General features: G+C 60.5%; 109 protein-coding genes, 3 tRNA genes and 3 pseudogenes (1 of these 115 running past the window's edge). 56 read left to right on the top strand and 59 right to left on the bottom strand.

Features of this window, described 5'->3' with window-relative positions; translation table 11 throughout:
* The 10 genes from FXB38_RS07740 to xylB form a co-directional block, all read right to left on the bottom strand.
* A protein-coding gene (locus FXB38_RS07740) for an MFS transporter (RefSeq protein ID WP_148750309.1) crosses the window boundary here: on the bottom strand, positions 1-308 show its 5' portion. The gene continues 1,081 nt to the left of window position 1, outside the view; only the first 308 of its 1,389 coding nucleotides appear in the window; the start codon lies at positions 306-308; its stop codon lies beyond the left edge, outside the window.
* A 239-nt stretch (positions 309-547) separates the two neighbouring features.
* On the bottom strand, positions 548-751 hold the full coding sequence (locus tag FXB38_RS07735) for a hypothetical protein (RefSeq protein WP_148750308.1): 204 nt from the start codon (positions 749-751) through the stop codon (positions 548-550).
* Between the two features lie 10 nt (positions 752-761).
* The gene (locus FXB38_RS07730) at positions 762-2,099 is read right to left on the bottom strand and encodes a PQQ-dependent sugar dehydrogenase (protein WP_148750307.1); all 1,338 of its coding nucleotides are present in this window, start codon (positions 2,097-2,099) and stop codon (positions 762-764) included.
* Positions 2,096-2,548: a DUF2231 domain-containing protein gene (locus FXB38_RS07725; RefSeq protein ID WP_148750306.1), complete on the bottom strand. Its 453-nt coding sequence runs from the start codon at positions 2,546-2,548 to the stop codon at positions 2,096-2,098. The genes FXB38_RS07730 and FXB38_RS07725 overlap by 4 nt, the downstream gene beginning before the upstream one ends.
* Before the next feature lie 60 nt (positions 2,549-2,608).
* On the bottom strand, positions 2,609-3,565 hold the full coding sequence (gene fcl, locus FXB38_RS07720) for a GDP-L-fucose synthase (RefSeq protein WP_148750305.1): 957 nt from the start codon (positions 3,563-3,565) through the stop codon (positions 2,609-2,611).
* Positions 3,546-4,616 (bottom strand): GDP-mannose 4,6-dehydratase, encoded by a 1,071-nt coding sequence (gmd, locus tag FXB38_RS07715; RefSeq protein ID WP_148750304.1) that lies wholly within the window; start codon positions 4,614-4,616, stop codon positions 3,546-3,548. The genes fcl and gmd overlap by 20 nt, the downstream gene beginning before the upstream one ends.
* Positions 4,617-4,790: 174 nt before the next feature.
* Positions 4,791-5,738 (bottom strand): ABC transporter substrate-binding protein, encoded by a 948-nt coding sequence (locus FXB38_RS07710; protein WP_148750303.1) that lies wholly within the window; start codon positions 5,736-5,738, stop codon positions 4,791-4,793.
* 162 nt (positions 5,739-5,900) lie between these two features.
* A complete protein-coding gene (locus FXB38_RS07705; RefSeq protein WP_148750302.1) occupies positions 5,901-6,941 on the bottom strand; it encodes an ABC transporter permease subunit in 1,041 nt (346 codons plus the stop codon).
* A complete protein-coding gene (locus FXB38_RS07700; protein WP_148750301.1) occupies positions 6,934-8,457 on the bottom strand; it encodes a sugar ABC transporter ATP-binding protein in 1,524 nt (507 codons plus the stop codon). Before FXB38_RS07700 ends, FXB38_RS07705 begins: the two co-directional genes overlap by 8 nt.
* 125 nt (positions 8,458-8,582) lie before the next feature.
* Positions 8,583-10,028, bottom strand: a complete 1,446-nt coding sequence (xylB, locus tag FXB38_RS07695; protein ID WP_148750300.1) for a xylulokinase — start codon at positions 10,026-10,028, stop codon at positions 8,583-8,585.
* 240 nt (positions 10,029-10,268) lie between these two features.
* On the opposite strand from xylB, the gene FXB38_RS07690 reads away from it, so the two are divergent.
* Positions 10,269-10,457, top strand: coding sequence for a hypothetical protein (locus FXB38_RS07690; protein WP_148750299.1), 189 nt, complete (start codon positions 10,269-10,271; stop codon positions 10,455-10,457).
* A gap of 203 nt (positions 10,458-10,660) precedes the next feature.
* Here the strand turns inward: FXB38_RS07690 and FXB38_RS07685 are convergent, their stop codons facing one another.
* Entirely contained in the window at positions 10,661-11,566 is a 906-nt protein-coding gene (locus tag FXB38_RS07685; RefSeq protein WP_148750298.1) for a LysR family transcriptional regulator, read from the bottom strand.
* Between the two features lie 126 nt (positions 11,567-11,692).
* Between FXB38_RS07685 and FXB38_RS07680 the strand changes: the two genes are divergently transcribed.
* Together FXB38_RS07680 and FXB38_RS07675 are read left to right on the top strand one after the other, a co-directional pair.
* Positions 11,693-12,115, top strand: coding sequence for a DoxX family protein (locus tag FXB38_RS07680; protein ID WP_148750297.1), 423 nt, complete (start codon positions 11,693-11,695; stop codon positions 12,113-12,115).
* Positions 12,116-12,160: 45 nt separating this feature from the next.
* Positions 12,161-13,033: an NmrA family NAD(P)-binding protein gene (locus tag FXB38_RS07675; RefSeq protein ID WP_148750296.1), complete on the top strand. Its 873-nt coding sequence runs from the start codon at positions 12,161-12,163 to the stop codon at positions 13,031-13,033.
* Between the two features lie 291 nt (positions 13,034-13,324).
* Here FXB38_RS07675 and FXB38_RS07670 read toward each other — a convergent pair whose 3' ends face one another.
* From FXB38_RS07670 to FXB38_RS07655, 4 genes are all read right to left on the bottom strand, one after another.
* The gene (locus FXB38_RS07670; protein ID WP_148750295.1) at positions 13,325-15,433 is read right to left on the bottom strand and encodes an AAA family ATPase; all 2,109 of its coding nucleotides are present in this window, start codon (positions 15,431-15,433) and stop codon (positions 13,325-13,327) included.
* A gap of 1,155 nt (positions 15,434-16,588) precedes the next feature.
* Entirely contained in the window at positions 16,589-16,930 is a 342-nt protein-coding gene (locus FXB38_RS07665) for a hypothetical protein (protein WP_148750294.1), read from the bottom strand.
* 223 nt (positions 16,931-17,153) lie between these two features.
* Positions 17,154-18,539, bottom strand: a complete 1,386-nt coding sequence (locus tag FXB38_RS07660; RefSeq protein ID WP_148750293.1) for an AAA family ATPase — start codon at positions 18,537-18,539, stop codon at positions 17,154-17,156.
* Positions 18,536-18,961, bottom strand: coding sequence for a hypothetical protein (locus FXB38_RS07655; protein ID WP_148750292.1), 426 nt, complete (start codon positions 18,959-18,961; stop codon positions 18,536-18,538). Before FXB38_RS07655 ends, FXB38_RS07660 begins: the two co-directional genes overlap by 4 nt.
* Positions 18,962-19,076: 115 nt before the next feature.
* Between FXB38_RS07655 and FXB38_RS07650 the strand changes: the two genes are divergently transcribed.
* The 7 genes from FXB38_RS07650 to FXB38_RS07620 all read left to right on the top strand — a co-directional run bounded on the left by FXB38_RS07650 (position 19,077) and on the right by FXB38_RS07620 (position 24,955).
* On the top strand, positions 19,077-19,523 hold the full coding sequence (locus FXB38_RS07650; RefSeq protein WP_148750291.1) for a hypothetical protein: 447 nt from the start codon (positions 19,077-19,079) through the stop codon (positions 19,521-19,523).
* A gap of 2 nt (positions 19,524-19,525) precedes the next feature.
* Positions 19,526-19,855, top strand: a complete 330-nt coding sequence (locus tag FXB38_RS07645) for a hypothetical protein (RefSeq protein WP_148750290.1) — start codon at positions 19,526-19,528, stop codon at positions 19,853-19,855.
* Entirely contained in the window at positions 19,852-21,276 is a 1,425-nt protein-coding gene (locus tag FXB38_RS07640) for a phage portal protein (RefSeq protein ID WP_148750289.1), read from the top strand. The genes FXB38_RS07645 and FXB38_RS07640 overlap by 4 nt, the downstream gene beginning before the upstream one ends.
* Positions 21,277-21,364: 88 nt before the next feature.
* Positions 21,365-23,035: a phage major capsid protein gene (locus FXB38_RS07635; protein ID WP_187434736.1), complete on the top strand. Its 1,671-nt coding sequence runs from the start codon at positions 21,365-21,367 to the stop codon at positions 23,033-23,035.
* Between the two features lies 1 nt (position 23,036).
* Positions 23,037-23,252 carry a phage head-tail joining protein gene (locus tag FXB38_RS07630; RefSeq protein WP_148750284.1) on the top strand — a complete coding sequence of 72 codons (216 nt, stop codon included), beginning with the start codon at positions 23,037-23,039 and terminating at the stop codon, positions 23,250-23,252.
* 159 nt (positions 23,253-23,411) lie between these two features.
* A complete protein-coding gene (locus tag FXB38_RS07625; RefSeq protein WP_148750282.1) occupies positions 23,412-23,702 on the top strand; it encodes a hypothetical protein in 291 nt (96 codons plus the stop codon).
* On the top strand, positions 23,699-24,955 hold the full coding sequence (locus tag FXB38_RS07620) for a site-specific integrase (RefSeq protein WP_148750280.1): 1,257 nt from the start codon (positions 23,699-23,701) through the stop codon (positions 24,953-24,955). Before FXB38_RS07625 ends, FXB38_RS07620 begins: the two co-directional genes overlap by 4 nt.
* Before the next feature lie 57 nt (positions 24,956-25,012).
* On the opposite strand, the gene FXB38_RS07615 is transcribed toward FXB38_RS07620, so the two are convergent.
* Together FXB38_RS07615 and FXB38_RS07610 are read right to left on the bottom strand one after the other, a co-directional pair.
* A tRNA-Gly gene (locus tag FXB38_RS07615) sits at positions 25,013-25,086 on the bottom strand.
* A gap of 368 nt (positions 25,087-25,454) precedes the next feature.
* Complete coding sequence (locus FXB38_RS07610) at positions 25,455-27,857, bottom strand: ATP-binding protein (protein WP_148750278.1); 2,403 nt, start codon at positions 27,855-27,857, stop codon at positions 25,455-25,457.
* A 328-nt stretch (positions 27,858-28,185) separates the two neighbouring features.
* On the opposite strand from FXB38_RS07610, the gene FXB38_RS07605 reads away from it, so the two are divergent.
* The 4 genes from FXB38_RS07605 to FXB38_RS07590 all read left to right on the top strand — a co-directional run bounded on the left by FXB38_RS07605 (position 28,186) and on the right by FXB38_RS07590 (position 32,861).
* Positions 28,186-28,899 (top strand): substrate-binding periplasmic protein, encoded by a 714-nt coding sequence (locus FXB38_RS07605; protein ID WP_148750276.1) that lies wholly within the window; start codon positions 28,186-28,188, stop codon positions 28,897-28,899.
* Positions 28,900-29,091: 192 nt separating this feature from the next.
* The gene (locus FXB38_RS07600) at positions 29,092-29,478 is read left to right on the top strand and encodes a YciI family protein (protein WP_148750274.1); all 387 of its coding nucleotides are present in this window, start codon (positions 29,092-29,094) and stop codon (positions 29,476-29,478) included.
* Between the two features lie 205 nt (positions 29,479-29,683).
* The gene (locus FXB38_RS07595; protein WP_148750272.1) at positions 29,684-31,741 is read left to right on the top strand and encodes an ATP-dependent helicase; all 2,058 of its coding nucleotides are present in this window, start codon (positions 29,684-29,686) and stop codon (positions 31,739-31,741) included.
* Positions 31,742-31,829: 88 nt separating this feature from the next.
* The gene (locus FXB38_RS07590; protein WP_148750270.1) at positions 31,830-32,861 is read left to right on the top strand and encodes an LLM class flavin-dependent oxidoreductase; all 1,032 of its coding nucleotides are present in this window, start codon (positions 31,830-31,832) and stop codon (positions 32,859-32,861) included.
* Between the two features lie 117 nt (positions 32,862-32,978).
* Here FXB38_RS07590 and FXB38_RS07585 read toward each other — a convergent pair.
* Positions 32,979-33,064, bottom strand: a tRNA-Tyr gene (locus tag FXB38_RS07585).
* A 206-nt stretch (positions 33,065-33,270) separates the two neighbouring features.
* Between FXB38_RS07585 and rlmB the strand changes: the two genes are divergently transcribed.
* Entirely contained in the window at positions 33,271-34,101 is an 831-nt protein-coding gene (rlmB, locus tag FXB38_RS07580) for a 23S rRNA (guanosine(2251)-2'-O)-methyltransferase RlmB (protein ID WP_187434735.1), read from the top strand.
* A gap of 256 nt (positions 34,102-34,357) precedes the next feature.
* Here the strand turns inward: rlmB and FXB38_RS07575 are convergent, their stop codons facing one another.
* A complete protein-coding gene (locus FXB38_RS07575) occupies positions 34,358-34,864 on the bottom strand; it encodes a hypothetical protein (RefSeq protein ID WP_148750266.1) in 507 nt (168 codons plus the stop codon).
* Between the two features lie 44 nt (positions 34,865-34,908).
* Positions 34,909-35,394 carry a hypothetical protein gene (locus FXB38_RS07570; protein WP_148750264.1) on the bottom strand — a complete coding sequence of 162 codons (486 nt, stop codon included), beginning with the start codon at positions 35,392-35,394 and terminating at the stop codon, positions 34,909-34,911.
* Between the two features lie 305 nt (positions 35,395-35,699).
* On the opposite strand from FXB38_RS07570, the gene FXB38_RS07565 reads away from it, so the two are divergent.
* The 3 genes from FXB38_RS07565 (at position 35,700) to FXB38_RS07555 (ending at position 38,417) form a co-directional block, all read left to right on the top strand.
* Entirely contained in the window at positions 35,700-36,152 is a 453-nt protein-coding gene (locus FXB38_RS07565; protein ID WP_148750262.1) for a hypothetical protein, read from the top strand.
* Positions 36,153-36,502: 350 nt separating this feature from the next.
* Positions 36,503-37,639, top strand: coding sequence for a tyrosine-type recombinase/integrase (locus FXB38_RS07560; protein WP_187434734.1), 1,137 nt, complete (start codon positions 36,503-36,505; stop codon positions 37,637-37,639).
* A 34-nt stretch (positions 37,640-37,673) separates the two neighbouring features.
* Positions 37,674-38,417, top strand: a complete 744-nt coding sequence (locus tag FXB38_RS07555; RefSeq protein WP_187434733.1) for an RES family NAD+ phosphorylase — start codon at positions 37,674-37,676, stop codon at positions 38,415-38,417.
* A 189-nt stretch (positions 38,418-38,606) separates the two neighbouring features.
* Here FXB38_RS07555 and FXB38_RS07550 read toward each other — a convergent pair whose 3' ends face one another.
* Complete coding sequence (locus FXB38_RS07550) at positions 38,607-39,059, bottom strand: hypothetical protein (RefSeq protein WP_148750256.1); 453 nt, start codon at positions 39,057-39,059, stop codon at positions 38,607-38,609.
* A gap of 135 nt (positions 39,060-39,194) precedes the next feature.
* Between FXB38_RS07550 and FXB38_RS07545 the strand changes: the two genes are divergently transcribed.
* On the top strand, positions 39,195-40,142 hold the full coding sequence (locus FXB38_RS07545) for an AlbA family DNA-binding domain-containing protein (RefSeq protein WP_187434732.1): 948 nt from the start codon (positions 39,195-39,197) through the stop codon (positions 40,140-40,142).
* 277 nt (positions 40,143-40,419) lie between these two features.
* Positions 40,420-41,043 (top strand): annotated as a pseudogene (locus tag FXB38_RS07540) (transposase); the annotation flags it as partial.
* Between the two features lie 79 nt (positions 41,044-41,122).
* Here the strand turns inward: FXB38_RS07540 and tnpC are convergent.
* From tnpC to tnpA, 3 genes are read right to left on the bottom strand one after another with little or no spacing between them, the layout of a single operon-like run.
* The gene (gene tnpC / locus FXB38_RS07535) at positions 41,123-42,694 is read right to left on the bottom strand and encodes an IS66 family transposase (protein WP_148750252.1); all 1,572 of its coding nucleotides are present in this window, start codon (positions 42,692-42,694) and stop codon (positions 41,123-41,125) included.
* A gap of 52 nt (positions 42,695-42,746) precedes the next feature.
* On the bottom strand, positions 42,747-43,100 hold the full coding sequence (gene tnpB / locus FXB38_RS07530; protein WP_148750250.1) for an IS66 family insertion sequence element accessory protein TnpB: 354 nt from the start codon (positions 43,098-43,100) through the stop codon (positions 42,747-42,749).
* Complete coding sequence (gene tnpA, locus FXB38_RS07525; protein ID WP_187434731.1) at positions 43,081-43,554, bottom strand: IS66-like element accessory protein TnpA; 474 nt, start codon at positions 43,552-43,554, stop codon at positions 43,081-43,083. Before tnpA ends, tnpB begins: the two co-directional genes overlap by 20 nt.
* Before the next feature lie 81 nt (positions 43,555-43,635).
* Here tnpA and FXB38_RS07520 point away from each other — a divergent pair.
* A pseudogene (locus tag FXB38_RS07520) lies at positions 43,636-44,355 on the top strand (transposase); the annotation flags it as partial.
* A gap of 31 nt (positions 44,356-44,386) precedes the next feature.
* Here FXB38_RS07520 and FXB38_RS07515 read toward each other — a convergent pair.
* Together FXB38_RS07515 and FXB38_RS07510 are read right to left on the bottom strand one after the other, a co-directional pair.
* Entirely contained in the window at positions 44,387-44,944 is a 558-nt protein-coding gene (locus FXB38_RS07515) for a HEPN domain-containing protein (RefSeq protein WP_148750246.1), read from the bottom strand.
* An 11-nt stretch (positions 44,945-44,955) separates the two neighbouring features.
* The gene (locus tag FXB38_RS07510) at positions 44,956-46,185 is read right to left on the bottom strand and encodes a DUF262 domain-containing protein (RefSeq protein WP_246229730.1); all 1,230 of its coding nucleotides are present in this window, start codon (positions 46,183-46,185) and stop codon (positions 44,956-44,958) included.
* Between the two features lie 225 nt (positions 46,186-46,410).
* Between FXB38_RS07510 and FXB38_RS07505 the strand changes: the two genes are divergently transcribed.
* Both FXB38_RS07505 and FXB38_RS07500 read left to right on the top strand, forming a co-directional pair.
* A complete protein-coding gene (locus FXB38_RS07505; RefSeq protein WP_148750244.1) occupies positions 46,411-46,602 on the top strand; it encodes a CopG family transcriptional regulator in 192 nt (63 codons plus the stop codon).
* A complete protein-coding gene (locus tag FXB38_RS07500; RefSeq protein ID WP_148750241.1) occupies positions 46,602-47,924 on the top strand; it encodes a DNA cytosine methyltransferase in 1,323 nt (440 codons plus the stop codon). The genes FXB38_RS07505 and FXB38_RS07500 overlap by 1 nt, the downstream gene beginning before the upstream one ends.
* Here the strand turns inward: FXB38_RS07500 and FXB38_RS07495 are convergent, their stop codons facing one another.
* Positions 47,925-48,905, bottom strand: a complete 981-nt coding sequence (locus FXB38_RS07495) for a hypothetical protein (protein WP_148750239.1) — start codon at positions 48,903-48,905, stop codon at positions 47,925-47,927.
* A gap of 129 nt (positions 48,906-49,034) precedes the next feature.
* On the opposite strand from FXB38_RS07495, the gene FXB38_RS07490 reads away from it, so the two are divergent.
* Genes FXB38_RS07490 through FXB38_RS07480 form a run of 3 tightly spaced genes read left to right on the top strand, consistent with a single transcriptional unit; the run spans position 49,035 to position 51,728 of the window.
* Positions 49,035-49,463 (top strand): very short patch repair endonuclease, encoded by a 429-nt coding sequence (locus tag FXB38_RS07490; RefSeq protein WP_148750237.1) that lies wholly within the window; start codon positions 49,035-49,037, stop codon positions 49,461-49,463.
* Positions 49,464-49,515: 52 nt separating this feature from the next.
* Positions 49,516-50,181, top strand: coding sequence for a hypothetical protein (locus FXB38_RS07485; RefSeq protein WP_148750235.1), 666 nt, complete (start codon positions 49,516-49,518; stop codon positions 50,179-50,181).
* Positions 50,182-50,237: 56 nt separating this feature from the next.
* Positions 50,238-51,728: a replication initiator protein A gene (locus FXB38_RS07480; RefSeq protein WP_148750233.1), complete on the top strand. Its 1,491-nt coding sequence runs from the start codon at positions 50,238-50,240 to the stop codon at positions 51,726-51,728.
* Positions 51,729-52,146: 418 nt separating this feature from the next.
* On the opposite strand, the gene FXB38_RS07475 is transcribed toward FXB38_RS07480, so the two are convergent.
* Positions 52,147-53,139 (bottom strand): hypothetical protein, encoded by a 993-nt coding sequence (locus FXB38_RS07475; protein WP_148750231.1) that lies wholly within the window; start codon positions 53,137-53,139, stop codon positions 52,147-52,149.
* 388 nt (positions 53,140-53,527) lie between these two features.
* Positions 53,528-55,015, bottom strand: a complete 1,488-nt coding sequence (locus FXB38_RS07470) for a hypothetical protein (protein ID WP_148750229.1) — start codon at positions 55,013-55,015, stop codon at positions 53,528-53,530.
* 520 nt (positions 55,016-55,535) lie between these two features.
* On the opposite strand from FXB38_RS07470, the gene FXB38_RS45025 reads away from it, so the two are divergent.
* The 3 genes and pseudogenes from FXB38_RS45025 to FXB38_RS43650 form a co-directional block, all read left to right on the top strand.
* On the top strand, positions 55,536-55,814 hold the full coding sequence (locus FXB38_RS45025; protein WP_430640162.1) for a DUF6922 domain-containing protein: 279 nt from the start codon (positions 55,536-55,538) through the stop codon (positions 55,812-55,814).
* Entirely contained in the window at positions 55,792-56,415 is a 624-nt protein-coding gene (locus tag FXB38_RS07465) for a nucleotidyl transferase AbiEii/AbiGii toxin family protein (protein ID WP_187434730.1), read from the top strand. Before FXB38_RS45025 ends, FXB38_RS07465 begins: the two co-directional genes overlap by 23 nt.
* 265 nt (positions 56,416-56,680) lie before the next feature.
* Positions 56,681-57,036 (top strand): annotated as a pseudogene (locus tag FXB38_RS43650) (IS66 family transposase); the annotation flags it as partial.
* 825 nt (positions 57,037-57,861) lie between these two features.
* Here the strand turns inward: FXB38_RS43650 and FXB38_RS07460 are convergent.
* Entirely contained in the window at positions 57,862-58,242 is a 381-nt protein-coding gene (locus FXB38_RS07460; protein ID WP_148750225.1) for a hypothetical protein, read from the bottom strand.
* A gap of 787 nt (positions 58,243-59,029) precedes the next feature.
* Here FXB38_RS07460 and FXB38_RS07455 point away from each other — a divergent pair.
* From FXB38_RS07455 to FXB38_RS07435, 5 genes are all read left to right on the top strand, one after another.
* Positions 59,030-59,665, top strand: a complete 636-nt coding sequence (locus FXB38_RS07455; protein ID WP_148750223.1) for an NYN domain-containing protein — start codon at positions 59,030-59,032, stop codon at positions 59,663-59,665.
* 1,017 nt (positions 59,666-60,682) lie between these two features.
* A complete protein-coding gene (locus FXB38_RS07450; RefSeq protein ID WP_148750221.1) occupies positions 60,683-61,717 on the top strand; it encodes a type IV secretory system conjugative DNA transfer family protein in 1,035 nt (344 codons plus the stop codon).
* Positions 61,718-61,720: 3 nt separating this feature from the next.
* Complete coding sequence (locus FXB38_RS07445) at positions 61,721-63,673, top strand: type IV secretory system conjugative DNA transfer family protein (protein ID WP_148750219.1); 1,953 nt, start codon at positions 61,721-61,723, stop codon at positions 63,671-63,673.
* A gap of 57 nt (positions 63,674-63,730) precedes the next feature.
* Positions 63,731-64,585: a replication-relaxation family protein gene (locus FXB38_RS07440; protein ID WP_187434728.1), complete on the top strand. Its 855-nt coding sequence runs from the start codon at positions 63,731-63,733 to the stop codon at positions 64,583-64,585.
* Positions 64,585-64,767, top strand: coding sequence for a zinc finger CCHC domain-containing protein (locus FXB38_RS07435; protein ID WP_148750215.1), 183 nt, complete (start codon positions 64,585-64,587; stop codon positions 64,765-64,767). The genes FXB38_RS07440 and FXB38_RS07435 overlap by 1 nt, the downstream gene beginning before the upstream one ends.
* A 34-nt stretch (positions 64,768-64,801) precedes the next feature.
* Here the strand turns inward: FXB38_RS07435 and FXB38_RS07430 are convergent, their stop codons facing one another.
* Complete coding sequence (locus tag FXB38_RS07430) at positions 64,802-65,056, bottom strand: hypothetical protein (protein WP_148750213.1); 255 nt, start codon at positions 65,054-65,056, stop codon at positions 64,802-64,804.
* A gap of 184 nt (positions 65,057-65,240) precedes the next feature.
* On the opposite strand from FXB38_RS07430, the gene FXB38_RS07425 reads away from it, so the two are divergent.
* Both FXB38_RS07425 and FXB38_RS07420 read left to right on the top strand, forming a co-directional pair.
* Positions 65,241-66,029 (top strand): CHC2 zinc finger domain-containing protein, encoded by a 789-nt coding sequence (locus tag FXB38_RS07425; RefSeq protein WP_148750212.1) that lies wholly within the window; start codon positions 65,241-65,243, stop codon positions 66,027-66,029.
* Positions 66,030-66,097: 68 nt separating this feature from the next.
* The gene (locus FXB38_RS07420; protein WP_148750210.1) at positions 66,098-66,436 is read left to right on the top strand and encodes a DUF3768 domain-containing protein; all 339 of its coding nucleotides are present in this window, start codon (positions 66,098-66,100) and stop codon (positions 66,434-66,436) included.
* A 165-nt stretch (positions 66,437-66,601) separates the two neighbouring features.
* Here the strand turns inward: FXB38_RS07420 and FXB38_RS44595 are convergent, their stop codons facing one another.
* The 4 genes from FXB38_RS44595 to FXB38_RS07405 all read right to left on the bottom strand — a co-directional run bounded on the left by FXB38_RS44595 (position 66,602) and on the right by FXB38_RS07405 (position 68,421).
* Positions 66,602-66,736, bottom strand: a complete 135-nt coding sequence (locus tag FXB38_RS44595) for a hypothetical protein (RefSeq protein ID WP_283812724.1) — start codon at positions 66,734-66,736, stop codon at positions 66,602-66,604.
* Between the two features lie 14 nt (positions 66,737-66,750).
* On the bottom strand, positions 66,751-66,936 hold the full coding sequence (locus tag FXB38_RS07415; RefSeq protein ID WP_148750208.1) for a hypothetical protein: 186 nt from the start codon (positions 66,934-66,936) through the stop codon (positions 66,751-66,753).
* A 172-nt stretch (positions 66,937-67,108) separates the two neighbouring features.
* A complete protein-coding gene (locus tag FXB38_RS07410) occupies positions 67,109-67,432 on the bottom strand; it encodes a hypothetical protein (RefSeq protein ID WP_148750206.1) in 324 nt (107 codons plus the stop codon).
* Positions 67,433-67,674: 242 nt separating this feature from the next.
* Entirely contained in the window at positions 67,675-68,421 is a 747-nt protein-coding gene (locus FXB38_RS07405; protein WP_187434727.1) for a glycosyltransferase family 32 protein, read from the bottom strand.
* Positions 68,422-68,692: 271 nt separating this feature from the next.
* Between FXB38_RS07405 and FXB38_RS07400 the strand changes: the two genes are divergently transcribed.
* Entirely contained in the window at positions 68,693-69,397 is a 705-nt protein-coding gene (locus FXB38_RS07400) for a tyrosine-type recombinase/integrase (RefSeq protein ID WP_187434726.1), read from the top strand.
* A gap of 51 nt (positions 69,398-69,448) precedes the next feature.
* Here the strand turns inward: FXB38_RS07400 and FXB38_RS07395 are convergent, their stop codons facing one another.
* Positions 69,449-69,895 (bottom strand): hypothetical protein, encoded by a 447-nt coding sequence (locus tag FXB38_RS07395; RefSeq protein WP_246229728.1) that lies wholly within the window; start codon positions 69,893-69,895, stop codon positions 69,449-69,451.
* Between the two features lie 411 nt (positions 69,896-70,306).
* Between FXB38_RS07395 and FXB38_RS07390 the strand changes: the two genes are divergently transcribed.
* From FXB38_RS07390 to FXB38_RS07375, 3 genes are all read left to right on the top strand, one after another.
* Positions 70,307-70,879 (top strand): hypothetical protein, encoded by a 573-nt coding sequence (locus tag FXB38_RS07390; RefSeq protein WP_148750198.1) that lies wholly within the window; start codon positions 70,307-70,309, stop codon positions 70,877-70,879.
* 720 nt (positions 70,880-71,599) lie between these two features.
* Positions 71,600-73,495, top strand: coding sequence for a methyl-accepting chemotaxis protein (locus FXB38_RS42605; protein ID WP_187434725.1), 1,896 nt, complete (start codon positions 71,600-71,602; stop codon positions 73,493-73,495).
* 571 nt (positions 73,496-74,066) lie between these two features.
* Positions 74,067-74,142: transfer RNA gene (locus FXB38_RS07375), tRNA-Thr, on the top strand.
* A gap of 138 nt (positions 74,143-74,280) precedes the next feature.
* On the opposite strand, the gene FXB38_RS07370 is transcribed toward FXB38_RS07375, so the two are convergent.
* Together FXB38_RS07370 and FXB38_RS07365 are read right to left on the bottom strand one after the other, a co-directional pair.
* Entirely contained in the window at positions 74,281-74,700 is a 420-nt protein-coding gene (locus FXB38_RS07370; protein WP_148750196.1) for a GFA family protein, read from the bottom strand.
* Positions 74,701-74,869: 169 nt separating this feature from the next.
* The gene (locus FXB38_RS07365) at positions 74,870-75,577 is read right to left on the bottom strand and encodes a class I SAM-dependent methyltransferase (RefSeq protein WP_148750194.1); all 708 of its coding nucleotides are present in this window, start codon (positions 75,575-75,577) and stop codon (positions 74,870-74,872) included.
* Positions 75,578-75,661: 84 nt separating this feature from the next.
* Here FXB38_RS07365 and FXB38_RS07360 point away from each other — a divergent pair, with 84 nt between their 5' ends.
* Positions 75,662-76,432: a dienelactone hydrolase family protein gene (locus tag FXB38_RS07360; RefSeq protein WP_148750192.1), complete on the top strand. Its 771-nt coding sequence runs from the start codon at positions 75,662-75,664 to the stop codon at positions 76,430-76,432.
* Between the two features lie 356 nt (positions 76,433-76,788).
* On the opposite strand, the gene FXB38_RS07355 is transcribed toward FXB38_RS07360, so the two are convergent.
* Both FXB38_RS07355 and FXB38_RS42600 read right to left on the bottom strand, forming a co-directional pair.
* Positions 76,789-78,486 (bottom strand): methyl-accepting chemotaxis protein, encoded by a 1,698-nt coding sequence (locus tag FXB38_RS07355; RefSeq protein WP_148750190.1) that lies wholly within the window; start codon positions 78,484-78,486, stop codon positions 76,789-76,791.
* A gap of 181 nt (positions 78,487-78,667) precedes the next feature.
* Positions 78,668-78,841 carry a hypothetical protein gene (locus FXB38_RS42600; protein ID WP_187434724.1) on the bottom strand — a complete coding sequence of 58 codons (174 nt, stop codon included), beginning with the start codon at positions 78,839-78,841 and terminating at the stop codon, positions 78,668-78,670.
* Positions 78,842-78,946: 105 nt separating this feature from the next.
* Here FXB38_RS42600 and FXB38_RS07350 point away from each other — a divergent pair, with 105 nt between their 5' ends.
* Complete coding sequence (locus tag FXB38_RS07350) at positions 78,947-79,342, top strand: hypothetical protein (RefSeq protein WP_148750188.1); 396 nt, start codon at positions 78,947-78,949, stop codon at positions 79,340-79,342.
* A 315-nt stretch (positions 79,343-79,657) separates the two neighbouring features.
* Positions 79,658-79,912: a hypothetical protein gene (locus FXB38_RS07345; protein WP_148750186.1), complete on the top strand. Its 255-nt coding sequence runs from the start codon at positions 79,658-79,660 to the stop codon at positions 79,910-79,912.
* Positions 79,913-79,928: 16 nt separating this feature from the next.
* Here the strand turns inward: FXB38_RS07345 and FXB38_RS07340 are convergent, their stop codons facing one another.
* The 4 genes from FXB38_RS07340 to FXB38_RS07325 form a co-directional block, all read right to left on the bottom strand.
* Positions 79,929-80,171, bottom strand: a complete 243-nt coding sequence (locus tag FXB38_RS07340; RefSeq protein WP_148750184.1) for a DUF6719 family protein — start codon at positions 80,169-80,171, stop codon at positions 79,929-79,931.
* A 235-nt stretch (positions 80,172-80,406) separates the two neighbouring features.
* Positions 80,407-81,114: an outer membrane protein gene (locus FXB38_RS07335; RefSeq protein WP_187434723.1), complete on the bottom strand. Its 708-nt coding sequence runs from the start codon at positions 81,112-81,114 to the stop codon at positions 80,407-80,409.
* Between the two features lie 288 nt (positions 81,115-81,402).
* Positions 81,403-81,825, bottom strand: a complete 423-nt coding sequence (locus tag FXB38_RS07330) for a hypothetical protein (protein ID WP_187434722.1) — start codon at positions 81,823-81,825, stop codon at positions 81,403-81,405.
* 224 nt (positions 81,826-82,049) lie between these two features.
* Positions 82,050-82,454, bottom strand: coding sequence for a His-rich protein BRANT (locus FXB38_RS07325; protein ID WP_148750180.1), 405 nt, complete (start codon positions 82,452-82,454; stop codon positions 82,050-82,052).
* Between the two features lie 250 nt (positions 82,455-82,704).
* On the opposite strand from FXB38_RS07325, the gene FXB38_RS07320 reads away from it, so the two are divergent.
* On the top strand, positions 82,705-83,247 hold the full coding sequence (locus FXB38_RS07320) for a tetratricopeptide repeat protein (RefSeq protein ID WP_148750178.1): 543 nt from the start codon (positions 82,705-82,707) through the stop codon (positions 83,245-83,247).
* A gap of 107 nt (positions 83,248-83,354) precedes the next feature.
* On the top strand, positions 83,355-84,740 hold the full coding sequence (locus tag FXB38_RS07315) for a serine hydrolase domain-containing protein (protein ID WP_148750176.1): 1,386 nt from the start codon (positions 83,355-83,357) through the stop codon (positions 84,738-84,740).
* Here the strand turns inward: FXB38_RS07315 and FXB38_RS07310 are convergent.
* On the bottom strand, positions 84,730-86,301 hold the full coding sequence (locus tag FXB38_RS07310; protein WP_148750174.1) for a S10 family peptidase: 1,572 nt from the start codon (positions 86,299-86,301) through the stop codon (positions 84,730-84,732). The two genes, FXB38_RS07315 and FXB38_RS07310, sit on opposite strands and share 11 nt — an antisense overlap.
* Before the next feature lie 233 nt (positions 86,302-86,534).
* Here FXB38_RS07310 and FXB38_RS07305 point away from each other — a divergent pair, with 233 nt between their 5' ends.
* The 3 genes from FXB38_RS07305 to FXB38_RS07295 all read left to right on the top strand — a co-directional run bounded on the left by FXB38_RS07305 (position 86,535) and on the right by FXB38_RS07295 (position 88,568).
* Positions 86,535-87,314, top strand: coding sequence for an NAD kinase (locus tag FXB38_RS07305; RefSeq protein ID WP_148750172.1), 780 nt, complete (start codon positions 86,535-86,537; stop codon positions 87,312-87,314).
* 99 nt (positions 87,315-87,413) lie between these two features.
* Positions 87,414-87,959, top strand: a complete 546-nt coding sequence (locus tag FXB38_RS07300; RefSeq protein WP_008133731.1) for a response regulator — start codon at positions 87,414-87,416, stop codon at positions 87,957-87,959.
* A gap of 30 nt (positions 87,960-87,989) precedes the next feature.
* Positions 87,990-88,568: an Hpt domain-containing protein gene (locus FXB38_RS07295; RefSeq protein ID WP_148750170.1), complete on the top strand. Its 579-nt coding sequence runs from the start codon at positions 87,990-87,992 to the stop codon at positions 88,566-88,568.
* A 122-nt stretch (positions 88,569-88,690) separates the two neighbouring features.
* Here FXB38_RS07295 and FXB38_RS07290 read toward each other — a convergent pair whose 3' ends face one another.
* The 4 genes from FXB38_RS07290 to folE all read right to left on the bottom strand — a co-directional run bounded on the left by FXB38_RS07290 (position 88,691) and on the right by folE (position 92,412).
* On the bottom strand, positions 88,691-89,866 hold the full coding sequence (locus tag FXB38_RS07290) for a DUF2336 domain-containing protein (RefSeq protein WP_148750168.1): 1,176 nt from the start codon (positions 89,864-89,866) through the stop codon (positions 88,691-88,693).
* 159 nt (positions 89,867-90,025) lie between these two features.
* On the bottom strand, positions 90,026-91,042 hold the full coding sequence (locus FXB38_RS07285; protein WP_187434721.1) for a lytic transglycosylase domain-containing protein: 1,017 nt from the start codon (positions 91,040-91,042) through the stop codon (positions 90,026-90,028).
* A 227-nt stretch (positions 91,043-91,269) separates the two neighbouring features.
* Positions 91,270-91,692, bottom strand: a complete 423-nt coding sequence (gene hisI, locus FXB38_RS07280; RefSeq protein WP_148750164.1) for a phosphoribosyl-AMP cyclohydrolase — start codon at positions 91,690-91,692, stop codon at positions 91,270-91,272.
* 27 nt (positions 91,693-91,719) lie between these two features.
* Complete coding sequence (gene folE, locus FXB38_RS07275) at positions 91,720-92,412, bottom strand: GTP cyclohydrolase I FolE (protein WP_148750163.1); 693 nt, start codon at positions 92,410-92,412, stop codon at positions 91,720-91,722.
* Positions 92,413-92,647: 235 nt separating this feature from the next.
* On the opposite strand from folE, the gene FXB38_RS07270 reads away from it, so the two are divergent.
* Entirely contained in the window at positions 92,648-93,103 is a 456-nt protein-coding gene (locus FXB38_RS07270) for an iron-sulfur cluster assembly scaffold protein (protein ID WP_148750161.1), read from the top strand.
* Between the two features lie 16 nt (positions 93,104-93,119).
* Here FXB38_RS07270 and FXB38_RS07265 read toward each other — a convergent pair whose 3' ends face one another.
* Positions 93,120-94,028: a COG3904 family protein gene (locus FXB38_RS07265; protein ID WP_187434720.1), complete on the bottom strand. Its 909-nt coding sequence runs from the start codon at positions 94,026-94,028 to the stop codon at positions 93,120-93,122.
* Positions 94,029-94,257: 229 nt separating this feature from the next.
* Here FXB38_RS07265 and yidD point away from each other — a divergent pair, with 229 nt between their 5' ends.
* Positions 94,258-94,596: a membrane protein insertion efficiency factor YidD gene (gene yidD, locus FXB38_RS07260; protein WP_148750160.1), complete on the top strand. Its 339-nt coding sequence runs from the start codon at positions 94,258-94,260 to the stop codon at positions 94,594-94,596.
* A gap of 92 nt (positions 94,597-94,688) precedes the next feature.
* Complete coding sequence (locus tag FXB38_RS07255; RefSeq protein WP_148750158.1) at positions 94,689-94,901, top strand: hypothetical protein; 213 nt, start codon at positions 94,689-94,691, stop codon at positions 94,899-94,901.
* On the opposite strand, the gene FXB38_RS07250 is transcribed toward FXB38_RS07255, so the two are convergent.
* Both FXB38_RS07250 and FXB38_RS07245 read right to left on the bottom strand, forming a co-directional pair.
* On the bottom strand, positions 94,902-96,098 hold the full coding sequence (locus tag FXB38_RS07250; RefSeq protein WP_246229726.1) for a hypothetical protein: 1,197 nt from the start codon (positions 96,096-96,098) through the stop codon (positions 94,902-94,904).
* Between the two features lie 14 nt (positions 96,099-96,112).
* Complete coding sequence (locus FXB38_RS07245) at positions 96,113-97,477, bottom strand: APC family permease (RefSeq protein ID WP_148750154.1); 1,365 nt, start codon at positions 97,475-97,477, stop codon at positions 96,113-96,115.
* Positions 97,478-97,842: 365 nt separating this feature from the next.
* On the opposite strand from FXB38_RS07245, the gene FXB38_RS07240 reads away from it, so the two are divergent.
* Positions 97,843-99,144 (top strand): alpha/beta hydrolase, encoded by a 1,302-nt coding sequence (locus FXB38_RS07240; RefSeq protein WP_246229724.1) that lies wholly within the window; start codon positions 97,843-97,845, stop codon positions 99,142-99,144.
* Between the two features lie 76 nt (positions 99,145-99,220).
* On the opposite strand, the gene FXB38_RS07235 is transcribed toward FXB38_RS07240, so the two are convergent.
* Both FXB38_RS07235 and FXB38_RS07230 read right to left on the bottom strand, forming a co-directional pair.
* Complete coding sequence (locus tag FXB38_RS07235; RefSeq protein WP_148750151.1) at positions 99,221-99,610, bottom strand: hypothetical protein; 390 nt, start codon at positions 99,608-99,610, stop codon at positions 99,221-99,223.
* An 88-nt stretch (positions 99,611-99,698) separates the two neighbouring features.
* Positions 99,699-100,871, bottom strand: a complete 1,173-nt coding sequence (locus tag FXB38_RS07230; RefSeq protein ID WP_148750150.1) for an MFS transporter — start codon at positions 100,869-100,871, stop codon at positions 99,699-99,701.
* Positions 100,872-101,057: 186 nt separating this feature from the next.
* On the opposite strand from FXB38_RS07230, the gene thrS reads away from it, so the two are divergent.
* From thrS to FXB38_RS07215, 3 genes are all read left to right on the top strand, one after another.
* Positions 101,058-103,124, top strand: coding sequence for a threonine--tRNA ligase (gene thrS / locus FXB38_RS07225; RefSeq protein ID WP_187434718.1), 2,067 nt, complete (start codon positions 101,058-101,060; stop codon positions 103,122-103,124).
* A gap of 93 nt (positions 103,125-103,217) precedes the next feature.
* A complete protein-coding gene (locus FXB38_RS07220) occupies positions 103,218-103,781 on the top strand; it encodes a nitroreductase family protein (protein ID WP_148750146.1) in 564 nt (187 codons plus the stop codon).
* A gap of 63 nt (positions 103,782-103,844) precedes the next feature.
* Complete coding sequence (locus FXB38_RS07215; protein WP_148750145.1) at positions 103,845-105,113, top strand: serine hydrolase domain-containing protein; 1,269 nt, start codon at positions 103,845-103,847, stop codon at positions 105,111-105,113.
* On the opposite strand, the gene FXB38_RS07210 is transcribed toward FXB38_RS07215, so the two are convergent.
* The 3 genes from FXB38_RS07210 to FXB38_RS07195 all read right to left on the bottom strand — a co-directional run bounded on the left by FXB38_RS07210 (position 105,099) and on the right by FXB38_RS07195 (position 110,309).
* On the bottom strand, positions 105,099-107,561 hold the full coding sequence (locus tag FXB38_RS07210) for a putative bifunctional diguanylate cyclase/phosphodiesterase (protein ID WP_148750143.1): 2,463 nt from the start codon (positions 107,559-107,561) through the stop codon (positions 105,099-105,101). The two genes, FXB38_RS07215 and FXB38_RS07210, sit on opposite strands and share 15 nt — an antisense overlap.
* A gap of 1,115 nt (positions 107,562-108,676) precedes the next feature.
* Entirely contained in the window at positions 108,677-108,955 is a 279-nt protein-coding gene (locus tag FXB38_RS07200) for a hypothetical protein (RefSeq protein WP_430640161.1), read from the bottom strand.
* A gap of 280 nt (positions 108,956-109,235) precedes the next feature.
* Complete coding sequence (locus tag FXB38_RS07195) at positions 109,236-110,309, bottom strand: hypothetical protein (protein ID WP_148750141.1); 1,074 nt, start codon at positions 110,307-110,309, stop codon at positions 109,236-109,238.
* Positions 110,310-110,543: 234 nt separating this feature from the next.
* On the opposite strand from FXB38_RS07195, the gene FXB38_RS07190 reads away from it, so the two are divergent.
* Positions 110,544-111,572: a patatin-like phospholipase family protein gene (locus tag FXB38_RS07190; RefSeq protein WP_148750139.1), complete on the top strand. Its 1,029-nt coding sequence runs from the start codon at positions 110,544-110,546 to the stop codon at positions 111,570-111,572.
* A gap of 19 nt (positions 111,573-111,591) precedes the next feature.
* Here the strand turns inward: FXB38_RS07190 and FXB38_RS07185 are convergent, their stop codons facing one another.
* Positions 111,592-112,020 carry a CBS domain-containing protein gene (locus tag FXB38_RS07185; protein WP_148750137.1) on the bottom strand — a complete coding sequence of 143 codons (429 nt, stop codon included), beginning with the start codon at positions 112,018-112,020 and terminating at the stop codon, positions 111,592-111,594.
* Positions 112,021-112,208: 188 nt separating this feature from the next.
* Complete coding sequence (locus FXB38_RS07180) at positions 112,209-113,015, bottom strand: rhomboid family intramembrane serine protease (RefSeq protein WP_148750136.1); 807 nt, start codon at positions 113,013-113,015, stop codon at positions 112,209-112,211.
* Positions 113,016-113,372 lie beyond the last annotated feature (357 nt).

Here is a 113,372-nt window from a genome sequence, read left to right as displayed (position 1 = left end):
ATCCCGACCGCCATGGTCGAGATGCCCATCAGAAACATGCAAACGATGAGAACGGTCTTGCGGCCATGAGTGTCGCCCCAATGTCCGAGCACGAAGGCGCCGATCGGCCGGGCCACATAGCCGACGCCATAGGTCGCAAGCGATGCGACGATGGCGACGGTGGGATTTTCCGACGGGAAGAAGATTTGCGGGAAGATCAGCGACGCGGCGGTCGCGTAGATGAAGAAGTCATAATATTCGAGAGCCGACCCGATCCAGCCGCTGGCAGCGGCCTTCCTGGACTGACTCATCTGATGGATCGCGGTCATATCAAAATTCCTCCACATTGGTTTCTGGGTCCCTTGGCGGGCTTCTTGGAGAAATTGGGCAGCACTCTCCGCGCGCTGTGCGGATCTCCGCAAGCGTTTGTCACTGCCGATAGGTGTTTGATTGGCACGACAATAGGCTTTCGCCGGGCTAACACAATTACCCAGTTATGCGATAAACCTAACCTGATGTTATTTCGCGCGGACCCTGACCGCGGCGCGGGCGGCTGGTCGTGAAGAAGCTAGCTTCCCAGCGCGGTCTCTCCCGCCTCGCGGCCGGGGACGCTGACGTGAACCTCGTGCCCCTCGCGCAGCGCCAGGGATGCTGCGGCGACCGCTGACTCGAACGCAGCTTCCTTGGTGGCGTATCTGCTCTTCACGTCGCCATCATGCAGCACGCCCCACTCGTCCTGCACTGGCACGATCGCGTATTGAGCAAGGCCCATCGTCCAACTCCTATCGCTGCGTGACCTGCGGATGCGCGGCCGTCACCCGCCACACCGTGTTGCCGCTGTCATCGGCGACCAGCAGCGCGCCGGTCTTGTCGATGGCGACGCCGACGGGACGGCCGCGTGCCTGGTTGTCGCTGTTGAGGAATCCCGTGACGACGTCCTGTGCGGGCCCGCTCGGCTTGCCGTCCGCGAACGGCACGTACACGACCTTGTAGCCGTTGAGCACCTGCCGGTTCCAGCTGCCGTGCTCGCCGACGAAGGCGCCATTGCGATAATCACTCGGCAGGCTGCTGCCGGTCGAGAACGCGAGCCCGAGCGGCGCGACATGCGAGCTTAGCGCATAGTCAGGCACGATCGCCTTGGCGACGAGGTCCGGCCGCTGCGGCTTGACCCGGGGATCGACGTGCTGGCCGTAATAGCTGTAGGGCCAGCCATAGAAGGCTCCGTCCTTCACCGAGGTCATGTAGTCGGGCACGAGATCCGGGCCGATCTCGTCGCGCTCGTTCACCACCGTCCACAGCGCACCGGTCTGCGGCTCGAAGCTGAGGCCGTTCGGATTGCGCAAGCCGCTGGCAAAGATACGCCAGCGACCGCTGGCGCGATCGACCTCGAGAATGTCGGCGCGATTGTGCTCGGCCTCCATCCCGTTCTCGGTGATGTTGCTGTTGGAGCCGACGCCGGCATAGAGCTTTGAACCATCGGGGCTTGCGACGAGGCTCTTGGTCCAGTGATGGTCGATCGGCCCGCCCGGCAGCGGCGTCAGCACCGTACCCGGCGCGGTGATCCTGGTATCGCCTTCGGTGTAGGGGTATTTCACGATCGCGTCGGTGTTGGCGACATACAGATCGTTGCCGACCAGCGCGACGCCGAACGGCGAGTTGAGATGGTCGAGGAAGACGCTCTGCGTGTCGGGGACGCCGTCGCCGTTGGTGTCGCGCAACAGCGTGATGCGGTTGCTCTCGCCGGTATCGCCGCCCGAGGTCGCCCAGGACTCGATGAAGCCCATCACGATCTCCTTGGGCCGCTTGATCGCGGCGGCCCTCGGCGCCTTGGATTCCACCACCAGCACGTCGCCGTTGGGGAGAACATAGAGCGAGCGTGGATGCTGCAGGCCGGTGGCGAACGCCTTGGCCTGCAGACCCTGCGCGACCGTCGGCGTCTCGTCCTTCTTCCAGCCGACAATGCGGGCGATGTGCACCGGCGGTAGCAAATATTGCCGGATGTCGGGCAGCTTCGGATTGGCGCCGATCTGCGCCTTGGGATCGCCGCTGCCGTCATCACAGCCGGCGAGGAGACCAAGAAGCGAAGCGCATAGCAGCGCCCGCGCAAGGGGAGACTTCATCGCGCAACTCCCACACCGTGGCGGTACACCATGGCCCAGCCGAGCCAACCCGTCACCGGCAGGATCAGCACGGTAAGCACCGAAAGAATGAGACCGAGTGGCCAGACCGAGGTCCAGGCGTCACGCGTGTGAATGAGCGCATTGGTGATCGCGAGGATCAGCGCCACGGCGTTGCCGATCAGATGCGGCCAGGCCGGCGCCTGCGCGCGCACCAGGCGATTGCCGAGGAAATCGGTCAGGCCCGCGATCGCGGCCAGCACGCCGAAGATGACGCCGACCAGCAGAAGCCAGGCGGAAAAATCCGCCCACATGATCTCGGCCGAGATGAGATAGGCGATGTCGGTCAGCAGCGCGCCGATGAAGCACGCGATGGGGATCGGCACCAGCATCGGATGAATGGGATGGCCTGCGATTTGCGCGGTCGAGCGCACGCGCACAGCTTCTTGCACGGTTGACCTCGTGTGTTTTCCACCCGACCGGCCAACTCGTGCGAGGAACGAAGGTTCCTACTATTGTGCGGGGACGATCGTGGCGGCTTGGTACGCCGCATAGGCTTTCTTCAAGCCATCGTGAAGCGACGTCGTCGCGCGCCAGCCGAGCTTGTCGAGGCGGCTGACGTCGAGCAGCTTGCGCGGGGTGCCATCAGGGCGGGAGCTGTCGAAGCTGATTTCGCCGCGATAGCCGACGATCTCGGCGACGACATGCGCGAATTCGGCGATGGCGATGTCCTCGCCGGTGCCGATGTTGATCAGGTCCGCCCCGGAATAGGTCTTCATCAGATGCACGCAAGCATCCGCCATATCGTCGACATAGAGGAACTCGCGACGCGGCGTGCCGGTGCCCCAGACAACCACGTTCTTCGCCCCCGACAGTTTCGCCTCGTGAAAGCGGCGGATCAGCGCGGCAACGACGTGGCTCAGCTCGGGGTGATAATTGTCGCCGGGACCGTAGAGATTGGTCGGCATCACGCTGATGAAGTCGCTGCCATACTGGCCGCGATAGGCCTCGGCCATCTTGATCCCGGCGATCTTGGCAATGGCGTAAGGCTCGTTGGTCGGCTCCAGCGGGCCGGTCAGCACGGTGTCCTCGCGCAAGGGCTGCGGTGCGAGCTTTGGATAGATGCAGGACGAGCCGAGGAACATCAGCTTCTCGGCGCGGTTCAGATGCGCGGCATGGATCACGTTCGCGGCGATCGCAATGTTGTCGTAGATGAACTCGGCGCGCAGCGTGTTGTTAGCGAAGATGCCGCCGACTTTTGCCGCGGCGAGGAACACCACCTGCGGCCGCACCCGCGCGAACCAGTCGAACACGGCAGCCTGGTTGCAGAGATCGACATCGCGCCGCTCCACCGTGACGAGCTTCACGTCCTCCCGCGCCAGCCGGCGCGCCAGCGCCGCACCGACCATACCGCGATGGCCGGCGACGTAGACGCTCTTGCCCTTCAGCTCAAACGGTGCGCTTGCCATTTGCGATGTCCCGTTTGGCCTCGGCCAGATCGCTCGTCATCATCTCCTCGACGAGCTGCGCAAAGGTCCGATTCGGCTTCCAGCCGAGCACTTTTCGCGCCTTGCTGGCATCACCGATCAGCAGATCGACCTCGGTCGGACGGAAATAGGTCGGATCGATCTTCACAACCGTCTTGCCGCTCCCGGCATCGACGCCAGTCTCGTCGGCGCCTGCGCCGCGCCACTCGAGGCGACGGCCGACCTGCGCGAAGGACAGCTCGACCAGCTCGCGCACCGAGTGCGCCTCGCCGGTGGCGAGCACGAAGTCGTCGGGCTTGTCGGCTTGCAGGATCTTGTGCATGCCTTCGACATAGTCCCTGGCATGACCCCAGTCGCGCTTGGCCGAGAGATTGCCGAGATAGAGCGTCTCCTCGAGCCCGACCTCGATGCGGGCGACGCCGCGGGTGATCTTGCGGGTCACGAAGGTCTCGCCGCGGATCGGGCTCTCATGGTTGAACAGGATACCGTTCGAGGCAAACATGCCGTAGGCTTCACGGTAGTTCACCGTGATCCAGTAGCCATAGAGCTTGGCGACGCCGTAAGGCGAGCGCGGGTAGAACGGCGTGGTCTCCTTCTGCGGAATCTCCTGCACCAGGCCGTAGAGCTCGGAGGTCGAGGCCTGGTAGAACCGCGTCTGCTTCTCCATGCCGAGGATGCGGATCGCCTCCAGCAGGCGCAGCACGCCGATGGCGTCGGCGTTGGCGGTGTATTCGGGGCTCTCGAAGCTGACGGCGACATGGCTTTGGGCAGCGAGATTGTAGATCTCGGTCGGCCGGATCTGCTGCACCAGGCGGATCAGATTGGTCGAATCCGTCATGTCGCCGTAATGCATCAGGAACGGCACGTTGCCGACATGCGGATCCTGATAGAGATGGTCGACGCGTGCGGTATTGAACGAGGACGAGCGCCGCTTGATGCCGTGCACGACATAACCGAGCGAGAGCAGATGTTCGGCAAGATAGGCGCCGTCCTGGCCGGTCACACCGGTGATGAGAGCGACCCGCTCAGCCATATCCCTAACTGCTCCCAATAGCGCCCGCGGGCGCTACCATTCGGCCGCCCCACCGTCAAAACTCCCCCTTCTTTGACAGATCGGTCGCCAAGGTCAACCTCGAGAGGCGCGCCCGGGCCGGTTTCCCGGGACGCCCCTCTCGAATTGGGCCGCAATCAGCAAAATTGCGGGATGTTACTGCGACCGGTCCGAGGTCCAGCCCTTATACTCCGCGATATTGTCTCGGGTCACGAGCTTCGACGGCAGCAGCTCGACGGTCGAGGCCGGCTTCTGCCCACTGAGAATGCCGACGCCGATCTGCACGGCGCGCCGCGCCATGAAGAACGGATCCTGCGACGCTGACGCCTGGATCTGCGGCGACGCGGGATCCTTCAGCGAGGCCTCGATATCCGGCGCGCCGTCAACCGCGGTGATGACGATGCCGCTGCGGTTCTGCTGGCGCGCCGCAAGGTCGGTGCCGATCGCCTGCGGGTCGTTGATGGCGAAGATGGCGTCGATCTTGGGGAAGCGCGTCAGATAACCTTGCGCGACCGTCAGGCCCCCCTCGCGCGAGCCCTTGCCGTCCTGGTCGCTGGACAGCACCTTGATGCCGGGATTCTTACCGAACACGTTCTTGCAACCGGTGACGCGGTCAATGACGGCGGAGACCTGCGGCCCATTCTCGATGATGACATCGCCTTTGGCACCGAGCTTATCGACGATGTACTGGCAAGAAATCTCACCGGCCTGGACGTTGTTCGTGGTCACCGTGGCATCGGCGCCTTCGGCCGCGGTGTCGACGGCGACGACAACGATACCCGCCGCCTGCGCCTTCTTGATCGCCGGCCCGATCGCCTTGGGATCGCCGGGGTTCAACAGGATCAGGTCGACGCCGGCGGCGATGAAATTGTCGATCTGGGTGACCTGCTTGCCGAGGTCGTATTCGAACCCGACGGTGGTGATCTTCACATTGGGATTGGTCTTCTTGGCCTCGAACTCGGCACCCTTCGACAGCGCGACGAAGAACGGATTACCCATCGAACCGAGCGAAACGCCGATCGACTTCAGCTCCTTGGCCGAGGACGGCGCGGTGGTCAGGGCAAGCGCCATTGCGGCGCCGGCGAGCATGGTCATCTTCAACATTGGCTTCCTCCCTGGTCTGTCCTTAATCCGGCACGGCAGACCAGTTGCCGTAGCGGAATCTCGTATCGCGCCCCGATCCCTTACGTTCTGGCGGAGCCTTCAGGTTCTGGCGGAGCCTTTTCAGGTTCGGGCGGAGCCTTTTCAGGTTCTGGCAGAGCCTTTTCAGGTTCTGGCAGAGCCTTGCAGCCGATAGCGATCCAGCGCCACGGCGCCGATGATCACCAGACCCTTGATCACATATTGCCAGATGTCGGAGACGCCCGTGAGGATCAGGCCGTTCGAGAGCACGGCGATGATCAGCGCGCCGACCAGCGTCCCCCATATCGAGCCGATGCCACCGACGAACGACGTGCCGCCGAGAATGACCGCGGTGATGGCGTCGAGCTCGTAGCTTTGGCCGAGCTGAAGACCGTTGGCCGCGTAGAGCCGCGCCGCCTGCATGGCGCCGCCCAACCCGGCCAGCAATCCCGACACGCCATAGACGAAGATCACGACGGCCCAGACCTTGATGCCGGCAAGCCGCGCCGCGCTCTCATTGCCGCCCACCGCGTAGATATGCACGCCGAGCACGGTCCGGCGCAGCACCAGCCACGAGACCAGGATGACGAGCAGAGCGATCACCGAGAGCCACGGGATCGACGCCACGCCGGGCACAAGCGTCAGCGATCCGTTGCCGATGAAGGCGTAGGGAATGGATGGATTGAACACCGTGGTGTCGGCGCCAAGCAGCCGCGCCAGGCCACGCACGGCGGTGAGCGAGCCCAGCGTGACGATGAAGGGCGGCAGGCGCAACAGCGCAATAAGCGCACCGTTGACGACGCCGAAGCCGAGACCGGTGAGAACCGCGGCCGGCAGCCACAGCGCACCTAACTCGGGCAGTTTCGACATCGTCAGGCCGGCCATTGCCGACGCCGCCAGGATCGAGCCGACCGAGAGATCGATGCCGCCGGTGAGGATGACGAAGGTCATGCCCGCGGCGAGCACGGTGTTGACGGCAGCCTGCTGCAGGACGATGCCGAGATTCTGCCCGGTGAAGAAACGGCCGTCGGAGAGATAATGAAAGCCGGCGCATAGCAGCAGCAGCACCGGCAGCATGCCGGCCGCGCGGATCAGAAGCCTGATGCGCTGGCGCTTGGTCGCCTGGGCGACAGCAAGGTCGTTCGCCGTGGCGGCCTTCGCCTGCGTCGATCCGTTGTCAGGCATCCAGATGCTCCGTCCACGTGGCGAGGGCCATGATGTCTTCCTGAGTTAATGGCGCCGTCTCGGTTCGCCTGACCTCGCCCGCGACAAGTCCCGACCGCATCACGATGACCCGGTCGCAGATGCCGATGATTTCAGGGAGATCGGACGAGATGACGAGGATCGCGGTACCGGCCTTGGCAAGATTGTCGATGATCGAATAAATCTCGGACTTAGCGCCGACGTCGACGCCGCGCGTCGGCTCGTCGAGGATCAGGACCTTTGGCGCGATGGCGAGAAGCCGCGACAACAGCACCTTCTGCTGGTTGCCGCCGGAGAGGCCCCCTGCGGGGACACCGACATTGGCGGCGCGGATGCTGAGCCCGGTGAAGGCCCTGTCGGCACGCTCGCGCGCCTTGTCGCGATCCAGGAAACAACCGAGCTTGGCATCGCGCCCGAGCACGGCAAGATTGATGTTGTCCTGACACGACATGTCCAGAAACAGGCCAAGCGCCTTCCTGTCTTCCGTCAGATAGGCGATGCCGGCCTCGAGCGCTTCGCCGGGCGTACGGATGTCGATTGGCTGGCCTTCAAGCTCGAGACGGCCTGAAATTCTCGGCGCCGCGCCGATGATGAGATGCGCAAGCTCGGTGCGGCCGGCGCCGATCAGGCCGGCAAGCCCCACCACCTCGCCCGCATGCACGGTGAGCGAGCAGCCCTTGACGCGCAGCCCGTCGGCCATGTCGATGGCGCTGAGCACGGGATGCCCCTTCCCGGCCTCGGGATCATGATCTTTCTTGTAGAACGAAGAGACGTCGCGCCCAACCATCATGCGAACGATGGCGTCGGCGCGGATGTCCTGCTTGTCGAGCGAGCCGACCAGGCGGCCGTCGCGCAGCACGGTGACGCGGTCACCGAGCGCATAGACCTCGTCCATGCGGTGCGAGATGTAGATGATGGCAAGCCCCTCGGCACGGAGCTGACGGATCAGCGCGAACAGTCGCTCGCTTTCGCCGGCTGACAGCGCGGTGGTCGGCTCGTCCATGATCAGGATTTTCGAGCGCGCGTGCAGCGCACGCGCTATCTCGACGAGCTGGCGCTGACCCATGGAGAGATGCGCGACCAGCGTCGACGGCAGAAAGTCCGCCCCCAGCCGCTCCAGGATCGGGCCGACGCCCTCGCGCATGGCGCCACGCGCCAGCAAACCCGAACGCGAGAGCTCGCGGCCGAGATAAATATTCTCCGCAACGCTCAGATTGGGGGCCAAAGACAGTTCCTGATAGATGATCGAAATGCCCGCGGCCCGGCCGCCAAGCGGCCCTTCGATGCGCGCCGGCTTGCTCTCGATGCGGATCTCGCCGCCGGGATCGGGCCGGTAAGCACCCGACAGGATTTTCATCAGGGTCGATTTGCCGGCACCGTTCTCGCCCATCAAGGCATGGATCTCGCCCGCATAGACGGTCAGGTCGACCGCGCGCAGCGCCTTGATGCCGAAGAAGGATTTTGAAACTCCCCGCATCTCGAGGATCGGATCGTTCATCGTGCCTCCCGGCACACAAGGCGTTTCCTGTCCGCATCTCGTTCTTAAGCGCGGTTCACCCATTAAACAAAAGGCCGTCGCACAGGGCAACAGCGAACAGGCAGAAATGGGCAACCAAAGCGATGTTAGTGGCGCCGCCGATACAGTTCGTGCCAGGCGGAAAGCCGCTCGGCATAGGATTCGACCAGCGCGCGACCGGGTTCGAAGGTTTCGACGCGTTGCGGGGGCGTGCAGACGGCGGCGACTGCCTCGCCCGTGACAGCAAGCCGCCCCAATCTCGCCGCACCGAACGCCGCTCCGGTTTCACCGTCGGCAAAGCGATGGATCGGAACATTGAGAACATTGGCCAGCACCGACAGCCAGAACCGCGACCGCGAGCCGCCGCCGATGACGTCAGCTTCCGTAACGGCAATGCCGGCATCGCCAAGCACGTCCCGGCAATCCGCCAGCGCAAAGGCGACGCCCTCGAGCACGGCCTGCACGATCGCCGCGCGGTCGGTGCCGTGGCTCAAGCCATCGAGCATGCCACGCACGACGGGGTCGTCATGCGGTGTCCGCTCGCCGGCGAGATAAGGCAGGAAGCTCACGGGAGACGGCGCCTGCGGGCGCGCCCCCAGCGGCGCCAGCAGCTCGGTTTCAGTGACGCCGAACAGCCGCGCGGCCCAAGCCAGACACGAGGCCGCCGAGAGGATCGCGCCGGCCTGAATCCACATTCCAGGGATCGCATGGCAGAACGTGTGAACCACGCGGTCCGGATTGGCGGCAACGTGGCTGGTCGGCGTCAGCAAGGCGCCTGAGGTTCCCAGAGAGATGAACGCGGTTCCGGGCCTGATCGCGCCGATGCCGACGGCACCCGCCGGATTGTCGCCAGCACCGCCCGCGATCATCGGGCACCTCGCCATGCCCCAGCGCTGCGCCAGTTCGCTGCGCAATGTGGCTGCGGGCGCGCAGCCCTCGACCAGGCGCGGCATGTGCGCGCGCGACAGGCCGGTCGCAGCCAGCGCCGCATCGGACCAGTCCCGGCGTGCCGCGTCGAGCCATAGCGATCCCGACGCGTCCGAGACGTCCTCGATCGCCTCGCCCGATAGCACCAGCCGCAGATAGGCCTTCGGCATCAGGACGCGTGTCGTCGCCGCAAAAATCTCGGGCTCGTGCGCGGCGATCCAGAGCAGTTTTGGCGCGGTGAATCCGGGCATTGCCTTATTGCCGGTGACCGCACGCAGGGCGGGCCAGCGCTGCTCCAGGATGCGGCACTCCGCAGCAGAGCGTCCGTCGTTCCAGAGAATGCAAGGCCGCAATGGCTTTTCGCTCGCATCAAGCAGCGTGGCGCCGTGCATCTGGCCGGACAGCCCGATGCCTTCGACCGCTGCCAGCTCTTTCCCATGCGATGCCTTCAAGGCGTCCAGCGTGGCAAAGGTCGCCGCGAGCCACTGAGCGGGATCCTGCTCGAAATAGCCTGATAGCGGCGAGGTGATCGTCAAAGCGCGGCTCTCGCTCGCAATCACGCGCTGGGCGCCGTCAACGAGAACGGTCTTGACCGCCGAGGTGCCGAGATCGATGCCGAGATACATGACGGACGTGGCTCCCGAGATTTGGCGTCGGTGCGGACGCGACGCCAAACATGACGTGCATATTTAGAAGAACTTTGCTCCCGCAGCCAAGTGCGCCGCGGCTTTGCGCGCAGATGTTACATGAATGCAGCAGTTGACGGTTGCCAGCCTTGGTTGATTGAACCACATTCCTCGAAAGTGGGCGTCCTCTGTTGCGCTTGCGCTGCACAGACGTAGTTCCTTTTCCGCGCCGGAGCAGCCATGCAGCGATCCAGGGCAGTCTTTATCACCGGTCTCGTCTACGCCTTGATCGGCCTGGCCGGCGCACAGTCGACGCCGATGAGCTACGAGGTCGACGGCAAGCAATATGTCGTCACCGCGGCCGGCGGCCACGGCTCGTTCGGCACCAAGCGCGGCGATTACGTCATCGCCTACGCATTGAAGGATTGAACGCGGGAGCGGCGCCATGATGGCATCACGTCAACAGCCGCGTCACCCGGTCGGGAGAACCGACACGTCGAGGTCGAACCACACGGCCGCATGCTCGGGCCCAGCAGCTCCGGATAGCCGCATGATCGGGGATCGGCCGACGATCTCTATTCAGACATAACTCAAAACATTGATTTCGAGGGCAGGACGAAGCGCTCGATTCGCTATTCCAGGTAGGGCGCGAGCACATTTTCGATCCATTTCATGAATGCGCGGACTCGGCGCGACAGATTGCGCCGATGTGCTACGACGAGAGACACGTCGAGCGCCCGGCGACGAAAATCGGGTATAATCTCCACAAGCGCGCCACTCTCCAAGTATCGGCCAATCCCCAAGAATGGCGCCTGAATCAGACCAAGGCCGGCGAGGGCAGCGGCTTCGTAGGTCTGCGCGCTGTTGACGTGCAGCGCACCTGGCAACTGGAGCGTCGCGTAGCTGTCGCCGTCCGGATATTCCCATCCATAGGGCCTTGCGCCCAACATCGTCGAAAAATGAATTGTCCGATGACCCTGACGCCGGAGATCTTCTAGCGATCGAGGGACGCCATAGTGCGCCAGATAGGCAGGACTGGCGGCGTTGACCATGCGCAACTTGCCCAGCGGGCGGGCGATCAGCGTCTCATCCCCGATAGGACCAAGTCGCAATACGCAGTCGAACCCCTCTTGAACCAGATCGACTTGGCGATCCGTACTCGACACCTCCAGCTCCAACGCGGGGTGAGTCGCCATGAAATCCGGCAAGGCCGGCACGATCGTCGTACGCGCCACCTCGGTCGGAAGATCGACCCGTAAACGCCCGCGAAGTGCCACGCGATCGCTTGCGAACATTGAATGTAGGTCATCGACTTCAGCAAGGAGATCGCGGGCACGGGCATGAAATGCGCGTCCGTCCTCCGTCAACTGCACGCTACGCGTCGTCCGGTGCAAAAGCCTGACACCGACATCTTCTTCCAGCTTCCGGACCGCCGTTGACGCCCTTCCCTTCTGAATGCCGAGGCTATCGGCTGCGCGGGTGAAGCTCCCCATTTCCGCTACCGTTATGAAAATGAGGATGGGTTCGAGATTCTGCATTTTCGTGCCTCGGTATTGTTCACCGCAGAGAGAACAGTGAGTTCATTTCCGCGGCGTTTATCATACCCTAGAGACACAGTAGGCAGTAGGCCTCGAAGATTGGTGGCCCCCTCGGAGAACCACAAAATGTCTGAAACCATGAACCTTCGTCAGGCGCCTGATGCCATGAACTTGCATCGCGCCCAGTGGGTCGGCCGGATAATGAGCGCGTTTGTCGTTATCGCTCTGGTTGCAGACGGGACTATTCAGCTGTTCGCGCCGGCACAGATCGCGAGCATGTTGCACGAAACCGGGTTCGCGATCGACCTGACCCACGTCGTCGCTCCGATCATACTCGCCTGCGCCATCCTTTACGCCATCCCGGCCACCGCCGCCCTCGGCGCGATCCTGGTGACCGGCTTTTTGGGAGGTGCCATCTGTGCCCATGTCCGCATTGGTGAGTTGGGGTCGCCGCCGGAAATCATTTCGCTGCTTCTGGGCGCGATGACATGGGGCGGCCTCTACGCGCGCGATCCCCGTATCCGGGCCGTTCTGCCGCTCATCCGTTGAACCAACCGGGGCAGTGCTCTGTCCCTCAAGATCGGGAGAAAACGCATGTTCTTAGTCATGGGAATCACGGGAAAAGTGGGCGGCGCAACGGCAGAACATCTGTTGGCGCATGGCATGGAAGTACGCGCGCTGGTCCGCAATCGCGAGAAGGCGTCAAGCTGGGCGAACCGGGGCGTGGAGCTGGTTGACGGTGATTGGAATGATTCGGCAGCCATCGAGCAGGCGCTCAAAGGCGTCGAAGGCGCGTTTGTCATGTTGCCGGCTGTTTGGGCCCCCTCGCCCGATTACAAAGAAGCCAAGGGCGTGATTGCGAACTATGTCGAGGCGCTCACCAAGGCAGCGCCGCCGCGAGTGGTAGCGCTTTCGTCGATGGGTGCGAACAGGACCAGCGGGCTTGGGATGGTCACGGCCTTGTCGCTTCTGGAGCAAGGTTTTCGCGACCTGATATCGCCGATCGCATTTGTGCGCGCAGGTGGATTCTTCGAAAATTTCCTTTACGGCTTGCAGGTCGCCCAGGGCGGAACGCTACCGGTCTACTACAATCCGACAAACCGGAAATCGACCATGGTCGCGACGAACGACATCGGCGCGGCGGCAGCAACCCTTTTGACCGGGCCAGCGTGGTCAGGGCAGCGCGTCGTCGAGCTTGGTTCGATGGTCAGCCCGGATGAAGTCGCCGAGCAATTGGGTGAAGTCCTGAAACTCGACGTGAAAGCCTTTGCAGTCCCGCGTGAAGGGTGGGCGGAAGCGTTCGAGCAATTCGGCATCCCGAAGGGCTACACCGGACCTGCCGAAGAAATGTTTGATGCCGTTAATGCAGGATGGATGGACCTCGGAGTCGAGGGTACGGAGCACGTAGCGGGTACGACGTCCGCACGCGACGTCTTCACGGCGGCCCAGAAGGCCGTGACGGCGTGAACGTGGGAATATGCGAGATACGAGAAACAGTCGGTCAAAAGCGAGCAACAGAAACTGTAAAGCAGCCTTTGTCAGAATGAGATCATCAAAAAAGAGCCGTCCCTCGCGCTAAACATAAGCGATTGAAAGCTCTGGAGCGGGTGAAGGGAATCGAACCCTCGTATTCAGCTTGGAAGGGTTTCGGCGGCTGAATACTTTCAAGGGCCATTCGGACAAATTGCCCCAAATCCCCCCCTTGGACACTAACGGCTATTCCGGCTCGTCCGAACGCCAAAGGGAAGTGGCTTCCGGCTAAGACGGCCTGACAAGAGGTTGGGGCGCAAGAATCTGGTCAAGAATCTTTTTCATCCCGGGCGGCTGGTAGCCTTTATCCCTCATTCGAGCGATGATCACATTCCGAAACGCCTCGTATTTTACACCTCCGCCGCGACGCCCAACGAATAACCTCAGAATATCACGCCCCCTAAAGGACTTCTTCCAGCCTCCATTTTGCAAATCGACTTGGAAACGCTGTTTGTGTGTCTGGGCCAGCCCCTCAAGGGCGGCTGGCGAGAGGCTGTTCTGGATCAACCCTTCGATTTTGTTTCTAGAGGTCTGAATAGCCATCGAAAGAGCTTGTCCGGGATTTGCTGATTTTGGGTCGATCCTAGTGTTGATTGCCGCGATGATTTCACGGTTAGCGGCATCACAGGTGTCGTGCACCACCAAGGACAGCAGCGTTTCCGTCGCGCAGTCGATAAGTTCGTCCTCGATTGTCTGCTCCGATGGAACGCCCTTCCCTCCTAGAAGATCATTCAGAGCACTCTTGATGAACTCTGGGACAAGCAAATAGTTTTCAATGTGATACACATCCCAAGCGAACTGCATGGCACCGACAACGGTCCCCTTGTCCGAATCCTTATCTGTAATCGAATAGACACGCATAGGCGGAAGCCGATCCGCTTCCATCAGCGTTTCTAATAGGGCGTGAAGTCCTCGCACCCGGGTCTTGTTGGTTCCCGAAACAGCATTCACTCTCGCAAGCAGGTCGGGAAACAACTCGGAAGTCATCCTCACGTCAAAATCAGAGTCCTCGCCTTCGAATATTACTACCTTCGCGCCCGGATTATAGGCGGCCAAATCACCCACCATGTCGATGACCGCGCGCTCAAGGTCCTGATCGGCTTCAACGCGATGCGCCTGATCCTGTCCGGCTGGCGTATGAGCACTGGGAGTCATGTGGAATACCGACACACCTAGTCGCCCAACACTCTCCCTCAAAATCGCGTCTGAATGCGTGATTAGCCAAACCTGATTTTGCAGGTCCTTGGCCAAGTGTCTGTGATAGAAGTCCGGAAGATTTCGCGTCAATCTCGGGTTCAGATGCAGCTCAGGCTCATCGAGCAGGACCACTGAGTGTTTGGGTGCTGAACTGCGCAGGCGCAGATAGCCGTACAAGATTTCTTTTTCGCCAGAACTAAGCTCATCGAGATCATGCGTTTCTCGGCCACCAACTTTAACTGGGAAATACAAGCTACCGTCCGACCGTGGTTGCGGTCCAAGAAATTCCTTTTCGGGAAAGAACGTTGCAAAAAGCTCTTTGAGAGTATCAGTGAGCGAGCTCTGCCCACTTGATTTAGTCCCGGCCTTTTCAGCCAAAGCTTCGCGCACATAAAGTGCAGCCATCTCGCTTTTTACGTTGGAGTATTTTGCGTTGTAGTTATAAAGGACGCTTTGCTTTCGCTGCTCCTCGACGGCGTTTAGGTTGACGTTAATCGCGTTGATTTGCTCACGGTTGAACGTGCGGTGGGCACCGTGATAGTCAATGACGCCTATGTGCTCTGGATCGAAATTGGTGAACATCAATTCGAGAGTTTTCGATGGCGAAAATTCTGGAGGCTGCCCGGGCTCAATGGTGAGAAGCGCTGATATGGTCGGCTGGTCGATTTCAGCGTTGAACAATTCCTGATCGCCCTTGGCCGTTTCTTCCACCTGCGAATGGTGACTCCGGAACTGGGCGGTAAACGGCGCTGCGTCCAGACTGCGCCACCCCTGCAATTCTGGCATCACCGTTTTCCAAACCTGCATCGTGATCAGATCTTTCGCTTGCTCCTTCAGATAGCGGCGCTCCTCATCGTGAAGCTCTACGTCGATCTGCAAAAGTAGGCGCTTAGTGGAATCATTGAAGATTGAGGCCAGCGCCCGTGGATCGTTGAAATTGATCTGGAACTCACCGAACCATTGATGGAATTCGTTCGGCTGGTAACCGCCATAAACAGACTTCAGGAGACGGATCGCATCCAAAATACATGATTTACCCGATCCATTCTGCCCAGCTAATACCACCATCTCCCCCAGATCGCTCAAAACAGCCGAGCGCACACCACGGAAGTTCTCGACGCGAACGCCTTTCAACTTCATCCCGGCCTTCCTTTCCTAGAGCGCAACGAACAGAGACTCCGGTCTCGTCTGCTTTTAGCATCCGTTCGTGTGCGGGAATAAACTGGTAATATCCCTCTAAAGCTGTACAACTGCTTGTTGTCCACCAGAAAACATGTGTGCGACTGCGATCCGCCGTCGCGCTGGTGCATAAGGGGCTGCGACGACCAGCGGCCCGCTGAAGTAAAGTTACCGACCTAGGAGGAGAGCTGCGCACGCGCACGGCACCGGCCATCATCCACGATCTACGCACTTACTTTGGTTGTATTCGCCCATCATCTCCTCAAAAGTCCAACCGCACGGCTCGCGCAAAGTCGCCAGAAACACCCGCGTGTGCTCGTCGTACCGGAGCCCGGTCAATCGGGCATCCTCACCAGATCGCCGCGCGTCGTCGCGCATCGTGCGATCAGTATCGCGCAACACCACGAATAACTGACACGCCAGTGTCCGCCGCTCTTAAGTGTCGGTGCATCCCGGACGCGTGCATCGAGCGCGTCGAGTTGGGCCAAACTGATCGCCCAGAGCCTCAGTTGATGCAACTGCATCACGTCCACTTCGCCGCCGCGACAACGCCTCGACGATCCGAGCGAGCCGCCAGCGGGGCTTGCCCTTCTCATGAGCATCCGGCGCAAGGCCGCGCACGGCGCGCTCAATAGTATGCCGGTCGCGTTCCAATACACGCGCCGCGCCGTAGGCACTGAAGAACTGGGTGTTCTTGGGAACTTTCCGTTGTTGTGGGTCTAGGAAAATATTCCCACTACTTTTGGGCCGGGCGCAAGCGCCGCCCGTATTGTCCTAGAGGGCAGTACCTTGTAATTGCGTGTATGGGAAGTGCAACTTGAAATCGCTGGCGCCGCTCGCGAATTCAGTTGCGGAATAATCCGCAACACTGAGAGAGCGGAGGTCGCCCGCCCGTTGACTTGGATCAAGCGAGGAGGAGCCGAGAGCCCCCAAAGTTCCCGTGCCTCGGAGGCCGGTCGTCATGGGGAAGAAGAGAGAACCCGACGATAACGGGACGAGCGCGCCAAAGCGTCTGCCGCCCTCGGACACGTCGTTGGAACGGCGCTTGATCATAGAAGAATACGCCAACGCCCTCCGGGACTTGCTCAAATGGCTACGCAAAAGGCTTAATGGCAATTAATGCAAGCTGCCGCGCTCCCGGCGCTCCACCTCAGCCCTCGCCAGCTCCATCAACTCCGGCCATTCCAGATCACGGTCCAGCGCACGCGCGAAGCCGGTCGCGTCGCCATAGTCGGCGCAGCCGTCGGCGATCTCCTCGGCAAGCGTCGCCAAGGTCCAGTTGACTGCGCGCGGATTGAGCCGCGCCATCTTCGCCGTCAGGCTCGCCAGAACCGGCACAGGAATGGCCTTGGCTGTCGCAGCCAGTTTGGTCAGGTGCGCCGCGCCGGGCGCATCAGCGAGCTTGCCTGCGAAGTGCAGGAAGTACTGCCGGAAAAGGTTCGGGTTCATCACATACATTCGATTGGCTCCTCTATTACGACGTGACGGCGCACGCGCCGCCCCAGATTGATTTTCATGCCGACAGTCCCGATCTGCTCCAGTCTTTCCGACCGCCCCCCTGCTGCTCCACTTCCAGTTAATCCCTAAAGGGATTTAACTGGAGCGGAGCAGATCAGTTGTTCCAGTTGCTCCAGTTCTGCTTCGGCCAACTGGAGCAACTGGAGCGGGTCAGGCCCTCCCTTCAATCGTCGTCGGCCACCTCAATGAATTTCTTCGTCTGCCGGTTCTCGGCCTGCTTCTCGACCTCGATCAAAGCGCCCGTTTCACGCCACGTCTTGATCAACGCGAGAACCTTGGCGCGGTCTTTCTTGTCGGCGAGACTGAGGTCCAAAGTTTTGGCAATCGCGATGCCGACCCAGCTATTCGCCCGCTGGTCGGCGCGCCATTGGCTTGCCTTGATCGCCTGAGCACACCGCTCAAAGTCCGATCCGGTGACCCCGGCCAGCAAGTCGGGCCACTCCCAGCGGGTCACAACGCCGATATCGTCGCCCTTCAGATCACCGAATGGGTTGCCGCTGAGACGGTTCAGCGGGTTGTTGTCGAGATCGACAGAAACTAGCTTGAACCAGTCCCGCTTGTCGGCTGGCTTGGTCAGGTTGGCCTTATCGGCATAGGCTGAGAAATAGGACCGATGCTGATCGACGCCTGCTTTCTTGGCTTCAGCTTCGGTCATGCGATTGAGCACACGAACGGAGCGACAGCCATCAGTCATCGCCACGCCGCCGCGCGCGCTTTGTACCGTGACCTCCTGTTCGCCCTTCCGAACGTGGTGGACGAGCTCAACCGCGCAATTGCCCTGATCGGCGACTTTGCCCCATTCCTTCACCACCATATCGATGGCGTTGTTGTCGTTCTCAGGCACCTTATGCGACGAAATAAAGGGATCGACGATTACAACGTCGATGCTGCGCGCCTTGATCTCCGCGATCAAGGCGTCAACGACAGGCGCGCAGATCACGGTATCACGGCCTTCCGTCTTCGCGATGACGAGGGGGCGTTCACGGCCATGGTCGATAAACAGCCGGTCGCCGATGTCGTTTTCCGTGAGTTTGAAGTATTTGGCGGTGGCTTGGATGCGACGCGTCGTCTCCGTGGCAGGGTCTTCAAGGTTGAAATACCAGACGCGGAGCTGTTCGGAACTGATGCCGAGCAACGCCCGACCCGAAACCGTCGAGAGCATTTCGGAGATGATGAGCGACGATTTACCGAGGCCGCCCGGCGCAATCGTGGCGCTGACATATTCACGGATGAGATGCTTGCCGTAAAGGAACTCCCGCATCGGAATTTGCTCTGGCGGCGTCCAGCGATACGGTGTTGCGCGCATCTGGCCCCGCGACATATACTCCGAAATCGCAAGCGTTGTGCGCGCATCGGCAATCATTTTGCGGATTTCGGCCGGGGTGTGACGGCGAAATGCTGCACAAAAGGACTGGATGTCGTGATCGGTTTCGTGATCCTTGATCAGCTCCTCGATCACCTGAGCCATGTTATTCGATTGCACGATTAACGACGTTCGGCGCTTGAGTTGCGCCAAGAACTTCTCTTCGGCGTCTGCGATCTCGTTCATGCGCGCACCTCGCGCAGCAAGCGATCAACATCACGACGGTTGATGCAGATGTAAGCGGTGACCGGCGCGAAGCCTTCATCAGCCGGGCCGTCCTCACCGAATATCGGAAGGATGTTGATGCCCATCTCTGACGCCGCGACCAGCACCGCGCCGCGAGAGATGTAGCCACGGCGGCTCAAGCGCTCGACATCATGTTTGAGCCAACCGATAGTCAGACACTCATCGGGCTGCACCGTGCGCGTCGGGCGACACCGAGCAAACACGGATTTGACGGTCTCCACCTGGCTGCGCTGGACGTTGTCCGGGATCGGATCGCCGAAATCCTCAGTCGAAAACCCGCCCGAACAAGCCCAGTAGTCGCCGATCTTCACCGGCCCGGTGATGGACGCGTTTGCGCCGATGCTGTAAGATGCTGCTTCCATTAGTGATTTGCCTTTCTGTCTGCCGCCCGGTCTGCCAACCGGGGGCGGAAACTACCTGCCCAAAATAATTTTACGCCATTGCGTAACACTGGCAAAAGTGTTACGCAACTGCGTAATGATCAATGATTTTGAAAAGAAGCTGTTCGACATGGATACCGCAGCGAAGGCTGCGGGCTGTCCTTTTCCGACTTTGGCGTCGTGGCGGCTTCGCGGCGGTCTCTTTAAGGACACCGTCACCGGCACGAAGCACTCCAAGTTCTTCTCGGTGACCGAAATCTGCGTCACCCGCGCCGTGAAGGTGCTCACCAGCGCGGGTGTCAGCACCAAAGATGCCATCGAAGCCCTCGATTACGCGCCGGTTCATCTTCAGTTCTTTGCACTTTTGCAGGGCGCTGCGGTGTCGAATTTGTTCGGCTACCACCGCGATGACAAGAAGGGCTTCTTCTTCGATCCCAAAGATCATTTCGGCGAAATACTGAGCAAGGCTGGCGGCGTCATAATCGTGATTGATCTGGCAGCCGTCGTTGATCACGTCCGCACCGCTCTGCAAATCAAGGAATAATCATGCTCCAGCAAGTCGAACATCTCACCATCGCAACGCTCGCCGACAAGTTCGGCGAGCCGAACCATATCGTGGCGGGTCTGTTTCAAGACACACTCAATGGCTTGTCGAAGAGCAAGACTGTTCGCGAACATCTGAACACCAACGCCGCCATGCCGAAGTTGCGCCGCACGATCAAGCGCCTGCGCAAGCAGATCGATGGCGATGATGATGTCACGCTCGGCGATATCGCGACGGCGACTGGCTTGCCGGTCGAATACGTGACGACCTATTTCGCCGTGTCGATGCAGGGTCGTGGCATGCCGTTGACGCGCGTTCCGGAGGCGTCATGAAGCGCACCGGAATTCTCAGTCGCACCCGCAACGCCTTCCGCGCCCTCACCCGCGCGTTCTCCGGCTATGACATCACGGGCGGCTCTGCTCGCTGGCCCGCTGCCTATGCGCTTCATTCGCCAATCAGCCAACAGCTCGCCGCCGGTCGTCTCGCGTCGCGCAAAGTCTCGCATCAGAGCCAAAACAACAGTTTGATCGCGTCTATCATCCAGCATGCAGTCACTGCCATCGTCGCGGATGGTCCGACTGTGCGCGCGGCGCATCCTGATCCTGACACGAATGCGCACTTGCAGCGCGTCTGGAATGCGTTCTTCCAGGATTGCAGCGTCGAGGGCGGCATGTCGCTTGGCGGTTATCTGTCTCGTGTGGCGCGGGGCTTCTTTGTCGATGGCGAAAACTTCACGCGGCTCGTCAGCGATCCGGTCAGCATGCAATTGAAGCTCCAGATGCTGACGGCGGATCAAGTTGACAGCTCCAAGTCTGTTCCGGCGCTCGGTCTTGTTGGCAATGCGCCCATGATCATGGCAGGCGTCGAATTCGACGGCGACGGTCGCCGCGTGGCTTTTTGGGTGCTGCCGACCCCTCCGGACGCGCCTTGGGCCAGCGTCGCGCCTCCTGTTCGCATCTCGGCGCTTGATGTCTGCCACGTGTATGAACCGCACTTTCCCGGCGTCCCTCGCGGCATCTCGCCGCTGACTTCTGTCGCGCCGTTGGCGATGGAGCTGGACAATTGCATCGACGCGGCGGTCGTGAAATTGCGAACGACTTGCCTCGTGGGCATGGTCGTGCGCGATCCCAACGGTGAAATGGCGTTCGATGAGAGCACCGACCCCGCGTCGCTCTATCTCGAACCCGGCGCGACCTTGCGTCTGCCGCCCGGCGCGGATGTCAGCTTTCCGCCGACCTCCGAGATGAATACCGTTCCGGAAGTGCTGTCGCACATTGAGCGGCTGATTTGCGCGGGCGCTGGCGTGCCCGCGTTCATGGCAACCGGCGACTTCGGCGCAATCAACTACAGCGCTGGCAAGCTCGGTTTGGCGACGTTCCAGCGTCGCGTGAAGGCGATCCAGCAAAATCACATCGTCGCGCAACTGCTCACGCCGATTTGGGATCGGTTGGTGCTGCTCGAAGTGCTGTCCGGCCGCATGCGCGCGCCCGACTATGAGACCAATCCCGAGCGCTACGGCGCGTCCTTCTTGTTTCCGGGCTGGCCCGCGATTGACGAGCTTAAGAAGGCGAAAGCCGATACCCTCGCGGTCGCGGCCAAGCTGCGCTCGCGTCAAGAGATCATCAGCGAAGGCGGGCGCGATCCCGCCGACGTTGATGCCGAAATCGAGAACGATCCCTTTGCCGCCGACGATCTGTCGGCAAGCGCTGGCGGTATCGCCAGCCAAAACGAAACGGAGAATGAGAATGCGTAATTCCACTGCCCTTTTGCTGCGCGAAAGCGCAGTTGACCTTGCCCGTCGCGACGCGATCCCGCGTCCGCGCACATTTGACGCCGAGGCCATGACCATCGAGGCCGTCATCGCATCGACCACGCCGGTTCGGCGTCGTGATGCGCGTGGCGACTTCATGGAAATCCTCGATCCTTCGGGGCTGGACCTCGGCGTCACCCGTGGCGCGTCGGTTCTCGACAGCCACCAGCAGAGCGGCATCGATAACGTGCTCGGCACGATTGACGACGTTTGGATCGTTGGCAGCGAAGTGATTGCGCGCTTGCGTTTTTCGTCGCGTCCGGAGATCGCACCGGTCGTGACCGACATCCGCAACGGCATCATCCGCAATCTGTCGGTCGGCTACGAAGTCGGCGAGTGGAAGGCGGGCAAGGACGCCAATGGCGTGCGCACCATGACGGCCGCCCGCTGGTCGGTGCGCGAGGCGAGCTTCGTCGCCGTGCCCGCCGATCCGACCGCGCGCACCCGCGCGGCGAATGATGGCTGCGCCATTCGTGAACTGGGCCGCCGTGCCGGTGTTGCGACGGACCGCGTCACCGCCCTGATCGAATGCGGCGCGAGCATCGACGATGCGCGCCGCGCTTTTCTCAATGACATGCTGGATCGGTCTGTCACCGTTCGCAGCGCAGGAACCGCCAATATGCACAATCTTTTGGCGCTCGATAACCCCGACGTTTTTCAGCGCGCCGCCGCCGACGCCATGTACACGCGGATCGTGCCGAACTTCACGCCGATGCCGCAGGCTCGCCAGTACGTCGGCATGAGCTGCGCCGACATGGCCCGCGAGTGCCTGCATCGCGCTGGCATCTCGACGCTGGGTATGGCCGCGCCGAGCCTGATCACTCGCGCATTGCAGACCACCTCGGATTACCCGGCATTGCTCGCCAATCTGATGAACAAGTCGCTGCGTGAAGCCTACCAGATCGCGCCGAGCGGCATCCGTCGCATTGCGCGCGAGACGACGGCCAATGATTTCCGCGCCAAGAGCCGCATTCAGCTCGATCATTCCGGTTTCAAGCTCGCGGCAGTGTCTGAGAGCGGCGAGTATCAGTATGGCTCGTTTGTTGACACCGCTGAGAGCTACAGCATCGCGACTTACGGCAAAATCTTCCCGATCTCGCGGCAGGCGTTGGTCAATGACGATTTGGGCGGCCTCGGCGACATCACCCAGCGCCTTGGCCTTGCTGCCGCTGAATTCGAGCGTCAGAAGCTGGTTGATCTGATCGTGCAGAATTCCGGCCTCGGCCCGACCATGAGCGACAGCGTGGCGCTGTTCAACGCCGCGCACGGCAACGTCGGCACGGGCGGCGTGCCGAGCGAAACCACCCTGTCGGAAGCGCGCCTGTTGATGCGCAATCAGACCGGCCCCGGCGGCGGCGGCATCAGCGTTGTTCCGCGCTACCTGATCGTGCCGAGCGCGCTGGAGACCAGCGCGGAGAAGCTGATCACGTCCGTGCAGGCGACGCAGACCGCCAACGTCAACCCGTTCGCGTTCCTCGATCTGATCGTCGAGCCGCGCTTGGCGGACACGCATCGCTGGTACTTGTCCGCCGATCCGGCGCTGCTGCCCTGTATTGAGTTCGCCTATCTGGCGGGCGCGCCGGGTCCGCAGACCGAGAGCCGTGCTGGTTTCGAGGTTGACGGCGTCCAGACCAAAGTCCGCTTGGACTATGGCTGCGGTGCCGTGGAGTGGCGTGGCCTTGTCACCAACGCGGGCCAGTAACATGGCCGACGTTGCGGCGTTGCAAGCACAGCTCGACGCATTGAAGCGCGCGTACCGTTCCGGTGTGCGCTCGCTGGAGTACGACGGCCGTTCGATCACTTATACGAGCGGCGAGGAGATGCGCGCGGCCATCGCTTCGCTTCAAAGCGAGATCGCGCAGATCATGGGCACCACGACGCCGACAGTCGGCGTCGTGCGCTCGACGAAAGGTTATTGAGCTTCGGCACAGGGCAACTGAGGGCGACGCGGCCAGCCCAACAACGGAAAGCCAATACCTCCCTGCTGTGTCGGTCCTTTGGGGGTCAAGGTCGGCGAGGCCGCTTGATTATGTACGTCGAGTCAAGCCGACGCTATATTGAGCAGGAAAGGCATCACCATGGACGGCCGTGACGACGCCTGGCAGGCGTTCATCGAATTCAGCAAACGGGGATTTGTCCCCGGTGATGACCGTGAGCGTTGGGACATCGAAACCTTCCCGCCTAAACAGAAGCGCATGCGCAAGTCCCCCATGACCCTCGCGCGCGCGATGCAACAGGCAAGCGCGGCTGGTGTTGCGGTGAACAGCGCGACCGTCAATGCAGACGGAAGCGTGACGTTGACGTTTGGCAAGCCCGTGACGGCGCAAGTCAGTGACGAAACCTCTGAGGACTTGAGGAGGCTCCTGTGAAACCGCCCCGCTCCGCCCTGCCCCTGCCCCGCTACGTCGAGCGCAAGCCGCTCAAGAACGGCGGCTGGGGCTATTTTTTTCATGTGCCGTCATGGGCGCGGAAGGCAGGCTGCACCATTGAGAATGCGCCGCTCGGCACCGACTACAATGCTGCCGTATCAAGGGCCGAAACGGTTCTCTTGCCCGCCTTCGATGCGTGGCGCACCGCCGGTGCCCCTTCGGCATCAACGCCCACGGCCGCCGCATTCGGAAGGCTCGATTGGATGTTTGCCGAATACCGCGCTGATCGGCGTTACACCAAGCTCGACCCCAAATCGAAGCGCAATCATGAAGTCGGCTTCAAGCTGGTCGGCGGCTACATTCTGAAGGACGGCGCGCGGCTCGGTGAGAAGCGGCTGTCGGCCATCGACACGGCGTTGACTGATGATCTTTATGAAAAGCTGCTGATCCTCAAGATCACTGACGCCAAGGGCAACGTAATCGAACGCGAGCGCCGCACCACCGTCAATCACGCTATGAAATCTTGCCGCCGCGCGTGGAACGTTGTTGCGCGCCGCCATCCCGGCAAGCTGCCCCATGTTAATCCGTTCGCACAAATGGGTCTGCGGTCATCCAACCGCGAAACACCGACCGCGACGTATGAGGAGCTGTTGGCATTTCGCGCCAAGGCCGTCGAGCTTGGCTTGCCGTCGCTGTGCACTGCCGCGCTGATCGGCTGGGAATGGCTGCAACGCGAGACCGACATCTTCGCAACATTCGATGTGTCGCATTATCGCCCGAAAGAGCGGCCGAACATGGTCCGTGTGGTGGACGAGAAAACGAAGCAGGAAGGCTGGATACCTCTGCTCGACGACGCAGGCGCACCGCTCTATCCTGAGCTCATGGCCGAACTTGACGCCATCAAGCGCGACCGCATCGGCGGCCTGATGCTGTGCCGGGATTGGAGCAATCGCGGCCCTTGGCCTACTTGGCCTAAGCCGGATCAGCCGGACTTCACCCATCTGAGCCGCAAGGTCAAAGAAGTCATCCGCGCCGCTGGCCTCCGCGATGTGCTATCGTTCACCTCGTTCCGTCACGGCGGTTTCACCGAGGGCGGCGACGCCGAACTGACCGACCGCGAGATGTTGGCACAAGGCCGCCACACTACTGTGAAGGTGTTGCCGAAGTACACCAAGCGCACGACACGACAGATCGTGAATGGCGCGAAGAAGCGCCGGGCGGCCCGAACAAAAGACGGCCATTTGTCCGAATGAGCATCAGCCCGCTTGTCCGAATGGAAGGCTGCTCGCGCGTCAAGTGCCTGAAAACGTTGGAGCGGGTGAAGGGAATCGAACCCTCGTATTCAGCTTGGAAGGCTGCTGCTCTACCATTGAGCTACACCCGCGACACCGGCTCCCTAACACGGCCGGGCGGCGGTCTCAACTGCCCCTACGACGGCTTTCGCCGGCTTTCCGGCCCTTGCGCACAAGCTTGGTTCCGCCCCGGCCCGCGGCCCCTTAACAGCGGCGGCCTGCCGGCCTATATTGAGGTCTCCCGCAATCAACGAAAGGAGGTGATCCAGTGTCTTTTACCAAGCGCTGTCACCTCGCTGGGATCGCCCGCTAAGTTCTCAATAAGGGCTTGGCATCGGGGCGCTCTCAGCCCTGGACCAGCGAGCAAGAAATCGGGCGCGGCGGGGTCTCCCCGCCGCGCCTTTTCTTTGGTCAGGCCGGTTCTTTGGTCGGGCCGTTTTCGCTGGCCTCGCGCGTGCGCTCAGAGCGGCCCCTCGCCCGCGAGCATCTCTCGAATCTTCTGAGACAGGTCAGTCTTCCGATACGGCTTCTGGAGCAGCGCCACGCCGGGATCGAGATGTCCCTCGTGGACGATGGTGTTGTCGGTATAGCCGGAGGTGTAGAGCACCCGCACGCGCGGCCGGCGGAGCCGGACCGCTTCGGCCAATTCCCGCCCGTTCATGCCGCCGGGCATGATGATGTCCGTGAAAAGGAGATCGAAGCTCACCCCCTGGTCGACCAGCGCAAGCGCACTTGCGCCATCGCTGGCAGTCAGCGTGCGATAGCCGAGGCTGCCGAGCTGCGCGATGACATAACCCTGCACGAGCGGATCGTCCTCGACCACGAGGATGGTCTCGCGCCCGCGCGCCGGCGCGGGCGCCGCCACCGGCCCGGTCCTCGCCGCGGCCTCGCCCGCCGATCGTGGCAGGAACAGCCGCATCACCGTGCCGCGGCCCTCCTCGCTCTCGATCGCGACGGTGCCGCCGGTCTGCTTGGCGAAGCCGTAGACCATGCTCAGACCAAGTCCGGTGCCGCGGCCGACCCCCTTGGTGGTGAAGAACGGCTCGAACACGCGGTCGCGGATGTCGGCGGGGATGCCGTGACCGGTATCGGCCACGGCGACCATGACGTAGGAGCCGGCATCGCCGTCGCCATTGCCGGTGCTGTCGAGCTCCCGGTTTGCCGTCTCGAGCGTGAGCCTGCCGCCATCCGGCATGGCATCGCGCGCATTGACGGCGAGATTGACGATCGCCGACGAAAGCTGCGACGGATCTGCCATCGCCAGCCACGCATCGTCCGCGAGCCGTGTCACGATCTCGACATGCTCGCCGAGGATCGGCCGCAACAGCTTCGCCGTCTCGAGCACGAGACCATTGACGTCGATCTCGCGCGGCTCCAGCGGCTGGCGCCGCGCAAACGTCAGGAGCTGAGACGTGATCTCGGCACCGCGCGAGGCCGCATCGTCGATGAGCTGGGCGATCGCGGCGAGTTCTGGCTTCTCGGCAAGCCCCTCCTGAATGATCTCGATGGTGCCGGTGATGACGGTGAGCACGTTGTTGAAGTCGTGCGCGACGCCGCCGGTGAGCTGGCCGATCGCATCCATCTTCTGGGACTGGCGAAGCCGCTCCTCGGTCTCGTGCTGCGACGTGAGATCGGTGGCGGAGCCGCGATAGCCCATGAAACGGCCGTCCTCGGCGAACACCGGCTGACCGTTGACACTGAAGTAGTGCAAACGCCCGGCCCGATCGCGGCCGCGATACTCGAACATCCGGAACGGCTCGTGACGATCCAGCGTCGCCATGTGGTCATGCCATTTCTGCGCCTCGGCATCGTGGTCGAAGGCGGCATCCGGACGTCGCTTGCCGATCAGGGCCTCACGATCCATGCCGAAGGCGCCGGCCCGGTCCGATATATAGGTGAACACATGATCCGGCCCGGTTTCCCAGAACCAGTCGGATGCGGTCTCGGCATAGTCGCGAAAGCGCTGCTCGCTCGCGCGCGCATCCTCTTCGGCGCGCCGGCGGATCTTCAGATCACGTTCGAGATTCGCATTGGCCTCGCGCAACTCGCCATAGGCACGACCGAGGTTGGCGCACATGGCGTTGAATGCGTCGATCACCTTGTCCAGCTCGTCGGGATCGTGAGGAGGCCGTCGCTCCAGATGCAACGGCGGCGGCGGCCGCGCCAGGCTGTACTTGCTGACAAACTCGGCGATCGCTACCAGATGCCGCGTCACCAGAATGTGTACCATGTAGATGATGAACAGCGAGACGAGGAACGTCTTTGCCGCCTGGCTTGCCAGGATGACGAGAGCCCGGTTCAGCAATTGCTGATAGACATCACTCAGCGTCGCCTCGACATGGAGCACGCCGATGGCGCGCGCGGTCCCCTGCACGGCATAGGTCAGGGGATAGTCGCGCGTCACGACGGAGCGGCTGCTCTGCTCACCGACGGCGACACGGATGGGATTAGGGCGATCGGCAATCTCACGGACCTCGGCGGCGCGCATGCTGGGCAGCCGCAGGATGCCGTCGAGCTGGAGCTTGAGCTGGTTCTGGTCGAGATTCCACAGGCTCTCGCCGAGGCTGCCCGTGGTGCTGCGGCCGACCTCCTCGAGCCGCGTCTCGATCACGCCGACTTCGCGATCATAGTCCAGATAGAGCTGGAGCGCGGTCAGTGTCAGCGTCACGATCGAGGAGAACAGCAGCACGGCGGCAAGCAGGCGGGGCCCGATGCCGCTTCGCGACCAGTTGAAGATCCGCGATAGCAGCGCCGCGAGCATCGGGGACGTGAACGCGATTCCGATGCCGCTCAAATCCTGCTTCGCGGCCGCCGGCGTAACGGCGCGGCTGCGATCGGGATTCTTGTCACCTGCGTTGCCCATGCACCCCGTCCCCGAAAATGGCGACACCTCTCCGGCCTGCCGGTCGCAGCCTCGCGCAATTCAACGGTTTTGATTCTTCCTCAGCACGCGATGCGCGCAGCAATCCTGTCGGCCCTTGGGCGATCTGAGGTCGGTGGGGTCATATCCTTGCGCCCAGCAGCAGGATCCTCGCGCAAGGTACCACTTCGCATGCTAGAATGACATCGGTGAAAATCAGGTGTCGCCGGGCGAACGATGAGTGTTGTGGCCCTGCGCGAGCCCCCATCTCCGGTAGATCACGCGGGCCTCCGAACCCGGTGGTAGCAAGCAACGGTCAAAGAGGCGCCCAATGTGGCGGATAGTTGTCGTCTGCCTGTCGCTGTTCGCAGCCGGCTCGTCCTCCGCGCAGTCAGTGATCCGGCTGGCGCGGATCGCCGACATTCCCGATCAGTATGTCGGCGGCGAGATGCTGCGGGCTGTCTACGCCAAGCTGAACATCAAGCTCGAATTCGAGGACGTCCCCGGCAAGCGGGCGCTGGCCCTGTCGAGCGCCGGCGAGGTCGATGGTGAAATCCAGCGGATCGGAACGCTGTCGCGCGATTACCCGACGCTGCTGCAGGTGACGCCGGCGATCAACTACATCGAACCCGCTGTGTTCGCGACCAAACTCCATTTCGACGTGAATGGCTGGAATTCCATCAGGGACTACAGCATCGGCATCGTCCGCGGCGTCGGCTCGTCGGAAGCCGGCACGCGCGGCATGGACCACGTCACGGCGACCATGAGCCTCGAGAACATGATCAGGATGCTCGATGCCGATCGTTTCGACGTGATGGTCACCGACCTCTTCAGCGGGCTGGTCGCTGTTCGCAAGCTCAATCTACAGGCCAGGATCTACCCGCTCTCGCCGCCGCTCGAGCGCATCCGCATCTACCATTACCTGCACGAACGCCACCGCGACCTGGTGCCGAAAGTTGGACAGGTGATCGAGCAGATGGAGACGAGCGGCGAGCTGGCGGCGCTGCGCGAGGCCCTCGTCAAGCAGGTTCTAAGCGCCCCCTGACAACGCCGGCTCAGAGCGTGCGAAGTCGCTCGCCTAGGGCGACGGAAGCAATCAGCACGCCGGGCGGCAATCGGGTTTCAGAAACGTTTCGTCGCACACGCCGCGACGCAATATTTTGAGGTCGGCCGTTGTCGGTATCGGCGGCAACCATACGTCCTTCGTGCTGCGCGCCCAAAAACAAACGAGGTGAAGATGCTTTACGCGATCCTGGCTTACCATGTGGAAGACGAGATTTTGTCGTGGTCGCCGGCGGAAGACGCCGCGGTCGTCGCGAAAGTCATCGAGGTTCAGGCACCCTTGAGGGCAAGCGGACACCTTGGGCCGGCCGCCCGTCTGGATGACACCCAAAAGGCCCGCACCTTGCGTGGCCCCGGCCCTGGGATCGTGCTGGACGGCCCGTTCGCCGAAACCAAGGAGCAGCTTCTGGGCTTCCACCTCGTCGAATACGACACGGATGACGAGGCGATCGCGGCGGCGCGCTTGTTGCGTCAGGTCAATCCCAGTGCAGTCTATGAAATCCGACCGGTCAAGCTTTACGTGCCGGCCGATGGGTTCGGCGCGACAGCGACCAAGGAATGACGGGCAGCGGCGCCATCAGGTCTTGCCGTCCGTCGCCGCATCCATGCGGCGGCGGATCAGACGTCCGCGAAAGGCCAGGAACCAGAAATAGGACGCATATTGCGGGGCAAACGCCCTCTCCCCTAAATCCTTGGGTGACTTGCATCCAGCCACATTGCGATTCGCCTGAGGATCGTTGATTCTGCAGACTTCATCGGGGCGATTCGTGACAACCTATCTGGACACGCTCAATGCGGAGCAGCGCCGCGCCGTCGAGCATGGCGTGACCGATGGCGCGACCGTGGGCGCCCCCCTGCTCGTCATTGCCGGCGCCGGCTCCGGCAAGACCAATACGCTCGCCCACCGCGTCGCGCATCTGATCGTCGCCGGTGCCGATCCGCGCCGCATCCTGCTGATGACGTTTTCCCGCCGCGCGGCCGCCGAGATGTCCGGCCGCGTCGAGCGCATCGCCCGAAAAGTGCTGGGCGAGAACAACGCCGCGATCATGCGCGATGCGCTCACCTGGGCTGGCACTTTCCACGGCATCGGCGCGCGGCTCCTGCGCGAATATGCCGAGCGCATCGGCGTCGATCCCGCCTTCACCATCCACGATCGCGAGGATTCCGCCGACCTGATGAATCTGGTCCGGCACGAACGCGGGTTGTCGAAGACGGAGAGCCGCTTTCCGGCCAAGGGCACGTGCCTGTCCATCTACTCGCGCTGCGTCAATGCCGAGATGGAGATCGAGAAGGTGCTCGGCCAGCATTATCCCTGGTGCGCGGGCTGGGCCGCCGAACTGAAGGGGCTGTTTGCCGCTTACGTGGAGGCCAAGCAGGCCCAGCACGTGCTCGATTACGACGATCTCCTGCTGTACTGGTCGCAGATGATGAGCGACACGCTGATCGCCGACGAGATCGGCGGCCGCTTCGATCACGTGCTGGTCGACGAATATCAGGACACCAACCGCCTGCAATCCTCGATCCTGCTGGCGCTGAAGCCTGATGGACGCGGGCTCACCGTGGTCGGCGACGATGCGCAGTCGATCTATTCGTTCCGCGCCGCGACCGTGCGCAACATCCTGGATTTTCCGCAGAGCTTCTCGCCGCGCGCGGAAATGATCACGCTCGACCGCAATTACCGCTCGACCCAACCGGTGCTGGCGGCGGCCAACGGCGTCATTGGCCTCGCGCGCGAGCGCTTCACAAAAAACCTCTGGACCGACCGCATCTCCGCGCACAAGCCGCAGCTCGTCACCGTGCATGACGAGGCCGACCAGGCCCGCTACATCGTCGAGCAGGTGCTGGCCAATCGCGAGCAGGGCGCGCTTCTCAAGCACCAGGCGGTACTGTTCCGGACATCATCGCATTCCGGCCCGCTCGAAATCGAGCTGACCCGCCGCAACATCCCCTTCGTGAAATTCGGCGGACTGAAATTCCTCGACGCCGCGCATGTCAAGGACGTGCTGGCGCTGCTGCGCTTTGCCGAGAACCCGCGCGATCGCGTCGCCGGTTTTCGCATCCTGCATCTGCTGCCGGGCATTGGGCCCGCGACCGCGCAGCGCGTGCTGGACCAGATGGCCGAGAGCATGGACCCGCTGCATGCGCTCGGCCAGCTTCCGGTGCCGCCGCGCACTGGCGCTGACTGGACGGGCTTCGTCCGCACGGTCGAAAACTTGCGCTACTCGGAATGGCCGGCCGATCTCGAGCGCGTGCGTCTCTGGTACGAGCCGCACCTCGACCGCATCCACGAGGATTCCGAGACGCGCCGCGCCGATCTGATGCAGCTCGAGCAGATCGCGAGCGGCTATTCATCGCGCGAAAACTTCCTGACCGAACTCACGCTCGATCCGCCGAACGCGACCAGCGACAAATCCGGGCCTCCTTTGCGCGACGAGGACTATCTGATCCTCTCCACCATCCATTCCGCCAAGGGCCAGGAATGGAAGTCGGTGTTCGTGCTCAACGTCGTCGACGGCTGCATGCCGTCCGACCTCGGCGCCGGCACCAGCGCCGAGCTCGAGGAGGAGCGCCGCCTGCTTTACGTCGCGATGACGCGCGCCAAGGACGATCTGCATCTCGTCGTGCCGCAACGCTTCTTCGTCCATGGCCAGCAAGCCAGGGGCGACCGCCACGTCTACGCCTCACGCACCCGCTTCATCCCGGAGCAGCTGGTCTATCTGTTCGAGCGCGCCGCCTGGCCGATCGCCGCCGCGGCTGGCGCGCGCGCCGCATCGCAAGGCCCGAAGATCGACATCGGCGCGCGGATGCGAGGGATGTGGCGGTAAAACGGAAACCGAGCATTTCCGCGAATGCCCTTGTGGCTCGGTGGCCATCCATTAAGTCTCGACGATCCTCCCCACAGAGACCTGATCGATGACCGCACCGCTCGAATTCGGACTTGATACCTTTGGCGACGTCACCAGGGACGCAACCGGCAGCATGCTTCCGCATGCGCAGGTGATCCGCAACGTCCTCGACGAGGCGGTGCTGGCCGACGAGCTCGGACTCGACTTCATCGGGCTCGGCGAGCATCACCGTGCCGATTTCGCAATCTCCTCGCCCGAAACCGTGCTCGCCGCGATCGCATCGCGCACCAAGCGCATTCGTCTCGGCTCGGCCGTGACGGTGCTGAGCTCGGACGATCCGATCCGCGTATTCCAGCGCTTTGCCACGCTGGATGCGCTCTCCAATGGACGCGCCGAGGTGATCCTCGGCCGCGGCTCGTTCACGGAATCCTTTCCGCTGTTCGGCTTCGACCTGCGCAAATACGAGGACCTGTTCGAGGAGAAGCTCGATCTGTTCGCCGCATTGCTGTCGCAGAAGCCGGTGAGCTGGGAAGGTAAGCTGCGTCCGCCGCTGAGGGATCAGCTGGTCTATCCGCCGGTCGAGAACGGAACGCTCAAAACCTGGATCGGTGTCGGTGGCAGCCCGCAATCCGTGGTGCGCGCCGCGCATTACGACCTGCCCCTGATGCTCGCCATCATCGGCGGCGATCCCGAACGCTTCGCGCCCTACGTCGATCTCTATCACCGCGCCTTCAAGGAGTTCGGCCGCCCCGCGCAGCCGATCGGCGTGCACTCACCCGGCTACGTCGCCGAGACCGACGAACAGGCCCGCGAAGAGCTCTGGCCGGACTACAAGGCCATGCGCGACCGCATCGGCCGTGAGCGCGGCTGGCCGGCGATGGGCCGCGACGAATTCGTCAGCGAAGCCGAGCACGGCTCGCTCTATGTCGGCTCGCCGGAAACGGTCGCGCGCAAGATCGCCAGGACGGCCAAGGCGCTTGGCATTGCGCGGTTTCAGCTGAAATATTCGGCGGGGCCGTTGCCGCACGAGAAGCTGATGAAGAGCATCGAGCTCTACGGGCGCAAGGTGGTACCGATGGTGAAGGAGATGCTGGGGTAGCATTTGGAGACAGTCCGCCTGCGCCCATCGGGCTACGGCGTGGCAGCCTTCGCTAGCTTCGCGCAATAGTCATCTTGGCTGGCCTGCCCAGCCGAAGCTCGCGAAGTGAGCGAAGGCTGGTGGGGGAGGCAGGACTCGAACCTGCGAAGCCATAAGGCGGCTGATTTACAGTCAGCTCCCTTTGCCACTCGGGACACTCCCCCGCTCGACGGCAGCACAATCGGGCCGGACCTTGCCGGCGACCGAAGACGGCCATGGAACGTGAAGGCCGCGACAGCCCGGATGGGGGCGCGACCGGGCGCGTTTATGGGCGATGCGGTGGGGCAAAGTCAACCGAGGCGAACAGCTAAAATCGCCCTCGAAGCCACCCAAATTGCCATATTCCGGGACCCGTGACACAAGCGAGCGCATGAAGGATCGAAAATTCACCCCAAGGGGCCCCCGCGGCGGGGCTAAGCCCTTCAACAAACCGGGAAAATCGGCCGGCCGGCCGGCCTGGCGCGACCGCGATTCGCATGCCGACGGACCCGTCATCCTCTATGGCTGGCACACCGTCACGATGGCGCTCGCGAACCCGCAGCGACGGATCCGCAAGCTGACGCTGACCGAGAACGCCGCCCGGCGCCTGGCGGACGAGAACATCAAGACCCGGATCGCGCCCGAGATCGTTCGGCCCCAGGAGATCGACCGGCTGCTGTCGCCCGACGCCGTGCATCAGGGCCTGCTCGCGGAGGCCGATCCCCTGCCCTCGCCCGACATCGAGGATTTGGCGCTGGAGGGCATGGTGCTGGTGCTCGACCAGATCACCGATCCGCACAATGTCGGCGCCATCCTGCGTTCCGCCGCCGCGTTCGCGGTGAAAGCGATCGTCACCACCGCGCGCCACAGCCCGGAAGCAACCGGCGTGCTTGCAAAAGCCGCCTCCGGCGCGCTGGAGCTGGTGCCGATGATCAGCGTGCAGAATCTCGCCCGCGCGCTGAACGAGCTGAACGACAGCGGCTTCCAGACGGTTGGGCTGGACAGCGAAGGCAGCGAGGACCTCTCGGACGTCACGCTACGCGAGCCGCTCGCGCTGGTGCTGGGCGCAGAAGGCAAAGGCCTGCGGCAATTGACGCGCGAGACCTGCAGCGTCGTGGCGCGGCTCGACATGCCCGGCGAGATCAAGAGCCTCAACGTCTCGAATGCCGCGGTGCTCTCGCTCTATGTCGGCGCCAGCCGGCTAGGACTGATGAAGCGGTAGGCGTCGCCGCGCACATCCCGACCATGCCATCGTGCTCCTGTTTTGCCCGACGGGTCAAGCGAATTTCTGTTTTTCGGAAAGATCGGGCTCGGACAGCGAGCCAATGCGCAATGATCACTCATCTCGATCTCATTGCGCTTCAAGTCCTTGATTTCGCTATCCGCGGCTACTGTGCATGGGGTTGTTTTGGAGACAAAACGAAACGCCCGTCCGCATCACGCGGACGGGCGCTTCATTGGGCTCAACCGATCAGAGATCAGTAATAGCGGCGCAGGACGCGGTGGCCGCCGTAATACGGCGCAGGCGCGTAGCGATGGGCGTAGCCATAGCGCGGACCATAGCCGTAATGCGTGCGCGGCAAGTAGCCGTAGCGCGGGCCGTAGCCATAGTGATACGGACGGTAGTACGGGCGGCGATAGGGATAGGCGACCGGCGGCGCGACAGCAGCCGCGCGATAGCCATAGCCGTAGCCATAATTGGCGGGCGCGACGACCGCGTCTTCCTGGTAGGTCGGAGTCGGCGCGAAGGCACCCGGGCCAGTGTAGGTCGGGCCTTGGTTGACGTAGTAGTACTGCGAGCTCGGCTCGGCGAGGCGCTCATAACCGTAGCCGGCGCCGTAGCCGTAACCGCCGCAGCCGGTGTTGCAGCCGGAATAGACCGGCGCAACCGGCTGGCACGGATTGAAGCCGCAGGCCATCGCCGGCGCGCTGCCCACGAACATCACGGCAGCCGCCGCGACCAGTCCCGAAATCATCTGACGCATTACTCTCTCCTGTTGATTTCCGTTTTTTTAGATTTTGACGCTTCTTAACCCGGCGGCTTGCCAGGCATCTCTGCATGCGGTCGCGGTCGAGGGCGCCGCGGATGGTCGTTGATCTCAGGCGCGAGGATCACCGGCGGCGGGTTGACCGGCACATCCATTTGCGGCGGAAGCGGCGCGGATGACGCGCCCCAGCTCTGGTGATAGCTCTCTGCCGGCTGCGGCAATCTGCGGTTCGCGGGCGGCTCGATCTCGAGGCGGCCATAGCCGGGCTGCAAGCCCATGCTCGGATAATAATGGCCGACATCGGAGGGCTGCCGCTCGGCCACGTAGCGCCCGCCATAGATCGTGGGCTGCACCTGGAGGCTCTTGCCCAGGCCCCAGACACCTTCGACGACGCTGTAGGACGCATCGATATTGTTGATGATGATGGGCACGCCGGGACGGCCGGGCACGACGATATCGAAGCCGCCGCCGGCAAGAGCCGTTGCGGGCAGTCCGATCAGAAAGGCTGCGAGCGCGAATGCGCGCATGGAAGGATCCCGGTTATGCGGAGCACAACCTAACGGATTGCAGCATAGAGAGGGTTAAGGACGGCTGACCAAATTCCGGTAAGCCTAACGCGTAAGGATCGCGCGGCGCTCAAATGCTGCGAAGCACGCTAGTGAAGCGTTAACGGGAGAGACAGCCGTTGCATCGCTCACGTAGACAAGGTTGCCTGGCACAGATCTCACATCCTGAGCGGGTTCACGTCGATGTGACCCCGCAGGCCAGAAAACGCGGAACGACAGCGTCAGATCGCACTTAGCACAGGTCTCAACAACATGGAGAAAATGCCATGACAAGCCTGAAGTTTCTTGGCTTGGCCGCAATCGTTGCGTCCACGCTGGCCACACCAGCCTTCGCGCAGACCGCGGCCGACAATTCGGCCCGCTGCACGGGGGTGTTCCAGGATCCCGCTTGCCAGAATCTCGGCCCCGCCAATCCCACCACCAATCGCACCTATCGCCGCCGGCACACGGCCCAGCGGCAAGTGAACCCGAACAATCAGGGACAATCGGGCTTCTGGCCGGTCGACGCGGCGGGGGCGGTGGCGGGCGCCGCCGTCGGCACCGCAGCAACGGTCGCCGCCGCGCCGTTCCAGGGCTGGAGCAATTCCTATGCGAGCTACGACCGCAGCGGACCCGGCTGGTATGGCAATTGGGATGCCTATGCGGCCCGCAACGGCATCGTGTGCAGGCCCGGCACGTGGTTCAAGGGTGAAGACGGCCGGCAGCACCTCTGCCAGTAGGCCCAAAAACTCAATCGAAATGGCTCAGGCGGCACCAAAAAGGGGCCGCCTGTTTCATGCCGGCGGACGCCACTGCAGGTTCTGGCACTTCCCGGACAAGTCTGGTATTGCGACCGCGCACAAGCGGACGCGCTGGCGCCAGCCGGCAACCCGCATGGGTTCCTTGCGAGTGGCCGGCTTAGCTCAGCGGTAGAGCAGCGGTTTTGTAAACATATTTTGCAGCCAAACATGGCGGCACATGGCGAACACGTTTGCCATGTTCTTGTGTATTTTCAGCTAGTTAGCGGCTAGTCTCTTACTCGCCGGAACGTGGCAGCAGGCCATGTCTGGGAGACAAAAAGAGACAAATTTTGAAAACGAAGTTCACCGATCTAACTGTCCGATCGCTAGCGCCAGGGAAATATTTTGACCTGACGACACCCGCGTTTGGCATCCGCGTCGGCAAGAAACGCCGCACGTGGATTGTCATGCGCGGAACCGACCGCCAGCTTATTAGCCTTGGCCATTACCCATCGATGACCCTCCAAGAGGCTCGTGCAGAGGCCAAGAAGCTCCTTGCGACCGCTCAGGCGCCGACCGGCCGGGTATCATTTGAAGAAGCCTACGAGACGTTCAAAAAGGTCCACATTGCCTTGAAGAAGGCCAGCACCCAGCGGGGCTATACGCACATCTTGGAGACGCACTACCTGCCCGTTCTGAAGAACAAGCGGATGACCGGCATCAACACCCACATGCTCTCCGCTATTACCGACAAACTGGTAGATACCCCGAGCGAACTGCACCACGCCCAAGCCGTGTCCCGCACCTTCTTCCGGTGGGCCAAACGACGACAGTACATCACCGTCAATCCCCTGGACGGCATACAGCTGGCAAAACCCAAACGCCGCAAACGTATCTTGACTGACGAGGAACTGAAAAAGGTTTGGTTTGCCTCCTTCCAAATGGCGGGAGATTTTCCTGAAATTGTTCGCCTGTTGATTTTGATGGGCCAGCGCCGAGGCGAAACCGGAGCCCTGGCTAAAATCTACTACTCCCACAACCAGCAAACTGTGACGCTGCCCGGCGAACTAACAAAAAACAACCTGGTGCATACTTTCCCCGTGGGTCCGATGGCCTCGGCAATTATGCATAAGAAGGTTCAGGAAAATGGTGATGGTCCCCTGCTCTTCCCCGCTCGCGGGCCGGTGCTTGAGGGAGACCGACCTTTCAGCGGTTGGAGCAAATGTAAGAAGGCGCTCGACAAGATCACCAACATTGCGCCCTGGACGTTGCACGATCTCCGCAGGACGTTCCGGAGCGGCCTCGGCCGACTAGGTGTCCGTCCGGACATCGCCGAGCGCCTGGTCAACCACGTCTCATCTCGCACTGAGATGGAAGAGACCTACGATCTCTACACGTACCTGCCCGAAATGCGGGATGCGATGGAAAGGTGGGAAGCGTTCGTGCAGAGCGTTTGCATCGACGCTCCCGCATCACTCGCAGCTTGAGAATGTTATAGATACGATTGCGGGAGCATCCACCTTGGCAAAACAGTTTTTCAGATCACATTTAGATTTCGAATACTTCAAGCGCGAGACATTTGATCGGAGATATTTCCGCGCCGATGCCACCGAGCAGTTTTTAATTTCAGTTCTAGATAGCTGCTCAAGTCGAATTTCTGTTTTGAAAACAAATGAAGTGCTCTTTAGAGCACAGCTAGGTCACGACTGGCGACCAACAGAACTCGGTGCCGACGCACCGATACCGTATTCAGTAGACCGCATGAAGCCACTCGGTGATAGAGCGCACGAGGGCCGCATCAACCCCAAAGGAATTCCGTGTCTGTACGCGGCATCAACCCGCGATGCTGCAATGTCGGAAATGCGTCCGGGTCTCTCCGCACAGCTATCCGTCGCAACGTTGAAACTGGTCCGCGATGTTCGACTCATTGACTGCAACAAACAAGTTGGCCCGCTTGTTGGGCTCTTCGAACCGCCCGACGACGAAATCGACGAAACGGTGTGGGCTACAATCGACCGCGCGTTTGGGGAGCCAGTGATAAGAGTCGAAGATCGGGCTGACTATGCCGCGACGCAAATTCTCGCTGAGTTTTTACGCATCAATGGCTACGATGGGATTGCATACACGAGTCAATTTGATCCGCGCGGCTATAACGTCGCACTGTTTGATCTTAACGACGCTCGAATAACAGATCGTGGCATATTCTCGACGACGGCGGTAAAATACGCTTTCAAGGGACCGTTCGATAGTTGCGCTGACGAGTGAATGAAAGAATCGGCCATGATGTTCGACGAACCTGCATGGGCGACGATGGACGTTGACTGTAGCTGTTCCCACTCCCGCGCAGATGGGAAGAACCGCATGGGATTACCGAATTTCGTCACCAGTGCATGGGTAAATGCAGAATGTCTGAATGAGTTCGACGAGCCTGCCCGCTTCGGCTCCATCTTACCTTCAGAATACCGGCTTGCTTATCGAACGGCATATGCCGTTACGCATATATTTCATTCCTTCTGATTTTTTGCCGGTTGCGTTCCGGCCAGCGTACCGCGTCGTCTCCATGAAGAAGTTGTACTCGCCGGTCTCCCGATTGATGTACGACTTCATTACCCTGCTCTCACTTCCGCTATCGACCGTGCTTGCATAGACAGCTTTCCCGGAGCAAACGACGACGCCGTTTTTCAGCTCGCAGTTCCCGGTGTTCAAAAACGCTGATCCTGTGTCCGTTAACTCCCCGTCCCTGAGACTCAACGTAGTATCGAAATTCCGCGGCGTCAGCGATTCCACGGTCGGCGGATTAATTATGATCGTCAGCTTGCCTTCGCACTTCAACAGGAGGTTTCTGGGTAACTCGTCAGCAGCAGCCCCCACGGTCGATAGACAAAATATTATCGCCACGCGCCACATGCACTTCCCCCAAACGCGATGAGACGCGATTTAACCACGCCAATCCACCAATTCAACGGGATTCTACAGGGAAAAGACGGTACAACGCTGACGGGAATGATGTTATTGGCAAACCTTTCAATTCACGAGGCGATCATGCTTACCCTCAACACAGAAGCTGAGCTAATCGCTCTCCACACAGGCATCGTGAAAGAGAGCCTACACATTGAGTACAAGGCGTCAGATTCCATCGATAAGCGAAGCGAGCCTCGCAAGCTGGAAATGGCGCGGGACATCTCTGCATTCGCAAATGCGGATGGTGGGCAGATCATCTATGGCATGAAAGAGAACAAAGACCACGAGCCGGATGGACTGGATGCTGGTCTCGATCCTCGTGAATATCCAGAAATTTGGTTTGAACAAGTCCTCCAGCAACACGTCACCCCTCTCCTGACTTCGGTGAAGCCTCGCCACATCCCCCTCTCAAACGGGCGAATAGCGGTTGCGATCGATATTCCACCATCCAACGGAGATCCGCATCAGGTCGATGGCCGGTACTACCGCCGGCACAACTTCAATCGGCTCATCATGGAGCACTATGAAGTCCGCGACATGTTTCGTCGAGCCACGAACCCGGATCTTACCATTGAGTTCTTCTTCGATAAGATGAAGAAGCAACAGGCGCTGCAACACACGCCAAACGCGGAAGACCATGGCCCCGTCGGAATGACCCCTGTAATCTCGAACAGGTCAAATGCCCCCGCAATGTACGCGGTCTCGATTATCTTTATCGATGCCGGGCTCACTGTATTGACCACCGAATACGAAAAGCTCGGTGTCACCAGGTTTAATGGTCATCAGGTTGTTCCGTACCGCCTGAGATTTTACCCGAACAAGTCCATGCCGATTTTCAAGGAACAACCGACGCTGATGCCTGCGCTGGGAATAATCGTGCCACTGAATATGATAAATAGGCCCAACGACTACCTGATCGGGTTCGAGGTTCGTGCTCCTGGATGCCACACAGAAGGCTCCAACTACGTCATAGTCGAATTCGGCCGTCAGCTCGCAATTGTCACTGAACCAAACAAGGGTCGTAGCTAAAGAATCCCGTTATGCCGGCGAACCTGACTAGCTGCTAAAGGTCCTGGAGCGCGACTTGATCGAGGTTACTTCCCGATTGTGCGTTTTAGCAGCCTCGCTAATTAGTCGCCCGTGAAGAATTCGGAAGCGATTGATCTGTCGCAGTGATTTGACGCGAGCAAGTATTCGATTTTGCAAGAAAGCCGTGGGTAGGTCCTGGTTTTCTTGCGTTTTTGGATTCCGGATTGGGCGGCTTCGTGATTCCTTTGACGGCGAGATTCGCTGTTGGGGAGAACCCATGAGCCATCCGCGCGACGATCGTCAGGACGATCTGTTTCGTCCATCTCTGGAGAAGATCATCAACCTTCGCCATCCGTTGGTGCGTCTGGCGGCGGAGATCGATTGGGACTTCCTGGCGGGACGCTTCAGTTCGGTCTGTCGCCTCGGGCCGGGGCAGCCACCGTTGCCGACACGATTGGTAGCCGGACTATTCATCCTCAAGCACATGCACAATCTCTCTGACGAGGCGCTGTGCGACAGGTGGGTCGAGAACCCGTATTTTCAGTATTTCTGCGGCGAGGTGGTGTTCCGGCACGACTTGCCATTCGATCGCTCGTCGCTGACCCGCTGGCGCCAGCGGCTGGGTGAGGAGCAGATCGCCGCGCTGTTGCAAGAAAGCCTCTCGGTGGCGCATCGAACTGGGGCAATCGAGACCAAAGATCTCGAGCGGGTCGTTGTGGATACCACCGTACAGGAGAAGGCGATCGCGCATCCGAGCGATGCGCGGCTCATGCACCGGGCGATCGAGAAGCTGGTCGGTTTGGCCAAACGCGAGAGCGTCGAACTGCGCCAAAGCTATCTGCGCGTGGCCAGGCGCGCCGCCATCATGGTGGGACGCTACACGCATGCCCACCAGTTCAAGGTAAGCGCGATTTTCTCCGCACGGTGACGCCCGCGCTCTTGACGGATGGCCTTCGTATCGAGGGCGGCATCTGACCCGTTCAGGCAGCGGCGGTTTTGGGGAAGTTGAAGGGCAGCAGGTCGGTAATATCGGCGTCGTCGGCGCGCTGAGGCAATTCGGTGAGCACGTGGCGCAACCAGGCTAACGGCTCGACGCGTGAGGCGCGGCAGGTCAGCATCAGACTGTAGACGACGGCACTGGCCCTGGCTCCCTCGACGGTGTCGCTGAACAGCCAGCTCTTTCTGCCAGTGGCAAAGATTCTGATATCGCGCTCCAGGAGATTGTTGTCGATCGGCATCCTGCCGTCTTGCGTGTAGCGCGTCAGATATTCCCATTGGTTCAGAGTGTAGGATACGGCATCGCCAAGCTTGCTGTCGGGCAAGACCTTCGGGGCGATTTGATCGAGCCATTCCTTGAGGGCGTTCAGGACGGGAATGCTGTGTTGCTGGCGGAAGCGGCGAATGCATTGATCTGGCGTTTCGCCTCTGTCTGGTTTTTCGTCCCGCGCCTGCCTTTCAACCCGGTAAAGCTGTTCGAAGAACCGCAGCGCCTGCTCTGGCGGGCCGCCGCCCTTCTTCCTCGCCTTGAGGGCATCGACAAAGCGCCGTCGGGAGTGGGCCATGCATCCAATGTGGGTGGCCCCTTCCAGCGTGCGCCATGCGGTATAGCCGTCACTCATCACGATGCCACGGTAATCGCCGAGGAACGCCTGCGGGTGGATCTGGCCGCGGCCCGGTTGATAATCCAGAAGAACGATGGGCTCGTGACTGCCCTGGCCGCTGCGATAAGCCCACATGTACGATGTGCTGGTGGCTTTTTTGTCCTTCTCCTTGAGGACCTGAACCGTCGTCTCGTCGCCATGGATGAGAGGTTGCAATCTGAGCCGCAGCTTCAGGGCGTCTGAGATGCGATGCAGATGCTTCTCGCTCGAGCCGATCACCCAGTGACCCAAAGCGCCGCGGCTGACCGGAACACCTGCGCGTTCGAAGGCCTGCGCCAGACGGTAGAGCGGCGTGCCATCGACATATTTGTGAACCAGCGCGAACGCCAGCGTTGAGGCCGTGGCAACGCTGCCCGGCAAGGGCTGCGTCGGCATCGGCGCGGTCACGACAGGGGCATTGATCCCGGTGCGATCGCAATGGCGGCACCCATATTTGAAGCGCACATTCTGTAAAACCTTCGCCTTCACCTCGAGATGAAGTTGCTCGGTGACAGTCTCGCCCATGCGATGCATCTGGCCACGGCAGCAAGGACACGCCTTCTGATCGTCGGGCAGGTCATACTCGACCCGCTCACGCGGCAGGTTCGCCGGCAGCGGTCTGCGGCCGCGCTTCTTTCCCGTTGTGCTTTCGACGGGTGGCAAGCCCGTGTCCGGAAGTTCGGCGATATTGTCCGTTTCGCTGCCGGCATCATCCTCATCGGCGGCCTGCTCGGCTTCATTGAACAGACGGTCGACGTGCTTTTCGCTGCGCGGCGCAAAACGATGCAGGCGTGCCAGCGCCAGTTCTTCCTCGAGCCTGACGACGCGCTCCGTGAGCTGACGATTCTCCACCTGCAGCGCAGCAATGCGCGCCAACAGCGCTTCGACACTCGGTTCGCCGGTTCGATTCATCGGATTCTTGAATCTGAACCGTACCGGCGCGTCAACCGCTCAACTCGAGAGCTCAGCCGGCAACCTGATATTGCCGCACCGGATGGCGGACCATCGCATCGATATCGATGCCGTCAAGTATCCAGTGCAATTGCTCGGTCGTCAGCGTGACGACCGCCTCCTGGCGGCGCGGCCATCGGAACTTGTCCTCGGTCAGCCGCTTCAGGACCAGCACAAAGCCGGACCGGTCGAAGAACAGCAACTTCATCCGGTCGCAACGGCGATTGCAGAACGCAAAAACCGCCGGAGCGAACGGATCGAGCGCCATCGTCTCCTGGACCAGAACCGCAAGGCTGTTGATGCCAGCCCGGAAGTCGATCGGCTCACGGTGCAGATAGACCTGCAGGTCACCGCCCAGTCTGAACATGGGCCAGGGCTCCGATGATCGCAGTCAATGCATCCACATCGCCGCATTCCAGCGCGAGCTTCACGCCGTTCGGCAGCGACGCGCTCACTTTGGCCGGAGAACAAAAAGCTGTAGTCCCCTTGGGTTCCGACCCGCGCACTTCATCGCAAGCCGCCGGCAAACCCACCATCGCCACGCTGCTCCCCCGCGACAGGGCGCGATCGGAAGCCCCCTCAAGTTGAACCGGGATGAACGCCGATGGGGAAGACCGCGGCAGAGACCTGGTCGCGGTGTGCTTCTTGATCCATTTCCGAAGCAGGTTCGCGTTGACCCCGTGTTCGAGCGCAAGTCTCGATACCGAAACGCCAGGCTCAAGACAACTCGCGACAAGACGCTCCTTCGATGCTGCCTCGTAGCGCCGGCGACCGTTCCGACCAACAAGCCTGACCCGCAGTTTCTGATCTTCGTCTGCCATCACAAGGTGTCCACCTATTTTGGTGGACACCTCATGCATCAGAGCACTCAAAAGCAAAAGGTGCAGGGAAATTCGCGCTTACAGTTCAAGCGTGCCCGGCGAGAGCTCAAATTCCTGCGCACCCGGCTTGGCCGCATCATCCGTGACATCAGACGCAAGATCGAGGGCGACCCTGCGCTTGAGGATCGCTTTGGTCCGCTGCTCGATCTTGCCCACCGGGTTCGCCATCAAGAGCAGCGTCAGCGCGGTCCCAAGGTCTACTCGTTGCACGCCCCCGAGGTGGAGTGCATCGGCAAAGGCAAGGCCCGAGCACCTTACGAATTTGGCTGCAAAGTCTCGATTGCCACGCCTGCCACCGCGCCCAAAGGCGGGCAGTTCGTACTGCATGCCAAGGCCCTGCACGGCAATCCCTATGACGGCCACACGCTCGGTCCCGTCATCGCCGACCTCGAAAAGCTCACTGGTGTTGCAGCGCGCCGCATCCACGGCGACAAGGGCTACCGCGGCCACAACTATCCCGACCGGTTCAAGGTCTGGATCAGCGGCCAGGTTCGCCGTGTCACCAAAGCCATCCGCCGCGAGATGCGGCGTCGCGCCGCCGTCGAGCCTGTGATCGGCCATCTCAAGGACGACCACCGAATGCGCCGTAACCATCTCAAGGGTCGCGACGGCGACCGCACCAACGCCGTGCTCGCCGCCGCCGGCTACAACTTCAGCCTGCTCCGCCGCTGGCTCACCGAACTTTTATGCGGCCTGTTATGGATACTCTGTCGCCACCTATCGCAACCACACCTTGCGTAAAACGGTGCTCAGGGACGTTCTTCACGAACGACTAATTACCAACGGGCTCAGCTTCTAACGACCTCTCAGGCATCCTCAGAAGAGTATCCCGCAAGAACACAATGAAGCTCTGTGCAGAACGATACATGGCAATAATGTCGTCCGGCGACTTCTCAATATCGAAGTTCACGTAGTCAAGGTGAACGAGCCTGTTTCGTGTATCTCCGAGTGCTAGGAAATCCTTGACTGCTTGATCGAGGCCAGCATCCGCCGTGACTCGCGCCTTCGCAAGGTCGGCGTACTCGACACCAAACATCGCAAAGAACTTGTTCGCGTTCTTTTTATCCCAATCAAAATAGGTGTGGTACTGCCGCGGAATCACCCTCTGCTCGATCAAGCCGACCATGATCGGATTACCCTGCGCATGGACGTGAGGTATCTGCGCAACAATCCCCGTGATCTCGTGCTCAAATGAACTCGCGATCGCTAAAATCAGCGATCGGCGAAAATTGTTATTCGTATCACTTGCGAATGATGGCTGCTGGTTGGCTATCAGAAAATCTACGACAGCCTTGTGGGATGCGTAGAAGGTTTCAATATCCGTTGCCATCGCTACCCAGCCTACTTGGCAGCAAGCAGCTCGCGGGCGCGCGCATAGCGGTCTGCCACATGCGTTGCCCTACCGATACCTTCTTTTGTGGCCTCGATGAATTTTTTGTCTGACTTAAGTTTTGCAAGTGCCGCGTCGGTTAGCGGCCAAACATCCAGTGATTTTTTCTTGAATGCATCCGTGCACGCTGCGCGAAAAACGGCCTCAAACATCGCAATGCTGAATCGTCCTGATCGCTCAACTCTGAAGCCATCCACTGATACGCCTTGTACGCGCTCCAGAAACGCTCCGAACAATTTCTCTAAATAGTCGAGCTGTGTAACGTCTAACGCTCGCGCCTTTTTGGCAAACGTATTCAAGAACTGACCGATCGGCTCGGCATAATTTTCACCATCCACGGTGAGCCCGATTGCTCTCAGCAAAATCTCGGTATCTTTCGCATGTAAATCAGGCTCTTCTTGCCCAATGAGATTACGCCAGACAGGCTCTATGTTTAGCTTGTTCAACCGGTCCATGAACGTTGAGTGGTACAGGCTTCCTCGAATTTCTTGGGGACGGAGGTTCACACCACCGGTATTCAGCCGATTGAAAATCTCGAATATCGATGTGTCGCGCTCCTCCTTGGGAGCATTCTGCTTAATTATGACGTTGCGAATGGTCCTCAGATTGAACGTGGTTTGGTCTTCACCAAGGGTTTCGAAGTTCTTTCCATAGAAGCGCGACCGTTGTCCGCCGGCAACGCCCGGGAGGTAAAGATTGAACTTCTGAAAATAGGCATCGTCCGCCAAAATCTCTTTTGGAAGAAACCCCTTCTCAGCCACAATTCGGCGAATGAGCGGACGCTGTGCTCGTCGTGGGAAGCGACCCTTTACAAAATAATAGATAGACATAAGGCGCTGCTGGCCGTCGATAACCAGGAACTGATTTCGATCTTCCTCGTAAAGAAAGATCTGCGGGACCGGCAACCCGATAAGCACCGACTCAATCAGTTTTGACGCGCGCTTGCGATCCCAAACGTAATTTCGCTGGAACCCAGGGATTCGAAAGGGACCCGCTTCGATAAAATCGACTATCGTCCGGATGTTAAAGTCGTTCGGCGACGAGGTGATGTCGTATTCTTTGAAGCTTGCGTCGATATCCTCGGAGCCGTCATCGGTAAACCAAGCAGGCTGGTCCCCGTTCTCCTCGGAACTTCCAAATTCTTCGTCCTCGCTGGACAACATCTCGGGTTCTTTTGCCACCAGGCTAACTCGCTTTTTCTTCCGAACTGACCAGGCGCTCGATCTCCGGGCGCGACGTTTGGATATCACTATTCCGTTCGGATCGGGGGCAATGCCGCGCCCATTTTCCACTTGAAATTAGAACAAAACAAGAACATTGTGCGGAAGTTCATGGATTGTTTTGATTCGGCCGGCAGTCTGTGCATCATGGCGCTGCAAAGTGATGCACTCTGATGTGCGACGAGGATGAGCAAGAATCCACGGACAACAGCGACCCTGACGGCCGAGCAAGGCCGCCTGCTCCGTCTTATGGCAGAGCGGCGGAAGGTCTCGGTCGCGTGGTTGATCCGGTACTCAGTTGATCGCCTCATCGAAGACGAAAGCAAGGGCCTGCAGCTCACGTTAGATATTGCTCCGCAGGATCGGAAACAGCAGTGATGCCGCAGACCTCGAAACACAAGAACCCGCCGCGAGGATTTCGCTGTCTCGACTTGTTTGCGGGCGCGGGCGGCCTTTCCGAAGGCTTTCGCCAGGCTGGTTTCCGTACGATCGCGGCTACGGACATCGACCCATCAGCCGGCGCTACGTATCTCCACAACCACCAGAAGCACGGCACGAGATTTGTGCTTGGCGACATATCTGAGCGAAGCGTCAAAGAAGAGCTATTCGATGCCGTCGAGGGCATCGAGCTTGATGCTGTGATCGGCGGGCCGCCCTGTCAGGGGTTCTCGCAGGTTCGCAATCATAATCGCCTCATCAACGATCCACGCAACAAGCTGTACCGCCACTACGTGTCGGTGATCCGGACATTACGGCCGCGCACGTTCGTCATGGAAAACGTTCCGGGCCTTGAAAATCTCGGCGGCGGAGCCGTGCGCGCCCAGATCCTTGAAGATCTCGCGATCGATAATGAGTATCGCGTTGAGTGCCGCGTGCTTGATGCCGCGGGGTTCGGCGTACCGCAGAGCCGGCTACGCATTCTCTTTATCGGCGTTCGCCGAGACTTGGAGCTTGCACCGCATTTTCCTGAAAGTCAGTTTCTCGGGTCGCTTCCCTATTTGGAGCGCCGGCCGAGTGGCGAACGTTGGAAGTATCGTCACGGCAAATCTTCTGAGACAGTCCGGTCTTTAGCGAAGCTCCTTGACCCCAGCAATTCCCAGCTAGTTACAGTAGAGCAAGCGATTGGTGATTTGGATTGGCTTACTCCGAACAAGAAGCTCGTACGGAAACCTTCAAACGAAGCTATCGAATATCAGTCCAAGGCACTCTCCGCGTATCAAAAGGCACGCCGTGCCGGATCGAATGCACTCTTCAATGCCGATGTGCCCTCTATCCGAGAGGACACCGTGCTTCGGCTGCGCTCCATTCCCCAAGGGGGCAACTTTCGTGACCTCCCCGAGCACCTAGCCTTACGGTATCTGTCGGAAAAGAAATGGGGACCCGAGCTTGGACGCGATACGCTCAGCCGAAAGTATTTCTTTGCGTACCGGAAGCTATACCCACAGCATTTCAGCTGGACCCTAAACACGAAGGCTGACTGCGTGTTCCACTACGGAAAGCCTCGGGCACTCACCGTGCGCGAGTTTGCGCGTCTTCATTCCTTTGACGATACATATCATTTTCTTGCGGGTGACCGGCACAGCAGGTACAGGCAAGTTGGAAACGCAGTACCACCACTTTTTGCCAAAGCGATCGGCGAAACTCTCGCTGCCATTCTCGCACATGCGGACAAGGCGAAGCAGCTGGCATTGGCGCTTTAGTTATTGTTTGCCAAAACGGCCGCGCATCTCGACCAAAAAACTATCGAGCGAACGCAGTTTGCCTGTACCAACCCACGGCTCGATTTCTTTGAACCGATCCCCGTGCGTTTCGCGCAGCAACGGGAGACAGATGTGGTACACGTTGTGGAAAATGTACCCGCCACGGTCGCGGCCCGGCTCCGCGTTTACGACATTCTTCAAACGGGCAATATCGAACTCATTCGTAATCAACGCGTACGTCAGTTCTGTTGTTTGAGTCTTGTTCATTTGGAATGAATTGTATTCCGACTGAAATTGAGTTTCGCGATCCTGACGCATCGACCACTTCGCGGTTGCGATAACGTGCGTTACGTCGCCCTCAACAATGGCAATATCCGGATGCGGTTCGCGCTTGCGTGGATCACCCTTGTTCCGCGGAGGCGCACGCCTGAAGCCGGGCAAACCAGACACTGGCGTGCGAAGCGGCAATTTTTCCAACGGAATTTGTGACACGCGCTGCAAGAGAATCAGCAACAGATCTTCAAAGCCTTCACCGAGCGCATTCTTCCTTTTATTACCCAGCGTGAAGAAATCGCGGCTCTGCACCTCGATCATGCGCGCGAGTACAAGCGCACGATCGTCCTTGATACCTTCGCCGCGCAGTTGCGCTTGGATTGCGGAGATAAGTTCTGATTCCGTTTCGCTATCGATCTCCCCGTCCTCTTCTTCGCGGCGTTTGAGTTCGGCAACGCAACCTTTGAAGAGGATATCGATGCGTGCAGGAAGTTCCTTTTGAGAAATGTTCCAGCGCTTACAAAGCAGCTCCGTAAAGCGCACCGCACGAGCATGGAAGACACCACCAGATTGCATGTGGTTAGAATCGTAAATGTGAGCAAGTCCGGCGCCGACGTTCATCCAAAGTAGGCACCGGTAAATATGCTCCCACGCGTTGGCTTCGTTTACCTCGCCAGCTCCCGCGAAATATTCTTCCAGGACGCGCATGCGCGTCCCCTGCCCAAATGGTGTATCTTTGGCCAACCTGCACTGCCCCCGCTTCCACCGTCCGAATCGCAATCCAGCCGCAACCTATGATTACTCTTTCGGGCGCAAGAATCGAGTCATTGAATCACGATGGATCATCTAACCCCTGAAGCACGCAGCAGAAATATGGCTCGCATACCTAGCCGGGACACAACTCCCGAGCTTGTTGTGCGTAAGTTTCTGCATGCACACGGCTTGCGCTTTCGACTTCATCGCCGTGATCTCCCAGGTAAGCCCGACCTAGTATTCCCCGGCCGTCGGACGGTGCTTTTTGTGCATGGTTGCTTTTGGCACGGATGCCCCAAGTGCATCGACGGGACTCGCAAGGTGAAATCAAACCAGGCCTACTGGAATCCGAAAATCGCGGGCAACCGCGAGCGCGACGCGCGACATGCTGCGACATTGCAGGCCACTGGCTGGAAGGTCTTTACTGTTTGGGAATGCGAGACCGTAGACTCCCAACAACTCCATCAGCTCGCTAAGCAAATAATGAGGATGCCGTTGGCTCCGCGTTACTAACGGCATGGGGATAACCGGCTCGGTCACGCGTGCCCCGCGTTATCATCAACCCATGGAAACCATCGACATGTCGCGACAGGCCGCGACCAACGACGACAGCGAATTTACTCTAACGATTGAAGACGCTCTCGCCCTCTATGCAGCAGCCGGCATCCCCCGCACTCCCCGAAGCATTCAGCGATACTGCGCAAAACAACACCTTTCGTCGCGTCGTATCGAAACAGAATTTGGCGAAAAGTATCTTATAACACGCGCATCAGTCGAGAAGCACATTGCATACCTAAAGGAGGTAATGGCAGCGACCAGTCGCGACTTGCCGCGCCCTGTCGCGACAGAAACTGTTCTGGAAAACAAGGGCGACATGCAGCGACAAGAGGGGTCGACAGAGGCCGACGAGCTACGACAAGTATCGACAACTGTCGCCGCAGAAAATAAGGCCGAAGTGCCGCAACAACAATCCACGACAACCACCGACATGCCACGACCAGTCGCGACAACTGCGCCAGAAGACCCACGCTATGTCGCAGCTCTTGAACGAGAGAATGCATTCTTGCGCGCGCAAATCGACGTAAAGGATAAACAAATTGCGGAAGGGACGGAGCGCGCTCGCGAAACAAATCACTTAGTTGCCGGACTACAAAAGCTATTTACACCTTTGTTGGAAAACTTCAAAGATCGACCGGACGCCTCAGAAATTCGTTCCGATCAGTCCCGCTAACAGTCCACAGCCTCGGTCTGCTTCAACTTGTTTCCGTGTCATAATTTGATGACACGATGGAAACCACACAAGCGACCGACAACCAGCGAACAATTGAGACGGAAGCGATATATCTCGAAAATACTTTGCTTCGTGTTTTCGGTGTCTTGTTCTGTCACGATCCGAAACGTGCTCGCAGCCGGACTCGTAACATTGAAATCAATCGGGGTGTCGCTGAAAAACACATCACCGTGCGGCTCGATCCCGAGTACGCACAACCCGGTCCATTCGCACACAAAGTCGCGATGGCCGTTATACGAAAACAGTCGCGCTTCGGATCTCCAGCTCAAAAGCAAATATCATTCTCTCAGCGCGAACTCATGAGATTAGCTGGACGAAAAATATGGGGAGGCCGCGATAGCGAGGAATTGATCCGAGCGCTGCGACAGATCCGATACACGCACGTTATAGCGCAGTTCAAGAAAGAGGATCGGTTCGTCGAACACGACTTCAGCATCTTTAATGAAGTGCTGATTGAGCGCCGCAACTCGGCGACGGACCCGATTACTGCCTGCACAGTGGTCATTGCCGATCCAATTATTCAATCCCTGAATGATAAGCACTTCACCTGTCTCAACCACGTGCTGATGCAGGAGCTTAGTTCAGTCGCGACCGCATTTTACATGAGGCTGTTCTATCATTTCTCCATCCCTTTCGACGGCAAGCATTTGAACCGAGTATCCTTCAAGAAGCGCTACGACGACATTTGTCTTGAATGGTTGGGCGGTCTCACCGTTCTTAAATATCGATCGGACATTATCCGTGACCAGCTCGGCAGTCATCTCGATCAACTTGTGAGGGTCGGCTTTCTCCGATCTTACGATATCAGCCCGGCGGAAACGCGCGAAGGTTTTGTGATAGCTTTCCGGCCAGGAGCTCGGTTCGCATCGGACTATCAAACGTTCTATGTCCGCCGCCACCAGGGCGATTTCCAATTTAATTTTCATGACGAGAGCCAGGCGATAGGGGAGCCCCACCAGGTCGCCTATCTATTCGTTGAAAAGCGAACGGGTCAAAAGCGTGACGGCATTCCCTATGTCTCATCCAGGGACGTAGAGACTGCGAAAGAATTGCTTCGGTCTCTTCCCCTGAGCCAGATGGAAGATTTTCTCGACTTTGCATTATCGGAGGCTCGCAGGACCCGCTTCGACCTACAAACCCTTGGCGGCGTCAAGCAGTACCTCAACAGTTATTTCCAAACCTCCGATCGTCGGGCGACCGAGAAAGCCAAGGCGTCGGCTAAACTAGTTCAAGAGGCGGAAGAACAATTGAAATCCGACTACGCCGCATACCTGCGGACGGCCGCGGGGAAACTACTTGAGAGCCGCCCAGCTCATGAGAGGGCCACGATCGAAGATCTAGCTCGTGCAAAAGCACGGCCGCCGGTTGGAGGCACGGGCTTTCTCTCAAACACTTTCTATGAGCTGGAGCGTACCCGTCTGACAATTGACCGCTACCCGGGCGAAGTCCTCTCGTTTGATCTGTGGAAGGAACGCACTACTCGCTAGCGCTACAACAAGAGGTGGGGGGTTTGGCCGGAATAGTGGGGGGTTTGACCGGAGTAACTGGGGGGTTTGACCGGAGAGAACGGGGGGTTTGACCGGAATATTTCGCCACCAAGCAACCATTTCATCAAGCAGCGTAACGGTTTTTCCGTCTCAGCAGCTTTCCCATATATATTTCTATAGATTCTTACACACGGGTGTTTCGCTCATTCTTTTGAATAGAAAAACCAGCGCGACACAACACATTTGCAAAGCTGTCAATAGTCCACCGATTCAAAGTCGAGTTTGATCCGGAAATCACGAAAGTTCGCCGCACAATTCGCCGGATCAAAATTAAAATATGGCTCTGTTGAGCCACGAAATGCTTATAGCGTCGCGAAACAGATATTGTGCGACGCATGATGTTAAGGACGCCGTCTTATTAGTTTTCTTCTACCGCTGACACCTGACCTTGAATGCTTACCTCGGTTTCACAGGCCCCCGTGGAGGCCCACAATCTGACGCAGATTTGTTCGGGTGTGTTTACCTCGACCGTCCAGCCACCGCGTCCCGACTGCCTAAGGTTCGTTAGACTTCCGCTTCCCAATACCAGCTTGCCGCCGTTCTGCGGAGTAACACAATCCTGCACAAAGCGTGTCTGACAAAATGGGCTGTGTCCGTCTGATGTCCCGCCCGAAGTGATCCTCGACACCTTCGGATTGATCACAAGATTTCGCGATTTGGGAGGGACAATCGGCGCCGCCTCAATCGGCTTGTCCGGGACGATCCGGGCGACAGGAATTGGAATAACCTTCAGGTCTATTTGCGGCTCTGATATTGCAGGGATCAAATAAAATTCGGAACGATCCTTGATTTGAAAAACGTCGGACTCCAACCTAATATCAACTTTATCGGATCTATGCTTCCATTCCAGCGTATTTGTCTTCACATATCCTGCACTATCAACTTCTCCCGGGAAGAAATATCCATTGAACGCGAGTTGAACCTTCGCCTTCCTAACATTCTCTTCTTTGAATGCGTGAGCGATGGTGTCGTTGCTATCTGGCACAAATCGAACAGTCAGGACAAAATCCTTGGGCTTGTCCCCCACTTGCGAAATTCCCAAGAGAATGACTGCGAAAAATAGAGCTGCGGGACCTCCTAATTCAATATAATAAGCGAAATGTTTTCCTCTGAGAGCAGCCGTTGATTGCAATATCCCAAACAGAACAATCGCTGCGGCCAAAGCTAGGACAACGAGCAAAATGTAAAAGGCTTCAGCGACCGCGCCGTTTACGCTGATAATCTGCAGATTGTTCTTGATAAAGTATCCAATTACCCCGACAAATAAGAGAGCGACTAGAGCAATCGCTGCATTGAAGCGAAAATTCCGATGATTAGCGCTGCTGGCGGCTGATTGAACAGAATTTGCCAAAGGCAATCTCCTCAGTAAGTGGCTTGAAATGATCGAGCAACTTTTGGGCGAATGCAATGGCAATCTTCGCGGGTCTCCGGAATGTTCTCCCGGCAACGTAGGACCGCTAATCGACCAATCGAATGGACTCTCCTTTTCCGGTGGACCATTTCACATCCAGCGGCAAAGTCGCATCGAGTAGGCGCCGGTGTGCTCACCCAGCGCCTTTCCAACCGGCGCCCACACGCGGGCAAAGCGCAATGTAGAATCGTGGTTGCCGACAATGACATGGAGGTGATTCTCGCAACGGCCGGCCCGTGGTCCTCGGCCAGGGACGTGCCCGTAGCAACAAGAGCGAGGAACGCAATGGCGAGTGCGCATCGTTTAGTGAAAAGAGAATGCTTACCCCTTATTGCGTTGAGCCATTGGGCGATGCCGACCGAAAGGTATAAAAACGAGCGGGACAGGTCACGCAATCAACCGTCTCGAAGTCGTAAAGCTCTGCCCATTTTCCCGAGGCCACGTAAAGTTTTTGGTTGGACCTTCTTGTAATAGCAATCATGCCGTCCATCGCTTTGATCCCCCAATGCTCTGGCGTTCTCCCGGCCAGATACGTTTCATTCGCTCCAAGCGTTATTGTCCGACCGTAGCTTATTTCAATTTCAGTGGGATCATCTAGGGGGGACGTAACCGGCATAAGCTCGTAGGGATAAGTGATGGGTTCCTGGAAGAATGACGGTGTGAGCGGATCTGGCATCGATGGCTGCTTAGCCGGAATTGAGGCGCTCGGGCCTATGGGGGGCACGCCAGCGACGTTCGCGGGTCTCTCTGCCGGCTTGTCAGCGATGTACGTGCTGATTAGATGCTTTGCGCTCGTATCGGAGAAGTAGAGAGTCCCCTTGAGCGACGTTAAGCTAGAGATGTCGTCTATTTCGGCAAGAGCCGAATAACGATTACACCCTCCGTTCGGAAAATCTTTAAGCGAATATTGCCAGCGAACTGTCCTGCTTTGGTCGTCTGGCACATACCAGATGTGGAGATCTTGATCGACAATCTTCCACTCGCCATTATTGCAAACATTTAGCACAAGCTCGGAGTTTCCCTTTTTGGTTTCCGACTGATGGATGGTCCGTAAGGTAATGAGCTTGATGCCGAGATCGAACTCCTGCGAAAAAACCAGAAAGACAGACTTCCAGTGCATGGTCACCCTGGTGTTATCTGCAAAGTTATGCGTCGTCTCCAATGCAGCGAACTTCTTCTCCATCTCCGCGGCAGCAGCCCTTCTCGCAGCCTCCCTTAGCTGTGCTTCACTGTCACTAGCTTTCCATTTCGCTTGAGCGGCGTCGCAAATATGTTGTGTTGCCGGCTGAAGCTCTTGCCCTCGCCACGTTCCACCGTAGCCGTTTTCAAAGAGAGTAATGGCGCCATCCTGATCTCTGTAATACCAAACCGTTACCCGCCCCTTTGTACGGGTGTCGAAGCATTGAAGGTCTCTAAGATCGGTGATTGGTGATGGGCTTTTGTGCAACGCTGCTTCTAGAAATAGGAGTGGTGCCTGTGCCACAAGCGCAAGTAGGCCAATTGTTGCAACGCGCAGTGTTGGTCGTCCAACAAGAACTCGACCAATGGCCGAGTAGGACAGCACCGTAAAGACAACGGTGTATGATCCCCAGATCAGCAGCGCGACGCCCTGGACAGCCTCTATCGGCCATTTAGTGTGGTACAAAAGAAAACGATAAATATCGCCGTACCCAAAAAGATATTGTTCGATCGCTCGACCATTGAGCAGCAGCGCCCCGATAATCATGACTGCGCCGATGATCGCAGCGGCCAAAATCCCTGGAGTTTTCGGTGGCGGCAGTTGCCCAGCTGGTTGAACGGACATCGGCTGGCTCATCTGGCGCTCCTGAAAAAGACGACAAACGTATCTTTAAAATGGTGGTTCCCACGCCGGAACAACCCTTGACTGAATTACGGTATTATGATACTCTATCGAAGGCGCCCTTTGGTCTTCACCACGTCCCTCAAAATCACTTGAGGCACGTCAGATGATCAAAGGAGCCTCTAATGTTACGTGTTCAAAAAGTTTGTGAGTATGTCGCGTGGTCGAGCGTCTTCACCGCCACGCTGGCGACTTTAGCTTATCATTCCGACCGAGAGACCATCCTGGCTGTCTCAGTTCTATCGAGGATTGCGGCCATAGCTGCTGGTCTAGCTTGGCTGTCAATAAGATTGGTTAGTCGTCGCACCAGACAAACCTCACGCGATTTCTAATTAGTAGCCGGCCGCATCACTAGCGATGCGGCCTTTTTTTTCGCGACATACCGCGGACCTACGACGCTCCCGCGTGTCATTCTCTAAGGTCGCCCAGTTGGCGTCTTGCAGCGTAGAATGTATCCGCGTGGTACAATAACTGTATGCAAACCTCTTTACCGGAGATCTTCCGTCCAATCCTTTGGTCGTACGATTTCGAAAAGATTGATCCAACAGCGCACGAAAAGTCCATTGTGGTTCAGGCGATAAATTATGGTTCGCTGACACATTGGCGCTGGCTGCTCAAGCACTATGGACGCGCCCGCCTTCGCCGAACTCTCAGTACGATTCCGGCCACGGAACTCAAGCCACTCTCTCGTCACTTGGCCTCGCTCGTTTTCGGCATCGAGCGCTTCAACTATGCACCAAGAGGTACTCACTAACGAGGGCGCGGCCCTCTTTCCTGTGCTTGCCCGCTTTCCCGCATTCTATCTAGCTGGCGGCACTGCCTTAGCCCTCCAGATGGGACATCGGGTGTCGATTGACTTTGATCTATTTCGAGGTGAGCCCATCCCCCCGTCTCTGTTTACTCGTGTTGAGCGGGCTTTCCCCTTCCCAGCTATCCCGTTGGTCAACAATTCGGATGAACTGACTGTCAGCGTGAACGGAGTAAAGCTTACCTTTTTACACTATCCCTTTCCCGTGCTGGATCCCTTCGAGATATTCGATGGTCTGCCTTTGCTCTCAGTTCGAGAAATCGCGGCAACCAAGGCCTACACAATCGGCCGGCGTGGTTCCTACAAGGATTACGTAGACCTATATTATGTCCTCTCCGAGGGTCGCACCACGCTCGCGGAAATTATTGCGAATGCAGAGACGAAATTCGGCGACGCCTTTAACGCGCGCTTATTTCTTGAACAGCTTGTTTATCTGGGTGATGTTCATGACACCGAGATTCAGTTTCTTAAGCCAGTAGTCACCCCGAGAAAGCTACTAGCATTCTTCGAAGACAGAATACGAGATGCCGCACCCGACCTTATTTGACGAGCCTTCAACCGAGGTGGAGATCGCTCGTATCATTCAGGAGCGGGCGCGAGCCCCTTTCAGTCGACAGCGCTACAGATTAGTTTAGGCCCTGATCGTCAGGAAAGAGATCTTGTGCGACATTTTATATATGGGTCAATAGAGCCATCCCCAGTTCCACTCTTCCTCGCACAGCGGGCGGAGTGAATTTACGCACCCACATGACTCCACAAACGCGCACGCGGTAATCTCTCTCAGGGGCCGCCGAGAGGCGGCCCCGCTCCGACGGCATGCGATCTACTGGCAGCGGTCGGAGCGTTCGTCACGCCTGATCAAGCAGTTAGCGTTGACGTTCGAAGAGGTGGAAACCGACGTCACTGAGGACGAGCTTGCAGCGCAACGGGCGGCGGCCGAAAACGACGACAGCGCGGGGATTTACCCCGAGCGTGCCGGGCGCCAGACCTCCGCCGATACCTTTCCCGGGAAGGGGTGGTAATCGAAGGACCTACGGCTTGTGGATGCTGCGGCAGCAGTCGCCTACGCAAGCCTGGCGAAGAGGTACGCCAGTGGAAGATGATCGAGACGGTTTGGAGGAAATTCTCCTGTCGGGACTGCAAGAAGATCGGCCAGGTGCCGTCCCCGAGGAGATGTCCTTTCGGTTCTTTTGGAGGCTTCCATGGGCGTGAAAACATTCGAGAATATCACTCATCTTAAACAGATCGCGCTTCTTCACTATCTCGATCTCCCTCCATTTGCGAACTACGAGGCGCAGAGCTAATCTTGTGCAATACTTCTGATAGATCTGTTGGATCGCTTGACGGCGTAATCTCTCAAAGTTTGATCCGGAAGTGGCCCTCGGAATGCAGATCTCGAAACAATTCGAAACAATGAATGACTAGCCCTCAATGCTATTTTGTTGTTGACACGTCGCCCCCAGTTTCAATTGCGAAACTCGGATAGTGGGAGGAAGTCGAATGTCGGCTTATGTCGAGGATGAGGAGACTTGGTCGTGTCACCATTGTCACGCAACTGCGACAGTGAAAACTTGGTCCTGTGGATGTGTTAGACTGAAATGGCTCACACCGAATGTTGTCCATTGTGAACAATGCGATGAAGCACCTCACGAAAAGGACGGTCCTGACTATCCGGATTGCCGAAGAGACGACTACGAAGGATAGATGCTGTTTTGCATAGTGCTTGCTGGATACAGGGTTAGTAACTGTTGCCGAAACGGCACGATACCAGCAACTGTCTCACGATAGTTTCTAGAGTGGTGCGGTCGGTATTTTGCCCGCACCACTGTTCGTTCGCTCACCTGCATTCCATCGTTTGTAGTCGTGTGAGCCCTTGAACAAGGGTCTTCCTGAATGCGACCTCGTCTGACGTGCTCTTGGATGAAACTTCAGACAAGGTCACTGCGACTGCAAATAAAACTGGAACTGATGTGCTCACAATTTTTCTAAACAATCAAAATTCGTATACCGTGACCCGATTCCTGATTTCTGACGGTCGTCCGAGATAAATCCGCTCTTTGTAAGGAAGGTCTTCAAGCTCAATTCTATACATCACCACAATCGTCGTGCTTCGGCTTTCAGCCCTTATTTTATCGATCAAGGTCTTGGTCATTTCCTGCGGCAGATAAACGTTTAAGATATCTACATTTGATATCGACGTTTTGAAAAGGTCGCCGTACAGGAATTTTGGACCCTTTGCGAACAGAGGTTTGCGGAACATTGAGGTGGCAACTCTGATGAAGCTGTTATCGACACACACAATGCTTAGATCTGGCATTATTTTTTGAAGAGAGATTCCAAATGTACCCCTGCAGCTACCGAGATCGAGAAGCACGCCACGATCTTTCCCGGCTCTCTTTATTACGTCAGCAATTACTCGTATCGCTTCGTCACTCGTTGCAAAGTCGTCACCTCCAAAGAGAACATCAAAAAAACATAGGATTACGAAGAGACTGCCCGATAGACTAAAGAGCTCAATCGCTACGAATAAATACTTGGGTAGTAGATAAAGCACAGAAATATTATATCATGCGCCGCATCAAATTTCCCAGAACAGAGGCCATGCCAACACGGCGTTGTGGGCTCGCTATGCTAGCGGATAGCGTACCGGGGGGCGATCCAGTCGAGGAGCTGCAAAAGCACTCCGCGAAGCGGTAGCCCTATATTTCGAAGGTGAGAACGCCGCCTCTCTGGCCTTCAGCTCTTCGCCGGCCATGTAATCGCAAGAAGCCGCGGCGCTTTCTAAACCAGCCATTCTCTGGTTATCACAAGATGGCACGAACTGGGCCCGGATCATCCCAAGACTTGGGAGCCGTCTACTGGTTGCAAGTTCCGCTATGGACACCTATGTTGGCGCAACCAACTAGTTGTTCCTTAAACCATGGGTGTCGACGCTGTTCAAGGAGTGTTCAATAGACATGTTGAGAAGGCCGGGAAGTTTCCTATCCAGGATCAATCTCGGCGGCCCGCAGGGTGGCTTGGTACCCACGAAGTCCGGATCTCCTCAGGTCCTCGCGCTTCATAAATCGCAGTCACTTTTGAAAGGCACATGTTTGGGCGAGGATTTTTGAACCTCGCCGCCTAACTTTTTTAGAACGCTCGGAATTTCCGGAGGTATTTTCATGGCGAAGGTTTATGTGTTTTGGGACAATTCCAATATATATATTGGCGCGCAAGCAGCCCTACAAAAACTCGGTCGGCGCACAGGCGGCGTTCGCATAGATTTTGAGAACCTTCTGAAGCTCGCGATTGGAGGTCGTCAGTTCGCGCGCGGACATTGTGTTGGCTCGGTTCCGCCAGAGGTTTGGGCGGTTTGGCAACAACTAGCAAAGAAGACCGGAATCAGACCCGAGCTATTCGAAAGAGGCGCTGCTAGCGGCAAAGAGCAGGCCGTAGATCAAGCTCTGCAAGTCCAAATGCTGCGCGCAGCTATCGACGAACCGCAGCCGCAGGTAGCCGTCCTTCTCACTGGCGATGGCCGTGGTTATGCTGATGGCGTCGGTTTCCACGCTGACCTACAGCGCCTTCACGACAGGGGCTGGGCGATCGAAGTTCTCTCTTGGGAGGATACTTGTGCGAAGGCTCTGAAGTCTTGGGCCGCACAGATTGGCTGCTTTATCAAACTGGACGACTATGCCGAAAGCATCGTTTTTGAGCAGGGCGTCACCAACGTGAAAGCTCTCAACATGCGGAGGCGACCGGCCGCTAAGTTGCCGACTCCTGCTAGTGCAGCGGTAAGCAGTCCGCACAAGTGCTAGGCGGACGTTGCGCCGGTTGATATCCACTGCGACGTCGTAGCTCTATTCGCTTCTGCCGTACTAAATACCTTCTAGCGCATGTCGATGAAAGCCAAACAACATCCGACTGCATCTCAATTGACGAGGCCCCATGAAGCCTAGGCGAATGGTCACTTCGCAACCCTTGCCACATGGAAACTAGAGTTGGGGCTTTAGCGTACCGGCCCTATTGTGCAGCGCATGAGTACGCCATGTTCATATTGCTACTTCCGGTAGACCGGCTACACTTCCCTCTCGGCCGATAACCTCAGCCGTGCGCACGGCTCCATTCTTTGGAGACGACGCATGACTGGTAAGGAAATCGTAGACCACAAAGGACTGAAGGCACTCGGCATTAGATATTGCAAGGTGCATCTGGGCCGCTTGGAGGAGAAGGCGAAGTTTCCGATGAGCTTCAAACTCGCGGAGCATCGCAACTCACCAAGAGTCTGGAGACTCTGCGAGGTGCTCGATTGGCTGGATGCCCGAGCGTCAACGAGACTGCCGAAGCTCTGAACAGGAGCAGGGGCGCGGCGTCCAAACCGCGCCCTTTCCTATTCGCCACGCTCAGCAGCTACCAAAACTACCCTGACAAGCAGAGTGACAAGCCTACAACCTCCTGCTTGTCAGAGTCCACCGGCCAAAATCCCCTTACGGGCCATACACTTCCGCCACTTGTCCGCTTCGGCTAACGCCTCGACTAAATCCCTTTCTGCTCTTCTTCTCTCATAACGCTCCGCGCGCTAGCGCGCGCTCCGCTAAAATCCAACTACCGTGTCTTTTTATGTTCGACGAAAGAGCCAAGCCACTCGCACACGCTCGGGAGAAACGGATTTAGTCGAGGCGCGAAGCGCCCAGACGGACAAAGTGGCGGACAGTTTACTTCACGCTACAATAAAATTGGACTGGTTCTTTCGTGCTGTCACGTCGCAGCGCCCGACACCGGGCCGCGCCTACACCATTCGGCAAAGCTTTGGGCTGGCGTTGCGACTTCACACCATGAACCGTTTGCTCATCGGCTCGGCCGACAAAACAAATTTACTTTTGCAGCTTTTGCAAAACGAAACGACGGTCACCGTGATTGACCCGACGGGCGAGCTCGCCAGGGCGGCGGCCAACCGGCTGCCCCCTGCCCTCACGCAGCGCGCCCTGTACTTTGACCCGGCCGATATGGCGCGGCCGGTCGGGCTCAATGTGCTGGAGAAGGTGTCGACGGATGATCGACACCGCGTAACCGAGCAACTGTGTGCCTACTTCGAAGCCATGTGGCCGAACGGCTGGGGCGCACAGTCGAACTATATCCTGGCAAACTGTCTGAGGCTGCTTTTGGATAGCAACGAAACATTACTCGGCACCATAAAACTTCTGACCGATCCCACTTTCAGCGAGCAGCTCCTGCGGCGGTGCAGAGATCCGATAGTTAGGGCCAACTGGAACGTCATCAACAGCTGGGACCAAAGACAACGGCAAGCCGCCCTGGCGCCCCTACAAAACAAGCTCGGCACGCTGCTGATGTCTCCGATGATACGCAATATCGTCGGCCAAACGCGCACTACGTTTTCAAACAAAACGACCGTCATAATTGCCAACCTGGACCGGGCCAAACTGGGCGACATTACCGCCCGGCTTTTGGGCGGGCTGCTGATCACCCGCAGTACCGGGCACGTCATCATCAACGACTACGGCTTTTTCTCAGCACCTCTCCCACTGCCCGAAAGGCGGTTTACGATCGCTGTTAACTTTCTGGACGAACTCTCATTGCGACTCCGTAATGACGTGCTCGGCATAGAGCAGAAGTTCGTGTTCAAGACCCACAAGAAAGATGCAGACGAGCTTTCCTTCCACGTCCGCCTAATGAACCCGCGCGTCTTGGTGGACCTCGACCCAGGCGAAGTTCGCACCGCGGCAGGCTTCCTGTACCCTGAGAGGCCGCCCTCTTTAAACAGACTGAAGGCCTTGAAGAGGCGCACGAAAGCCTGCCATACTCGCACTCGCTTAAAGGTTGAACGGGATATCCAGAAATTTATGGGGTAGCGATTGTCCTACTTCTTTTTCATCGGCATTTTTATCTTGGGGTTTTACAAACAAGCCCCCCACCAAGTGGCCACACTGTTTTGGCTGATAGGCATTGGACTCGGCGCGCTGTGCTTCTACCCCTCCTTTAAGCGATGGCTCGCCGTGTATTCCCGCCATAGCAAGTTGAAAGCATCCCAGCGCCGAGAGAAACGCCAGCAACAACACCTCGTCGACGAGTGGAACGGCGTTACGATGCCTACGATGCGGGAGTTTCTTGCCCAAACACCTATCATCGGCTACCAACCCTTTTTGGTCCACAGAGCGCACGCCATTTTGGGTGCAGTGTACGGCATGGCGACTTTCGACCAAACGATCTTGCGACCTGCACAGGCACAAGTACTCTATGAGCAGCTTGTCTCTGCCACCAATGCCGCACTGATCGAGTACGGCAACAACCTTCCAGTAGCCCTACGAACGTCTGACAAGGGTCTCTTTACCTACACCTATGTTCCGACTTTTGAGGAGTTGCGTCCCGCCAATCAGGCACTCGCGGATCACTTCACAAGCTTCTCAGCGATTCTGCCTCGCACTGAAGCCAAGAAAGATCCGTGCCCCACGTTTGTCGTCTGGGATGAGACAAAAATTGCCTCCGAGCGCAAAGCGTTCGAGCGCAAACTGAAAGACTACGACAAATACGTTCAAGAACTCTGGGACGCACAAACACCTGAACAACAGCTTTTTTCCGGCACCTCGTTATATCGGTTTGCCGATCACTTTGCCCCTGGACCGATCACTCTGCCTTTCGGCATACCCGACTCCAGCCGTTTTGCTGGCACGTGGATCGTTGCTCCACCAGGCCGCGGTAAGACGAACCTCCTGCATAACCTGATCAAACAAGATCGCGCCAAGTCCTGCACCATCGTATTGATGGACAGCAAGGGCGACCTCATCAACAGCTACAAAGGCTACGGCGACGCACTCGTAATTGACCCATCCAACGTTGAGATAAACCCCTTCCAGCTTGGTAGCTCGACCCGCACCCTAGACTTTCTTGAGTACATATTCTCTGCCCTCTTAGACACTAAGCTCACTCCCAAGCAGACAACCCTCTTCCGTTGTTGCTTGGCCCTGATGTTGAAGATTCCCGACGCCACTATTGAGACGTTCCGCAAGCTTTTGGTGCACGGCTGGAAAGACCAAGAACCCTACGTCATGCAATTAGACGAAATGAACCGCGACTTCTTCTCTGTTGACGGTCGCAAATCAGAGTTTGACGGCGGGCAATACAACGAAACGAAACAAGAGGTACTGCAACGCTTGAGGCTGTTGGTATCCAACGACTACCTGAAGAAAATCTTTACCGCCCAGCAGTCGAACACCAACTTCTTCGCTCTCCTCGACAGCGGGAAGATAATCATCATCGACAATTCCAAGGACGAATTAGGGGAAAATGGCGCAGAGTTCTTTGGCCGCTTCTTCGTTGCGATGGTATGGATGGCTGCGGTATCGCGTTCTAAATTGCGCCAAGATCAAAAGCTGCCGGTCTACTTTTACATTGACGAGTGCCAAACGGTCATCAAACGCGACACAAAGATAACTACGATATTGGACGAGTGCCGTAGTCAGAAGATTGCACTCATAATGGCCCACCAGCGCATCGGCCAAATCGAACCTCATGTCATGGATGCGCTCAACAACTGCGCTGTCAGGCTGACAAACAGTGACGATGACGCGGAAGCTTTGGCGAAGCGCTTCCGCGTCGATTCCGCCGCCCTCCGCTTACCAATCGGAAAGTTCTCGTGTTTCGTGCGCGATAAAACTCCTGCAGCGATCGCTATCGACGTGCCAGAGTTCGATATGAGCATCTTCCCACCCGCACCCGAGACCCATAAGACCTCTACACCGCCGCCATCTCCGCCACCGCACAACGAGCAGCCGCACTCTGTCCCCAACGATGAGGTGGAAGACTTTTAACCCGCGATAGAGTTAGTACATGGCGAACGTGCGAACATGGTGGCCTTATGCGCCCCGATGTTCTGCCGTATCTTCCAACCTATGGAAGCATATAATCTCGACACCTTTAAAGCGCTCGATCGCTACCGCTATCTGCGGAGCAATTTTATCGCCGCTTATCACGGCGGCTCTACGCAGCATCGCAAACGTGATCTTGGCCCATTGCGCCGCCGCGGCTACATCGCCGCACCTGAGCAGCAAAAGAATTCGGCCAACTACCGCTACTCCCCACGCGTTTACGAGCTGGCCTCCAAAGGCAAGGTCGAACTGCTAGCACACGGCACCACTCCGACCAGTTGGCGCGAATCGCGCCAGTTCTGGCACCAGTTGATGATCGCCGATATCGTCATGTCGTTCGAAATCGCCTGCAAAGAGCGCGGCCTTCAATTCAGGCACCGGACCGACATCATCGGCGCGCAGCCCCTTCAATTTACGTCGTCCATCTCTCATCAGTTTTCGAAGCACATGGAGCACTACGACGGCGCGCTCCAACCGGACGAGCTGTTCGCCATCAACAACACCCACTTCGTCCTGGAGGCTGACCGGCAGCACGAGCCCATAACCCGACCGACGCTGAACACATCGAGCTATCTGCGAAAGATCCTGCAGTACCGGGCGGTCCTGAAATCCGGAAGCTACAAAGACCTCATTCCAAACATGATGGTCATAAACATCACGACCAGTCCCACACACGCGAAGAACATTCAGACGTTCATGCTGGAGGCACTTCGCATGTCATCCTCCGCCCTGCTCTTCAAGGGCATCGAAATCCTGGGTTCGCGGGATAGCTACCCGCAGCCCTTGATACACCTGCTCGATGAGCCGTTTCAGCGAGTGGGACACCCCGACTTTATCATCTCGAAGGAGACTTAATGGAAATTGACATCGAACGAGCTAAAGACTTAATCGCCCGGCGTGAAGAAATCGACGCGGAGCTGACAGCTCTCTTTACCGGAGAGAAGAAGAAGCGATCACCGGTAAAATGCAGCAACTGCGACAAGGAAGGCCACACCGCCCGCAACTGCCCCGACAAGATGCCGGCGGTTGGGATATAAGTGAAAGGCCCCAAGAAATTGGGGCCTTTTTTCTTCAGTCGTCATCGACCTCATCAACGAACGGAGGCACGAGAATGAGCGACCCGTTCCAGTTCTTGTCGATGGGGAGGGTGTTGAGCTTGATCGTAAAGCCGGGCTCATTGTTGAGCCGGGTAAAGGCAACACCGATGGTTGTCCAGTCCTTGCGGCCAGGTCCGGTCTTTGCACGCACGAAATAATCAACTTCGCGCTTTTCTTCATCGCGCCCACGACGGGCGTTAGCAGATGCGCGTTCAGAAATGCTGTCCATCTTACTCTCCTTCCCGCGGTTGGTTCATGTGCGGGAAACCAGATCACAAGCTTCGAGCCGATTCAGCCGCGGCCAGCTGTAGCGTGACATCCGGTTTTCCACACACGACCTGCATCTGCACCCAGTATAGCAGGTGGTAGAATAGCGGCAGAAGCACCTCCCCACTCACCCAAAGGATGGTCCCATGCCCTTCGTGGATTTCGCGGAGCTGAAAACCCGTGTCTCGATCGAGGAGGCCATGCAGATGCTTGGCCTCAACTTGACGCTTAACGGCGGCCAGTACCGGGGCGCCTGCCCCACCTGTAGGAGCGGCGGCGATCGTGCACTTATCATCACGCCGGCCAAAGGCCTCTTCTATTGTTTCGCAAAAAAGACCGGTGGTGACGTCATAGCGCTCACCGCGCATATACGTGGCATCGGCGTGAAGGATGCGGCCGAAGAACTTCACCGCGCCTTCGGAACTGTACAGAACGGTACTAGTACAGTTAGCAAAAGCCGTGCCACAGCTCCCCAAGCACCGGAAGCAAGAAAGCAACCGGCGTTTGACCCAGAGGCGTATGCGGCGCGTCTTGATGCGTCGCATGCGTCTCTGGCCTCCCTAGGCATATCGGCCGAGACCCTCAAGGCCTGGAAAGCCGGACACGCAAGTTCCGGCACCAACCGCGGTAGGCTGGCGATTGCCCTCCGCGACCGCGACGGGAATATCCTTGGTTTCGCCGGCCGATCGCTCGGCGACGAGCAACCGTCGCTCACCATCCCCAACGGAATCAACCCGCAGGAGATCATCTTCGGCGCCGACCGAGTGGAAGCCGGTACGCTTTACCTCGTACGCGACGTGCTCGACGTTCTCAAGGCGCACGAGAGCGGCGTGACCAACTGCGTTTGCTTCCTTACCGACATCACGGCTCTTCAAGTTGAAATGCTTGCGGCACTGATGGCGACGAAACATTGCGATACGGTCGAACTCTTCTAGCCCTCTTCGGAGGGCTTTTTCTTTTCACGGTACAATTAGCTGCGGAGGTTCCACAACAGGAGGTCCGCATGAGTGATGCAGGAGATAAGGTGGCTCGCATTCGCGAGCTCAACGACAACTTCCGGAAGACTTTCGCCGGCGGCATGATGATGATGACGGCGAGCGTGGCAGCTCTGCCTGAAATGGTGAGGTCCGCCGCATGGCTGAAGGTTTCGGAGTTCGATGCGTGGGACACCGGCAACGACCCGCACCACGAGCACGACTTCATTAACTTCGAGCTTTGCAATCGAAACTTCTTCTGGAAGTGTGACTACTATGCGCCCGACATGAACTCCGGCTCCGAAGATCCGTCAGATCCAGAGAAGACGGTCCGCGTAGGCCTGCTTATGCTCGCAGAGGATTACTGAAAACGGACGACGCCTACGCTGCGGTATAATATCTGAGATAGCTTTGTGCGAATCTTCCCAGAGCAGCGGCGAGGCGCGCTGGCGCGGCAAGGGACTCGGAAGCCCGTTGAGAGCTGATGACCCGCGAGGTGCAAAGCAATCCCCCGCTAAGTCGCGGGGTTTTTCTTATTCAGCAGCTAATGCGGTGGCCCAGCTGAAATCATAATCGGAACTCAATACTTTCATCACGACAACAGCGCCGAGAACGCAGACGATCTGCACTAGCGTCCTCGTTGAGAAAACCTTGTTGAACAGCGTCATCTGACGCCCCGGCTCTAGCGCTGGTGACCCAACCTAATTCCGAGCTTGAGCGCCTTTTGACGTAGCGAGCCTTCGCTGCGCTTCGTCAATTTCGCAATCTTGACGACGGGTGTCTTCGCTTTCGAATGCGCGCGCAATTCTTTGACATCTGCTTTGGTGTATTCCCGACGCACAATTGTCTTCTTTGCCTTCTTAGCCACTTCGCATTCCTTGATTGTGAGGCGGCCTTACTAACACAAATATCCTGAGCAGCAAGCGTCATTGGCGTCAAACCTCGAATCCAACGCATCTCTTCCCTGTCCCAGGCCACTACCCGGCGAAAGCAAACACCACAATTGAAATGAGCACTGGCGCGGATGAAACGCTTACAAGTTAAAGCACCGGGTTCGCAAACCGCAGTGACTGTATCAGCCTGTCTTCCACGGAATCGAACGCGTCCGTACTGCCAATCGCTTCAACGGTCATAACCGACGTATCTTTTAAGAAAACATAATAGACGAATTGGTTTTGCGAATCGGGGCTCGGCACTTTTAGTATGGTGCGGCCGTTGGTGCTTAGGTCTGCAAGCTTTTCCGTCGGATAAACCGACTGCACGTAGTCATCCGCTTTTTGCGACAGCGAGAGCGGGTTTGAGAATAGGCTAAAGCCCAGCGCAAGCGTATCGGTTGAGGTACCAAACGATACCTTGGCGCTCACGGCAGTTTCTTTTGTCTGTGCGGTGCCGAGCGAAGCCGGATACGTTAGCATAAACCCGGGGATGGTTGATGCGCTTGGCGTAAATGAATAGGTCGCAAGAGGTTCGGTCGCAGGAGCGCTTCTTGGCGTGGTAGTTGTCGCCACCACCACGGGCACTTGAGCAGAAGCTTGTGTGTCCGGTGAGCCTTGTGGCGCTGCCGCGAGATAAATCCCAAGCGTTGAACTAACGACCCTCTCATGGGCTATTTCACGATCGGTCCTTCAACCTGTTCTTTGGCCCAATAGCCTTTTAGCCGGTCCGGGTACTGGAACCGCTTCTGAGTCAGCTGGCCCTGCCGACACACTAGTTTAGCCGTCTCAATCGTCACGGGCGCGGCGCCCGCCACGATGTTCACCACGGTTGGTCCGGTCATATCGAAGACACTCTTGAGCGTGTTAGTCGTGATGTTCTCCGCGATCCGGTCCCGAATTGCGACAATCGTCCCATTTCCCGGCGCCGCGGCCAGACAATAGTTGGTCAACCTTCGATCGGGGTCGCGCAAAAACAGCTCGTCCTGGTCCGCAGATAGGAACCACTCCGGCGGCCAGGAGAACGTTGCATCGATGTCGAGGTATATGCCGCCCTCATGCAGAAGGACGAGCACACGCCACAGGTCAGCTCGCGCCGCCCCGATTTGAAGTCGCGAGTAGCATTGATGAATTTCGCGGCCACAATTGTGCTTGATGAATTGCGCGCACGCCTCGTCATCGAAAAAGCGGTACTCGAAGGTGGGCGTCAAGAGCCGATTGAGAAGGTAGTTGACGTACAAAGAGAGGGTGACGTCGGCACTGCCGTTTGTCTGCCAAAAGATGCGCGGAATACTTTTCTCGGTTCTTGCACGCAGCCAAGCTCGCGAGACTGCCGGAATCCGATAGCGCTTCCTGGGGCGCAGCCAAAGATCTAAGAGAAAGATGATCTTGAGCACATTGCCCAACAGCTGGAGCAGCACCGTGCTCCCGCGACGAAGGCTTGCATTCGAGCGCCAGGATGTGGCCGGAACAGTGTCCACCCTCAAGATGTGCTGCCGGTCAGAGCCGAGCTGTTCAGCCCTTGCGGGATATGAAGGTATGCCGCTGCGGCACAGCCAAAAGCTGGCGTCATCTAGGTCCCCATTCGGGGGCACCGGCTGGCTCCCGCAGGAACGGACGCTACGTTATGGCCAATACTGTTTCAGAGGGGTGATATGATGAGGTTTTGAGCCACTTCCTATGACGAGAAACTTGAAAAATGATGAGCCGCCATCAAGAAAAGCGAGACAAATTCGGCTGAAAATGCTTGCAACAAAATTGGCCATTCTGTTTCAGGGAAAGACACGGGGCGCGAATAGTATGCGCAGCTCCCCTCCTGCCGAATTGAGCCTCTTTAGCTCAAGCGGCGTCCGCAAATATCTCACGAAGGCAGAGCGCGAGCGCTTCCTCCACGCGACGGAAACTCTCGATCCGATGAGACGGCTGTTCTGTGCCGTCCTTCTCTGGAGTGGCGGGCGCGTCTCGGAGGTCCTGGCCATTACGCCGCAAGCTGTCGATATCGATAGCTGCGACATCGCACTGCTCACGCTAAAACGGCGAAATAAGTTTGTAGTGCGGCAGATTCCCCTTCCGCCGAGCGTCATGCATGCTCTCGACGAGCACCTCCATCTGCGATCCCGACAGGAGGATCCACGGCAGACCCACAGGCGGCTCTGGCCGTGGAGTCGCACGACCGCGTGGCGGATCATAAAGAAAGTGATGCGAGATGCAGGAGTCACAACCCTCGCCGCGTCGCCGAAAGGTCTGCGCCACAGCTTCGGTGTCACGGCATTCCAGGCAAAAGTACCGCCTCACCTTGTGCAGCGATGGCTCGGGCATGCATCGCTGCGAACGACCAGCATCTACGGCAATGTTCTCGGGGAGGAAGAGCGGGAGTTCGCAGCGCGAATGTGGTGATGGATGCTGATCTTGAACGAGGTCGGCTGGCGGACTTTCCCCGCCAAGGATTCATCGCCTGCGCCGCGCGATCTCATCAGCGACTACGCCCACTGCGCGTACCAGCCGTTCGTGCAGGGTCTCGAACATGTCGAGGATGTCATCGTTCGGTTCATTCCTGCCCTGCTCAATTGCTTCGACAACGAGTTCATCGAGGGGCGTTTCCTTCAAGTGACCTTTCTCGAGAAGCTCTTCAAACAGACTATCGCTGCTCGGCTGCGGTTGGATGCGACCGTCTGAGTTGCACCAGGCCGTGAACGTCTGATGTCCCAGAACGGCTTGCTCAACCATCTCCGCATCCAACGGAATCAGCGTCCCCCAGACCTCGTTCAGCTCGTCGGCGAACCCCGCCACGTACATCTGTTGCTCATCAGCGCCTTCATCGCGGGGGCGGAAGAACGGCGTGAGGGTGATTGGAGCGTGTCGTGCCATAACCATATTTCCGAACGGCTTGATCACAAGTGCGTCGATACAGTGAAGCATCCAGGCTAAGCGCCGACATCTTCATCATACGAAAGCGGCCAAGTTGTGAGCGACTCGACGGTATTCGAGACATTAGAAACCCGTACAAGATAACGTAGCAATCAACGATTAAAGAATATCTGCACTGTTATATATCACTCCGCGAGACCGCAAAGGCTCTTCCGTGCAATCGCCGACATGCTCAAGTGTCGCGATGCTGGGCAAGTGCCCTGATCGTGCTGACATCGTAGCGGGCGGCCTGTCTAATCCCGAGTTAGGCTGCCGCTTTGGCGATGTTCGTGGCCACAAGCACTAGACGCAGAGCCATCTATAAAGTTAACCTATCGACAATTGCCGCAATAATTCTAGCGATCGATTTTGGGAGCCAATTATATTGGAGGTGACCAAGTGCCCGCTGAAAGTGATTTTGTATCGATTGCTTTAGAGGCCGCACAACATGTGCTGTCAAAGCCACTCATAGTTCGGCGAGGCGCTCCGCTGCTCTACGCGCTCGGCGTCGACAATACCCTGACAGTGACCGCCAATCCCAGGGCTCCCGTTCGTGGCGATTCTGCGTTTGAAACCGACTTGTGCATCTTTGAAGAAAAAGCCGACGGAATCGAATTTCCGCGGGTCGTTCTCGAATTCAAAACCGGGGTGTCAACCCATGACGTACTGACCTACAGCACAAAGGCGCGAAAACATAAGCAGGTTTACCCATATCTTCGCTACGGTTTGGTTGCATCAAACGTCGCGTATGTTCCCCGGCGGTTTTACATACACAACGAAGCTCTCGACTTTTTCCTGGCACTTGAAAGCAAGCAAGACTCTAACCTTCTGGAGCCGCTGATAGCCGACCTGCTTCGAAGAGAGGTCGCGACATCAAGGCGGCTTGAGAGTATTGCTTTTGGCAGAATCCGCACCGTTCTGTATCGGAACGAAATTCTTGTTGAGGATGATATCGACGGCGGCCGACACTGATGTCAGGAATATTGAAATGCTCGTAGCTCAACAGATCAACGAACTGATTACGCAGCACAATGCCCCTATTTGTGACGCGTGCATCGTCCAATCACTGAAGCTGACCACGCAGGCTCATTCTGCTCAGATCACTGCAGCACTTGGCACGACGTCTGAGTTTGAGCGGAAGAATGGTGTATGCTCGATTTGCAAGAACCAACGAACGGTAATTCGGTCAACAAGACCGTAGGTTCTAAGACTCCGCAACCAAGATCCGCCGAAGTGATGCTGTGCGCCGAGATATGCGCTGTGCGATCTACCACACGTGCGCGACTAACCGTAGCGATATAGCAATCTTGATTACTGCAATGAGCTGCGTGTTCACGCGTAAATCCTGCGTTTGACCGCCATTTTTTACGGACTTCAGCGCCCTACGCTGTCCCGTTGATAGATCTTGAATCCGACGGGGAATCATCGGAGCGGGACGTACGGTGTGAGTTCAGGATTTCGAAATCAATCTAGATTAGTTAGCCGGTCGTCATCGACCGAATGAAGCAGGTCAACTCCCGTTTAGCTCAATATCGATAAACGCCCGTCGGAGCCGCGCTCACCAACACCGTGCCGGGGCATGAACTCATTCAAGGGATAACCATGAGCGAAGTTGCGACGAGGGGCGGCAGGCCATCGAGGGGCCTCCGCATTGGATTACGCGGCCAAATGGCACTCCTTGGGATTTCCGGAGTGCTTGTCACAGGCACAATCTGCGCGGCCGCCCTGACTTATGCGAGCCTTGTTCAGAGCGAGTCGAACGATAGCAACCGGTTCAGAGCCCGCGTCGCATCGTTGTCACAAAGCTTCCTGCAGTCACGACAAATCGCGAGCGACTTCCTGCGCAAACCCAATGAAGTATCGATCAAGAGCCATGCCGAGAATCATGAGCGGCAGCTCGCGGATCTGAGTTACGTCGAAACATTTGCGACGGCTTTGCCAGACGGTGACCCGCTGAAGCAGGCGACCGTCCTACGTCCGGTGATTAATCTCTATGCGACGCGCTTTCATAACGTGATCGCGGCCCAACGCAACCTCGGCTTCAATGAAGATGACGGATTCCAAGGCAAGCTGCGCAAGGCCGTTCACATCGTCGAGCAGCGGCTCGCTGAGCTGAACCAACCACGCCTCACGACCTTGATGTTGATGATCCGCCGGCACGAGAAGGATTTCATCCTGCGCGGCGAAGAAAAATATGGCGATCAACTGGTGGACCGAGAGGCGGAATTCGAAACGACGCTCGCTCAGTCCAGCCTGCCAGCCGATGTGAAATCCCAGATTCTCGAACTGATCCGCGCATACAAGTCGAATTTTGTTGCGTTTATGGTCACGCAGCAAGCGCTGGGCGATCAGGTGGACGATCTCGGACAGATCTACGACCGCGTCCACCCGGCGCTAGTGAAGATCATGGCTGCCGCTGAGGCGCGTTCGCGGGCTGCTGAAATTCGTGCTGACGAAATTCGGCGGACGCTCATCTGGGTGATTGGATTTTCAACGATCCTCGTGGGTCTGATCGCACTACTGTTCGGTCAGCGCATCGCCGAAACAGTCGCTTCGATGACACTGGCCATGCGCCAACTCGGCGACGGTCGGTTCGACGTGGTTCTGCCGGGACTCGGCCGAAACGATGAGCTTGGCGAGATGGCCGAAGCGGTCGAAATGTTCAAGCTGAAAGCTCGCGAGAAGGCACAGGCCGAGCTCGATGCGAAGGCCGAACAAGATCGTACTGCCGCCGAGCAGCGTCAGGCCGATATCGCTCAGCTCGCCGGCGAATTCGAAACGGCCGTGGGCAAGGTAATCGAGACCGTCTCATCCGCCTCCTCACAACTCGAAGCTTCCGCACGCAGCCTTACCCGCACGGCTGATCATAGCCGGCAACTTTCGATCGAAGTCGCATGCTCATCAGAGGAAACGTCCGGCAACGTTCAGCGTGTCGCGACCGCGACGAGCGAAATGGCGATAACCATCGCCAACATCGGCCGAAAGGTTCAAGAAGCTGCCAATATAGCGGGCGAAGCCGTTCGCAAAGCCGAACTCAGCGACCAGCGCATGGCCAGTTTGGCGGCCGCCGCGGAGCGGATCGGCAGCGTGATTCAGCTGATCGCTGCAATTGCGCGGCAAACCAATTTGCTTGCGCTCAACGCGACGATTGAAGCCGCGCGCGCCGGTCATCTCGGCAGAGGTTTCGCAGTTGTCGCCCAGGAAGTGAAATCTCTCGCGGCGCAAACGGCGCATGCGACCGTTGAGATCAGCGAGCAGATTGGCGGCATTCAGGCGGCGACGACTGAGTCGGTTGGCGCGATTACCGAAATTAGTGTCATCATCGACCGCATCTCGGAGATTGCCAGGACGGTGGTCGACGCCATAGGAGAGCAGGAGGCAACGAGCAAAAGCATCGCATTCAATGTGCAGGAAGCCGCGGTCACGACCACCCAGGTGGCGGCCAGCGCCCGTGAAGTCACCAACCGCGCGATGGAAACCGGAGGGGCATCGATGCAGGTGCTGACGTCCGCCGAACAGCTGTCTGAGGAAAGCTTTCGATTGAAGCATGAACTAAACAGCTTCCTGGGCAGGATACAAGCGGCTTAGGTTGGCATGTCAGAATGCTTTCTGGCTCTAGAAGCACGCGAGAGTGTTCCATTTTTGCGCCCTTCAGTTGCTTGGGCTTGAATGCGCTAATATTTTAGGACTTCCGCGTCGAGCGGCCCCTGACGTCATGCTCTTGCGTTTTTGCTTCCTCTTAGTTGTGACGGTATCGCTCAGCGCCTGCGCGTCGAAGACGAGCAGTGACGTCAGCGCTGCCGATATTCCAGCGACGAAGTACAAGAAGATTGCAGTCTTCATTGGGCATTATGACCCCGCCCAGCTCGCCCCGGAATTTACCGCGGCTTGCAATCCCCCTCTAGACGGGAATTGACGCCCATCGATGCCGGTCCAAATACCGGTTCGCCACCCGGTAGTTGCCGTCCCTGGTGTCCCAATCGACATCCGAAAGAAACCCCGGAAGGCCTCCGCGGGCCAAAAAGAAATGCTGCTGCCGATCGAGGGGAAAAAGCCCGCAGCAAAGAAACCGGCCAAGCCCGAGCGGACTACCGGGCGCCGGAAGGCGGGGTAATCGCGCCCTTTAAACCTTTTGCATATCGGGCTAAAGAGGCCGCGAGCCGACTTAGCTCAGTTGGTAGAGCACCTGATTTGTAATCAGGGGGTCACAGGTTCGAGTCCTGTAGTCGGCACCATTTCCCAGAGACTTTTAAGAGACAAATTTTCGTTACTGCTAATGTTTTCAATTACTTACGTACTGTAAGCAGCTGTTTTGTAAACCGAAGGTCGGGGGTTCAATCCCCTCAGCCGGCACCACCCTCGATGCGCGCCCGTCAGCCCGACGTCTTCCGCAGACTGCCTTGTTGGAGATGCTCGACGCCTGCGCCGGTGATCTCCACCCACACATGCTTCGACCGCTCGAACACCGATTTGATCGGCGCCGGGAAATTCGGATCCGCAATCACGCCGACGGCGACGCCGATCATCGCCGGCAGACTTTCGGCCTTCCAGTAAACGGTCGAGCCGCAGTCAGGACAAAAATAGGAACGGACTGTGCCGCCGCTCTCGCCGGGACGAGCATATTCCTTCGGCGCCCCTGAGATCGTGACGTCATCGGCCGTATAAAACGCGCCGACGCCAAATGGCGCGCCGGTCCGCCGCTGGCATTCGATACAGTGACAGGCCGCGACCCGACTGGTCGGCCCCGGGAGCGAAACTACAACTGCGCCACAACTGCATCTAGCATCGATCATCGACCACACTCCCTGCATTTATTGCTTCGATGTCCGGAGGTTTGAGTCCGGCGAAGTTCGCATGGCCTCATGAAACGGCGGATTTGGCATGCCCATTGTCGGAGAACGCGTGACGGGCGTGCTGGTCCTGCAGCATCGCGCGTCGCGACGATGACGGCCAAGCGGCCTGTCAGACGGGCTCTGCGCCGCCTTCGGGCAACTCATCGAGCCGCCAGAGCCCAAGGCTCTTGTCGCGCCAGCCGCCATTGCCTTCCTCGCAGCGCTCGTCGATCAGTTCGCGCGGGGGCGGCCAGTGAAACGGCGCCTTGATCATGTTGAGCGCGCGCCAGTCGCCGTCCTCGCAATCGCCATTGTTTTCCCACTCCGGAAACGTCGTAACCAGCAGGAATTGCGCGCCGCTTGCGCGAAAGCGAGCGATGGCGCGCGCGATATTCAGGAAGCTCAGATGCACAAGACAGTCGCGGCACAGGATGACGTCGCAACCCGGCAGCGGATCGCGCGTGATGTCGGCGACGAGAAAGCGGCCGCGCACATCCCCTCGCGCCACCCGCGCCATGTTGGTCGCGATCAGCGACGGCACGATGTCGATGCCGGTATAATCGACCTCGAGATTGGTGCTGCCAATCCAGCCCGCATCGCCACAGGGCGCATCGAGCAGCGAACGCGCGCCAAGCCGCTGCAACAGGCCGGGCAGCGTCTCGCGCACTCCCGCGGTGGCACGCTCCTCCGAGCCGAGGCCCGAGACCGAGGTCGGAGCCCCCCAGAGGTTGGTCCGCTGAATCCGCTCGAACCGCGTGGCGAGATCGAGGCCGGCAAAATTCTCGCGGTCGGCAACGAACCGCTCATGGGCAAGCACGGAGGGACGATGGGAGATCATCGGATGGGACTCGCGCCAAGATTCCGTCGCAAGCGCAGTATAGAGGCGATACGTCGCATCCGAAACATTTCCTTGAGTTCACCGATGATCAGCCGACGCGCGGCGCTAGCCACCATCGCCGCACTGCTGTCCTCCGTTGCCGCACGCAGCGCGCAGGGCGAACAATTCGACGTCACGAGCGGCCAAGACAGCCTGCCGGTGTCGCGCTATGCGGCGGCAGCCGACGGAAAACGTCCGGCCGTTATCGTGCTGCACGGCTCCCGCGGCATCGAGCTCAGGGCCCGCGCCTATCAGCGATATGCCGACGCGCTGACGACACGGGGCATCGACAGCTATTTTCTCCGCTACATGACGCCGGCCGATATGGCTGCGTTGACGTCCGCCGCGCATGAGAGCCGCGAGGTCTACGAGACAACGCGGTTCGACGGCTGGGCCGATACGGTCGCCGCCACGGTGACGGCCGTCCTCGACCGATCCGACAGTTCGGGACGCATCGGCCTGCTCGGCTTCTCGCTGGGCAGCTACATCGCCGCCGAGGCGGCCGCGCGCGACAGGCGCATCACAGCCCTCGCGGTGCTCTATGGCGGCATGCCCCAGGCCATGGCTGCCAAGATTATGGCCACCAAGGTCAAGCACCTGCCGCCGCTGATCGCGCTGCATGGCGAGGCCGACAAGAACGTCCCGATCGCGGAAGGTCGGCAGCTGGTCGCACTCGGCAAGTTGGTCGGCGCCGAGACCGAATTCGTGCCCTATCCGGGCAAAGCCCACGGCTTTGATTTCTCGGACACCGACCCGATGACCCGGGATGCGATCGATCGGGTCACACGGTTCTTCCAGGCCACACTCGCGGTCTGACGAGACCAGCTCAATCCGGCTTGTGCCACTCCATGATGTGGAAGAAGGGCACGCGGCGGTGACGCGGACGCGGTCCAGCCGTCACTGACATCATCGCTCATGGCCTAACCTCGGGAATGGATGTTGTCCGCTTGCGTCGCGGGGACGGCTACTGACCACGGATTGGATCAGAGTTCAACATCAGGTAGAGTGCAGGCAGTATGCAGCCTTATACCAGCCGAGAAAGCGCCAAGATCATCGCCGGAGCGGTCGCGGCCGTCGTGGCGACGGTCTTCCTTTTCGCGATCGCGATGGCGCTCTTGCTGCCGCAATAGGAGCGGCGGCGCGAGGCCGCCGGACCCTGGATGTCGTGCGGCTCAGGCCGCGCGCACCGTCCGCAGGAATTTCCCGACTTCGTCCTTCAGCCGGGTGCTGTCGGTCGCCAGCATCTTCGCGGTCGAAAGCACCTGCGAGGACGCCGAGCCGGTCTCGGCCGCGCCGCGCTGCACATCGGTGATGTTGGTCGAGACCTGCTGGGTGCCGTGCGCAGCCTGCTGCACGTTGCGCGAGATCTCCTGGGTCGCAGCGCCCTGCTCCTCGACGGCCGCGGCAATGGTCGAGGACACTTCCGAGAGCCGCTCGATGGTCGCGGAGATATCGCGGATCGCGGTCACCGATTCCTGGGTGGCGTTCTGAATGCCGGAGATCTGCTGGCTGATCTCGCCGGTCGCTTTCGCGGTCTGCTCGGCCAGCGTCTTCACCTCGGAGGCGACGACGGCAAAGCCGCGGCCGGCCTCGCCTGCGCGTGCCGCCTCGATGGTGGCATTCAGCGCCAGCAGATTGGTCTGCCCGGCAATGGTGTTGATCAGCTCGACGACGTCGCCGATGCGCGTGGCCGCAAGCGAGAGTTCGCTGACCCGCTCGGTCGTGGTGCGGGCCTGGTTGACGGCTTCGCTCGCCATCCGCGCAGATTCCTGCACCTGGCGGCTGATCTCGTTGACCGAGGACGACAACTCCTCCGTCGCCGTCGCAACCGACTGGACGTTGCCGGTGGCTTCACCGGAAGCAACCGCGACGACTGAAGTCAGCTGCTGCGCGCGCTGAGCGGTGGTGGCCAGCGTCGAGGACGACGCTTCGAGCTCGGTGGATGCGGAGCCGACGGTATCGATGATCTCGCCGACCGCACGCTCAAAGCCGTCGGCCAGCTTGAACATGTCGCGGCGGCGCTGCTCGGCGGCCTGCTTCTCGGCTTCCACCTGCGCCGCCTTGAGCCGCTCCATCTCGAGCGCGTTGGTCTTGAACACCTCGACCGTCCTGGCCATCTCGCCGATCTCGTCGCGGCGGTCCTTCTCGGGCACCTCGGTCTTGAGGTCATTGCGCGCCAGGCCCTCCATGGCGAGCTTGAGCCGGGCAATTGGCTTCGACATCGCCACGAGACCGATGAAGAGCGCAATCACGATGCCGATGATCAGGCCGCTGGCGCTGACGCTCATCACGGTCCAGGTCGCGGATTTGGCGTCGCCCTCGATGGCTTCCTTGCGCTTGGTCACAGCCTTGGACGTATCGGTCGTGAACTTGGCAACGCGCTCGAGAGCCGCATCGATCAGCGGGTCACACTCCTTGTGAGCACGATCAGCGGCCTTGGCATTTTCCTCAGGGCTGCTTGCAGCCGCACCGGCCTGGAGCACCGGATCGCAGCCGGTAAAGGCGGCCGTCAACTGCGCGCCGACACTCTTCGTTTCGGCCGCTCTCGCCGGGTCGTCCTGCTCCGCAGCGTCCAGATACTGGCGAATTTCATTGCGGTTCTGGCTCGCAATCTTGAGGCGATTGGCGTTGCCCGCCTCGGTCGTCTCGGTGAACACCGCATAGAGCGCGGCGTGATAGGTCTCGATGCGGCGCTGGGCCCGCGTGAGGTTGAGAGCTGCCGACTGCATGGCGGTGAGTTCGCCGAAGCCGTCGACCGTCGCGGACAGCTCGCGAATGCCGAAGGCGGCAACGGCGACCAGGGCAAAGCCCATCACGGTCACGATCAACGCAACCTTCGACACGATCTTCAAATTGTTCAAAAAGCTCATCGCAGCCGCCTAATAATCTTTCGGTCCCCATTGACCGAAGCAGTCCCGGCGGCGGCATTGGAACCCGCCAACGTTAAAATTTGATACGAAATGACACGGGTAATCTTACGGGAGAATAGCCAGCGGGACGCCTCACGTAAGCTTCGATCGACTATGGGGCGACCCGATCCGCCAGCGATAGCTATCGATCACGGATGGGGGAGATGCCATGCCCGTCGTCAGGCCCGGCATGGGCGCGCACCAGATCCTCGACGAACGCGATCACCTCCGCCCGCTTGTCGGGCGGCAATGACAGAAAGGCGCGTACGAGCCGCAGGCCCTGCGCTTCGTCCGACGGGTCGGCCCTGGAATCCATCCATCCATTGTCGGGTGTCCGGGAAAAATATGCAATCCCTTGCCGACAGCCTTCTTGATTCGGCGCTCAGGCTTTGATGGAATAGCTCCAACAGGGTGGTGGATCATGAAGTGGATCAGGGAGCGCGACGCACTGATCGCGCAGACACTGGCCTTCGTCCAATCGGTTTCCGGCAAGATGGATGGCGCCCGTCAGCCGGATACCGCTGCCGTTGCGCCGATCCTGGCCGCGGAGATTGTCTCCGTCCAGACCGTGACCGTCGCGTTCGAGCCGCAGCAGGCCGATCCGCCGCCGCAGGTCGCACCGCCGCCCCAACCGCTGCCGGTCCCCCCGCCACGGATGGCCGGCGATTTCCGCAGCGAAATGCAGGCGCGCATCGCTAACTTCAGAAAGCATCAGGAGCGCTTCGAGCGCGAGCGCGAGGAATATTGCGCGGCGACCCTGACCAAGCTGCGCGCCGCCATCCGCGATGCCGCCCCGCCGCCGCCGGCCCAGAAGTAGGGCCCGCCTGCGACCAAGGCCTTAGAGCCACGACCACACCAGCCAGAGATTGGCTGCACAGGCACCGAACAGTGCCAGCGTCAGGGGCAGAAGCATGTGCCCGCAGCAGGTTTTCAGGTCGGTCGACATGGCCGGAAACATCCGCTGATTCCGCCAAATGAGTCCCAAAGTTTCTTTTTTGGGGGATTCAGGACTCGTTAAGGGACTCAGGGCACGGCGCCCCTCCCCCTTGATCAGGGCGGATCACGGCCCCGTGATCGGCTTGGAACCCTTCGCGCCATGAAGTCGTTAACGGGCTTTCCGGGAGCGGGAAGCATGCCCTACGCCCTGTTCTGCAACGACAGCCAGATCAGCAAGGCCTATCCGAGCGAAGCCGACGTCTGGAAACTCGCGCAACGGAGCGGGTTGGTCGTGGACCTCGGCACCGACGACGAGCGGCAAGGTCCGCGCCGGGTGCTCGACAATGACTATGAGATCAGATCATGCCGGGCCGCCCAAGGCGAGGACCCCGCCAAGAACAAGGCGGACGCAGAGCGGGAATCCAGGTTGGAGCTTCAGCTCAGCTCGTGAGATCTGGCCGAGTGCCTCAGGGCGTCGCGATCGCCAGCGACGCCTGCTCACCGGCAAGCGCCACGCAGGCCTTGCGGCGGTGCAGCCCGCGGATCGCCCCGGTGACCTTGAGCACCTTGCCCGACGGACAGGAGGCGTCCTTCACGAAGGCGACCTCGTAGGGTGCCAACATCAAAGGCTCGGATTTGAGGATTGTTTGGGCAGAGCACGGCAGGGCGACGAAGCACGAGACCACCAGCACCGACGCCAAGATACGCATGTTCGTTGTCCCACCAGCCCAGCAATTCAATAATACCGCTTTCCGGAGCGCCAGTTCCGTAAGTCGCAGAAATTATTTTTGGTTTACCCGATCCCCGTGACACGCGTGAGAAGGCGCGCGCCAGGCTGTTTGCTTGCAAATGACGCGCCAGATGGTTCACGCAAGGCAAACAAGCGAAAGGCCGGCAAGGAAGCCGGCCTTTGTCAGATCGTGGTCGTGGCTCGCGCGCGGCGGATCAGTAGCGCGAGGCCGCCGGACCGCCCCAGCCGAAGCGGTAGTTCACACCGACCTTGACGGTATGCTCGTCGTCCCGGCCGCGAACGCCGACGACGTCGGCTGGACCGGCGGTGATCGTCGTGCTGCCGAAGTTATAATACTGGTACTCGGCCTTGGCCGACCAGTTCGGCGCGAACATGTATTCGAGGCCGGCGCCGACGGTATAGCCGTCCTTGCTGTTGCCGGTGGCGGTGAAGGCCTGCGGCACGCCGGCGATGTTCACGCCAAGACCGCCGTTGCGCCAGGCGTAACCGCCCTTGGCGTAGAGCAGCGTCGGGCCCCAGGTGTAGCCGATGCGGCCGGTCACCGACCCGAGTTGGTCGGTGCTCGAGGTCACCTGGGTGCCCAGCGGGAACGTGACACCGTTATTGTTGGTCGGCAGCCAGGAGTACTGGGCTTCGATACCCACCACCCAATTGGGCGCGAACTGGTAGTCGAAGCCGCCCTGCACGCCGCCCAGGAAGCGGGCGTCGCTGGATTGGAAGCTGCTGTCCCCGGCGAAGGCGCCGCCGACATGGCCGCCGATGTAGAAGCCGGTCCAATTGTAGATCGCCTGCGGCGGCGTGTAGGCCGGAGCCTTGGTGTAAGTGTGCGGCTGCATGTCCGCTGCGGCCGCCGGTGCGGCCAGAGCGAGCAGAGCTGCTGCCCCGAGCAAAATCGTCTTCATGGTCATCCCCGTTCTTTCACGTACGACACTCAGGAAACAACGTGGCGTGAATTGGGTTGCTTCGCGGCGATGCCGGAACGTTGATCGTTCGCAACTGTGACGGAGCGGCAACATCGCGCTTTTGTTCCATCTCGTCCGGCCTGCGCCGGCAGATTTTGTCGTCCGCACATGTCCAGCCGTAACGATTTGTCGCAGGGCAAAACCGATCCGTTCAAAGCTCGCCGAAATGTGATCCAGCGGCTCCGGCGGTTCTTGTCCTAGCACCGCGCGATGAAGGCGCGCTTTGCGCTACCGCGCCATCTTTTCCAGTTCTGGAAAGGGTGCGTAAACCGCGCCTGCGCAGATCTCGTTAGCGCGATCGATGACGCGGTCGGCCCGGCCGTTGACGTAGATGATGGCGCGCTCTCGCATCGCCTTATAGGTGCCATCGGTCTCGCGCGGCGTGAAGTGCAGGCAGCTGACATAGAACTGCCGCCCGCCGACCTCCCTCAGCACCGGATCGGCCATGCTGGCGTCGCGCACGCCGACCGGATTGTTGAGATAGGCGCGCATCAAGGCCAGCGCGTCACTACGAAAATTATCGGGAAAGGACTGCGGCCCTCCGGCCTGGCCTCCCTCCAGCAGGGACGGACGGTCCCCATCGCTGCCGAAACAGGCCGTGAGCGCCAGAGGCAGCACCAGGATTGCCGCGCGTTTCGCCAATCGCCCCAAGGGATCACATTCTCCAGCCAGTCGGACTCGCTCCAGCCAGTCGGACCCGGAGTTGTTTCTAGCTCCAAGGTTGCGCAAAGGGAATTCGCTTCCACAGACAGCGCACCGGCCCGCCGCCAGCGCCTCGCGCTTGCGCGCGGGGCGTGACGGGCGAGCCGGGCCTGAACTCCGCGCGCGGCAGCAGGGCAATCCAGGGATGCCGCCGCGCGGGATCAGATCAGTCGTTAGCTGCGCTTCTCGATGGTCACCGGCTTGGTGACGCCCGACGGCGTCTTCAGCGACTTCTTGGCCGAAAGGTGCTTGTCGTGATGACGATGCGTCCGCACGGTCTTGTGCTGGTCCGGCGTGATCGCAGCGTTGGCGTTCATCGCCTTGGCCTTGGTATCGGCATCGGCCTTCACATCCGACTTGGCGCCCGATTTGGCGCCCGACTTGATGTCGGCCGTCTTGCCGTCCGTCTTGCCGTCCGTCTTGGCGTCGGGTTTCGCGGCGGTGGTCGAGACCTTGCTCTGGGCCTGGTCCGCCTTGATGACTGGCGCGGTCGTGGTTGTCTTGCCGGCTTCAGCTGCGAAGGCCGGGGCTGCGATGACGGAAGCTGCGAGCAAGGCTGCGGAAATGGTCTTCAACATGGTGGTCTCCTCTTGGAAGGATCTTGAGGCGGGCGCCCTCTCGCCAACCCTTCGATCATGGGTCAGAGCGTAGAGGGAGCGCACTGAACCCTGTCTGAAGCCCGCGGCCAGCTCCCGTTCATCTCGATGACAAGTTTGTCATCTGAGGAAAGGCGAATACACCGGGGTGCCGGGAATGTTTTTGCGTACCGGGTGTTCCGGTATTCGGGCAATCGTGTAGGATCGCCACGTTCCATACGGGAGAACTTCAATGCGCAAATTCTCAATGCTTGTCGTGCCGGGACTCGTCGCCGTGTCGCTGGCGGCCGCGCCGGTGCTGACCAGCGCCTATGCGGCGGGCAGCGATGAGCCCTCCTCACCGCCGAAGTCGGACAACTCGTCCAAGAAGGGCAAGAAGAAGAGCTCTTCCGTCAGCGACCCGAAATTCCTCGCGGCCTATCGCACCGCCTACACCACGATCTACGACAGGAACGACTATACGGGCGCAATCGGCCAGCTGAAGTCGCTCAAGCGCGACGACGTCGCCGACGTCGCGAACCTGATCGGCTATTCCTATCGCAAGCTCGGCGACTACCAGTCGTCGAAAGTCTATTACGAGATCGCGCTGAAGGACGATCCGAACCACGTCCGCACCTGGCAGTATTACGGTCTCTGGCAGCTCGAGCAGGGCAACCGCGAACAGGCGCAGTATCACCTGAACAAGATTGCCATGCTCGCCGGCACCGACAGCTCCGAATATCGCTCGCTGGCTGCCGCGCTCGACAAGCCGACCGGCGCGACGCTCGTCTACTGAAGACATCGCATCTTCGCATGACAGAACGGGCACAACCTTCCGGGTTGTGCCCGTTCTGCTTTCTCGGCTAGCTTCTCGCAACCGATCCCCTCGCAAATTGGTGCGCAATGGACACGTGGCTGCGATCCGCGATCGACTACATCGGCTCCTGGATCGAATTCCAGCAAACGACGGCCCAACAGCCCGGCGTCATGGTCGCATTCGTCCATCGCGGCGAGGTTGTCGCCGAACATGCGTTCGGCCTTGCCAATCTCGACACCGGCGAGAAGCTCACCCCGCGCCATCGCTTCCGCATCGCCTCGCACTCGAAGAGTTTTACATCGGCCGGCGTCATGAAGCTGCGCGAGCAGCGCAAGCTCAGGCTCGACGATCCCGTCGGCCAATATGTGAGCGGTCTGCATCCGCGCGTGGCCGAGACCACGATTGCCCAGGTGCTTTCGCACAGCTCCGGGCTGACGCGCGACGGCGCCGATTCCGGCCAGTTCATCGACAGCCGTCCCTATCTCGACGCCAAGGAGCTGCTCGCCGAGTTGAAGGGGCCTCCCGCGATCGAGCCAGGCACGCGCTTCAAATATTCCAACCACGGCTTTGCCCTGATGGGGCTCATCATCGAAGCGGTGACCAAGGAGCCCTACGCCGCCTGGATCAAGCGCGAGATCGTCGAGCCTGCAGGCCTCCGCGAGACCGAGCCAAATGCGCCGCTTCCCAGGGGCGCGCTGTTTGCGCGCGGCCACACGCGAAAGCTGCCGCTCGGCGAGCGCTGCGTAATCCCTGGCGATAATCCCGCGCACGCGATGGCATCGGCCGCAGGCTTCGTCGCTACCGCAGCCGACACCGCGCGTTTCTTTGCCCAGCTCGCTCCCAACGCCAGGAAGAGCGTGCTGTCGGTCGCGAGCCGCCGCGAGATGACGCGCAACCATTGGCGCGTGCCGCAAAGTCTCGAGGGCTATTACGGCCTTGGCGTCAACGCCGGCAAGACCGACGGCTGGGACTGGTTCGGGCATGGCGGCGGCTTCCAGGGTTACATCTCGCGGACTTGCTCCATCCCCGGATGCGAGCTCGCGATCAGCATCCTCAGCAACTCCATCGACGGCGCAGCCCCGATCTGGATGGACGGTGCCATGCAGATCCTGCGCGTCTTCAAGACCCGCGGCGCAGCCGACCGGCGCCTGCGCGACTGGACCGGCCGCTGGTGGACGATCTGGGGCGCGACAGATTTCGTGCCGATAGGCAACCGCGTGCTGCTCGCCAATCCCCAGTTCAACAATCCGTTCATGGATTCCGGCGAGATCGAGGTCACCGGCCGCGACACCGGCAGGCTTGCTTGGGCCGCGGGAGTTTCCAGCCACGGCGAGCCGGTGCGCCGCGTCCGTGACAAGCGCGGCAAGGTCAGCGACATCTGGATCGCCGGCGCCAATGTCAAGCCGGCGGTCGTCGTCGCGCGCGAGATCGCACGGAGATACCCGCCACGAAAACGCCGGCCTACTCCCTGATCAGCGCCTCGACCTCGCTCCGAAGCGCCTGTCGCGAGCCATCGCGCGAGTAGAACATGTGGCCGCCGGGATAGACGACGAATTTCACGCGCGACGTCACAAAGGCCGGCAGCTGGTCGAGCGCCCGCTTCGTGCCGAAATAGGGCGTGGCGAGATCGAACAGGCCGTGCGCGACCAGCACGTTCAGCTTCGCGTCGGTGGCGAGGATCTGACGCAGCTCCGACAGCGATTGCGGCGGGTTGATGCCGCCACCAAAGTCCCAGTTGCGCTCGACGGCACCGTTGAGGACTTCATAGGAGCCGTCGGGCCGCCAGTTAAGCTTGCGCGTGAACACATCGACCGCGGCGCTCGTCAGCGGCGCCTGAAGCGCATCGCCCGAGGGGTCGCCAAAGCGCGAGCTGCTCGAATCCGGATAGGGATCGAAGCCGCGCACGGAGGCGTCGTAACGCCCGGTCACCATGCCATTCTTGCGGTCGAGCTCGCGACGGAATTCGCCGACGTCGAAGCGGCCGGCGAGCCTGCGGCTCACCGCCGGGTCGATGCCGGTGAGCTCCGCGACCTTGTCGGCAAGACGATTGGAGGCTTCCTTGTCCGCCTCACCCTTGACGAGATCGGCCAAAAATTCGCCGCGGGCGTAGGCCTCGACATCAGCGAGATCGGCGCGCTTGACCGGCCCCTTGGCTTCGCGCGCCACCGCCACATAGCTCGGCAAGGTCGCGACATATTGCAGGAGGCTCGTGCCTGTGAACTCGCGGAAATCCAGGAGCGGCGACACCAGGACCAAGCCTTTGACACCGACGCCGTGCTGAATCTGCAACTGGCGCACGACCTTGGGCCCGCGAATGCCGCCATAGCTCTCGCCAGCGACATATTTCGGCGAGGTCAGGCGGTTGTGCTTCTCGAGCCAGCGGCGGATCACGAGCGCAATCGCGTTGACGTCGCCATCGACCGAATAGAACCGTTTGCGTGGATCCTCGCCGCTCGCGATGACACGGCTGTAGCCGGTGCCGACGGGATCGATGAAAACGAGATCGGTGAAGTCGAGCCAGGTTTCCGCGTTAGGCTTCACTTCGGGCGAGGCCGACGGCGACACCCCCTCGCCGTCGAGCGGCAGCCGCCACGGCCCGGCCGCGCCGAACTGGAGCCACGCCGACGAGGCACCGGGCCCGCCGTTGAACAGGAACGTCACCGGGCGCGTGCGATCGGCGCCGTCGAGCTCGTAGGACGTGGTGGCGATGTCGGCGAGCGGCTCCCCCTTGTCATCGAATACGCGGATGGAGCCGGCGGTCGCGGCAAAGTTGAGCGTTCGCCCCGGCAGATCGACCGTCTGCTTGGTGGTCGAATCTCCGGGCAGACGATGCTGGTCGGCGGCAGATGGCGAGGCCTGCGCTGCATTGCCGCCGCGCCCGCCCTTCTGTCCCGCAGGCGCCGCCGCCTCGTTGCGCGGCTGCGGCGGATCGTCCGCGCGCGCCAAGTCTGCGAACGCTACGTCTGCGAGCGCGAAGGCAGACACCGCCAGCACCAGCCCCGCGCAGCGCAGCATCGGCAAGCCTATGACCATGATTGTTCTCCCTGCCCCGGCCCGTCGGTCGCTGGCCGCAGCTGTAGCCGGCAATTGCGACGGTTTGGGGAATTGGAGGCCCAGGTAGGGCTTTCCGGGCCGATCCGCTTGGCTTTTGCCCTCCCCGCTGGGCGCGTTTGCCTTCCGGGCGGTCGTCCTCGACAATGGAGGCCCAGGTCGTATAGACGACCTCGGCGGAACTTTCTCGAGCCAGCAACACCTGCCTGGAAGCCATGACCAAGCCATCGCGATACGACCGGATCGCCTTCGTCGCCAGCCCGAGCAGCGAGGCAGAGGCCGCCTTCCACCAGCTCACCACGCAATATGGCAATTGCGATCCGAGCGAGGCCGACGTCGTGGTCGCGCTCGGCGGCGACGGGCTGATGCTCCAGACGCTGCACCGCCACATGCGCTCGGGAAAGCCGATCTACGGCATGCACCGCGGCACGGTCGGCTTCCTGATGAACGAATACTCGACGCACGACCTCCGCGCCCGTCTCCAGGCCGCGCATGAATCCGGGATCAACCCGCTGCTGATGCGCGCGACCGACACCCATGACCGCGTCCACCTGCATCACGCCATCAATGAGGTCTATCTGTTCCGCCAGACCTACCAGGCGGCGCGCCTGCGTATCCTGATCGACGAGCGCGAGCGCATGCCCGAGCTGATCGCCGACGGCATCATTGTGGCGACGCCGGCAGGCTCGACCGCCTATAATCTCTCCGCACAGGGGCCGATCCTGCCGATAAACGCCGCGCTGCTGGCGCTGACACCGATCAGCGCTTTCCGGCCGCGGCGCTGGCGCGGCGCACTGCTGCCCAACACGGCCTACGTCGTGATCGAGGTGCTGGAAGACGACAAGCGGCCCGTCGCGGCCGTTGCCGACCATGAGGAGGTACGCAGGGTCCGGCGCGTCGAGATCCTGTCCGACAAGACCATCTCGATGCGCATGCTGTTCGATCCCGGCCACAGCCTGGAGGAACGGATCCTGCGCGAGCAGTTCGGCTACTGACCTGCCGGCTCCGCCCCCCGCCGGCCGCCTGTTCGCAACGCTTCGTTAACCCTCGGCACGATATGGTTAACGAAGGTTGACCGCTTTGGCCCAGGCGTCATGTTTCGCATCGACTTCAACAAGCTGCGCTTTCTCGTCTGCGACGATAATCCGCACATGCGCCGCATCCTGCGGACGCTGCTGCATTCGTTCGGCGCGCGCGAGGTCTATGAGGCTGAGGACGGCGCCACGGCGCTCGAAATGTACAGTCACTACGTGCCCGACATCGTCATCACCGACTGGGCGATGCCGATCTTCGACGGGCTCGAGCTCGCGCAGATGATCCGGCAGCCTGAATCCAAGGGCAACCCCTACGCGCCGATCATCATGCTGACTGGCCATTCCGAGAAGCGCCGCGTCACGGTCGCGCGCGATGCCGGCGTCACCGAATTCCTGGCCAAGCCGATCTCGGCCAAGGGCCTCTACCAGCGCATTCTCAACGTGGTCGCCAGTCCCCGGCCTTTCATCAAGACCAAGACCTATTTCGGCCCGGACCGGCGCCGCAACACCAACTCCGCCTATATGGGCCCGGAGCGCCGCGTCGGCGAAAAGCACGAGGTGCTCCAGCAGCCCTCGCTGCTCGACAAGGCCCGCTCCTCCATCTAACGCGGGGTCCCACCCGACGAGGCAGGCATCATGGCGAAGAACAGCGCAAAGGACATCGAGGTCACGGCCTTCGCCACGCATCAAATCATCACGCAGCCCAATCCGCTGCGTAAGGTTCTGCGCCGCGTCGAGGAAAAGGACCTGGACGATCCGATCGGACGCGCCGAGCAGGCGCTGGCCGATCTGTCCGGCGAGTTCAAGAGCTGGATGACGACCGAGGTCAACCGGCTGTCGTCTGCCTACGTCGCCATCCGCAACGACGGCTTCACCAAGGCGCGGCGCGACGAGCTGTTCCACGCCGCGCACGACATCAAGGGCGACGCCGCCACGTTCGGCTTTCCGGCCGCGGCGGGAGTTGCCGAGAGCCTGTGCCGCGTCATCGAGCACGCGCCGGATCTCGAGAAGGTGCCGGCCGAACTGTTCACGCACCACATCAACGCGATCCTCGCCATCGTGCACGAGAACACCAAGCTCGACAGCATCAGCATCTCCGCCGAGCTCAGCCGCCGTCTGCGCAAGGTCGCCGACGACTATCTCGCCGACGTCAACCGCGACCGCCCCGAGCATCTCGAAGTGATCCTGGCGCCGAGCATCGCGCCGGCGGAGTAACGACTCCGCTCTCTCCTCTCGTCATTGCGAGCGCAGCGAAGCAATCCAGAAATCCCTCCGCGGGAGCGGTCTGGATTTCTTCGCTGCGCTCGCAATGACGAAGTTTGCGGGTCCGGCTTGAACTACGCTGCGATCAGGTCGTCGTACACCGGATCGATCGTGTCTTCCGCAACCAGCTCGTCGCAGAACAACCTCGCCTCCTCGCGCGCGGATTCGGTGGCGAAGCGGCGCAACAGGACCATCAGCGGCTCGGTGGCGCCGCGGTCGGCCTCGCAATGGGTGAGCACACGCTCGACCATGCGCCGGCGCAAGCGCGCCGCGGTGTCGTCGGTGTCGACAAAGCCCTGCTCGTGGCAGGCATCAAGCGCGACCTGGAACGCTGCGAACGTCGCCTCGGGTAAGCCTGCGCGACGAAGCAGCGCGTGCAGGCTGTTGCCGCCACGGTCGTGCAGCAGCGCGGAGACGCGCGCGAGCGGCAGATCGGCCAATTCGGCAAGTGCCGCATCAAAGAGCTCGAGATTGCTCGACAGCAGCGCGCGCAGGATCAGGCCCGCGGTGAGCTGGCCGGTGATCCGCAGATGCTTCACCAGGCCCTGCATGTCGTCGCCGCGCGAGCGCGCCGCAATGTTCATGGTGGACCGATCTCGCGCCTCGGTCGTCATGCGTTCGGCACGGTCGGCGCTCAGCCAATTCCGCGCCACCACGAACTGTGCCAGCGTCTCGGAAAGCTTTGCCACCAGTGCCGCGCGCGTTGCGGCAGGAATGTCGTCCAGCACCAGCATCGCCTCGCGGATCGCGGCGAGATGGCCGTGACGCTCGACGATGCGGTTCCACGAGAACGGTGCCAGCTCGGCGTGGGGATTTTCGATCAACTCCAGTGCGGCGGCCGCGCAGCCGACCTCGGCAATGGCGGCGCAGACCGAGACCGGCAGCGCGATGCGGCGGGCGACCGCACATTGCACCTCGTCGTTGCCGGTCGCGACGATGTCGACGAGATCGGCATCGATCAGCAGCGGCGAATGTTCGAGTACGGGCAGCGCCACGGTCGGCTGGTCCGCCGACAGCGCCCGCACGATCGACGCCGGCGCATCCGTGCTGCGCGCAAACGCCTCGGCCATCGCCTGCCGCACCAGGGGCGAGGGATCGTCGAGCAGCATCAGCAGCGCGCCCTCGGCGGCGACACGGTCGTCGTGAGAAAGATCCGAGATCAGCCAGGCCCGGGCCAACGCCCGCGTTGCCTCCGCCCGCTCACCGGCGGGCGCGGTCCTGATCCAATTAATGAACTGCCGAACAATCATGGTGCTTCCGGCTTACGCAACGAAAAAAAGAAAACGGTGACGGCCTGTCACCTGCAACACAAAATAAACCACGACGCTTAACAAAGCGTTCACCATAACTGGCTGGTTTTATTGATGATTTGTTAAGGGCTGGAAGCAGCCCAAGGGCGCGATAGCGCGCTAGCTCGAGAACGTGCCGCTGCGATCGCTGAACAGATCAAGCGGCTGCGGCGGCCGCACGTCGGGCGTTGTCGACGCGACCGAAGTGAGCGAGGCGTTGTTGCCCCACAATTTCTGCACCGTCGTCGAGACTGGCTGCGTCGCATCGCCGGGCTGATAGATCGAACGGAATGCCGGCGTGATCGGCGTGTTGTCGGCGACCGTCGCCGACGATGTCGCGCTCACCGGCGTCACACCACGCGCATCCGGAAAGGTCTGGAGATAGGCGGCCCCATTGACCATTGGCACGGTGGTCTGCACGCCGTTGGCGGCGGCGACCTGCGTGGTCGACGGCGTGTCACCATACATCGCCATCGCGCTGCGCGTGGATTTCGCATTCGAGGCGCTCGCATAGCGCGCGTTCAGCACCGAATAGACTTCGGAGACGCTGCGCGCGCGGCCATCCTTGGCGTAGAAGATCGACCGGTTGGCGGATGCCGCATTGGGAAACAGCCGCGCACCGACCGCTTGCGGGTTGTCCTCGGCATTGGCGATCAGTTTCGCCGCGCCGCCGACGCCCATGAAGTGCGCCATATAGAGCTCACTGTCGGACGGCCTGCGGCCGAGCAGACCGGTGAGCTTGAAGCTGTTGGACTGCGTCAACGCCGCCGCCATGCTGGAAGCGGCCTCGGGATCGTCGCGCAGCTTCATGATCGTGCGCTTCATGAAGGGATCGTCGACGGTGTAAGTGCCGGACGAGGTCTTGCTGATGGCGTCGGCATAGTTGCCATAGCCGAGCTGCGGACCCGCCTCTTTCACAGTGCCGAGCCAGGTCTGGTCGATGAACTGATAGAGACCGTGGGCGGACGAGGTGGTGGCACCGGCCGACGGATCGAAATCCGATTCCATCTTGGCGGTGGTCAGCATGTATTCGAAGCTGACGCCGGTCTGGTTCGAAGCCTGCTTGATCGCGCCCGCAACGCGCCGCGATGAGTCGGATGCGGCCGTCTGCGAGGCACTGGAATTGTCGACCGACATGATGGCGTGACGGGCCCGTGCGGCGTTTGAGCGGCGCCGGCAATTCGGACGCCTGATCGCCTCACCGTGGGACAGTTATCGTTAATGCGGGGTTAATTCGGGGGCTGCCCGTCCCCGAGCCATTCCGGGGCATCGCTTAGCGATGAGCCCGGAATCCATCTAACCGCGCGTGATGCCGTAGAACGGATTCCGGGCTCGCGCTTCGCGCGCCCCGGAATCACAGCTCGCTATTTCTTGTAGACTGCGTTCGGATCGAACAGCCTGTCAGCGTCGACGAAGGCGAGCTTTGTACCGCCGCCCTCGGCCTCGACCTTGCGGTAGAAGCAGGACCTGCGCCCGGTATGGCAGGCCGCGCCGATCTGCTCGACGCGAAGCCAGACGGCGTCCTGGTCGCAATCGGTGCGGATCTCGACCACGCGCTGGGTCTGACCTGAGGTCTCACCTTTTCGCCACAAGGCATTGCGCGAGCGGCTGAAGTACCAGGCTTCGCCAGTGGCAATGGTCTTGCGCAGCGCCTCGTCATTCATATGCGCGACCATTAGCACGTCACCGGTGGTGACGTCCGTCGCCACGCAGGTCACGAGGCCGGCGGCATCGAACTTGGGGAGGAAGGACAGGCCTTCCTCGATCTCGCGGGAGTGAGCGGACACGACAAACCTCGCCAGTTATCCGCGAGGTCAGCGCGTCATGCCTCGCACCATGGACAGGAAGCGGGCCTGCTCCGCCGGGTTGTCGCGGAACATGCCCGTATAGCGGCTGGTGAAGGTCGAGGCGCCATGCTTGGCGACGCCGCGCACCGACATGCAGGTATGCTCGGCCTCGATCAGGACAGCAACGCCACGCGGCTTCAGGATCTCGTCGATCGCGGCTGCGATCTGCGCCGTCAGATGCTCCTGGGTCTGGAGCCGGCGGGCGAAGATGTCGGTGAGGCGCGCGAGCTTCGACAGGCCGACGACGCGTTCCACCGGCGTATAGGCGATGTGCGCCTTGCCGTAGAACGGCATCATGTGATGCTCGCATTGCGAGGTGAACTCGATGTCGCGCACCAGCACGAAGTCGTCATATCCGGCGGTCTCGCCGAAGGTGCGGTCGAGCACCTCGGCCGGGCACTGGTGGTAGCCCTGATAGAGCTCGTCGAACGCCTCGACCACGCGGCGAGGCGTGTCGAGCAGGCCCTCGCGCCCGGTGTTCTCGCCGATATAGGCGAGCAGCGTCTTCACCGCAGCTTCCGCCTCGGCACGCGCGGGACGCGGCTGGTCGGCGCGGACGGCGGCCGCAAGGAATTCGGCAGGATCGAGCTCCGCCGGGCGGCTATCGAGCTGCTTGTCAGAGGGCTTGTTCGGGCGGATGGATTTGATTGTAGCGTCCATGTCTACTCCGTTCGACGGCCTTGCGGCCGGAGTGTCACCGGCAGACGGGGCGGACAAGCCGCCGGACGCCTGGAGAGAACAGTATTTGGCGAAAGAGGTTTCTTGGCAATAACGCCGGATCTGGATCATCGCCGACGCACCGCCGGACTGTTTTTCCGCCAGTTCCGCCCCTATATAGGGCCGTGGACCGCGCCCGCCAAGGCCGATCCGGCAGGTCAGTGTTGGACTCCATCACATGCTGAACGACATCTATAACAAGCGGATCATCGAGCTGGCCGGAAATATTCCGCGCCTCGGGCGGTTGTCGGACCCCGATGCCACCGCCACGGCCCATTCCAAGCTGTGCGGCTCAACCGTCAAGATCGACCTCAAGATGGAGGGTGACACCGTCACCGACTTCGCGCATGACGTGAAGGCCTGCGCGCTGGGACAGGCCTCTTCATCCATCATGGCAAGTCACGTGGTCGGCTCGACCGCGAGCGAACTCCGTGAGTTACGCGAAACCGTTCGCAAGATGCTGAAAGAGAATGGCTCGCCTCCCGAAGGCAAATGGGAGGAAATCAAATTCCTCGAGCCGGTCCGCGACTACAAGGCGCGTCACGCCTCGACGCTGCTGACCTTCGATGCCGTGGTCGATGCGATCGGCCAGATCGAGGCCAAGGCAATGCAGCCGGCCACCGCGCAGGGCTGAGACCAGACTGGGGCTCTTACTTCTGCGACGGCGCCGCCGGTGCTGTCACCGCGCCACCGGTGGGCACCACGGCTTCCGCCGTCTTGGTCGACTTGGCAGCCTGCTGCGGCTCCGGTTCCTCGCCGAACCTTGCCTGCGTCTTCGGCGTAAGCTCGGCCACCGCAGGCGCCGAGATATCCACATGCGGCAGCACGTCGGCCACCAGATTGGTCGTCACGAGATTGGTGAGCTTCAGCTCGGCTGTGTCCAGCTCGTGCAAATCTTCCCACGGCGGCACGTTGAGCGCGAGGGACAGCAGGTCCCCCGCCCCGCCCATGTCAAAGGTGTATTTGGCGAGCCGGCCGATGTCGCGTTCCACGATCATCAAATCCTGCGCGCTGTAGCTCGCGGCCTTGGCATCATCGGCCCGGTCGCCCATCCAAATCTGATGGACGCGGACATGGGCCGCTTCCGGCACGTAGCGCTTCTTGCCGGCCAGCAGCAGGAACACGCACATGGATTCGCAATAGGCTTCCGAGGCGACCGCCGGACGGGCACCCTGCCCGCCGCCGCCCTGCTGCGTGATGCCGACGGTGGTGAGAAGGCCGAGATTGCGGAAGCGGCGGCCGAGCGAGATCGCGTCGTTGACGGAACCGCCGCTGGAGTCGAGCACAACGGTGGCGCCGCCGAGCTGGCGTCCACGGGCGAAGTCATCAAAGTCCTTCGGGGTATCAGCAGTAATGATGCCGACCGCGCTGACCCAGCCGCGGCAATTGGGCTCGCAGGCGACCCAGCCAAACTTCATCGGCAGCTTGCGCTCTTCGAGCGAGACGCCAGCGCTGGCCGACGAGCCAAAGGCCGCGACGGCGCCCGCCAACACAACACCACAAGCGGCGGTTCCAACCAGCAACCAGCCGCGAAGGTTGAGCGACTTCAGAACTTTCAAACTCGTTCCTTCCCCAAGCCCCAAAAGCAATCAGGCAAACCCCGTCTCGACGTTCCAATGAATCTCACATGAACTTCACCAAAATGGTATCCGGGGGAATACAGATCGTCCATAGGTACTTGCTGCACTGCTCCCAGAAAGCAGGCAAACTATGGCGTGGACACAACAACTTGCTGTTCCCTGCGCTGGAACTGCGCAACCGGGCGCTCACGATGGCGACACAGCGCACATGAAGCACTCAACCTGCGAGCACTGCTCCACTCCTGTTACTGAAGCGCTGCGGCTGCCGCGCAGATTCGGTCGCGCGCTGATCTGGCTTTATCGACACACGCTGTCGCCGCTGGTCGGCTACAACTGCCGACACCTGCCGACCTGCTCCCTGTACGGCGACGAGGCAATCGAGAGGTTCGGACTTTGGGCCGGAGGCTGGATGACACTCGCGCGCCTGTTGCGCTGCAATCCCTTCGGCACGTCGGGTATCGACAACGTGCCCGTCGCCGTGCCGAAGAGTGCGCGCTGGTACCTGCCCTGGCGGTACGGCCGCTGGCGCGGAGTGAACGCTCCGTAAGCATGCTGCGGTGCTTTGCGCATTACTGCCCTGACCGGAACCGGAACTTTCCCCTCGCGTTGTTGTGATGCTCCCCCAGGGAGGAAACAACAATGCGCTGGAAAATCAGCCCTCATTTTCGCTTCAGGCCAGGCCCGCATCCCGGATTCAATCCGAGGGATCACGATCCCAGAACCATCGACGTGCTCGCGATCATTGCTCTGCTCGTCCTCGTCGTCGGATCCGGCTGGTATCTGGCGACAAGCCTTGCGACGCCGCAAAGCACGACGGCATTCATCGTGCCGAGCCAGAGCGTGCACTGGTAGCTAGCGGAACCAGAAGAATCGCCCGGGCGGTGCGACCGGCTCGGGCGGACGCGGCCGCTTCGGTCGCGGCTTGGGCGGCGGCTCGGCGGACGAAGTCGTCTCCGCGGCCGGCGCGGCTTCGCTCGCCGCCATTTTCACCGACAGCAGCAAGTTCGACTCATGCATCCGCCAGCGATAGCCGACGCCGAAATCGATTGGCTGGGCGCGCGTGAACAGCTCGGCGTAACGCTCCTGGTAACGACCGGGGAATTCGCCGATCGGCCCGAGATAGCGGCCGAACGGGAAGAAGCGCCATTGCCGCGAATTGTAGTTGGCGACCGGAATGCCGGAATCATCCTGGATGATGGTCGCGCTGTTGGCGAGCAGCCAATCGCGGGCGACGGTGAAGTTGCCCCCGTGCAAGAGATAGGACGCGCTCTTGAGCAGGCTGTTGCCGGGCCCGAGCGTCTCGCAGAATTTCAGGAAGCCGGCTGCGCGCGCGCCGGAATTGGAGAGATCAGTCGAGAAATAATACAGCGTGCGCGCCTCGCCGTCGGCACTTGCAAAGGTGATGCGGACCCCGCGTGTGGCATTCGGCCCAGGATTATCATTGCCCGTGTGCGCCCCGCCCTTGTCGTCGAGTGCGACCGTCTCGACGTTGCGGATGGTTTTGCCGGAGCGCGCCAGGAATACGTAGAGAATCGGCAAGGTGCCGTTGACCTGGTTGGCGTGCAAGTCGACCTTCATCTGCTTGGTAATGAAGAAGGAGAAGCTCAGGATCGAGCCGAGCGAGCGCTCGACATTGTAGAGCGCGGCATTGACCGAGCCGCGCGGCAGCCTAGTCAGATCCGGCACCGCGCCGACGGGCTCCAGCGCGCCCAGCACGTAGGTGCTGGCCTTGGAATAAAAGGCGTTGGCGTAGAGGAAATCCGGGCCGCTGAAAAAGTAGAACATGGTCGGCCGCGGCGCGGCGAGATTGACGTCCGACCAGTTCCGGATCTTCGACAACTGCCGCTGCTCGAGCTGGGCGAAGGCGCTGTCGAAGAATTTGGCGTGATGCTGCCAGGACGGGTCCCTGGTGAGCGCCACCAGCGGCGAGTCCGCTGAAGGCTGCATGCCTGCGAGGAAGCGCGCAGTGTCGTCGAAGGTAACCTCGGCCGCGCGCGTGGACGAGATGGCCGCAGCCATAAGGGCAAGAGCGACGGCCGCAATTCTCATGGGTCGAAACATATCTATTCGCGATTGTGTGACGTGGCAGCGGCGACCGGCCGCCTGCGGAAAACTGCATAAATCAACAGGCCCGAGAGCATGACGAGCATCCCCGACAGCGACTGCACCGGCCGCTCGGTCAAGAGGTAGTACATCATGGATGCGGTCACGATCAGGAAAATGAGCGGCGTGAATGGGTATCCCCAGGCGCGATAGGGCCGCGGCAGGTCGGGATCGGTGATGCGCAGCTTGATGACGCCGGCAACCGTGAAGAACGAGCAGAACAGCAGCGAGAACTGGATGAAGTCGAGTACCGCCTCGAAGCTGCGCGTGAACAGCAGCAGATTGGCGACCACGAGCTGAAACAGGATGGCATAGGCCGGCGCACCCCTCAGCGATCGTTTCGAGAACACGTGCAGCGCCGGGATGTCCTCTCCCATCGTCATCATCACGCGCGGGCCGATCCACATCATCGCGCTGATCGAGGAGATCAGGCCGACGCAGATCATCGCGCCGACGATCCGACCGCCGAGGCCTCCGAAAATGGCGCTGCCGGCCACGCTTGCGACGTCGAGCTGGCCGGCCAACGCGCTGATTGGCGTCGCGTACAGGAACACCGCGTTGAGCGCGACATACAGCACCAGCACGATCAGCGTGCCCGCGAGCAGTGCGCGCGGCAGGCTCTGCTGCGGCGTGTTCATCTCGCCGATGATGTAGGTCGCGGCGTTCCAGCCCGAGAACGAGTACATCACGAAGACAAGCCCGATCGCGAAAGGCGCGCTCACGATATGGGCGAGATCACCGGCGTGGGGTGCAAACGAGATCGGCTGCGGCGTGCCGACGACGAAGCCTGCAACGAGGAAAGCGACGATCAGCACGACCTTGAGGATGGTCGAGATCAGCTGGAAGGTCGAGGAGTGCCTGACGCCGGCCAATTGCACGATCGAGACCAGCCACACCACGCCGATCGCGAGCGGGATCGGCGACACCTCAGGCATGACGGACTTGGCGTATTCGCCGAAAGCCATGGCAGCGAGCGCTACGGGCGCGGCAAAGCCGACCGTCGCCGAAACCCAGCCAGCGAGAAAGCCGAAGGCCGGATGATAGGCGCGGCCGAGGAAATTATACTCCCCGCTCGAGCGGGGAAACATCGCGCCCAGCTCGCTGTAGGAGAACACGCCGCACAGCGCGACGATGCCACCGACCGTCCACAGCGCGAGGATCGAGAAGCCCGAGGGGATGTCCTTGACCTGGAAGCCGAGGCTCGTGAAGACGCCGACCCCGATCATATCGGCAACGACGATCGCGGTTGCGACCAGAACGGAAATCCCGGAGCCGCCGGTCAGCCGCCCGGTCCAGGGCGCGGTTCCCGCATCTGATGCCGTCATCTGGGTCCTTAGCCTCAGGCGTCGCGCCTCATCGGAGGCATCGTGCAGATTGGTCCAGTCAATTCAAGCAGGGTTAACAAGGGCTAAATGAGGCGATTGAAATAGGTAATTAGCCACCTTCCTTGCCCGCGTTCGAGCAATAAAGCCGTAGTCGGCCGCGGAAATACGCGCGGCGCTCCCACAATCGCGACACGATTGCGTGGTCTTTTTTGATCGTTCCGGATGTGGGGAAGTTTCTCCGGACACTTAACGTCGCCTAAACGCCAGTCGGTTCAATTGTCTTAAGGTTGCCGATGGACGTGACTTGGGTCGTGACTTGGGGTCATGGGTGGATGGTCGGGGCCGTTCCGAAATTGAGAGCAGACATGCGCGCTGACCGGACCAAGGCGTCCGGGGCGCGCGGTCATGCGCTTCGGATCGCCCTGATCTCAGGCTTGGTGCCGTTGTCGCTGACGCTGGTTCAATGCGGCAAAGCTCCCAATCCGGCGGCGCTCGCCGCGAACTCGCAGGCCAATGTCCCGGTCGTCAATCAGACCGTCCCCAAGACCAATCCGCGAGTCGCCAGCAGCGACACGTTTGAGGATCGCTTCCCGGCCCCGCAGTTCAGGGAGCGCTTCCCCTCGGCGAGCGAGAGTTTCCTGCAACGGCAGATGTCGGACTTCTCGCCCAAGCGCGCCGTGCAGCAACAGCCGGAGCAGGCACCGTACAAGGTCGCCTCGCTCGCGCCGCAGGTCCCCTACCAGCGTCCGGCGCGTGACGACCTGACGGCGCTCGTCAGCATGAAGTCCTCGGCCTTCCCTTATTTCGGCAACAACCCTGCGTCCGACGCGCCCTTTCTCAACATCTCCAAGGGCGACCGCCGCGGCCACCGCAGCTACTCAGGGCGCGTGTTCTGGCAGGACGAGACCTACAACGACAGCCGTGTGCTGATGCACGTCCCCGAGCATTTCGACGTGCGCAAGCCTGGCGTGATCGTGGTGTTCTTCCACGGCAATGGCGCAACGCTCGAGCGCGACGTGCGCGACCGCCAGCTGGTGCCGCAGCAGATCACCGATTCCGGCGCCAATGCCGTGCTGCTCGCGCCGCAGATGGCTGTAGATGCCGCAGACTCCAGCGCTGGAAAATTCTGGCAGCCCGGTGGCCTCAAGCGCTTCATGGAAGAGTCAGCCAGCCACCTCGCGCAGCTGACCGGCGATCCCAACAGCGCGCGGGCCTTCGCCAACATGCCGATCGTGATCGTCGGCTATAGCGGCGGCTTCCTGCCGACCGCCTGGAGCCTCGAGGTCGGCGGCATCAGCGATCGCGTCCGCGGCGTCGTGCTGCTCGATGCGGTCTATGGCGAGATGGACAAATTCGCATCCTGGATCGAGAGCCACCGCTCGGGCTTCTTCGTCAGCTCCTACACCCACTACACCGCACGGCGCGACCGCGAGCTGATGAGCATGTTGCGGCAGAAGGGCATCGGTGTTTCCGAGGACATGGATGGACCCTTGCGTCCCGGTAGTGTCGTGTTCGTCGAAACCGGCGACGGCATTACGCACCGCGACTACGTCAACCGCGCGTGGACGCAATATCCGCTCAAGGACGTGCTGGTGAAGATGTCGGCGACGCCGGCGCTGGCGCTGACGCGCATTGCAGCCACCAGCTCTTCCGCGCCAAGCCGTTAGTCTGAACTTTGCGAACGAGCGATGCTGAGCCGGATCGCCGACCAGGCGTCCGGCCCTCGAACCTCAGCTCTTGATCTCAGGTTTTGGGCAGCTTCGGAATGCTCTCGGCAAAGCCGTTGAAGCAGGCCAGCCGCTCGTCCTCTTCCTTGAAGAACCGGCAATCGGCATAGCCCTTGGCCTTCGCCGGCTTCGGCTTGGGCGTCGGCGGGATGATGGCGTCGTAGCAGTTGAGCCGGTCCTTGGTGCCGTCGTCAGTATCGAGGCAGGCCTGAAGCCGAGCCGCGATCGATTGCGGCTTGCCCTTGGGTGCTGCAGCCGGCTTGGCGGCGGCCTCTTTGGTGCCGGCCTTGGTCCCCTTGGGCTTGACCTGCACCAGCGGCTTGTCCCCCACCATCGGTGGCTTGTCGGTCTGCGCAAACGCGGAGGCTGAATAGAGCACCGCGGCAACCGCCAGAATCATCCTCATTTCAGTCAACTCTCTTTGGTCCCCATGACGGGCCTTCTAGCGCTCTCCCGCGCGGTTTGCCAAGCGCCTTGCAGAGGAAATGCCTGCTTCAGCCCGGGGCGGCAACGGCCGGCCGGGGACGGCTCACAAGCACCAGGACCAGCGCCAGCACGACAAAGCCGACCGCCACGAAACCTGTGCTGTGCAGCAGATCGCGGGCAAACAGCAGCCCTCCGACGGCCGAGCCGATGGCCTGGCCGATATAGAGGACTGACGTATTGAGCGCGACGGTTGCGGGCGCAAGCGGCGGCGCCGCCGCGACCAGCCGTACCTGCTGCATCGAGTTGGTCGAGGCAAAGCCCAGTCCCCAGATCGCCACCGCGATCGCCATCAACACGAGCGTGCCCGCGCTCAGCGCCCACACGGTGATGCCCGCGAGTAACAGGCACGTGAACAGCAAGGAGGTTCGGTATGGCCCCCATGTGTCGACGATACGGGTCGCCACCACAACGCCGAGAAAACCGCACACCCCATAGATGCCGAACACTATGCCGATCGCATCCGGGCTCGCCTCGGTCAGCTTCTTGAGCAGCGGGCCCATGAAGGTGAACACTGCGAACTGTCCGGACATCTGCAGCATCGTGATCGCGAGCAGCAGCAGGATCGTCCTGTCGCGCCCGACCTCGCTCCAGGTTTTCAGGTCAACCGGCGTGCCCTTCAAGCCGGCCGGCAGGCGCACCAGCAGCAACAGGAAGCTGACGCAGCCGAGCGCGCCAATCTCGCCATAAGCGGCGCGCCAGCCGTAGCGGCTGGCGATGAAAGTGATCAGCGGAAGGCCGACCGCGGCAGCTAACGACCAGCCGAGGAAGATATAGGCGATCGTGCTACCGCGCCGCTCCGCCGGCACGATCAGCGCCGCCGTGCCGGCAGCCTGCGGCGTGTAGAGTGCGCCGACGGCAAGCATCACCAGGCGGATGACGAGGAGGCTTGCATAGTCGGGCGCAAAGGCCGAGGCGAGATTGCCAAGGGCGAGCACCGCGAGCGTGGTCGTGAGCAAGACCCGCCGTTCGATGCGGCTGGTCAGCCACGCCGTCAACGGCGAGCCGATGCACAGCGTGATTGCACCGAAGGTGATGAGCAGCCCGGCCGCATGGATGCTGATGCCGAGCCCCGCAGATAATTCCGGCAGCATCCCCGCAGGCGCCAGCACCGAGCAACCAGTGACGAGATTGCCAAGCATCAGGGCGGTTGGCGTGAAACGGCCGGCGCGGGGACTTTCCATGCAAGTGCATGTAGAACAGACGCACCTGCAGTTAAAGAGCGGCGTTCGAAATAGTTGGAGCACCGCCCCGGCTTTTGCGCGCCACTTTCTTGGAATTGCCGGATTGCACAGGCCGAATCGCCTGATATATCGCTCGTTCCCGCTTACCTGCGCTCGTTCGCAGGAGTGAGCCTCAGGAGAAAAGCAATGACTGACCAGCCCAAGGACCCCAAGTCCGAACAACCCAAGTCCGAATCCGGCTTCCAGTACAGCCTCAGCAATCTGAGACCCGTGACCCCGCCGGAAAAAATCACCCTCACCTTCCCCGATGGCGCCCGGCGCGAATACGCCAAGAGCACGACCGGCATGGAGATCGCCAAGGGCATCTCGCCGTCGCTGGCCAAGCGCACGGTGGCGATGGCGCTCGACGGCGAGCTCGCCGACCTCAACGATCCGATCGACGCCGATGCGAAGATCGAACTCGTCAACCGCGATGATCCGCGCGCGCTCGAGCTGATCCGCCACGACTGCGCGCATGTGCTGGCGGAGGCCGTGCAGTCGCTGTGGCCCGGCACTCAGGTCACCATCGGCCCGGTGATCGAGAACGGTTTCTATTACGACTTCTTCCGCAACGAGCCGTTCACGCCGGAAGATTTTGCCGCGATCGAAAAAAAGATGCGCGAGATCATCGCGCGCGACAAGCCTTTCACCAAAGAGGTCTGGGATCGCGAAAAAACAAAACAGGTGTTTCGCGACAAGGGCGAGACCTTCAAGGTCGAGCTGGTCGATGCCATTCCCGGAACCGAGCCGATCAAGATCTATTACCAGGGCGACTGGTTCGATCTCTGCCGCGGCCCGCACATGACCTCGACCGGCAAGGTCGGCAACGCCTTCAAGCTGATGAAGGTGGCCGGCGCCTATTGGCGCGGCGATTCCAACAACCCGATGCTGACCCGTATTTACGGCACAGCCTTCGCCAAGCAGGAGGACCTCGACGCTTACCTCAAGCAGATCGAGGAAGCCGAGAAGCGCGATCATCGCAAGCTCGGCCGCGAGCTCGACCTCTTCCATTTCCAGGAGGAAGGTCCGGGCGTCGTGTTCTGGCACCCGAAGGGCTGGACCATCTTCCAGCAGCTGATCGCCTATATGCGGCGACGCCTGACCGGCGACTACAACGAGGTCAACGCGCCGCAGATCCTCGACAAGTCGTTGTGGGAGACCTCCGGCCATTGGGGCTGGTATCGCGAGAACATGTTCGCGGCGCAATCGGCCGGCGACGAGGCCGAGGACAAGCGCTGGTTTGCGCTCAAGCCGATGAACTGCCCAGGTCACGTCCAGATCTTCAAGCATGGGCTGAAAAGCTACCGCGACCTGCCCTTGCGCCTCGCCGAGTTCGGCGTGGTGCATCGCTACGAGCCGTCCGGCGCCATGCACGGCCTGATGCGCGTGCGCGGCTTTACCCAGGATGATGCGCACGTCTTCTGCACCGAGAACCAGCTCGCCGAAGAGTGCCTGAAGATCAACGATCTGATCCTGTCGACCTATGCCGATTTCGGCTTTACCGGCGAACTCACGGTGAAGCTCTCCACGCGACCGGAGAAACGCGTCGGCACCGATGCGATGTGGGATCACGCCGAGCGCGTGATGGCCACCGTGCTGCGCGAGATCCAGGCGCAGAACAATCACATCAAGACCGAGATCAATCCCGGCGAAGGCGCCTTCTACGGGCCGAAGTTCGAGTACGTGCTGCGCGACGCCATCGGCCGCGACTGGCAATGCGGCACCACGCAGGTCGACTTCAACCTGCCGGAACGATTCGGCGCGTTCTACATCGACCATGACGGCGGCAAGAAACCGCCTGTCATGGTGCACCGCGCGATCTGCGGCTCGATGGAGCGCTATATCGGCATCCTGATCGAGCACTATGCCGGCAACTTCCCGCTCTGGCTCTCGCCGGTGCAGGCGGTGGTCACGACCATCACCTCGGAAGGCGACGAGTACGCCAAGCAGGTGCTGGAGCAGGCGCGGCGCGCAGGGCTTCGGGTCGAGATCGACCTGCGCAACGAGAAGATCAACTACAAGGTCCGCGAGCATTCGCTTGCCAAGATTCCGGCGCTGCTCGTGGTCGGCAAGAAAGAGGCCGAAACGCATTCGGTCTCGGTCCGCCGGCTCGGCAGCGACGGGCAGAAGGTGATGACGACCGCGGAGGCAATCGCCGCCCTGGTCGACGAGGCGACCCCGCCGGATGTCCGGCGGATGCGCGAGCCGGCCTGATCCCTGAAATCGATCTAAACTCGCTTTCGGTTGCGGGCGTGCGTTCCTATGTGAGGATTGCACGCCCGACGACCAGCCGATGAGGTAATTGCAGTGCCCGACGCCATCGAACTCCTCAAGACCCGCCGCTCGGTCAAGCCGCGCGAGATGACCGGACCAGGCCCCTCGCCGGGCGAGCTCGATACCATTTTGACCATCGGCGCACGGGTGCCCGATCATGGCAAGCTCGCGCCCTGGCGCTTCATCATTTTCGAAGGCGATGCCCGCCAGCGCGCCGGCGAGGTGATCGCCAAGGTCTTTGCGCGGAAGAATCCCGGCGCCCCCACAGCCGACATCGAGACCGAGCGCAAGCGCCTCACGGATGCGCCGCTGGTGATCGGCATCGTCAGCTTCACCAAGCCGCATCCGAAAGTGCCGGCGTGGGAGCAGGAACTGTCGGCAGGCGCCAGCGTCATGAACATCGTCACGGCCGCGACCGCGCTCGGCTACGGCGCCTGCTGGCTGACCGGCTGGTTCTCCTTTGATCGCGATGTGCTGGACGGCCTTGGCCTCAAGGCGGACGAAAAGCTCGCCGGCCTCGTCCACATCGGCACGCCAACCAAGCCGAGCGAGGATCGTCCGCGACCGGTCCTTTCCGAGATCGTGACGCGTTTTTAATCGAAGTCTTGTTGACGCATCGGACGTCTTGCGGCTTTGTTCCCGGCGGGGGAGGAAGCCCGGATGAAGCGTCGTGAATTTCTGGTCGGGGCCGCGATGCTGGCCGGCACGATGGCCCGGAGCCGCGCCAGCGGCGTCCCCGCCCCCTCCACAGACGGGCTGCGACGCATCACGGCGTTCTTCGAAAACGAGGTGACCACCGGCCGATTGCCGGGAGCGATCGTCCTGATCCAGCAGCACGGCAAGCCGGTCTATTTCAAGATGTTCGGCGTGCGCGATGTCAGGACGCGGCTGTCCATGACGCCGGACACGATCTTCGCCATCCATTCCATGACCAAGCCGATCACCAGCGTGCTTGCAATGATGCTGATCGACGAGGGCAAGCTCGCGCTCACCGATCCCGTGTCGAAATACATCCCCCTGTTCGCGGGCACGAAGGTGGGACTCGAGGTCACCAAGCCCGACGGCTCGCTGGCGCTCGACCTGGTGCCGCCGATCCACCCGGTGACGATCCGGGACCTGATGCGGCACACCTCGGGCATCAGCTACGATTATATCGGCGGCAAATGGGTCGAGCTCGCCTACAAGGCGGCGAACATCTTCGAGGGCCCCTTCAACAACAGGGAATTCGCCGAGCGCATCGCAAAACTGCCGCTGGCGCGCCAGCCGGGAACGCTGTGGCGCTACGGTCATTCCACCGACGTGCTCGGCAGCGTCATCGAAATCATCACCAGGCAGACCCTGTACGACGCCCTGAAGCAGCGCATCTTCGATCCGCTCGGCATGACCAGCACCAAATTCGTGCTGACGACGCCTGACGAGCTCGAACACATGGCGCGGCCGTTGCCGACCGACCAGATCCTGCTCGATGCCGAGCGCGAGCGTCTCGACCATCCGGAATGGCAATCCGGCGGCGGCGGTCTGCTTTCGACCGTCACCGACTATCAGCGCTTCTCGCAAATGCTGCTCAACGGCGGCGAGTTCGATGGCAAGCGCTATCTCAGCCCGGCCGCCTTCAAGGACATGACCACCGACCAGATAGGCCCAGGCTCCGGCGTCGGCCGCGACTATTTCTATTTCCCTGGTGACGGCTTTGGTTATGGCTATGGTCTCGCTGTGCGCACCGATCCCGGCAACGCAAAGCCGCCGCCGCCGGGATCGATCGGTGAATTGAAATGGGACAGCGGCAGCGGCACCTATTTCGGCGTCGATCCCAAGCTCGACATGGTCTACGTGCTGATGCAGCAGACCCAGAACGAGCGCGGCCGCATCACGCCGGCGTTCAAGGCGCTGGTCTACGACTGCTACCCCGAAGAGCTACGCCGCCCGTGATGCGTGCTGGCCGAAATCAGCCAGCAGCTTTCCGATCTCAGCCGCCGGCCGCGCCGCGCTGAACAGAAAGCCCTGTACCTCGTTGCAGCCTTCGGCCCGCAACCAGTCCAGCTGATCCTTGGTTTCGACGCCCTCCGCGGTCGTGGTGATGTTGAGGCTGCGCCCAAGCCCGGAGATCGCGCGCACGATCGCGACGCAGTCGGGACGTTGCGCCAGATCCTTCACGAAGGAGCGGTCGATCTTGATCTTGTCGAACGGGAAGCTGCGGAGATAGCTGAGGCTGGAATAGCCGGTGCCGAAATCATCCATGGAGATGCTGACACCGAGCTCGCGCAATTGATGCAGCGTGGCGAGATTGGCGTCGGTCTCGGCGAGGAAGATCGACTCGGTGATCTCCAGCTCGAGCCGTTTCGGCGACAGGCCGGATTGCGCCAGCGCCGAGATCACCACCTGAACCAGGTTGCGGCTGCGGAATTGCGCCGGCGACAGATTGACCGCGACCTTGACCTCAACAGGCCACTTCATCGCTTCGGCACAGGCCTCGCGCAGCACCCACTCGCCGAGCTGGGTGATTAGGCCGATGTCCTCCGCGACCGGAATGAACTCCGCCGGCGAGATCATTCCCTTATCGGGATGATGCCAGCGCAGCAGCGACTCGAATCCGGAGATGCGGTCAGAGGCGATCGAGACCAGCGGCTGGTAGTGCAGCTCGAACTCGCCATTGGCAAACGCGCGGCGCAGATCGAGCTCCATGTCGCGGCGCTTCTGCGCCTGGAGATCCATCTCGCGCTCGAAGAAATGGTGCACGCCGCCACCGTCGGACTTCGCCCGATACAGCGCCATGTCGGCGTTGCGCATCAACTCCTCCGACGTTACGCCGTCGCCCGGCGACAGTGCGATGCCGATGCTGGCGCCGATCACCATCTCCTGGCCGTCGATGTCGTAGGGCGCCTTCAGCATGTCGATCAGCAAGGTCGCACAGGCGCTGGCTTCGTTCGGCGAAACGTCCGCCGCAAGGATCACGGCGAACTCGTCACCGCCAAGCCTTGCTGCGAGATTGGCGCCGCGGACCGCATTGGTCAGGCGTTCGGCTACCTCCTTGAGCAGGCGGTCGCCCGCCGGATGCCCGAAGGAATCGTTGATGTTCTTGAACAGGTCGAGGTCGATATAGAGCACGCCGACGCGCTTGCCGACGGCCTGGTCGAGCGCCTGCTTCAGGCGCTCCTGAAAATATTCGCGGTTCGGGAGATCGGTGAGCCCGTCATGATGGGCCATGTGCGCGATCCGCGCCTCGGCCTTGCGCCGTTCGGTGATGTCGACGACCGCGACCAGATAGCCGTCGCGATCGTCGAAGGCGACGCGGCGGCCGAAGGTCAGCACCTCGATCTCGCTGCCATCGGCGCGCAGATGCCGCCAGTTGCGCGAGGAATGATAGGTGTCGCCGATGCGCTCGAGCGCCTCGGCGTGGCTGTCCCATTCGTCCTCGGGCCAGATCTCGTGCAGCTTCATGCGCAGGAACGCGGCGCGGCTGTAGCCGTAATGCTGGACCGCGGCGTCGTTGACGCCAAGGAACTGCTTGGTGTCGGCGTCGAACACCCACATCGGCATCGGGTTGTTGTCGAACAGAAGCCGGAACGAGGCGTCGCGGCGCTTCAGCGCAGTGACATCCGAGATCGTCAGCGAGACCACGTCGGCGAAGGCGGTGGCGCTGAGCCGGAGATAACGGCCCTCGTGCTCGATCTCGAGCTGCTCGCCGCGGCCGCCGGAGACGGCCTTGAGCAGAAACGTCATGATCTCCGCCGAGGCCAGCAGCGTGCTGCCCTCACCGATCCGCCGCCACAGCAGACTTCCGCTTGCGACCTTCAGCAGCAGCCCGGCGCTCTTGTTGTGGTGTACGACCTGCAGATCGAACGGCGCGCCGTCGGCGTCGCGCAGGGTCGCCAGCGACACCACCGCATCATCGGTCGACGAGAAGATCGCGTCGAGCAGATTGTATTGCGCGCCGCGTTCGTTGACATAGGCGCCGACCAGCGTCGCGCCCCAGCGCGAGGCCGTCGGCAATGCCAGCACATCGTAGGTCCGGACCATGCCGTCGCGCACGCAATGGGCGCTGGCCTGGTGCGGCTGTCCGTTCCTGAGCGCGCTTGCCACCGCCTCCGACAGCGCGGTGGCGCAATCCGGCGACAGCTCAGCGAGCGGAATGTCCCAGCGCTCCTCGCCGAGCCATTTCTGCACGTAACGACCGCTGCGCGACAGCTCGAGCACATCGTCGCCCTTGAGCAGTGCGATGTGGTCGGCGAGCCGTCCGAGGCTGCCCAGCATCACGTCCTCATAGCGCGGCAGCCGGTCGCCCGGCTTCAACGCGGCACGCCATTTGCGCTGAAGCACCGGGATGTCATCGAACATTTCGGTTGTCGCTTTGCCCGGCATCTTCTTCGCGGCACTCATTGCAGTCCCCAACGCACTTTCACGCCGCATCCAATGCAACCCCGCTTAATGGCTTGTAAAAAGCGCGCGGATGCGGGTTCCATTCGGCGATTATGACTGTTTTAAGTCGGGCGATGGTTAGCGTGGGTTAGAGACTATGACGGTCATTTAAAACGCGATGTGTCGCTACGTCGTCATTGCGAGCGCAGCGAAGCAATCCAGAAATGTATCTGCGGCAAGACTCTGGATTGCTTCGCTGCGCTCGCAATGACGGAGGGTGGAGTAGCGGCATCCACGTCTCTCGTGTCCCGGACGCGCTGCAGCGTTCTTACGCTGCTGCGCAGAGCCGGGACCCAGCAGGCCGCGTACTCGCTGATGCATGGGCCCCGGCTCTGCAGCGCACCGCTGAAGGAGCGCTGCGCAGCGTCCGAGGCACGAGACCTTTGCTCGACGTTAGACACACCTTCGCAGCCTCGCGGTTCAATTCGCCCGAGCTTTGCTTCGTCGCCTTGCCCTCAATTGAAAGAGGGCGCAGGGAAGACCGGGTGCCGGCTGGCACCCACGGTCCACTGTGCGAAGATTGCGCTATAAAAATCTGCACAGCGGCATACAGGTGAAGCCAGGACATCCGGCCTTCCCTGCGCAGTGGCTTTACGGCTTATGTCGTGCTCTCCCCGGGGAGCGATGCACTATTGCCCCCGTCGCCTTGCGGATGATCGATACGCATGTCCGGTTGGACACAACGCATCACCGCAAGCCTTGGCGCACAGGCTCCGGGCGCCAGGACCACACGATTTTGCCGTACGCGGATCACACCGGTCGTGTGCGCGATGGTTTTGCTCACGGTTGCCCGCCCTGCAAAACCCTTCGCGCCGACGTGACCCACGTCCACCGCCATCCGGCCCGCGTTCGTGACGATCGCGATACGCCCCTCTTCCTTGGGCCGGATTGCGCGACACATACGCCGTTTCCGAATTTCGGTAAAGTGGAATATTTTTGACCGTGCGGATTGACCGAGGGTTTGGGTGTTTTGCCCGTCGGGCAACGCAAGGGATTGTCGGCGGACTACCCTGCCAATCGCTCGATCACCGGATCCGGCGATGCGCGCAGCCGCGCCAAACGCCTGCCGAGCGCCGCTAATCCTCGCTCGCAGCCGCAGAACGGTTATGCAAATAAGCCTGCGACAACAGGAAGAACAGCGCGCGCTCGCCATAATATTTGGCGGACGGCCGCGTGCGCTCGAAGCCGTCGGCGAATATCTTGCCGGACTGGTCGCAGACCTGCCACCGCCAACCGAACCGCTTGCGCCTGGTGAGGATCACTTCGAACATGCCGACGCGCTTGGTCCCCTGCTCCTTGCCGGTGCTGGCATACAAGCCTGCCCCGGCCTCCCCCTTTTGACGGATAGCCGACATATAACCCAGCAGGATGGAAAGCGAATGAAATTGATTATCGGAAATACGTATCTTGCACCGTTATGACGAAGTCGCACCGAGCCCGGAATAACCCGATGCCGCCGGTGTTTTCTTAACCCTCCGCGGCGGAGCTTGGGTACGCTTGCAGCGATACACAGGACGGAAATGCCCGGTAAGCGGACGCTCACCGGGCGACCAGCGCCTGATTGGCTTTGCGTGCGCTCGATGAGAAGCGCGGTACGATGTTGCGGAAAATCGCTAAGCGGGGCGAGGCGAAAGATCAGCGCGCGACGACTTCGACTTCGCCGTCGACGCCGTTCACGACGTTAAAACCGCGCTCGTAGACCTTGCCTTCGTTCTTGGCGATGGCGCGGTATTCGCCTTCGGAGAGCACGACGCGGGGGAAGGCGCCGATCGATTCCTTGATGACGTCGCCGCCGGGCGTCAGCACCGACCAGGCGGTATTGGCGAGCGCCTCGCCGCCCTTGTCGCTGACGAGCTTGAGCGTGATCACGGCGGCGCGGTGGGTGATGGTAACGTCGGTGAGCTTGCCGGCCTGGACGCGGATGTCCGAGCGCACCACCGAGTTGGCGTCGCCGTAATTGGAGATGATGTAGTAGGTGCCTTCCGGCAGCAGCACGACGTCGCCGGCGGCGACGTTCGGCACCAGCGAGGCGCGCTCGCCGGATTCGAACTGGCTGCCCTTGTAGATCGCGAACGAGATCTGGTTCAGCGGAATCCGGCTGGTGCCGACGCGACCCTCGATGCGGAGGCCGCCGGCTGGCAGCACGAAGGATTCGCGATCGGTCTCGGCCTTCAGGCTGACCGTACGCACCGCGCTGACGAGGCCGAAGGCGACGTGCACGACGTAATTGCCCGGCGGCAGCACGATGTTGGGCGTCGGGTTGCGATCCTCGCGGATCAGCTTGAAAGTGCCGTTCTCGTCGGGCCGGTCGGCAAACACCCGCCACACCAGGCCACTGGTGATCGCTGGCGTGTCCTTGCCGTATTTGGCACTCAGCGACAGCACAGCCTGCCCGGGCGCGGCCGCATTGAGCGGGGCTGCCGGCGGCACGGTCGTCACCGCGGGCGGCGGCATGCTCGGCGTATTCGGCTGCGTCAGGGTCGGCGGCAGGCTCGGGGGGCCGGCGCCTAGACCGGAGGGCGGCGCCAGGCTGACGGCGCCGCCGGGATCGGGCACCGAAGCCGGGGGCACCGGCGGCGGCCGGTCCGAGAAAAGCTGGGCCTGCGCGGCATTCTGCCCGAGGAAACCGAGGCACGCAGCAAGAAGAAGCGCCGGCAGCAGCCTGCCGCCGCGCCGCCATCCGATGATGCCGTCACCCCCGAGAGTCATGTCTCCTGCTTTTCACCGAAAACGCGGCAAATTCAAGCCTCTGAAATCCCATGAAATACAGGTTCTTTGGAACCTGGCTGACGCCTGCGTGATTAGATCAATGGCAATCGGCCTCCGCCACACTCCTGCCCCCAGCGTCCCTAACGCTATAAACCAAGCTTTGCCCTCTTTCTGGCGGAGCGGAAGCGCGGCGCCTACTCTGGAGTGAGGACGGCCCGGAATAGGAGAGTTTCGGTGCTGGACATCTTGAGAGGTCGGAGCGTGAACGGAGCAAATGGCGAGAAGGTCGGCCTCGGCAGCATTCGCAAGCCGGTCATCGGCCTCGCACTCGGAGGCGGCGCGGCGCGCGGCTTTGCCCATATCGGTATCATAAGGACGCTGCTGGCCAACGGCATCGTGCCCGATGTCGTGGTCGGCACCTCGATCGGCGCCGCGGTCGGCGGCGCTTACGCGGCCGGCCGGCTCGACGCTTTGGAAGACTGGGCGCGCAGCCTGCAGGGCGTGCGCAACATTCTCGGCTATCTCGACATCCGCCTCGACGGCTCGGGCCTGATCGGCGGCCAGAAGCTCGCAAGCCGGCTGGCGGACGCGGTCGGCCAGACCATGATCGAGGACCTCCCGATGAAGTATGCCTCGGTCGCGACCGAGGTCCGCACCGGCCACGAGATCTGGCTGACGCGCGGGCGCCTGGTCGAGGCGATGCGCGCGTCCTATGCGCTGCCCGGCATCTTCTCGCCCGTGATGATCGGCGACCGCTGGCTGGTCGACGGCGCGCTGGTGAATCCGGTGCCGGTTTCGGCTGCACGGGCGCTCGGTGCCGAAATCGTCATCGCGGTCAATCTGTCCACCGACATCTTCACGCATTCGACGACGATCTATCAGCACGGCGCGATGCCCGCGCCGGTTGCTCCAGTCACTGAGGAAATTCCGGCCAAGCGGCGCTTTCCGCGCATCTTCTCGCCGGAGAGAACCGTCAAGCGCGAGTTTTTCGGCAGTGCCGGTCGTCCCGGCATCTCCTCGGTGATGGTGGATGCCTTCAACATCATGCAGGACCGCATCACCCGCGCGCGGCTCGCCGGCGATCCGCCGGACCTGCTGATCACGCCTCGGGTCGGCCAGTACGGCTGGTTCGATTTCCATCGTGCCGAGGAGCTGATCGCGCACGGCACCCGCGCCGCCGAACGCGCGCTGGAGTCGATCCAGGAGACGATCGACGTGCTGGCGCCGGCGCCCGAAGGTACCGCGCCCAAGGCGGCGGAGTAAGCCCGGCGAGTAAGGCGGCTCAGGCCGTCTTGATGTAGTCGCGCAGGGCTTCCTGCTCGGACTCGTATTCCTCGACCCGGCGCTTGACGATGTCGCCGATCGAGATCAGCCCGACCACCTTGTTGTTGTCCAGCACCGGGAGGTGGCGGAACTTGCCGGTGGTCATCATCTCCATGAGCTCGGCGACCGTGTCGGTCTCCTTGCACGCGACGACCTTGCGGGTCATGACCTGGCTCACCGGCTCTTCCAGCACGCCCGCACCGCGCTCACCGAGCACGCGCACGATGTCGCGCTCCGACAGGATGCCCTCGAGCCGACTCTGGTTCATCACCAGCACCGCACCGATCTTTTTCTCGGCGAGCAGCTTGACCGCGGCAGCCAGTTTTGCGTCGGGCTCGACGCTCACGATCTGGTGGCCCTTGGTATTGAGAATAGTACGTACCGTCATTGTCGCCTCCCTGAATCGGATCCGTCCGCTTGGTGCGGTCCGGACTTGTTCGTGAGTCTTCGACTAACAGTTTCAGCGCCGGCTTCACGTTCAGGCGCTTCGCGAAGCATCGCCTCTACGGGCTTGTCGCTTCGGAACATTCTTCCCGGGAATGATGGATGAATTCGGGCCGCGCCGCAAGCGCCGCTTCAAATACCGCTTGAAATGTCCTGTGACGACGCATCCGCAGCATCATCTTTTCGCACGCGCGGCACGGGATCGAACAGCGCGAACAGCAACAGCCCCGCGAGGAAGCCGCCGATATGCGCCTCCCAGGCGACGCCCGCGCTGTCGCTTTCGACGCCAATGGCGCCGACGCCGAAGACGATGTTGAGGGCGAACCACACGCCCAGGAAGCCGACGATGCGCCGGTCCCGCAGGGCCTGCAACAACGGCAGCGCCGGAACCTTTGCGGCGCTATCGGCATCCGAACGGCTGAACGACAGGAAGCTGCCCCGCACGAAGGCGAACCGGATCGCGGCCGCCATCGCGCCCGACACCGAGGCCGAGGCGCCGATCATCGGCACCACCGCGTGCTCATGGGTGACGAGATGGGCGAGCGCACCGGCGGCGGCCGTCACCGCCAGGAACACAAAGAAGCGCACCGCGCCGAAGCGCCGCGCCAGCGCGCTGCCGAACGGCAGCAGCCACAGCACGTTGAAGGCGAGATGGGTGAGATTGGCGTGCAGCAGCGAATAGGTGAAGAAGGTCCAGACCTTGGCACCCGCGCCGCCCTCGAATTGCAAATTGACCAGCGAGGAATCGTAGCGCTTCGGGATGAAGCCGAAGACGTCGATGGTCCAGTTCTCCAGCTCCGGCGGCAACAGCACCCGCAGATGGATAGCCGCCAGCAGGACGACATAGGCCGTCAGCGCCAGTGGCAGCGTCAGGATCGGCTCGCGCGGGGCCTCTTCGACGACGACCGGTTGGTCTGACGGTGGTGACGGGGAATCCAAGGCGGTTTCGCTTTCAGGCGCGATCGAAGCAACAGGCTTGGAGATAGTCGCCTTTACCGGGCTTGCGCAAGTGCACAAAAGGAAAAGGGAGAGCCCTGGGAAAGCCCTCCCCATCCGTGTCGATCTTGCCGGCCCCTAAAGCGCGTCACCGCACTTTAGGTTGTTGTTTGGGCATGATCTTGCCGGAATACCGCTACGCACTTTTCCGGATCATGCCGCAGAGGAACAAGGAGTATCCCCACCCCTCCCCGCGGCCAGTGACCAAACTGCTTGACGCCCGTGTACAGACCTCGCCGAGAACCTGGAAGAAAGCGACGAGGCTTGCGACCGCGATCACCTTAGTGTCTGTCCGAGAAC

The sequence above is a fragment of the Bradyrhizobium cytisi genome (genome assembly GCF_008123515.1).
Taxonomy (GTDB): Bacteria; Pseudomonadota; Alphaproteobacteria; order Rhizobiales; family Xanthobacteraceae; genus Bradyrhizobium; species Bradyrhizobium cytisi.
This window is presented reverse-complemented; position numbering and strand designations above follow the sequence as displayed.

What these genes read in the sequence shown, in the direction of transcription:
- rlmB (WP_187434735.1), top strand. Translation starts at nt 33,271, where the DNA reads ATGAAGGATCGAAAATTCACCCCAAGGGGCCCCCGCGGCGGGGCTAAG.
- FXB38_RS07185 (WP_148750137.1), bottom strand. Translation starts at nt 112,020, where the DNA reads ATGACGGTACGTACTATTCTCAATACCAAGGGCCACCAGATCGTGAGC.
- folE (WP_148750163.1), bottom strand. Translation starts at nt 92,412, where the DNA reads ATGGACGCTACAATCAAATCCATCCGCCCGAACAAGCCCTCTGACAAG.
- FXB38_RS07565 (WP_148750262.1), top strand. Translation starts at nt 35,700, where the DNA reads ATGACAAGCCTGAAGTTTCTTGGCTTGGCCGCAATCGTTGCGTCCACG.
- FXB38_RS07485 (WP_148750235.1), top strand. Translation starts at nt 49,516, where the DNA reads ATGGAAACCATCGACATGTCGCGACAGGCCGCGACCAACGACGACAGC.
- FXB38_RS07640 (WP_148750289.1), top strand. Translation starts at nt 19,852, where the DNA reads ATGAAGCGCACCGGAATTCTCAGTCGCACCCGCAACGCCTTCCGCGCC.
- FXB38_RS07195 (WP_148750141.1), bottom strand. Translation starts at nt 110,309, where the DNA reads ATGACTCTCGGGGGTGACGGCATCATCGGATGGCGGCGCGGCGGCAGG.
- FXB38_RS07495 (WP_148750239.1), bottom strand. Translation starts at nt 48,905, where the DNA reads ATGCGCGTCCTGGAAGAATATTTCGCGGGAGCTGGCGAGGTAAACGAA.
- FXB38_RS07515 (WP_148750246.1), bottom strand. Translation starts at nt 44,944, where the DNA reads ATGGCAACGGATATTGAAACCTTCTACGCATCCCACAAGGCTGTCGTA.
- FXB38_RS07645 (WP_148750290.1), top strand. Translation starts at nt 19,526, where the DNA reads ATGCTCCAGCAAGTCGAACATCTCACCATCGCAACGCTCGCCGACAAG.
- FXB38_RS07440 (WP_187434728.1), top strand. Translation starts at nt 63,731, where the DNA reads ATGTTCTGCCGTATCTTCCAACCTATGGAAGCATATAATCTCGACACC.
- FXB38_RS07300 (WP_008133731.1), top strand. Translation starts at nt 87,414, where the DNA reads ATGTTTCGCATCGACTTCAACAAGCTGCGCTTTCTCGTCTGCGACGAT.
- FXB38_RS07235 (WP_148750151.1), bottom strand. Translation starts at nt 99,610, where the DNA reads ATGAGGATGATTCTGGCGGTTGCCGCGGTGCTCTATTCAGCCTCCGCG.
- FXB38_RS07295 (WP_148750170.1), top strand. Translation starts at nt 87,990, where the DNA reads ATGGCGAAGAACAGCGCAAAGGACATCGAGGTCACGGCCTTCGCCACG.
- FXB38_RS07635 (WP_187434736.1), top strand. Translation starts at nt 21,365, where the DNA reads ATGACCATCGAGGCCGTCATCGCATCGACCACGCCGGTTCGGCGTCGT.
- FXB38_RS07630 (WP_148750284.1), top strand. Translation starts at nt 23,037, where the DNA reads ATGGCCGACGTTGCGGCGTTGCAAGCACAGCTCGACGCATTGAAGCGC.
- tnpA (WP_187434731.1), bottom strand. Translation starts at nt 43,554, where the DNA reads ATGGCAGACGAAGATCAGAAACTGCGGGTCAGGCTTGTTGGTCGGAAC.
- FXB38_RS07505 (WP_148750244.1), top strand. Translation starts at nt 46,411, where the DNA reads ATGAGCAAGAATCCACGGACAACAGCGACCCTGACGGCCGAGCAAGGC.
- FXB38_RS07420 (WP_148750210.1), top strand. Translation starts at nt 66,098, where the DNA reads ATGAGTGATGCAGGAGATAAGGTGGCTCGCATTCGCGAGCTCAACGAC.
- FXB38_RS07625 (WP_148750282.1), top strand. Translation starts at nt 23,412, where the DNA reads ATGGACGGCCGTGACGACGCCTGGCAGGCGTTCATCGAATTCAGCAAA.
- FXB38_RS07365 (WP_148750194.1), bottom strand. Translation starts at nt 75,577, where the DNA reads ATGATCTCCCATCGTCCCTCCGTGCTTGCCCATGAGCGGTTCGTTGCC.
- FXB38_RS07665 (WP_148750294.1), bottom strand. Translation starts at nt 16,930, where the DNA reads ATGTATGTGATGAACCCGAACCTTTTCCGGCAGTACTTCCTGCACTTC.
- FXB38_RS07425 (WP_148750212.1), top strand. Translation starts at nt 65,241, where the DNA reads ATGCCCTTCGTGGATTTCGCGGAGCTGAAAACCCGTGTCTCGATCGAG.
- FXB38_RS07215 (WP_148750145.1), top strand. Translation starts at nt 103,845, where the DNA reads ATGAAGCGTCGTGAATTTCTGGTCGGGGCCGCGATGCTGGCCGGCACG.
- FXB38_RS07660 (WP_148750293.1), bottom strand. Translation starts at nt 18,539, where the DNA reads ATGAACGAGATCGCAGACGCCGAAGAGAAGTTCTTGGCGCAACTCAAG.
- FXB38_RS07700 (WP_148750301.1), bottom strand. Translation starts at nt 8,457, where the DNA reads ATGAACGATCCGATCCTCGAGATGCGGGGAGTTTCAAAATCCTTCTTC.
- FXB38_RS07450 (WP_148750221.1), top strand. Translation starts at nt 60,683, where the DNA reads ATGAACCGTTTGCTCATCGGCTCGGCCGACAAAACAAATTTACTTTTG.
- FXB38_RS07465 (WP_187434730.1), top strand. Translation starts at nt 55,792, where the DNA reads ATGCACCAAGAGGTACTCACTAACGAGGGCGCGGCCCTCTTTCCTGTG.
- FXB38_RS07240 (WP_246229724.1), top strand. Translation starts at nt 97,843, where the DNA reads ATGCGCGCTGACCGGACCAAGGCGTCCGGGGCGCGCGGTCATGCGCTT.
- FXB38_RS07320 (WP_148750178.1), top strand. Translation starts at nt 82,705, where the DNA reads ATGCGCAAATTCTCAATGCTTGTCGTGCCGGGACTCGTCGCCGTGTCG.
- FXB38_RS45025 (WP_430640162.1), top strand. Translation starts at nt 55,536, where the DNA reads ATGCAAACCTCTTTACCGGAGATCTTCCGTCCAATCCTTTGGTCGTAC.
- FXB38_RS07310 (WP_148750174.1), bottom strand. Translation starts at nt 86,301, where the DNA reads ATGGTCATAGGCTTGCCGATGCTGCGCTGCGCGGGGCTGGTGCTGGCG.
- FXB38_RS07200 (WP_430640161.1), bottom strand. Translation starts at nt 108,955, where the DNA reads ATGTCGGCTATCCGTCAAAAGGGGGAGGCCGGGGCAGGCTTGTATGCC.
- thrS (WP_187434718.1), top strand. Translation starts at nt 101,058, where the DNA reads ATGACTGACCAGCCCAAGGACCCCAAGTCCGAACAACCCAAGTCCGAA.
- FXB38_RS07335 (WP_187434723.1), bottom strand. Translation starts at nt 81,114, where the DNA reads ATGAAGACGATTTTGCTCGGGGCAGCAGCTCTGCTCGCTCTGGCCGCA.
- FXB38_RS07455 (WP_148750223.1), top strand. Translation starts at nt 59,030, where the DNA reads ATGGCGAAGGTTTATGTGTTTTGGGACAATTCCAATATATATATTGGC.
- FXB38_RS07690 (WP_148750299.1), top strand. Translation starts at nt 10,269, where the DNA reads ATGCAGCGATCCAGGGCAGTCTTTATCACCGGTCTCGTCTACGCCTTG.
- FXB38_RS07480 (WP_148750233.1), top strand. Translation starts at nt 50,238, where the DNA reads ATGGAAACCACACAAGCGACCGACAACCAGCGAACAATTGAGACGGAA.
- FXB38_RS07370 (WP_148750196.1), bottom strand. Translation starts at nt 74,700, where the DNA reads ATGATCGATGCTAGATGCAGTTGTGGCGCAGTTGTAGTTTCGCTCCCG.
- FXB38_RS07285 (WP_187434721.1), bottom strand. Translation starts at nt 91,042, where the DNA reads ATGTCGGTCGACAATTCCAGTGCCTCGCAGACGGCCGCATCCGACTCA.
- FXB38_RS07545 (WP_187434732.1), top strand. Translation starts at nt 39,195, where the DNA reads ATGCTTACCCTCAACACAGAAGCTGAGCTAATCGCTCTCCACACAGGC.
- FXB38_RS07605 (WP_148750276.1), top strand. Translation starts at nt 28,186, where the DNA reads ATGTGGCGGATAGTTGTCGTCTGCCTGTCGCTGTTCGCAGCCGGCTCG.
- FXB38_RS07270 (WP_148750161.1), top strand. Translation starts at nt 92,648, where the DNA reads ATGCTGAACGACATCTATAACAAGCGGATCATCGAGCTGGCCGGAAAT.
- FXB38_RS07230 (WP_148750150.1), bottom strand. Translation starts at nt 100,871, where the DNA reads ATGGAAAGTCCCCGCGCCGGCCGTTTCACGCCAACCGCCCTGATGCTT.
- FXB38_RS07590 (WP_148750270.1), top strand. Translation starts at nt 31,830, where the DNA reads ATGACCGCACCGCTCGAATTCGGACTTGATACCTTTGGCGACGTCACC.
- FXB38_RS07670 (WP_148750295.1), bottom strand. Translation starts at nt 15,433, where the DNA reads ATGAAGTTGAAAGGCGTTCGCGTCGAGAACTTCCGTGGTGTGCGCTCG.
- FXB38_RS07730 (WP_148750307.1), bottom strand. Translation starts at nt 2,099, where the DNA reads ATGAAGTCTCCCCTTGCGCGGGCGCTGCTATGCGCTTCGCTTCTTGGT.
- FXB38_RS07290 (WP_148750168.1), bottom strand. Translation starts at nt 89,866, where the DNA reads ATGATTGTTCGGCAGTTCATTAATTGGATCAGGACCGCGCCCGCCGGT.
- FXB38_RS07350 (WP_148750188.1), top strand. Translation starts at nt 78,947, where the DNA reads ATGAAGTGGATCAGGGAGCGCGACGCACTGATCGCGCAGACACTGGCC.
- FXB38_RS07675 (WP_148750296.1), top strand. Translation starts at nt 12,161, where the DNA reads ATGTTCTTAGTCATGGGAATCACGGGAAAAGTGGGCGGCGCAACGGCA.
- FXB38_RS07315 (WP_148750176.1), top strand. Translation starts at nt 83,355, where the DNA reads ATGGACACGTGGCTGCGATCCGCGATCGACTACATCGGCTCCTGGATC.
- FXB38_RS07210 (WP_148750143.1), bottom strand. Translation starts at nt 107,561, where the DNA reads ATGAGTGCCGCGAAGAAGATGCCGGGCAAAGCGACAACCGAAATGTTC.
- tnpC (WP_148750252.1), bottom strand. Translation starts at nt 42,694, where the DNA reads ATGAATCGAACCGGCGAACCGAGTGTCGAAGCGCTGTTGGCGCGCATT.
- FXB38_RS07245 (WP_148750154.1), bottom strand. Translation starts at nt 97,477, where the DNA reads ATGACGGCATCAGATGCGGGAACCGCGCCCTGGACCGGGCGGCTGACC.
- FXB38_RS07435 (WP_148750215.1), top strand. Translation starts at nt 64,585, where the DNA reads ATGGAAATTGACATCGAACGAGCTAAAGACTTAATCGCCCGGCGTGAA.
- FXB38_RS07655 (WP_148750292.1), bottom strand. Translation starts at nt 18,961, where the DNA reads ATGGAAGCAGCATCTTACAGCATCGGCGCAAACGCGTCCATCACCGGG.
- FXB38_RS07575 (WP_148750266.1), bottom strand. Translation starts at nt 34,864, where the DNA reads ATGCGTCAGATGATTTCGGGACTGGTCGCGGCGGCTGCCGTGATGTTC.
- FXB38_RS07340 (WP_148750184.1), bottom strand. Translation starts at nt 80,171, where the DNA reads ATGCGTATCTTGGCGTCGGTGCTGGTGGTCTCGTGCTTCGTCGCCCTG.
- FXB38_RS07610 (WP_148750278.1), bottom strand. Translation starts at nt 27,857, where the DNA reads ATGGGCAACGCAGGTGACAAGAATCCCGATCGCAGCCGCGCCGTTACG.
- gmd (WP_148750304.1), bottom strand. Translation starts at nt 4,616, where the DNA reads ATGGCTGAGCGGGTCGCTCTCATCACCGGTGTGACCGGCCAGGACGGC.
- FXB38_RS07550 (WP_148750256.1), bottom strand. Translation starts at nt 39,059, where the DNA reads ATGTGGCGCGTGGCGATAATATTTTGTCTATCGACCGTGGGGGCTGCT.
- FXB38_RS07680 (WP_148750297.1), top strand. Translation starts at nt 11,693, where the DNA reads ATGTCTGAAACCATGAACCTTCGTCAGGCGCCTGATGCCATGAACTTG.
- xylB (WP_148750300.1), bottom strand. Translation starts at nt 10,028, where the DNA reads ATGTATCTCGGCATCGATCTCGGCACCTCGGCGGTCAAGACCGTTCTC.
- FXB38_RS07360 (WP_148750192.1), top strand. Translation starts at nt 75,662, where the DNA reads ATGATCAGCCGACGCGCGGCGCTAGCCACCATCGCCGCACTGCTGTCC.
- FXB38_RS07355 (WP_148750190.1), bottom strand. Translation starts at nt 78,486, where the DNA reads ATGAGCTTTTTGAACAATTTGAAGATCGTGTCGAAGGTTGCGTTGATC.
- FXB38_RS07325 (WP_148750180.1), bottom strand. Translation starts at nt 82,454, where the DNA reads ATGTTGAAGACCATTTCCGCAGCCTTGCTCGCAGCTTCCGTCATCGCA.
- FXB38_RS42600 (WP_187434724.1), bottom strand. Translation starts at nt 78,841, where the DNA reads ATGGATTCCAGGGCCGACCCGTCGGACGAAGCGCAGGGCCTGCGGCTC.
- FXB38_RS07255 (WP_148750158.1), top strand. Translation starts at nt 94,689, where the DNA reads ATGCGCTGGAAAATCAGCCCTCATTTTCGCTTCAGGCCAGGCCCGCAT.
- FXB38_RS07470 (WP_148750229.1), bottom strand. Translation starts at nt 55,015, where the DNA reads ATGAGCCAGCCGATGTCCGTTCAACCAGCTGGGCAACTGCCGCCACCG.
- FXB38_RS07600 (WP_148750274.1), top strand. Translation starts at nt 29,092, where the DNA reads ATGCTTTACGCGATCCTGGCTTACCATGTGGAAGACGAGATTTTGTCG.
- fcl (WP_148750305.1), bottom strand. Translation starts at nt 3,565, where the DNA reads ATGGCAAGCGCACCGTTTGAGCTGAAGGGCAAGAGCGTCTACGTCGCC.
- FXB38_RS07250 (WP_246229726.1), bottom strand. Translation starts at nt 96,098, where the DNA reads ATGAGAATTGCGGCCGTCGCTCTTGCCCTTATGGCTGCGGCCATCTCG.
- FXB38_RS07650 (WP_148750291.1), top strand. Translation starts at nt 19,077, where the DNA reads ATGATCAATGATTTTGAAAAGAAGCTGTTCGACATGGATACCGCAGCG.
- FXB38_RS07305 (WP_148750172.1), top strand. Translation starts at nt 86,535, where the DNA reads ATGACCAAGCCATCGCGATACGACCGGATCGCCTTCGTCGCCAGCCCG.
- FXB38_RS07345 (WP_148750186.1), top strand. Translation starts at nt 79,658, where the DNA reads ATGCCCTACGCCCTGTTCTGCAACGACAGCCAGATCAGCAAGGCCTAT.
- FXB38_RS07735 (WP_148750308.1), bottom strand. Translation starts at nt 751, where the DNA reads ATGGGCCTTGCTCAATACGCGATCGTGCCAGTGCAGGACGAGTGGGGC.
- FXB38_RS44595 (WP_283812724.1), bottom strand. Translation starts at nt 66,736, where the DNA reads ATGACGCTGTTCAACAAGGTTTTCTCAACGAGGACGCTAGTGCAGATC.
- tnpB (WP_148750250.1), bottom strand. Translation starts at nt 43,100, where the DNA reads ATGTTCAGACTGGGCGGTGACCTGCAGGTCTATCTGCACCGTGAGCCG.
- FXB38_RS07570 (WP_148750264.1), bottom strand. Translation starts at nt 35,394, where the DNA reads ATGCGCGCATTCGCGCTCGCAGCCTTTCTGATCGGACTGCCCGCAACG.
- yidD (WP_148750160.1), top strand. Translation starts at nt 94,258, where the DNA reads ATGAAGCACTCAACCTGCGAGCACTGCTCCACTCCTGTTACTGAAGCG.
- FXB38_RS07705 (WP_148750302.1), bottom strand. Translation starts at nt 6,941, where the DNA reads ATGCCTGACAACGGATCGACGCAGGCGAAGGCCGCCACGGCGAACGAC.
- FXB38_RS07710 (WP_148750303.1), bottom strand. Translation starts at nt 5,738, where the DNA reads ATGTTGAAGATGACCATGCTCGCCGGCGCCGCAATGGCGCTTGCCCTG.
- FXB38_RS07685 (WP_148750298.1), bottom strand. Translation starts at nt 11,566, where the DNA reads ATGCAGAATCTCGAACCCATCCTCATTTTCATAACGGTAGCGGAAATG.
- FXB38_RS07490 (WP_148750237.1), top strand. Translation starts at nt 49,035, where the DNA reads ATGGATCATCTAACCCCTGAAGCACGCAGCAGAAATATGGCTCGCATA.
- FXB38_RS07430 (WP_148750213.1), bottom strand. Translation starts at nt 65,056, where the DNA reads ATGGACAGCATTTCTGAACGCGCATCTGCTAACGCCCGTCGTGGGCGC.
- FXB38_RS07500 (WP_148750241.1), top strand. Translation starts at nt 46,602, where the DNA reads ATGCCGCAGACCTCGAAACACAAGAACCCGCCGCGAGGATTTCGCTGT.